This is a genomic window from Candidatus Enterococcus testudinis (assembly GCF_002140915.1).
In the GTDB taxonomy this organism is placed as follows: Bacteria; Bacillota; Bacilli; order Lactobacillales; family Enterococcaceae; genus Enterococcus_D; species Enterococcus_D testudinis.
The window spans coordinates 188,302-303,644 of the sequence record NZ_NGKU01000001.1 but is presented as its reverse complement, the minus strand read 5'-3'; the positions used below and the strand labels follow the sequence as shown (position 1 = coordinate 303,644).

Here is a 115,343-nt window from a genome sequence, read left to right as displayed (position 1 = left end):
AGGGCTGATTGAAAAAGGAAACATTGAAGACATCATGGTCTTGCATCATGCGAAATTGCAATCGGCTTTTCTTATAGCCAAATCGATTGACCACCGGTGGCGAGACCACGATGCCTTTGATTGTCACTTTTTCTTGGTCTTGAATCTCTGCCAATTGCCGTTCTTGAATATCTTCATAGCGAAAAGGATAGTATTTCAATAGGTCTTCAATGGTCTCGATGCCCAGACCAGCAAAATCTTGGGCACGCTTTTCGCCGACACCTTTCAACACGGTCAGTGGTTGCTTCAACATACGAACCGCTCCTTTCCTTTATTTTTTCTCTTCATTTGCGCAATGCCTTCTATTATACGCTGTAACGAAAAAAGACGGAGCCAAAAATCGTTCTCCGACTTTTGCCCCCGCCTGCCAATGCTTATTATTCTGCTGAGAAGAGATACGGATACACTGGTTGATCGCCTTGGTGAATTTCTACTTCGATCTCTGGGTGTAACGCGATGATCGCTTCTTCGATTTTGTTGGCTTCTTTGGCTTTGCCTTCTTCACCAATCATAATCGTCACGATTTCTGTGTCTTCTGTGATCATTTTTTGCAATGTCGTCATAGAAGCAGAGAAACGATCTGGCACAGAGACAACGATTTTGCCATCCACCATACCTAGGAAGTCTCCTTCAGTGATCTCGATACCATCGATAGACGTGTTGCGTATCGCATGGGTCACAGAACCGCTTGCGACGCTTGCCAACACTTCAGTCATGGCTACTTTGTTTTCTTCAAGACTAGCTTGTTCATGGAAAGCCAGCATCGCAGTCATCCCTTGAGAAATGGTCCGTGTTTCAACGACTGCAACTGGTACTTCAGCTACTTCAGCTGCTTGTTGGGCAGCCATAAAGATATTCTTGTTGTTCGGCAATACGATGACTTGATCGGCATTGACTTCTTTAACGGCTGACAAAATGTCTTCCGTACTTGGATTCATTGTTTGGCCACCGCTGATCACATACGCTGCGCCTAGACTTGTAAACAATTGTTTCAAGCCTTCACCGGCTGCAATCGCAATGATCGCATAAGGTGTCCGCGGGCGTGGTGCAGGAGCGGCATCCTGTGCTTGGTGATCATGTTCAAGCAACGTTTCATGCTGCAAGCGCATATTATCGACTTTGATTTTGATCAATGAACCAAATTTTTGGCCATAGTTCATCACTTCACCGGGATGTTCTGTATGCACATGTACTTTGATGATTTCGTCGTCATTGACTACCAATAAAGAATCACCTAACTCATTCAAGTAGTTACGGAATGTGTCATAGTCGAAATCACTATCAACGGTTGGTCCTTCGCCGATTTTGACCATGATTTCTGTACAGTACCCAAAGGTGATATCTTCTGTGGCCATTTGACCTTGCACACTGCGATGATGCTCTGCATTGACCATTTCATCCATTGCAGCTGGTGTTGGTTCAAATACTTCATCCGCTTGATATTCGCCAGTCAAAGCATTTAGGAAACCTTCATAAATGAATAGCAATCCTTGTCCACCACTATCTACGACGCCGACTTCTTTCAAGACAGGCAATAAATCAGGTGTTTTCGCCAAAGAACGTTTGGCACCATGCACGACCGCTTTCATGACTTCGATACAGTCATCGCTGGTTTGGGCTTTCTTTTCACCGTATTCCGCAGCGATCCGCGCAACCGTCAAAATCGTGCCTTCGACTGGTTTCATCACTGCTTTATAAGCTGTTTCTACACCGTGAGTAAAGGCTTGTGCCAATTCTGGTGCAGTCAATGTATCGACAGTCGGAATAGCTTTAGAGAAGCCGCGGAATAGCTGTGACAAAATCACACCAGAATTCCCCCGCGCACCCATCAATAGGCCTTTGGATAATGTGGCTGCCAATTCACCGACTTTTTCTGATGTTGCATCAGATACTGCTTTGGCACCGCTTGTCATTGATAGATTCATATTGGTTCCTGTGTCGCCATCAGGAACAGGAAAAACATTTAATGAGTTGACAAACTCTGCATTTACTTGTAGACGAGACGCGCCTGCCTGCACCATTTCTTGAAACTGACTTGCGCTGATATTCGTTACCTTCACTTAGATAGTCCTCCTTAAAATCATCCGCCATGAACGGATCCCTTGCCTAATCTGGCAGTACGCGTACGCCTTGAACAAACACATTGACCGAATTAGCGGATACACCTAGCATAGTTTCTAAGTTGTATTTCACTTTTTCCTGCACATTGCGGGACACTTCGGAAATTTTGGTTCCATAGCTGACGATCGTGTATACATCTACTGCAATGCCGTTTTCTTCTTGACGGATCACGACACCACGGGCATAATTTTCTTTACGTAAAATTTCATTGATGTTATCTTTGATTTGTTTCTTACTCGCCATCCCAACTATACCGAACACATCCGTTGCTGCACCGCCTACTACAGTCGCGATGACGTCATTGCTGATTTCAATAATACCTGATGAGGTTTGAATTTTTACAGCCATTATATAGCCTCCTTAAAGGGGAAATTCCCATCTTTCTACTTTACATATTTTATCATAGCTGTACTGCAAATAAAAGGATGAGACATAGGAAAAGGGGCATCACAGCAGAACTTTATCTATTCTGACCTTGTTTAATTTACAATGTTTGCCGTGAAAAGTCAATGTTTCTTGGAAATTACACTTGCTTTTTTCAGCATTCTATGATAAATTCAGATGGTATGAGCTGAAATAGCGCTCCAACATCAAGGCAAAGGAGGAAATAACCACATGGCTAAAGTTTGTTACTTTACTGGACGTAAAACTACAAGTGGAAACAATCGTTCTCACGCAATGAATGCGACAAAACGTACTGTGAAACCTAACTTGCAAAAAGTTCGCGTTATGATTGACGGAAAACCTAAAAAAGTTTGGGTGTCAACTCGTGCTTTGAAATCTGGAAAAGTTGAGCGCGTGTAACCACACCTTTTCAGGCCGTTCTGAGGAACGGTCTTTTTTTGTGCCTTTTTTAGAGATTCTCTCCATTATTTTTTCTTTAAACTGGATAGGCGAATGTTTTTTTAATCTATTTACTTGTGGTAAACTAAGAAAAACTTCATAAGAATTAGGTGACGATTTGTGCAAACAATTAAAACTTTTGTAAAAGAAAACCGCCGTTACATGCTGGCTAGTTTTTTCCTGCCTGTATTGATCATGGCACTGATTTATTTAACGATTGGTATTTACCCCGGCAGCAGCCGTAGTGTCTTGGCCAGCGATGCCTTTTCTCAGTTTTCGAATTTTCATGCGAGTTTTCGCAATATGCTTTTGGGCAAACAAAGTATTTTTTATACATGGAATGCGTCATTAGGGCTGAATTATTTGGCGTTGATTTCCTATTATTTAGGGGGGATCTTCACACCGCTTGTCTTATTATTTCCGAATCAGTTGATGCCTGACGCCTTATACTTTCTAACATTGATCAAAATCGGCAGCGCTGGATTGGCCTTTTGGTTCTACGGCAGTCAGACCTTTAAGATCCAACGCTGGCAGCACGTGACGTTATCTGTCTGCTACGCCTTGATGTCTTTCATTACAGCCCACTCAGAGCTGATCATGTGGTTGGACGCAATGATTTACTTACCCCTCGTGATTCTAGGTATCGATCGATTGATCCAAAAACGCAAACCGATCCTGCTGTTTGTTAGTTATTTGCTGTTGTTTTTGTCCAGTTTTTATATGGGCTTTATGATTGGTGTGTTTTCTGTTCTCTATTGTTTCGTCCAATTAGGACGCAATTGGCAACAAGCCAAAGGCGCTGTGATTCCTTACAGTATCACCTCGCTGTTGGCAGGCGGTGCCTCTATGATCATCGTTTTGCCAGCAATCATGGATCTGCACTCGAATGGTGAAGCATTGACCACTGTCACGAAGTTCAAGACGGAAGCCACAGATATTTTAGATATTGTCATGAAGAATATGGTTGGCGTATATGATACGACTAAATACGGGTCGATTCCGTTTATCTATATCGGACTGGTGCCATTGCTGATGTGCATCTTGTATTTTGTCTCAAAAAAAGTCCCCCTCAAAGATAAATTGCTGTATGGTGGATTGTTTGGCCTATTGATTGCTAGTTTTTATATCGTTCCTTTGAATCTTTTTTGGCATGGCATGCATGCGCCAAATATGTTTCTATTCCGTTATGCCTACCTCTTTTCTTTCTTGGTGATCATGCTTGCCGGGTACGGCTGGGAACAGTTACAACAAAAAGACCGTGGTTTGTTTGTGATCATCGGTTTATCGACGATCGTTGTTTTTGCCCTTTCTTATGCACTCAAAGGAACGGACAGCTACGATTATGTCACCATCACTTCGTTTGCATTGACGATCGTTTTCTTGATTCTATATCTGCTTTGCATCAGCTTCGGTCAAGTAGGATTACTGTCCCAAAAAAGAGTCGCTATTTTGATGCTGGTATTCGTATGCGGCGAGATGGCGATCAACACAAGCGGCATGGTACGAGGTATCTTGGAGGATTGGAATTATGCGTCCCGCAGTTTATATACCGAGCCCTACAATGATATCAAGACACTAGTGACGCAAGCAGATGAAGACAGTGATACTTTCTTCCGTCTGGAAAATCTAGATCCGGTTTCTTCTAACGATGGCATCAATTATGGATACAGTGGCGTTAGCATGTTTTCCTCCATCAGAAACCGCAATTCTTCTAGTTATTTGGATCAGCTCGGTTTTCGTTCAAGAGGTACCAATCTAAACATCCGTTATTTGAACAATACATTGCTGATGGATGCTTTCACGGGCATCAAATACAATATAACCAAGCAGAATCTGACCAAGTATGGCTTTGAACGCGTGGGTGAATCAGGTACCTACAAATTGTACGAAAACAAAAACGCCTTGCCGTTAGCCTTCTTGGCAGATCCAACGATCAATCAGATCGAACAGCCGGCAAATGACAACCTCACCAGTCAAACCAATTTGATCAACGGGTTAGCCAACAGCAACTATACGTATTTTGCTTTTCAACCGATCACTGTGATCCATACAGAAAATACGGACATCTCAGATGATGGCATGTATACCAAGCTGACCGAACAAAACTTCAATGAAGCAAAGGAAGTGACTTGGCAAGTAGAAGTTCCTGCCCATTCGCAAGCATATCTCAGTTTGTATCCGGCCAACTTTGGCGAACTGGACAGCTCGTCAGCTACAGTCACGGTCAATGGTATCAAACGAGAAACACAAATCAGTATTAACGGCCAGTACTATGATCTAGGTTCTTTTGACGAAGCAACCACCGTTCAATTTACTGCTAGCTTCTATGGTACGGATGAGATTTCTTTCCAAAATCCACAAGTGGTGACCTTGGACACACAAGCCTACCAAGCGACCATCAATACCATCCAAGACAATGGCGTAGAGATGACCGTGGGCAATCGCAGCGCAGAAGCTGAGATCACCACAGAGACCGAACAGCAGTTGGTGACAACGATCCCTTATGACAAAGGCTGGTCTGCTACATTAGACGGTGAATCTGTACCGATCACCGCCTTTCAAGACGGATTTGTCAGCGTGACGATCCCTAGCGGCACCCACCAATTGACATTGACTTATTTGCCGCAAGGCTTCTTACTGGGCGTCCTCTTGTTCTTTAGCTGCATCGCTTTGTTCATCTTGTTTCTTTGGTGCTATCGAAACTATTTGTCACGGCGTGCACAGCGAATACTTTCACAGGATACACAACACATTGAAGAATAAAAAACCACGGGCATGATCAACACATGCCCGTGATTTTTTTATCTAAACATCAAGTATCGACCAGGATCCATGGCATTTTGTTTGACAATCTTGATTATTTTTTCCCAACTACTGACCAGATCGGGTTGCTTTAGGACCCGAAAAACCGCTAAACCTTGCTCAAACTTCTGCATGCCCTTCTCCGTATCTCCCAAAATATACCAATACCACCCTTGGTAACACAGCAAATTGGTACTATTCAACAAGTCCCCACGATCAAATAAGATGTCTTCCGCCAACACCAATGCTTCTTTTGCCCACTCCATATGACGGAAATTAATAAAAGTACAAAAGGTACTGAACAGCAAATCCAATTGCATGTCATGCATAACTGCTAACCCAGATTCTTTTTTCGTTCGAGAGATTGCTGTTTTCAACAGGCGATGGGCAGTGTCGACAGGAAACAAGAATTGGAAATATCGAAACAGCAACACTTCATAGACACCCCAATCATCAACAGTCAATAAATAGGAAACCAACGGTCGAGTCCGGAGCCGATAATCTTCAAAAAATAGCTCTGTCTGAAATTGTGTATGCCCTTCCTCTAGATTGATTTTGAAAATATGCTGCATAAAATCAGCGTATAACAGAATATAGGTATTGTCTTGTGTGGTCAAGATTTCTTCTTTAAGAGCTGTAATCTGCGCTAGACCATGTTGCAAGGTTTCACGGGTCGAGTAAGCATCTTTATTGATGGCTAATATTTGATTGAGTTGCGCAACGAATATGCTTGTAAGATAGATTGGTGTATGGAGCAAGTGTTCAAAATTGGCCATCCCGTGGTCCAAAGCCCGCAAATATAAAAACTCTTCGAATGAAACATTGATTTTTCCTAATAAATGTTCTAAACGATGCAGACCGATATTCGAGGCCCCAGTTTCAAATTTACTGATGAAAGAGCGACTATTGTGCTGATCAGCCAATTGGTTCAGAGTGATCCCCCGTGCTTGACGCAACTGTTTAAACAATTTTCCTTCCTCCATGTGCAACCCCTCTTCTAAAAAAATGATAAGTTGAATATTATTCCACTATAGTGGAATAATCCTTATTCCTAGTATAAAGGACTCTATACTAACTTTACAACCAATAGAAAGAGATGTGATGGATGCTATGCAAGTTTACCTACAAAACAAAGGATATCGCGCCCTCGTCAATGCGGCACTTCTAAGTGGAGTCGGCATGAGCTTATTCAATATCGTTTTTGTGATTTATGCCAGTACTTTGCCCTTTAATACCCTCGCTGTATCATTGGCTTCAATGGCAATGCTTGTGCCCAGCTTGTTACAAATCGTTACCGGTCATCTAGCTGATCGCACCCGCCATAAAGTACGCGGGATGCTGGTTAGCCGATTGCTTCAAGGACTATTGTTTTTACTCTTGGCTTGGCTGATCCAATTGCCTGCAAGCCTGTTCACATTTTTGATTCTCTTAGCGATCAATATCCTGTCGGATTGTCTTGGCGCTTATAGTGGCGGATTGCAATTACCATTTATCAGACAATTGGTGTCCGTAGAATCTTTAGATCAAGCAATGGGTTTTCAGATGGCCTGTCAAACAACTGTTCAGATTGTTTTCCAAGGTATCGGTGCTTGGGCGATTGTTTTGATGAATCACCAATTTGCTTTGTTCGGTATAATCAACGCCTTGACTTTTTTCTTCGCTGCTATTGTTATTTTTCGCCATCGAAGCTATTTTGCAGAACAGTCCAATCTACTATTAGATTCGCACAAACGCTTTTTGCCGAATACAGCTAAAGCATTTCGTTTGATAACAGCAGGCCCTTTCCTTAAACAAGTGCTATTATTCGCACTACTTGTCAATTCACTGGCAGCCAGTACGACTGGGTTAATGAACTTAGATTTATTGGATGCGGCGCACTTATGGTTTGCCTCTTACGGCAACACCGTAGCATTGACAGGTATCGCTACCTCAATCGGCATGATTGCTGGTTCTTTATTTACAAATGACTGGTTTAAGACCGTCGGATTGATCCAACTGATCGGCTATGCCACAATAACGATGGCTTTGGTTGCATTGAATTTCTTAATGATCGGCAATCGCTGGCTGTTGGTGGCCTCACTCTTCGTTGTAGGCTATCTGATTGGCAAAATCAATCCTCGCCTGTCCGTCTATATCATCAGAGAAATCGAAGCGGAACATCTTGCCCTCGTCAGTGGATTTATCTCAACGGTCATTATGTTAGGTGGACCAGTTGGTCAAGTCGTTTTCCTAGGTATTGCGAACCGTTCGTTGACCTTTTGGAGCTGGCTGTTGTATGTTGTTCTGGCCATGAGCGTGGGTGCTTTTGCCTTTTACACAGCCATTAAAACAAAAAAAACTGCAGATATATCAAAATCAGCTGTTTAACATGCAAAAAGCTGTAATGGGCAAATGACCCCATTGCAGCTTTTCGCTTTCTTTATTCATAGGAAACTTTCCACAAATATAATCCTTCTGGGTGGGCAGTAGGTCCCGCCGCATTGCGGTCTTTTTGTGCGATGATCCCAGGCAGGCTGTCGGCTGGCATGCGCCCATTACCGATTTTTAACAACGTACCCACTATGATACGAATCATCTTGTAAAGAAATCCGTCACCACGAAACGTAAATACCAATTCATCCCCAGCTGGATTGACGGCCATCGTTGCCTCATAAATCGTGCGGGTTTTGTCCTCCACAGCACTGCCGGTGGCACAGAAACTGGTAAAATCGTGGGTACCTAATAAATCTGGCAATGCCTGTTGGATTTTCTCTAAATCCAGTGGATAGGGAAAATAACTTGCATAGTGTCGTCGAAAAGGACTGCGGGGCTTGCCAATATCTACTCGAAATTGATACGTTTTTTCTGTTACCAGATAACGTGCGTGGAAGTAATCATCTACGATTTCAACATCTTTGACCGCAATATCTTCGGGTGTTTGCGTATCTAAACCAAAGCGCATCTTTTCAAGAGGTCTTGTCTGGGGGAAGTCAAAGTGAATGACTTGGCCTTGCGCATGGACGCCCGCGTCTGTTCGACCGGATCCGTGAATCTGAATCGATCGCCCATCATTCATGCGCGTCAGTGTTTTTTCTATTTCCTCTTGCACAGTTCGTCCATTGGGCTGTCGTTGAAACCCTTGGAAGTTGGTGCCATCATAAGCGATCGTCGCTTTGTATCGTACCATGTTATTCACCTATTCTTTCAAAATAAAGAACCGTTGCTTAGGCCCATAGGCGCGCTGAGAATCTTTTTCCAACCGAACACAGTCGATCGGTTCGGCGATATTGATCCTCAGCACACTGCTATGTTGTCTTAAGTCACGGTTCTTTTGTATTTTTATCCTCGTAAGAAAACCAATGCAATCGTAAAGCAGGCATACACAACCACTACCAATGAATCTCGTTGGTGCCAATGCAAGACCCGATATTTGGTTCGACCTTCGCCGCCTTGATACCCTCTGGCCTCCATCGCTGTGGCTAAATCTTCTGCGCGATTAAAGCTGCTGACAAATAATGGAATCAGCAAAGGAACGATCGCTTTCATTTTTTGCAGCAAGCCGCCTTCGCCAAAGTCCACGCCGCGGGCCCGTTGTGCATTCATGATTTTTTCTGTTTCATCCATCAATGTCGGTACAAACCGCAAAGCGATCGACAGCATCAAAGAAATCTCATGCACTGGAAAGCGGACTGCTTTTAAAGGCCGCAAAATATATTCGATGGCATCAGAAAGTTCCAAAGGCTGTGTAGTCAAAGTCAGCAATGTCGACATGAAGATGATCAAAACAAACCGGCAAAAAATGAAGACGCCATTTTGCAAGCCATATTCAGTGATATTGAAGATCCACCATGACCAATAAACGGTACCGCCTGTGGTAAACAGAATTTGCAAGGCCACTGTGAACAAAATCAGCCATAGCAAGGGTCTTACCCCACGGGCAAAGAAACCAAAATCGATTTTTGACAGCAAAATACAACAAAAGGTAAAGACTGCCGCTAATAAATAACTCTGCCAGTTATTGGCCAAAAAGATGATTGCAATAAAATAAAAACTGGCAATCAATTTGACCCGGGGATCCAATCGGTGAATCAGTGAGTCACCAGGAATATAACGGCCAAAAATCAGTTTATTCATCATCAGCCGCACCCCCCATTTCTACCAATACATCGGCCAACGCATCAGCAGTCAATGGCAAACGATCGAATAAAACCCCTTTGGCTTGCAAACGTTCCGCAAAAGCAGTAGCAGTAGGTACCCCTAATTGCTTTGCTTCTAGCCAGCGGATATCCTGAAAGACGCTGCTTGGTTCGCCTTCTTTGACGATACGACCTTTTTCCAATACATAGACATAATCTGCATAGTTGGCAACATCATCCATTAAATGGGTCACCAGAATAATCGTCATATTCTTTTCATTGTGAAGACGTTCGAACATCTCCATCATTTCTTTGCGCCCTTGCGGATCTAACCCAGCGGTAGGCTCATCTAATACCAACACCTCTGGTTCCATCGCTAAGACCCCTGCAATTGCCACACGGCGCATTTGGCCACCTGATAAGTCAAATGGCGACCGTTCAAGAAAGCTTTCGTCTAAACCGACTAATTGAATATATTCTTTGGCTAAGACTTGTGCTGCTTCCTCTGTCACCCCAAAATTCTTAGGGCCAAAAGCAATATCACGGGCAACCGTTTCTTCAAACAACTGTGATTCTGGAAATTGGAAGACGATGCCTACCTTTTTGCGTAAAGGCTTGAGGTTTTTGTTGTCCGTATCTGGATTGATCACACGCTCACCGATCGTCACACGCCCACTCGTCGGTTTCAGCAATGCATTCAAATGTTGTAGCAAGGTCGATTTTCCACTGCCTGTATGACCTACCAGCGCCGTATAAGACCCTTCCTTAATGGCTAAGTCAATATCAAACAAAACCCGTTGTTCAAAAGGCGAATGCGGTTGATACGTGAATCCTACTTGTTCAAAACGGATGTCCATAACCAATCCACCATCCCTTCTTCAGTCAAATATTCTTTAGGCACATCGATTCCCCGTTGCGCCAATGCTGCTTTTAATTTTTCGGGAAATGGCAAATCTAAACCCAAACCAATCAGTTCAGGACCTGCCGAGAAAATTTCTGCTGGTGTACCCTCTCGTACCAATTCACCTTCGCGCATCACTAAAACACGATTGGCATTTGCGGCTTCATCGATATCGTGGGTAATAGACAATACCGTTAAATTATTTTGTTCTTTGATTTTTTTGATGGTGGAAATCACTTCTTCCCGACCTTCTGGATCAAGCATACTGGTTGCTTCATCTAAGATAATGATATCTGGGCGCAAAGCGACCACGCCAGCAATAGCCACACGCTGCTTTTGACCTCCTGATAAACGCGCAGGCTCACGGGTCGAAAATTCGCTCATGCGCACTTGCTCTAAAGCATCTTTGACACGGATCAGCATCTCTTCCCGAGGGATCCCTTGATTTTCCAAACCGAAAGCAACATCGTCTTCAACCGTCGAACCAACAAATTGATTGTCTGGATTTTGGAAGACCATACCTACCATCTTACGAATCTGCCAAATATTGGCTTCATCTAACGGCATATCTCCTACCGTAACAGATCCTTCTTGCGGCAAAATCAGCCCATTGATCGTTTTGGCTAGCGTAGACTTACCTGAACCGTTGTGACCGATCAAAGCCACCCATTCCCCTTGGTTGATGGAGAAGGATACCTTATTCAAGGCAGCCAGTTCTTCTTCATTGTAACGCACTGTAATCTCTTGTAACTCAATGATTGGCTTCATAATAGACTCCTTCAATTCCGATTGATTCTTTCTAACACTACCAAAAAAGAGGCTGCTTTTCAATCATTCTCATTGATTTCCCGACACTTCTTTTTCACTTGCCATGACCTGTCAAGACAGATAATCGAAAGTAAAAAAAAAGCACTTTATGATGAGTGCGTACACCCCGATAAATCGAGGTGTATGCGCTGAGCTAGACTCGGAAGAGATCTTCCAACATCATAACACTCTTAATAAACATCTATAAAGTGATGATAAGTGTGATTTTAAACAAGTTCTAGGATAACCATTGGTGCAGAATCTCCGCGTCTTGGTTCTGTTTTCAAGATGCGTGTGTATCCGCCTTGGCGATCTGTGTAACGAGGTGCAATATCATTGAATAGTTTTTGCAAAGCTGATTCAATAACTACTTCTTCGTTTTCTTCACGAACGCTTGCAACTTCATTACGTACGAATGCTGCTGCTTGACGACGTGCATGCAAATCACCACGTTTACCTAAAGTGATCATTTTTTCTGCAGTTGAACGAACTTCTTTCGCACGCGCTTCAGTCGTAACGATACGTTCGTTAATGAATAAATCAGTTGTCAAATCACGCAACATCGCTTTACGTTGGCTAGATGTGCGTCCTAGTTTACGATAACTCACGTGGTTTCCCTCCTTCACTTTCGAAATGTTGTTTCGGTTGAACGAACCGAACTAACGCAGTCGAAAACGGTTTAATCGTCTTTACGTAATCCTAAACCTAAATCATGTAATTTCACTTTGACCTCTTCAAGAGATTTACGGCCTAAGTTTCTTACTTTGATCATTTCTGGTTCAGATTTGTTAGTCAATTCTTGTACAGTATTGATTCCTGCACGTTTTAGACAGTTATATGAACGAACAGATAAATCTAATTCTTCAATTGTCATTTCCAACATTTTTTCTTTTTGTGTTTCTTCTTTTTCTACCATGATTTCAGCGTTTTTCGCTTCATCTGTTAGGTTGACAAAGATGTCTAAATGTTCGGTCATGATTTTTGCAGATAGACTCATTGCTTCTAATGGTTCGATTGAGCCATCAGTCCAAATTTCCATCGTTAATTTGTCGAAATCATCACGACGACCAACACGTGTATTTTCTACTTGGTAGTTGACACGGCGTACTGGCGTATAGATAGAATCAACAGGAAGAACACCGATTGGCATATCTTCTTTTTTGTTTTCGTCTGCTTGAACGTAACCACGACCAGGTTTCACTGTTAGGCGAGCATGGAAGTTGGCACCTTCAGAAACGGTACAAATATACATATCTTTGTTAAGGATTTCTACGTCGCTGTCAACGATGATATCGCCAGCAGTTACCGTAGCAGGTCCAGAAATATCGATTTCCAGGGTTTTTTCTTCGTCCCCGTACATTTTCAATGCAAGACCTTTAATATTCAAGATGATTTGAGCAACGTCTTCCCGAACGCCCTTAACAGTAGAGAATTCGTGTAAAACTCCATCGATTTGAATATTGGTGATTGCCGCACCAGGTAAAGAAGATAATAAAATACGACGTAGGGAATTTCCTAGTGTAGTTCCGTAGCCTCTTTCTAGAGGTTCAACGATGAACTTGCCATAATCTTTGTCTTCATCAATCTTTGCGATTCTTGGTTTTTCGAATTCAATCATTCTTATCTTTTACCCCTTTCAAAACGAAAAGTGTCTTGTTCAATGACGTTTTTGTTACACTCAAAATGAGCAGCACTCATTAAACACGACGGCGTTTTGGAGGGCGGCATCCATTATGAGGGACTGGCGTCACGTCACGGATTGCACTCACTTCCAAACCTGCTGCTTGTAATGAACGAATTGCTGCTTCACGTCCAGAACCAGGTCCTTTAACTGTTACTTCTACAGTTCTTAATCCGTGTTCCATTGCTGCTTTGGTAGCTGTTTCTGCTGCCATTTGAGCGGCAAAAGGAGTAGATTTTTTGCTTCCTTTGAAACCTAATGAACCAGCTGATGACCATGCTAATGCATTACCATGAGTATCAGTGATCATAATGATTGTATTATTGAATGTTGAGTGAATATGTGCAATACCCGCTTCAATATTCTTTTTCACACGGCGTTTACGACTCACTTTTTTTGCTGCCATGAAGTTTTAACCTCCTTCACTTAGGAATTATTTTTTCTTGCCTGCGACTGTTTTAGACGGGCCTTTACGAGTACGTGCATTGTTTTTCGTGTTTTGTCCACGAGTTGGCAATCCACGACGATGACGGATCCCACGGTATGAACCAATTTCCATCAAGCGTTTGATGTTCAAGTTCACTTCGCGACGTAAGTCACCTTCAACTTTTAATTTATCGATTTCCGCACGGATAGCATCTGTTTGTTCATTCGTTAAATCGCGAACGCGAACTTCTTCAGAAACACCTGCGTCTGCTAAAATTTGTTTTGCAGTCGTGTTACCAATACCATAGATATAAGTAAGTGAAACGACCACACGTTTATCACGAGGAATATCTACTCCTGCAATACGAGCCATATTTGTTACACCTCCAATTATCCTTGACGTTGTTTATGTTTTGGATTTGCTGGGCAAATCACCATAACGCGCCCTTTACGACGAATTACTTTACAATGTTCGCACATTGGTTTTACTGATGGTCTTACTTTCATGATAATACCTCCTGTGGTTTTACGGAGTACAATTATTTAAAGCGATAAGTAATGCGGCCACGGTTCAGATCATACGGTGATAATTCAACCGTTACTTTGTCTCCTGGTAATATACGAATGTAGTGCATCCGGATTTTGCCAGAAACGGTCGCTAGAACTTGGTGTCCGTTTTCCAATTCTACTTTAAACATTGCATTCGGCAAAGTTTCGACGACTGTACCTTCGACTTCAATCATATCTTCTTTTGCCACGCACAGTACCTCCTTGTACTTGTGATTTTCACACGATAAAATGGCGGAAACGCGGTTCCCACCTGATATTCTCAAACTATGCTCCCACCCTACAAAAAAGGTAGAAGTCGGACTGATATATTCTACCATACCCTGTCAAAGGTTTCAAGAGAAAGTTTTAAGCTGCAAGTTGGTCTCGGGCAATCTATGATTAGTCAATGATGTGTTGAACATCTTCGAAGACAGCATCGATGTCGCGATCCCCATCGATTGATTGCAATAACCCTTGGTCTTTGTAATAAGACAAGATTGGTTGACTGCTTTCAATATTGACAGCTAGACGATTTTTGACCGTCTCAGGCTTATCATCTTCACGCTGATAGAAGTCATGACTTCCACAACGATCACAAGTTCCTTCCTCTTTTGGCGGATTGAACAATTTATGATAAGTTGCCCCACAATTGCGGCACATGAAGCGGCCGGCTAAACGTTCTACAAGAACTTCTTCAGGAACATGGATATCAATCACTGCATCGATTTTCTTGTTAAGGTCTTGCAACATCTCATCCAATGCTTTGGCTTGATCTAACGTCCGAGGAAAGCCATCTAATAAGAAGCCTTTCTCAGTATCAGGTTCTGCCAAGCGTTCTTTGACGATGCCGTTGGTGACCTCATCAGGAACCAATGCACCTTGGTCCATGTATGATTTTGCTTTAAGGCCTAGTTCTGTTTCGTTCGCCATAGCAGCCCGAAACATATCGCCTGTTGAAATATGAGGAAGAGCGTACTTCGCAACGATACGTTCTGCCTGAGTACCTTTTCCGGCACCAGGTAATCCCATTAAAATGAGGTTCATTCTAATTCCTCCTGTAAGTTTTTGAATAGTGTTGAGGAAGACCTCAACACCTCAAACACTTTAATTGATAAAACCAGTATATTTACGTTTCAGCATAAGTCCTTCTAACTGCTTGGCAGTATCCAGCGCCACACCAATAACGATCAATAAACTTGTTCCACCTAACCCGATTGATTGCGGTAAGTTCCAAACCATTTGTGCAATGATTGGCAGCAATGCAACCAAGCCTAAGAACACTGAACCGACAGTACTTAATCGCATTAACAAACGCGATACATATTCTTCTGTTCCTTTACCAGGACGCACACTTGGAATATAACTTCCTTGTTTTTGCAAGTTTTCCGCTAATTTCTCAGGGTTGACTTGAACAAATGCGTAGAAGAACGTAAATGCGACGATCAAGACCGTGTATACGATAGCACCCGGTACGGTGTTATAACTAAAAATCATTTGTACAATGTCATACCACGTTTCACCTTTGTACGAACTGCCTAATGCTTGAATGATCGCATTTGGCGTCGTGATCAAAGAGCTGGCAAAGATAACTGGGATCACACCGGCTGCATTTACTTTCAATGGAAGGTAACTGCTTGTAGGTGCACCTGCTACCCGTTTGGTATATTGGATCGGAATCTTACGTTCTGCTTGTTGCACGTAAGTTACGAACGTAATTACGAGCAATACAGCTACAACAAGAATCAGCATAAAAACGGCGTTGAGCCAAATGTCTGATTTTTCCACATTGATGAAATAATCTTCGATCAATTCTTTGATGCTGGCCGGTAAGCGTGAAATGATCCCTGCAAAGATGACCATCGACACACCATTACCAATACCACGTTCTGTGATTTGTTCGCCTAACCAAGTCACTAACATCGTGCCTGCTGTCAGGATCAAACCAATAACGATAAACGTAGCAACGTTTGGATTGTTTACGAAGCCAAGTTGTGTGTAATAGTTAAAACCAGCTGTTAAAGTCATTGATTGGACAAAGGCCAATACTAATGTCAAATAACGGGTTGCTTGATTTAATTTCTTACGACCGACTTCCCCTTGTTTTGACCATTCAACAAATTTTGGTACGATATCCATTTGCAGCAATTGTATAACAATCGATGCAGTGATGTATGGGGAAACCCCCATTGAGAATATCGAAAATTGTTGCATAGCGCCACCACTGACTAGATTCAACATATTTAAAAATGGCAAATCAGCAATAGTAGCCAAGCGGCTTGCGTCTACGCCTGGCACAGTAATGTGGGTTCCCAGACGAAAGACAAACAAGATAAACACAGTGAACAAAATTCTTGATCTAATATCTTTTACTTTAAAGGCATCCTTCAATAGTTTGATCATTAGATCACCTCGATTGATCCACCAGCAGCAACGATTGCTTCCTCAGCTGCTTTTGAAAATTTAGCTGCTTTCACAGTCAATTTCTTCGTTAATTCTCCGTTAGCTAATACTTTGATTCCAGCTTTTTCGTCTTTGACGATTCCAGCTTCGTGTAAAGCAACAGGTGTTACTTCAGCACCGTCTTCAAAGCGGTTTAAGACATCAAGATTGATGACTGCATATTCTTTGCGGTTTACATTGGTAAAGCCACGTTTTGGTAAACGACGGAACAATGGTGTTTGTCCACCTTCGAATCCTAGACGTACTCCGCCACCTGAACGAGCTTTTTGACCTTTTTGTCCACGTCCAGCTGTTTTACCGTTACCAGATGAAGTTCCTCGTCCAACACGGTTACGTACTTGGCGTGAGCCTTCTGATGGTTTTAATTCATGAAGTTTCATAGGTTTGGCACCTCCTTAATCAAACTAGATCTGCTGATCCTTAGACTTCTTCAACGTCCACTAAATGAGAAACAGTATTGACCATGCCTTTGATTGCATCATTGGCTGGTTTTACAACTGTTGAGTTCATTTTCGTAAGACCTAACGCTTTTACAGTATCGCGTTGGTTTTGAGGACGTCCGATAATACTGCGTTTTAAAGTAATTTTCAATTCAGCCATTATGTTTGTCCTCCTTAACCGATTAATTCTTCTACTGATTTGCCGCGAAGTGCTGCCACTTCTTCAGCGCGTTTTAATTGTTTCAAACCTTCAACAGTTGCGCGAACAACGTTGATTGGTGTGTTAGAACCTAAAGATTTAGATGTGATATCTGCTACCCCAGCTAATTCCAATACGGCACGAACTGGTCCACCAGCAGCGACCCCAGAACCTTCTACAGCAGGTTTCATTAGGATACGTCCGCCACCGAATACACCGATAACTTCGTGAGGGATTGTAGAACCAACCATTGGTACTTCAACCAAGTTTTTCTTCGCATCTTCGATTGCTTTACGGATTGCTTCTGGTACTTCTTGTGCTTTACCAGTACCGAAACCTACGTGTCCGTTTTTGTCACCGACAACGACTAGAGCAGCAAAGCGTAGACGACGTCCACCTTTAACAACTTTAGTAACACGGTTGATCGCAACAACGCGGTCTTCTAATTCCAAATGTTTTGGATCAATATAAACCATGAATGGTGTTCCTCCTTCTCTTAAAATTCTAGTCCATTTTCGCGTGCTGCTTCAGCTAAAGCTGCTACACGGCCATGGTAAAGGTATCCACCACGGTCAAAGACTACTACTTTAATTCCTTTTGCTGCTGCACGTTCTGCGACTAATTTACCGACAGCTTGTGCTTGTTCAGTTTTGTTTGCACCTGAAACTTCTTTATCTAAGGCAGAGGCACTTGCTAGCGTCACACCCGCTACGTCATCAATTACTTGTGCGTAGATGTTTTTGTTCGAACGGAACACGTTTAAGCGTGGGCACTCAGCAGTACCAGAGATTTTGTTACGTACGCGACGATGTCTTTTTTGACGTGTCTTGTTTTTATCTGGTTTTGTAATCACAATTTGTCACCTCTTTATATTTGCTAGCCTAAGCTGCTAGTCGTAACACGTTACGACTATTTACCAGTTTTACCTTCTTTACGGCGTACAAATTCGCCAACATAACGAATTCCTTTGCCTTTATAAGGTTCTGGAGGACGAACGCCACGGATATTGGCAGCCAATTCGCCGACGACTTCTTTATCAATTCCTTTGATGATAACAGAAGTATTAGATGGCACTTCGATTTCAATGCCAGCTGGCGCTTCGATTTCAACTGGATGAGAGTAACCTACGCTCAATACAAGTTTTTTACCTTGTAATTGTGCACGGTACCCAACCCCGATCAATTCTAACGCTTTTTGGAAACCTTCAGAAACACCAACAACCATGTTGTTGAAGTTTGCACGGGTAGTTCCGTGGATAGTTTTCATTTCCTTACTATCGTTTGGACGAGTGAATGTCACTTCGCTTCCTTCGATATTCATTGTAATATCAGAAGAGAAAGTACGTGTCAATTCACCTTTTGGTCCTTTAACTGTAATGTCGTTTCCAGCTTGTTTGACTTCAACACCTGCAGGAAGAACGACGATCTTATTACCGATACGACTCACTTAGAGGCACCTCCTTGTGTAATATTTTAAATTACCATACATAAGCGACTACTTCGCCGCCAACATTTTTTGCTCTAGCTTCTTTGTCAGTGATAACACCGTCAGAAGTTGAGATAATTGCGATTCCTAGACCATTCAATACTTTAGGTACTTCGTCAGCTTTGACATAAGCACGCAAGCCTGGTTTAGAGATACGTTTTAAGTTAGTGATAACACGTTCGCCGTTTTTGCCGTATTTAAGAAATACGCGGATCACGCCTTGTTTGTCATCTTCAATGTATTCAACATCGCGGACGAAACCTTCACGTTTCAAGATTTCAGCGATATCACGTTTGATTTTTGAAGCAGGTACTTCTAAGCTTTCGTGTTTAACCATGTTTGCGTTACGCACGCGCGTTAGAAAATCTGCGATTGGATCTGTCATGACCATGGGATAATTTACCTCCTTTATGCGAGTATAGTTTACCAGCTAGCTTTCTTCACGCCGGGAATTTGTCCTTTATAGGCAAGTTCGCGGAAGCAAATACGGCATAGATGAAATTTACGATAAACTGAATGTGGACGTCCGCAACGTTCGCAACGTGTATATTCTTGTGTTGAGAATTTAGCAGGGCGTTTATTTTTAGCAATCATTGATTTTTTAGCCACGTAGTTCGCCTCCTTTTTTTATTTTTGGAATGGCATGCCTAATTGTGTTAACAATTCACGAGATTCTTCATCTGTGTTTGCTGTTGTTACAATAACGATATCCATACCACGTACTTTGTCGATCAAATCATAATCAACTTCAGGGAAGATCAATTGTTCTTTGATACCTAAAGTGTAATTTCCGCGTCCGTCGAACGCTTTTTTGCTCACACCGTGGAAGTCACGGACACGTGGCAATGAAACACTGACCAATTTGTCTAAGAATTCATACATTCTTTCGCCGCGCAATGTTACTTTCGCACCGATTGGCATACCTTCACGTAAACGGAAGCCAGCGATTGATTTTTTCGCTTTGGTGATCAATGGTTTTTGACCGGAGATCAATTGCAATTCTTCAACAGCTTTGTCTAAGTTTTTTGCGTTTGACACAGCATCACCCACACCCATGTTGATAACGATTTTATCAACTTTTGGTGCTTCCATGATTGAGCTGTAGTTAAATTTGTCCATTAATGATGGGACAACTTCTTTTGAATATTTTTCTTTAAGGCGGTTCATCTGTTAGCCCCTCCTTCCTTCATCTGATTATTTATCAAGAACTTCGCCGGTTTTTTTAGAAACGCGGACTTTTTTGCCGTCAACTTCTTTGTAACCTACACGTGTTGCTTCACCGTTCGAAGGATCAACCACCATCACGTTTGAAACATGAATGGGTGCTTCCATTTCAACGATTCCGCCTTGAGGAGCAGTTTGAGAAGGTTTTTGGTGTTTTTTCACGACATTGACACCTTCAACAACGACTTTGTCTTTTTTAGGAAACGCTGCTAGCACAACGCCTTCTTTGTTTTTGTCTTTACCAGTGATAACTTTAACTTTATCGCCTTTTTTAACAAACATGTTTGTTTCGCACCTCCTTTAGATAAGACTCACTATTACAATACTTCTGGTGCTAGGGAAACGATCTTCATGAAGTTGCCTTCACGCAATTCGCGGGCCACTGGGCCAAAGATACGAGTTCCACGAGGGCTCTTATCATCACGGATAATTACCGCAGCATTTTCATCGAATTTGATATAAGAACCGTCTGTACGACGTGCTCCTGATTTTGTACGAACGATAACGGCTTTAACGACGTCACCTTTTTTGACAACCCCACCTGGCGTTGCTTGTTTGACCGTAGCAACGATCACATCACCAATATTGGCAGTTTTGCGACCAGATCCGCCAAGGACTTTGATCGTTAGAATTTCACGGGCACCTGAGTTGTCCGCTACTCTTAATCGGCTTTCTGCTTGGATCACGATGTGTATCCTCCTTTCAGATTTTGCAATTCATAATCTATATAGGAAAATCTCGTGTGATTAGATAATCACTGCCTTTTCAACAATATCTACTAGACGGAAACGTTTCGTAGCTGATAATGGACGAGTTTCCATAATTTTCACGATATCGCCAACTTTTGCTTCGTTGTTTTCATCGTGTGCTTTGTATTTCTTAGAATAGTTCAGACGTTTTCCGTAGATAGGGTGGTTTTTCTTTGTTTCAACAACAACAGTAATGGTTTTATCCATTTTGTCGGATACCACGCGACCTTGGTAAACTTTGCGTTGATTTCTTTCTTCAGTCATACGCTAAATGGCCTCCTTCCACTATTACTTAGCTTGTGCACGCAATACAGTTTTGATGCGTGCAATCGATTTACGTACTTCTTTGATACGTGCAGTGTTTTCTAATTGACCCGTTGCTAATTGGAATCTAAGATTAAACAATTCTTCTTTCAATTGTTTTTCTTGATCTAGCATTTCGGCAGTGGTTAATTCTCTGATTTCTTTAACCTTCATTCGATTCACCACCCATTTCCTCACGTTTTACGATTTTCGTTTTCATAGGTAATTTGTGAGAAGCAAGACGTAACGCTTCACGCGCAACTTCTTCAGGAACACCGGCGATTTCAAACATGATTTTTCCACGTTTAACTGGTGATACCCATCCTTCTGGAGCCCCTTTACCTTTACCCATACGAACGCCAATAGCTTTTGATGTATATGATTTGTGAGGGAAAATTTTGATCCATACTTTCCCGCCACGTTTCATATAACGAGTCATGGCGATACGAGATGCTTCAATTTGGCGGTTAGTGATCCAGTGAGATTCAACAGCTTGTAAGCCGTATTCACCGAAAGCTACTTCTTTGCCGCCTTTTGCTTCACCGCGCATTTTACCACGGAACTCACGACGGTGTTTCACACGTTTAGGTACTAACATGATTATTTCCCTCCTTTCTCAGTGTTTTTTTTAGTTGGAAGAACTTCTCCACGATAAATCCACACTTTAACTCCTAGTTTTCCGTATGTTGTATCTGCTTCTTCCCATGCGTAATCAATATCCGCACGTAATGTATGAAGTGGAACAGTTCCTTCTGAATAACCTTCTGAACGGGCAATATCGGCACCGTTTAGACGACCAGAAACTTGTGTTTTGATTCCTTTAGCGCCTGAACGCATTGTGCGTTGGATCGCTTGTTTTTGTGCACGACGGAAAGCAACACGGTTTTCTAATTGACGTGCAATTCCTTCGCCCACTAATTTAGCATCTAAATCTGGCTTTTTGATTTCAACGATGTTGATGTGTACTCGTTTGCCAGTTAAGTTGTTTAATTCTTTTCTTAGGTTTTCGACTTCAGATCCGCCTTTACCGATAACCATACCTGGTTTCGCTGTGTGGATTGAAATGTTTACGCGGTTTGCTGCGCGTTCGATTTCAATTGTTGACACTGCGGCATCAGCAAGTTTAGATGCGATAAATTTACGGATTTTCAAATCTTCGTGTAGAAATTCAGCATACTCTTTTTCAGCATACCATTTAGCATCCCAGTCACGGATGATGCCTACGCGCATTCCAATTGGATGTACTTTTTGACCCACTGATTGTCCCTCCTTATTTTTCTGATACGACTACAGTAATATGACTTGTACGTTTGTTGATTGGTGATGCTGAACCTTTCGCACGTGGACGGAACCGTTTCATAGTTGGTCCTTCGTTAACGAATGCTTCAGAAACGATCAAGTTTTCAACATCTAAGTCAAAATTATTTTCTGCATTAGCGATAGCTGACATCAAGACTTTCTCGATGATTCCTGCAGCTTTGTTTGGTGTGAACTTTAAGATCGCGATTGCTTCAGCAACGCTTTTTCCTCTGATTAAGTCAATAACTAGACGTGATTTGCGAGGAGAAACGCGGACTGTTTTAGCAGTTGCTTTCGCTGATGTAATTTGTTCTGCCATTTTTGGATATCCTCCCCTCAAAATTAGCGTCTTGTTTTCTTATCATCGGCAGCATGTCCGCGATAAGTTCTTGTTGGTGCAAATTCACCTAATTTGTGTCCTACCATGTCTTCTTGGATGTAAACTGGTACATGTTTCCGTCCATCATATACTGCGATAGTATATCCGATAAAATTCGGGAAAATTGTGGAACGACGTGACCAAGTTTTGATCACTTTTTTCTTTTCGGCGCCTTCTTGTGCTTCAACCTTTTTCATCAAATGATCATCGACGAAAGGTCCTTTTTTCAAACTACGACCCATGGTGTACCTCCTCTCAAAATATGTGACACACGGTCATAAATATTACTTCGTTTTACGACGAACGATAAGTTTGTCAGATTTTGCTTTTTTATTACGTGTTTTGTACCCAAGAGCAGGTTGTCCCCAAGGAGAAACTGGTGCTTTGCGTCCGATTGGTGCTTTACCTTCACCACCACCGTGTGGGTGATCGTTAGGGTTCATTACGCTACCACGAACAGTTGGGCGTTTGCGCATCCAACGAGAACGTCCAGCTTTACCGATGTTGATCAATTCGTGTTGTTCGTTACCAACAGCACCGATCGTTGCACGGCAAGTTGCCAAGATCATTCGTACTTCGCCTGAGTTCAAGCGAATCAAGACGTATTTTCCTTCTTTACCAAGTACTTGTGCACTTGTACCAGCTGAACGGATCAATTGTCCGCCTTTGCCAGGTTTCATTTCGATATTGTGGATAACTGTACCAACTGGAATGTTTTCTAGTGGTAATGCGTTACCTACTTTGATATCTGATTCTGGACCAGAAACGATCTTAGTGCCAACTTCTAATCCTTTAGGTGCTAAGATGTATGCTTTTACTCCATCCTCGTAATGTACTAACGCGATGTTAGCAGAACGGTTTGGATCATATTCAATCGTTTTAACTGTAGCAACGACGTTGTCCTTGTTACGTTTGAAATCGATTATACGGTATTGACGTTTGTGACCGCCACCTTGATGACGAACCGTGATACGTCCGTTGTTGTTACGACCAGCATTGTTTTTCAAAGGAGCTAACAATGTTTTTTCTGGTGTTGAAGTTGTGATTTCAGCGAAATCAGAACTTGTCATATTACGACGGCCGTTCGTGGTAGGTTTGTACTTTTTAATCGCCACGTCTTTTTCCCTCCCATGTAAAATTTATACGTAGACTACTTATTCAGCAGCTTCGAAAATTGTAATTTCTTTTGAACCTTCAGTTAAAGTCACAATAGCTTTGCGACGTTTTTTTGTATATCCTGCATATTTACCCATGCGTTTGAATTTAGGACGAACGTTGATGATATTCACGTTAGCCACTTTCACGCCGTCAAAGGCAGCTTCTACAGCTTGTTTTACTAAAGTTTTGTTTGCTCTTGTGTCCACTTCAAAAGTGTATTTCTTGTCATCCATGGCAAGCATTGACTTTTCAGTGATCACTGGGCGTTTAATAACGTCTAGTAAGTTCATTATGCAAGCACCTCCTCGATCTGAGTAAGAGCAGTTTGTGTTACTAATAATTTATCGCTAGAAACGATATCTAGAACACTGATGTTATCAGCAGTTACTACAGAAACTTTTGACAAGTTGCGCGCTGATAAAGCGGCAAAGTCGTTTTCAGATTCTAGAACTACCAATACTTTAGAATCAATTGTCAAGTTAGCAAGAACTTGTTTGAATTCTTTTGTTTTTGGTGCATCAAAGCTTAATCCTTCGATTGCTACCAAGTTATTTGAAGCAACTTTCTCTGATAATACAGATTTCATTGCTAAGCGACGAACTTTTTTTGGAAGTTTGTAGCTATATGAACGTGGTGTTGGTCCGAAGACTACGCCACCTCCACGCCATTGTGGTGAGCGGATCGAACCTTGACGGGCACGACCAGTTCCTTTTTGGCGCCATGGTTTACGGCCACCGCCACGAACGGCACTGCGGTTTTTCACAGCGTGTGTTCCTTGTCTTAATGAAGCACGTTGCATGATGATTGCATCATAGACAACTGTTTCATTTGGTTCAATTCCGAAGATTTCTTCGTTCAATGTAATTTCGCCATTTTGGCTTCCATCTTGTTTGAATAATGCTACATTCGGCATTCCTTAGTTCCTCCTTTCTTCCTATCTGCTTATTTAGCTTTCACAGCTGATTTGATTGTAATCAATGATTTTTTCGCGCCAGGAACGTTTCCTTTGATCAGAATAACGTTGCGTTCTGCGTCTACGCGTACGATTTCCAAGTTTTGGATCGTGATGCGATCGCCACCCATACGGCCAGCTAGACGTTTATTTTTGAATACACGGTTAGGTGCGACTGGACCCATTGATCCAGGACGACGGTGGTAACGAGATCCGTGAGCCATTGGGCCGCGGCTTTGTCCGTGACGTTTGATAACGCCTTGGAATCCTTTACCTTTTGACGTGCCGGTAACATCGATGATGTCTCCTGCTTCAAAAATATCAACTTTGATTTCTGATCCTACTTCTAAGCCCTCAAGCTCTACATTCTTAAATTCGCGAATGAAGCGCTTAGGAGCCGTGTTTGCTTTCGCAACATGACCTTTCGCAGGTTTGTTTGCCAAAACTTCACGTTTATCTTGGTAACCGACTTGAATTGCTTCGTAGCCGTCATTTTCGATTGTTTTCACTTGTAGTACTACGTTAGCAGTAGCTTCAACTACAGTTACTGGAATCAACTCGCCAGATTCAGTGAAGATTTGTGTCATTCCCACTTTTTTCCCTAAGATTCCTTTGGTCATGATTACACCTCCATCTTAATTATTATAGTTTGATTTCAATATTTACACCGCTTGGCAAGTCAAGCTTCATTAAAGCATCAACTGTTTTTGGTGTTGGATTCACAATGTCGATTAGACGTTTGTGTGTCCGCATTTCGAATTGTTCGCGTGAATCTTTGTATTTGTGCGTCGCACGGATGATCGTGTACAAGCTGCGTTCAGTTGGTAATGGAATTGGACCAGATACGCCAGCTCCAGTTCTTTTTGCAGTTTCTACGATTTTATCCGCTGATTGATCTAAAATACGATGTTCATACGCTTTTAAACGGATACGAATTTTTTGTTTTGCCATTGTTTTCCCTCCTTCGCCTATTTTGAAAAGTAGACATAGCTCCACGAAAATTTTCCGTCACGCTCGTCCATGGCAAAGCGTCCGGGCGTGTCGCAACCTCTCGTTTCGTAGCCGGCAGAAATTTCTTTGCTGCCAGTGTGACTTACGCATTTTACGTAAACAGCACCTTTATGATTATATTACGGATAAACATTGATTGCAAGCTTTTTTTATTGAAAACCAAGGATTCTTTTGTATTTATTTCTGAAAATTTTCTTATCAAACAATCATAAAATAAAAAAAGAGCATTGTGCTCTTTTTTTTTCATCTATATATGTTGACGAAATGCTCTGTCTATTGCTTTTTTTAAGGGGAAATATAGAATAGCCACTAAAAGAATCGTGACACTGACATTGATGATCGTCGCTGGCAGCTTGAGCAAAGCAGCTGCCCAAGCACTTGAAAATGAACTGCCAAGATACCATAGCATCACAGTATTCTTCCCTTGTGTCATCAGCAACTTCGCCAGCCCCGTCACGACACCGATCACGATCAGCTGCCAGACATGCTGCGGTTTCTTTTTAAATAGTCGGAAAGCACCATAGGCAGCTGCGCCGACAACGAAACTTTCCAGAATAAAATAAGGGGCTTCCGTTGCATATCCGTTTAGGAGATCAAAGATTGCGAATCCAAGACCACCTGCAAGGGAGCCATTGCTGTATCCTAGCAATAAAACAGCTATTAGTAACACCGCATTTCCTAAATGAACAAACGCTCCCGTAGGCAATGGGATTTTAATCATCGTGCCAATCACAGTCAAGGCTGTAAAAAGGGCCACTAATACAATACGTTGAATTTTCCCATTACGCATGATCCATCCTTCTTTCTGCTTGATTATACGCGCCGTGCCAGACATGTCCTACATATGGATTGATCAAGACACCTTGCTTGATCGCGGCTGCAACAAATGCTTTGGCAGTTTGGACACTTTCAAGGACTGTCCACCCTTTGGCTAATCCTGCAGCAATCGCAGCTGAGAATGTACAACCCGCACCGTGGTTAAAATCTGAATCAATGCGTTCACCTGCTAAAACGGTGAATTGCTTTCCATCATAGAAGATATCCACTGCTTGATCAGCCTGAAGACGATGCCCGCCTTTTACGACGACATGTTTTGCGCCCAATCGATAAATGTTTTCGGCCGCTGCTTTCATGTCATCCACTGTCTCCAGATCGCCCAATCCTGATAGAATCCCCGCTTCCACTAAATTAGGTGTGGCAATATCAGCTAACGGCAGCAAATCTGTAATAATGGCATCCACACTTTTCGGCTGCAAAATATTTGCTGTTCCTTTACAAGCAATCACAGGATCAATCACGACTTGTTTGATTTGATGCGCTTTAATCACGCGCGCAGCGACTTTGATATTTTCTTCATTTCCCATCATCCCTGTTTTGACGGCATCCATTGCTTCTCCTGCTAAAGCAGAAATCAATTGCTTCTCCAACAGCTCAGCTGTGATGGATGTGACCTCATGTTGCCACCCTATCGTTGGGTCCATTGTGACGATCGACGCCAAAGAGGCGAACCCGAAAGTCCCGTACTCTTGAAATGTCTTCAAATCTGCTTCTATTCCAGCACCACCAGTTGAATCAGAACCGGCGATCGTTAAAACTTTTTTCATGTACATCCACTCCTTTTTTCCCAGTATAGACAATCTCCCTCTTGACGAAAAGAGCCATTTGGCTTATTTTAGAACCATCCAATTATAGAAAGGTGGGTCGCTATGACATTCACAGTCGATAAAACGAGCCAGCAGCCGTTTTATCAACAGATCGTTACCTATTTCATTGACCAAATTCAAAGCGGCACATATGGTCCCGGTGATCGTTTGCCGCCAGAAAGAGAACTCGCAGCTCGTTTTGCTGTGAATCGCTCCACAGTTGTCAAAGCATTAGATGAACTGAGAAGTCTTGGCTGGATCTCCAGAAAACAAGGCAGCGGATCCAAAGTCTTAGAAGGGCGTTGGGGCAGTAGGCAAGCGCCACTGTCATACTTACGGGCGTCTCTAGACAGTCCTTATTTGCAGCAAGACCCATTTGTCACCGAGATCCAACAATTGCGTCAACAACCGCATGTGTTAGATTTATATACTGGCGATTTACCGCCTGCGTTGATTCCAGATTTCGCTTTCCCCGCTTTTACTTGGGAAGACATTCGGACAGAACATCAACAGGTAACACCTTCAGGTTATCGGCCGTTAGAAGACACATTGCTGCGCCATTTGGTCGACGCCTTCGGTTTGTCTGCAAATGGGCAAAAGTTGGTGATCACAGCTGGCTCTACGCAAGGTATCACCCTATTGATGCAAGTATTGCTGCACGCTGGCGATTGTATCGCGACTGAAGATCCATCTTTTCTATTTTCTTTGCCACTTTTTTCAACGATGAACGTGCAATTGGTCGGCATTCCACAAGATGATGAAGGCATGTTGCCGAATGCATTGGCTCGAGCGTTGAAGGAAAGGAAAATCAAGTTCGTCTATTTGAACCCGAGTTATCAAAATCCAACGGGCCATACGATGAGCTTGAACCGCCGCAAGACGATTATTTCTCTCTGCCAAAGTTATCAAGTACCAATTATTGAAGATGATGTGTTTGGCGAGTTGGCATTGACCGAGACACCACCTAAACTGAAGGCATTGGCCCCTGAAACGGTCATTTATTTAGGGTCTTTATCAAAACTGCTGGGATCCACGATCAAAATCGGTTGGCTATTGGCCCCTGAAGCCTTGGCAGAGCAATTTGCACAAGCCAAACGGCGTATGGCTATCGATACAACGATCTTTCCACAAATGTTGGCAAATATCGCGTTGCAATCTCCCGCTTATGTTTCTCAACAGCATGTACTGTTGCAAGAGATGTCCGAAAGAAAAGCAGCACTTGAGGCTGCACTTTTGCCTTTCAGAGAGGATTGGCAATGGCAATCAATCAAAGGCGGGCTTTATTTCTGGCTCCGTTGGCGTCATGCCCCTTTGCGCCGCAGTGATTGGCAGGTTTTCTTGCGCCACAACCTGTTGATTGCCCCAGCGTTTCTCTTTAGCAATGAAACAAGTGCTTTACGTATCAATTACACGCGATTAGCAGCAGATGAACAGGCCTTATTTATAGAGCGTTTTCGAACAATCACAACCCAACTAAAGGAGCAATCAAATGAACGAAACCATTAAACTTTTACAAAACCACCGAACATACCGCCAATTCGATACCGATCATCAACTGCCAAATGAACAACTGCAAGCAATTTTACAAGCAGCGCGCCAAGCACCAAGTTGGATGAACGGCCAGGCGTATTCAATCATCGTGATTGACGATCCTACGATTCGCGAACAACTGGTCGCCTGGAATCCAGGTAACCCGCATATCGCTGCAAGTTCTGTTTTCTTGCTGTTTTTGGCAGACTTGCAACGGACCAAACAAGTCGCCGATAGGAAGGACACCCCGTATTTGATTGACGAAGGCTATCAACCGCTTTTGATTGCTACCACAGATGCGAGTATCGCATTGCAATCTGCATCAATTGCTGCCGAGTCTCTAGGTTTGGGTACCGTCATCTCCGGCAGTGTCAGAAAAGATAGTCAAAAAATTGCCGATTTGCTTCATTTACCAGACTATGTTTATCCAGTTGCTGGGTTAAGTATCGGTAAACCCATCGTTGAGATGAAGGTCAAACCGAGATTACCTGAAACAGCAGTCATCCATTACAATGGCTATCAGCCTTACTCTACTGAACTCATCACAGCTTATGATAAAACCATGACTGCCTTCGGGGAAGCCAGAGAGACAAAAACATGGTCTGACAAATTCGCTGGTTTCTACAGCCATACACCCGATCAAGGATTTGATCAATTTTTGAAAGATCAGCATTTAACGAAATAACGCAAAAAAAGCAGAAGCGCATGCGCTTCTGCTTTTTGATTCAATCTAATTAAGCTTGGATTGAAGTTACAACGCCTGAACCAACAGTACGTCCGCCTTCACGAATAGAGAAACGAGTTCCGTCTTCGATAGCGATTGGGTGGATCAATTCAACGTCGATTGTTACGTTATCACCAGGCATAACCATTTCAGTGCCTTCTGGTAATTCAACAACACCAGTTACGTCAGTTGTACGGAAGTAGAACTGAGGACGGTAGTTAGTGAAGAAAGGAGTGTGACGTCCGCCTTCTTCCTTTGTTAAAACGTAAACTTCAGCTTTAAATTTTGTATGAGGTGTGATTGTACCAGCTTTAGCTAATACTTGTCCACGTTGGATGTCTTCACGAGCTACACCACGTAGTAATGCACCAATGTTATCCCCTGCTTCAGCATAGTCTAACAATTTACGGAACATTTCAACACCAGTTACAGTTGTTTTCGCAGTTGCTTCAGCAATACCAACGATTTCAACTTCATCACCAACGCGAACTTGTCCACGTTCCACACGGCCTGTAGCAACAGTACCACGTCCAGTGATTGAGAATACGTCTTCGACTGGCATCATGAATGGTTTGTCAGTGTCACGTTCTGGAGTTGGAACGTATTCGTCAACTGCAGCCATCAATTCTAAGATTTTTTCTTCGTATGATTCTTCGCCTTCAAGAGCTTTCAAAGCAGAACCAGCGATTACAGGAACATCGTCGCCTGGGAAGTCATATTCTGACAATAAGTCACGAACTTCCATTTCAACTAATTCAAGTAATTCTTCGTCATCGACCATATCCATTTTGTTTAAGAAAACAACGATGTATGGTACACCAACGTTACGAGATAACAAGATGTGTTCGCGTGTTTGAGGCATAGGACCATCAGCAGCAGATACTACTAAGATCGCGCCGTCCATTTGAGCAGCACCAGTGATCATGTTTTTAACGTAGTCCGCGTGTCCTGGGCAGTCAACGTGAGCATAGTGACGTGCTTCTGTTTCATACTCAACGTGCGCTGTAGAGATAGTGATTCCGCGTTCGCGTTCTTCTGGAGCGCCATCGATTTGGTCATAAGCAGATGCTTTTGCCAAGCCTTTTTTAGCTAATACAGTTGTGATTGCAGCTGTAAGTGTAGTTTTACCATGGTCAACGTGTCCGATCGTACCAATGTTAACGTGGGGTTTAGAACGGTCAAATTTTTCTTTTGCCATTTTAAAATGTTCCTCCTAAAAAAAAGATTATTTTTATATTTTGATAGGTAGGGAGCAGATGCTCCCCATCCCTTATCATCGATAATATTGTACACGAAACTCTCAAAAAAATATAGCGTTTTGATGAATTTCGTATCGTTTCATCAATTATTCAGCTTTGCCGCCGTTTTTCTTGATGATTTCTTCTTGAACAGATTTTGGTACATCTTCATAGTGATCAAATGTCATCATGAACGTACCGCGACCTTGTGTTGATGAACGTAATGTAGTTGCATAGCCGAACATTTCAGCCAATGGTACGATTGCATTCACGATTTGTGAATTACCATGTGCTTCCATTCCTTCTACACGTCCACGACGTGCTGTTACGTGACCCATTACATCACCTAAGTAATCTTCAGGGACAGTGATAACAACTTTCATCATAGGTTCAAGAATAACTGGGTTTGCTTTCTTAGCAGCAGCACGTAAAGCCATAGATGCTGCAACACGGAAGGCAGTTTCACTTGAATCGACATCATGGTATGAACCATCATAAAGTTTTGCTTTGATGTCTACTAATGGATAACCGGCTAATACACCGTTTGCCATTGAGTCTTCAAGACCTTTTTCAACCGCTGGGATGTATTCACGAGGAACCACACCACCGACGATCGCGTTTTCGAATTCGAAGCCTTTACCTTCTTCGTTTGGTGTAAATTCGACCCATACGTGACCGTATTGACCTTTACCACCAGACTGACGTACAAATTTACCTTCCGCTTGTGTTGCTGCACGGAATGTTTCACGATAAGAAACTTGAGGCGCACCTACGTTTGCTTCAACTTTAAATTCGCGACGCATACGGTCAACTAAGACGTCCAAGTGAAGTTCTCCCATACCAGCAATAACAGTTTCGCCAGTTTCAGCGTTTGTTTCCACACGGAATGATGGATCTTCTTCAGCAAGTTTTTGTAAAGCAATCCCCATTTTATCTTGGTCAGCTTTTGATTTAGGTTCAACAGCGACTTCGATAACTGGTTCTGGGAATTCGATTGATTCAAGGATAACTGGTGATTTTTCATCACACAATGTATCGCCTGTTGTTGTATCTTTCAAACCAACTGCTGCCGCGATATCGCCTGAGTAAACCGTTTGGATCTCAGCACGTGTGTTGGCATGCATTTGCAGGATACGACCGATACGTTCGCGTTTGTCTTTTGATGCATTCAAGACATATGATCCAGAGTTCAAGACACCTGAATACACACGGAAGAATGTCAAACGACCTACGAATGGGTCAGTCATTACTTTAAATGCCAATGAAGCAAATGGTGCTTCATCGTCAGCTGGACGATCAGTTTCTTCGTCTGTCTTAGGATTGATCCCTTTGATCGCAGGAACATCAAGTGGTGAAGGAAGATAGTCAATGACTGCATCCAACATCATTTGAACCCCTTTGTTTTTGAAGGCAGATCCACAAAGTACAGGGAAAAAGTCAACTGTTAACGTTGCTTGACGGATACCAGCTTTCAATTCTGCTTCAGTGATTTCTTCACCGTCCAAGAATTTCATCATTAGTTCTTCGTCAGTATCAGCAACAGCTTCGATTAATTTTTCGCGCCATTCTTCAGCTAATTCGATATAATCTTCAGGAATTTCAGTCTCTTGGATTTCAGTTCCTAAGTCATTTGTATACATTTCAGCTTTCATTTTAACTAAGTCGATGATACCGACGAAGTCATCTTCCGCACCAATTGGTAATTGGATTGGATGCGCGTTTGCTTGCAAGCGGTCATGTAAAGTAGATACAGAGTATAAGAAGTCTGCACCAATCTTGTCCATTTTGTTACAGAAAACAACACGTGGTACGCGGTAATCTGTCGCTTGACGCCATACTGTTTCAGTTTGGGGTTCAACACCTGATTGTGAGTCCAAAACTGTTACAGCACCATCTAATACACGCAATGAACGTTGCACTTCGATTGTGAAGTCCACGTGTCCTGGTGTGTCGATGATGTTTACGCGGTTTTCTTTCCATTGCGCAGTTGTCGCAGCAGAAGTGATTGTGATTCCGCGTTCTTGTTCTTGTTCCATCCAGTCCATTTGAGAAGCACCTTCATGTGTTTCACCAATTTTATGGATTTTACCAGTGTAATAAAGGATACGTTCAGTTGTTGTTGTTTTACCAGCATCAACGTGGGCCATGATTCCGATATTACGAGTTTTTTCTAGCGAAAATTCTCTTGCCATTCTAGGTTGTTCCCCTCTCATTCATACTTAACTTGCGTTAAGGTCGTATCTCAGTACCTTCAATTAAAAAGCAGTGAGGATCTTACCAACGATAGTGAGCAAATGCGCGGTTGGCTTCCGCCATTTTGTGTGTGTCTTCGCGTTTTTTCACAGAAGCACCAGTGTTGTTGGCAGCATCCATGATTTCTTTCGCTAAACGTTCTTCCATTGTGTGTTCGCCACGCAAACGTGCGTAGTTAACGACCCAACGCAAACCTAAAGTTGTACGACGTTCTGGACGTACTTCTACAGGGACTTGGTAGTTAGATCCGCCGACACGACGAGCTTTAACTTCCAATACAGGCATAATGTTTTTCATTGCTTGTTCGAAAACTTCCAATGGATCATTACCTGTAGATTCTTTGATAATGCCAAAAGCATTATAGATAATATTTGCAGCAACACCGCGTTTACCATCAACCATTACACGGTTGATCAAACGAGTTACTAATTTTGAGTTATAAATAGGATCTGGTAAAACATCACGTTTTGCAACAGGACCTTTACGAGGCATCCGTAACTCCTCCTTCCGAAATATCAGTTCTGATTTAAATACGATTCATTTGATCGTTATATGTTAAAGATTAAGCTTTAGGACGTTTTGTTCCATATTTAGAACGAGATTGTTTACGGTCGTTAACGCCGGCTGTATCCAATGCACCACGAACGATATGGTAACGTACCCCTGGTAAGTCTTTTACACGTCCACCACGTAGCAATACCACGCTATGTTCTTGTAAGTTATGACCAATACCTGGAATATAAGCTGTCACTTCAATCAAGTTTGACAAACGAACACGTGCATATTTACGTAGAGCCGAGTTCGGTTTTTTCGGTGTCATTGTTCCCACACGAGTAGCTACCCCACGCTTTTGAGGTGAGTTAACATTCGTTTGAGCTTTCTTGAAACTGTTATATCCTTTGTTCAATGCTGGTGAATTTGATTTTTCAACCTTGGATTTACGAGGTTTACGTACTAATTGATTAATTGTAGGCATCCCTAGTTGTCCTCCTTCCTTGATTCGCTTTATAGTCCCACACATCCAGGTGGTTCTTTTTTTGCGATAAAAAATAATGCAGTTCCTGCATTCGTATCAAACTATGCTTTGATAGACAGTCAGCACGTCTCCATCGAGAGACCTGTAGATAAAGCACCTTTGATAGAATACCATGCTTGAGCCAGGCTGTCAACTGTTTGTCCGCCCCTTTTTTACCTTCGCAGTCTAAATTCATCCAACAAAAAATTATTTTGATTCGGACGTTCTTTTTCTCGCTTCTTCTATTATAATAGAAAGCATCAAATGAATGTGTAAAGGCGGGTAAAAAATGAATTTAAAAGAAATGGTCGGCATTGAGGCAGCCGGTTATGTAAAAGATGGCATGGTAGTAGGACTAGGTACGGGTTCTACAGCTTACTATATGATTGAAGAACTTGGACGCCGCGTGAAAGAAGAGCAGTTATCGATCATTGGTGTACCTACTTCTTTCGCGTCAAAAAAACAAGCTGAATCTTTAGGTATTCCAGTTCGTACCATTGATGAAGTGGATGTTGTCGACTTGACGATCGATGGTGCGGATGAAATCAGCAGTGATTATCATGGCATCAAAGGCGGCGGCGCTGCTTTGCTATTTGAAAAAATCGTCGCCACTTATTCGAAAAAAGTATTGTGGATCGTAGATGAGTCGAAAATGGTCGATACACTAGGTGCTTTCCCATTACCTGTGGAGGTCATCCCTTACGGCAGCCAGCAAGTATTCAACCTTTTTGAAAAGAAAGGCTATCAGCCAAAACTGCGCACCGCTGAAGATGGGACACCTGTCAAAACGGATTGCCATAACTATATCATTGATCTTCATTTGCAAAGCATCACAGACCCAGAAGCACTGGCTGCTGATTTAGACAGCACAGTGGGCGTGGTGGAACACGGTTTATTCTTGGATATGGTCCACACGATCATCGTTGGTCAACCAGATGGACCTGCTGCAAGCCATGTTCGTGAATAACAGAGGGGAAAACCACCCTCTTTTATTCACAAAAAATCACATATTTTATTTTTTGTGCAAATTGCCCTATCGTTTATACATGGATTATGCTATATTTTAATAAAAAGAAAGGCAGGGGACCTATGAAAGTCATTGGCTACGCCCGCACTACGATTATGGATAACGACGCAAGTGAACAGTTGATCAAATTGAAACAATTTGGTTGTCACGAGTTTTTTCACGATACACATTCACTCGAAGAAAATGATGAACGTCATACCTTAGAGTCCGTGGCAGCCCGTATGCAACCTGGTGATATGCTCGTAGTCTCAGAACTTCATCGAATCGGCAAAACCACTAGACAATTGACTGAATTAACTGAATTATTGAAGAATAAACAGATACACCTCGTTTCTCTTCAAGAGAACATCGATACAAGTCAACCGATGGGCCATATTTATTTCAATCTAATGGAAGGGCTTGCGGTCATGGAACGTGCATTGATCAAAGAACGGACATTAGTGGGCTTGAACAATGCCCGCAAAAAAGGCAAAATTGGTGGACGTCCAAAAATCGATCCCAAAACAGTCAAGAAGATTCGCCATCTGTATTACGAAAAGAAAGAAACCATCCAATTTATTTCTACCAAATGCAATGTTTCTGTAGGTACATGTTATAAGTACATAAAGCTACCAGAAGATGAATGGCAGAAATTATTATCTTGACCCAAAGAGGCTCCCCCTTAAAGGCCTCTTTTTTTATTTTTTTATGTAGTTCTTTAATTTCAATGAGCTTTTCCGTTAAAATCATGGAAATTCTTTGAGAAAGAGTGTACAATAAACAGGGAATTGAAAATTTCAGAAAAAATATCGACTATCTAAAGGAGAGTTTTACATGCCAAAATTAGTATTTTCTCGTCACGGACTAAGCGAATGGAACAAATTAAACCAGTTTACAGGTTGGGCTGATGTTGATCTAGCGCCAGAAGGTGTCGAAGAAGCAATCGAAGGCGGACGTAAAATCAAAGAAGCTGGCATCGAATTTGATGTAGCTTACACATCTGTACTAACACGTGCAATCAAAACTTGTAACTACATTTTAGAATATTCTGATCAACTTTGGGTACCAACAATCAAATCTTGGCGCTTGAACGAACGTCACTATGGTAAATTACAAGGCTTAAACAAACAAGAAACTGCCGAAAAATACGGAGACGAACAAGTACACATCTGGCGTCGTTCATATGACGTATTGCCTCCATTGATGGAAGCAACTGATGAAGGTTCTGCTGCAAACGACCGTCGTTATGCTACGCTTGACCCTCGCGACGTACCTGGCGGAGAAAACTTAAAAGTGACGCTAGAACGTGCTTTACCTTTCTGGCAAGACGAAATTGCTCCAGCTTTGAAAGATGACAAAACTGTTTTAGTTGCTGCACACGGTAACTCATTACGTGCATTAGCAAAACATATCGAAGGTATTTCAGACGAAGATATCATGGATCTTGAAATCCCAACTGGTCAACCGCTTGTTTATGAATTGAACGACGATTTAACAGTTGCGAAAAAATATTACTTATAATATTTCCCACAATGACTGTTTCACTTTTTAGTGAAACAGTTTTTTTTGTTTCCTTTTCAGCCAAGGTTGTCTTATAATAGTCCTCATACTGAAAGCGTATGCGAAAAGGAGAATATATGAAGATTCAGCATCAGGATACATGGTTATTTCTAGGCGATAGCATTACCGATTGTGATCGAAACCGGCAAGACCCATTTGATTTAGGGCATGGCTTTGCAAAGATGACTGCCGAGCAACTAAATCAGCTTTATCCACATGGTCAATTTACTTTTTACAACCGAGGCATCGGTGGCAATCAATCTCTAGACGTTTTGAATCGATTGCAAGAGGATTGTCTTGATTTGATGCCTGATGTATTGGTATTTATGATCGGTATCAATGACACTTGGCATCATGTAGGCGATACTGATTTTGGTTCTATCAAACGAACCCAACAGTTCGAGGATACGTTGCGGCAGATTCTTGAGAAAGTGACCGAGAACAAGATCACCCGCATCCTCCTATTAGAACCCTTTGTCTTGCCCTATCCAACTGACCGCAACGCTTGGCGCATAGATCTCGACCCAAAGATCCATGTCTTAAGAAAGCTGGCTGCGACATATCATTGCCAATTGGTCCCTCTAGACGGCTTGTTTGCTGAAGCTGCTGTTGAACATGGACCGCAAGCATTAACGGGTGAGGATGGTGTCCATCCGACAGCTGCGGGGCATCACCTGATCACGCAAGCATTACTTGACCGCTTATCCTACGAAAGAGAATAAAAAAAGTGCCATCCCGTGTGGAATGGCGCTTTTTTTACATATATGAAGAAGGAGTTGATGCATCTTGGTAAATGGCGATAACATCTTCAACACTTAGCGGTACATAGGCATTTTTGCTGATTGAACTAAACGCCACAGCTTGCTGAGCCATTTCCTCGAAATGCTGCTCATTTTCGATACCAACTTCCGGTAAAGTCATTGGTATGCCGCAAGATATAAAGAAGTCATAGAGCTTTTGGATACCCATACGTGCTGCAATCTCAGGGACTGACTCTTGCACCCCAAAGACTTCTCTTGCAAATCTTGCCAACTTAGGTGCTGTGTCTTCATTCAAAACATGCAGCATCCAGCGAGGGGTAAGAATGGCCAAGCCAATACCATGGGTAATATCATAAAATGCACTCAATTCATGTTCCATTGGGTGGCACGACCACGCGCCGCCTTTTCCGCTGCCTGTCAAGCCGTTCAAGGCCAATGTACTCGCCCACATCAAATTTGCCCGCGCATCATAATCATCAGGTGTATCTAAAGCAATCGGCAAGTTTTTGATCACTGCTTTCATTAACCCTTCTGCTACACCGTCTTGCACATCGGTATCTGCTGTCGTGCTAAAGTAATTCTCAATCAAATGACTTATAATATCTGCTGATCCCGCCGCTGTTTGATAACGACTCACGCTAAATGTGGTTGTTGGATCCAAGAAAGAAACTTTCGGTAAGAAGTTTGGTCCGTGGACACCCAATTTTTGTTTGGTCTCCAAGTTAGAAATGACTGCCCCGCGGTTCATTTCACTTCCCGTAGCTGCCAAAGTCAAAATCGTCACCAATGGAATGGCACTGCCTTGATAACTTCGATTCAAGACAAGATCCCATGGTTCTTGGTCGCTGCGGGCTGCACCAGCAATCACCTTGCTGCAATCAATGACCGATCCGCCACCAACAGCTAGAATGACATCGATCTGATGTTCACGACATAGTTGCGCACCAGCTGCCACCGTTTCGATTCGTGGATTTGGATCCACACCAGATAATTCAGTGACTTGATTCTTGTTTTCTGTCAGTTGTTGCATGATGGTATCATAAAGACCATTCTTCTTGATACTTCCGCCACCATAGACCAATAAGACATGTTTGCCATAGGTATTCAGGACTTCTGGCAATTCATTTAGCCGATCTTTCCCAAAACGAATATCTGTGCTCACATGAAACGTAAAATTATTCACTCGCTCATCTCCTTAACATCGTTCTTCTTAATTAAACCACTTTTTGCTGAAAGTGCAACTATTGGCATGCAAAAAGAGCCCACCTTAAAAGGCGGACTCTTCGGCTATTGGTGTATCGGTTAGGCAATCGCAGTTTCTAAACCAACTTTGATCATATCATTGAACGTTGTTTGGCGTTCTTCCGCTGTTGTTTCTTCCCCCGTGATGATGTGATCACTCACTGTACAAATGGCCAGGGTTTGGACATGGAATTTCGCACCTAAATAATATAAGGCTGCTGCTTCCATTTCCACGCCCATCACACCTAGTTCTGCTAGTTTCAGTGTTTCCGTCATGTCATCTTTGTAAAATGTATCTTCAGATAGAATATTGCCGACGTGGGTCGTAAAGCCAGAAGCCGTTGCTGTTTCATACGCTTTGCGCAATAGGTCAAAATCTGCAATCGGTGGAAAATGAAAACTTTGGAAGTTTTTGGCCACCATGGATGAACTTGTCGCTGCTGCTTGGGCAATCACCAAGTCTCTAACATGAACATCTTTTGAGATTGCGCCACATGTGCCGACACGAATCAATTTTTTCACACTATAAGAATTGATCAATTCATGGGCATAGATCGTTGCCGATGGCATCCCCATTCCTGTCCCTTGAACAGACACACGCTCTCCTTTATAGACACCAGTGTAGCCTAGCATCCCCCGCACATTGTTGTAACAGATTGGGTCTTCTAAAAATGTTTCTGCAATGTACTTGGCCCGTAATGGATCACCTGGCAATAGGATTTTATCAGCAATCTCACCAGCTTTTGCTTCGATATGAACACTCATTTTTTTCTCTCCTTCACTTCTTTATAAAACGGCTAACGTTTCTTTGATCAATGATTTGAATTCTGTTTTCACACGTTCTGTCGTTTCAACGACTTCTTCATGATTCAAACTTGCTTGCATACCGGCAGCGAGGTTGGTGATACAAGAAACCCCTAATACTTTTAAGCCGCTGTGTACAGCCACGATGACTTCAGGTACTGTTGACATCCCAACAGCATCTGCACCAATCGTACGAGCAAAACGAATCTCTGCTGGCGTTTCATACGTTGGACCGGAGAAGCCCATGTAGACGCCCTCTTTCAAATGCAATCCTTTGGCTGCACCCACTTCTTTGGCTGCATTGCGGTAGTCAACATGATAGGCTTGACTCATATCCGGGAACCGTGGTCCCATCGCTTCATCATTGGTACCGATCAATGGATTGGCGCCCATAAAATTGATTTGGTCGGTAATCAGCATCAAATCTCCTGGTTGGAATGTTTCATTGACTCCGCCGCAAGCATTGGTTACAACTAACGAATGTGCCTTCAAAGCAGCCATGACGCGAACTGGATATGTCACTGTTTGCATAGAATGACCTTCATAATAATGGAACCGTCCTTGCATGGCCAATACTTTTTTGCCTGCCAGCGTGCCATACACCAATTGTCCGGCGTGACCAACGACTGTTGATACTGGGAAATGCGGGATATCATTGTAGGACAAGATGATAGGATCGCTGATTTCATCCGCTAACTCTCCAAGACCTGAACCCAAAATCAAGCCGAATTCAACTTCTCCGACACCACTTTCTTTGATAAACGCTGTTGTTTCTTGTAATTTCTCTTGCAATGTTGTCATTTCTTCACCTCTAATTTAAATGATGTAAAAAGCTTTCGCCATTTTCTGTTGCAGCTACCCCAAAGTTTTCTGCGATTGTTGCAGAAATATCCGCATAATGACCTTGCGGTAAAGCGCCTTGTCCTTTGAATTGTTTACTATACGCTAATAAAGGCACATACTCTCTCGTATGATCTGTTCCTGGGAAGGTAGGGTCGTTTCCGTGATCTGCGGTGATCAACAGCAGGTCATCTTCACCCATCGCATCCAGTATTTCAGGTATACGTAAATCAAAGTCTTCAATGGCATGGGCATACCCAACCACATCGCGACGGTGTCCGTATAAAGCATCAAAGTCAACCAAGTTGGTAAAGCTTAGACCAGTAAAATCTTGCTTCATCACGTTTAATAACTGATCGACGCCATCCATGTTGCTCTTGGTCCGTACAGAATCTGTGATCCCTTGCCCGTTAAAGATATCGTTGATTTTTCCAACAGCAATCACATCTTTCCCAGCATCTTTCAATGAATCTAGTACCGTTTGGCCAAATGGATCCAAGGCATAGTCATGGCGATTGCTGGTTCGTGTGAAGTTGCCTGGTTCACCCAAATACGGGCGGGCAATGATTCGGCCAATCATGTATGGCTCATCCTTGGTGATATCTCGCACGTATTGACAAATACGATACAGTTCTTCTAATGGAATGATCTCTTCATGGGCCGCAATCTGCAGGACAGGATCTGCTGAAGTATAGACGATCAAGTCTCCTGTCTTCATTTGATGTTCACCGAAATCATCAATCACAGCTGTACCTGAATAAGGTAAGTTGCAGACCACTTTGCGACCAGAGAAATCCTCGATTTGTTTTAATAGTTCTTCGGGGAATCCTTCCGGAAAGACGCGGAAAGGTTTTTGGATATTCAAGCCCATGATCTCCCAGTGACCTGTCATCGTATCTTTCCCGACTGATATTTCTTCTAATTTTGTGGCATACCCTTGATGGTCCGTTATATTTTTTACGCCAGCTAACGGTCTGATTGTCCCTAATCCAAGTTGTTCTAAATGAGGAATCGTCAATCCAGCCTCTTTGGCAATATGTCCTAATGTATCTGATCCCACATCACCAAAATCTGCAGCATCAGGTGCTTCACCTATTCCGACTGAGTCCATGACGACCAAGTGTATCCGTTTAAACATAATCATTCCCTACTTTCTTTTTTGTTTTCAATCCTATCATACTAAATTCAAGCAATATTTGCTGAACTGCTTATTTATCTATGGTGCCGATTTCAACAAACACCATAGAAAAAGGGCAGGACACAGCAACACATTCATGTCCCATAGCCCCACCCTTTCATACTGAAAATTATTTAGATTTAATGTAATTCTTTCCGTTCGCTTTCGGACCTGCCGCTTTTCCAAGGAAAAGAACTAAGACAATGATCGTCAATGCGTATGGTGCTGCTTGCAGATATACAGCCGGAATGGAAGAAATCAGTGGCAATTGGCCACCGACAATACTGATGTTTTGCGCGAAACCGAAGAAAATCGCTGCCCCCATCGCACCAAGAGGATTCCATTTCCCAAAGATCATTGCCGCCATTGAGATAAACCCTTGACCGGCAATCGTTGTTACTGCAAAGCGTCCGGCAATCGATTGTGCAAACAATGCACCACCCATGCCGCCAAGAAAACCAGAAATCAACACGCCGGAATAACGCATTGCATACACGTTGATCCCTAAAGTATCTGCTGCTTGAGGATGTTCCCCAACTGAACGCAACCGTAAGCCAAAACGTGTTTTGAAAATCACGAACCAAGCAATAATAGAGATCAAAATCGCAACATATGCTGGCAAGAATGTTTGGTTAAAGAAAATAGGTCCAATTACTGGAATATCTTTCAAAATCGGAAAGTTGAAATAACCCAACGTCCGTTGAATGTTATCCGTTTGCCCTTTATTGTAAATAGCTTTGACTAAGAAGACTGCCAAAGCCGGTGCCATCAAATTCATCACCGTACCACTGATGATATGATCGGCGCGGAAATTGATTGTCGCCACTGCATGCAGCAATGAAAAGACCATACCAACGAGTCCGCCAACGAGCATGCCCAACCACGGTGTCCACGCACCAAATTGGGACGCAAACTCAATATTGAAGACGATCGAACTGAAGGCCCCCATCACCATGATGCCTTCAAGTCCTACATTGACGATCCCGCTTCTTTCAGAGAAGATCCCGCCTAACGCAGTCAAAATCAATGGTGACGCATAAATCAACGTTTGGGTAACAATAGAAGAAATTAAACTAATATTCATTAGATAGTTCCTCCTTCCTGATCTTGATTGTTTGGTTTGGCTTCAATATCTGTAACGACTGCTACTTCTTTTTTGCCATCAAATACTTTCGCCAATACAAAACGAATCACGAAGCTGATCGCAACAAAGAAAATAATGATCGCGATATTGACATCAACCAATTCAGATGGAATGCCTGCAAACTGCATGCCTTGTCCACCAAGTTTCAAAATACTGAATAAGAGTGCAGACAATAGAATGCCGACAGAAGAGCCGCTGCCCAATAAGGATACCGCCATTCCATCAAACCCGATACTTAGGGACGAACCTTGAACAAAGAAGTTTTCAAATGTGCCCAGTCCTTGAATGACACCACCAAGACCAGCCAATGTACCTGAAATGATCATAGAAATAATGATTGTCCGTTTGCTGCTCATACCAGCATATTCGGACGCACTCGGATTCAGACCAACTGCCCGAATCTCATACCCCAATGTGGTCTTCTTCATTAAGAACCAAATCAACACTAGGAAAATCAATGCTAAGAAAATACCTAAATTCAAGCGAGAATTATCGGTCAAGTTTGCCAAGAATGGTGTTTGCAGCGATGCATTGTCGCCGACCATCTTGGTGACACCTTTCGTCGTGATCATAGACTCATTCATCACGTTATTGACCAAATGATTGCCTGTATACAACAAAATATAGTTCATCATAATCGTCACGATCACTTCACTGGTACCAAAGAATGCTCTTAGAAAGCCGGGAATAGCCGCAGCAATTGCCCCGCATAAGGCACCCACAATGATTGCCAATGGCAAAACAACCAATCTTGGCGCATCAGGCATGGCTAACGCCACCCAGATACTAGCGACCCAACCAGCTAACGCTTGACCAGATAGCCCGATATTGAAGAAACCAGCTGAATTCGCCACTGCGAAACCAAGAGCCGTAAAAATCAACGGCCCTGCTGTTACAAAAATCTCACCGATATTGCGGGCATTGATCCCGCCTGTTTGTGCATTGACAAACACCGTTTTAAACATTTGCTGATAGCCGAGAATCGGGCTATACCCAAAGGCTGCCATGATAATGCCGCCTAAAATAAACCCTAACAATACAGCAATGATCGGTACAAGGATATTGCGTATTTGTGTTTTGCGATTATTCAACAGAACCACCTACTTCCTCCATTTGCAACTCGCGTCTGGCTTCTTCTAAGGAATAGCCAGCCATCAACAAGCCTAATTCTTTTTCTGATGTTTCTTTCGGATCAACGACACCGACGATTTCACCAGCATGGATTACAGCAATACGGTCTGAAACATTCAAAATCTCATCTAGCTCAAAACTGACCAGTAAGACAGCTTTCAGTTTATCTCGTTGTTCAATCAAACGCTTATGAATGAACTCAATGGCTCCCACGTCTAATCCACGGGTTGGGTTGGCCACGATCAGCAAATCTGGATCGCGACTGATTTCTCTGGCAATAATGGCTTTTTGCTGGTTCCCACCGGATAATGCTTTGGCTGGGACAATTTCATTGACCGTCCGAACATCGAATTCTTTGATCAACTCTCGCGCAAACTCATTGATTTCACCATAATCCAACACACCATAATTACTGAGTGGTTTTTGATAATAGGTTTGTAACGCGATATTCTCAGAAAGCATCATATCCAATACTAAGCCAAATTTGTGGCGGTCTTCTGGGACATGCCCAACTCCAGCCTCGGTCACTTTCCGCGGTTTGAAATTGGTGATCTCATCACCATTCAATAAAACCTTGCCGCTTTCGGCTTTCCTCAACCCAGTAATGGCTTGCAACAATTCTGATTGTCCATTACCATCGATACCGGCAATCCCCAGTACTTCACCTGCACGAACTTCTAAACTTAAGTTCTTGACTGCTTCTAGTCCACGGTTTTCTTTGACAACTAGATTTTCAACTGATAACACCACTTCTTTCGGTGTTGCAGCTTTCTTCGGTGTTTTGAAGGAAACCGAGCGACCAACCATCATGTCGGCCAATTGTTGAGAGCTGACATCTTTGACATTGACCGTACCGATACATTGACCACGACGAATAACGGTACAACGATCTGCTACTGCTTTGATCTCATCTAATTTATGTGTGATCAAAATAATCGATTTGCCTTCTTTGACCAATCCGCGCATGATTGTGATCAATTCTTCGATTTCTTGTGGTGTCAACACTGCCGTTGGTTCATCAAAAATCAAGACATCTGCACCACGATACAATGTTTTTAGGATTTCTACCCGCTGTTCCATGCCGACAGAAATATCTCTGACATACGCATCAGGATCAACAGATAAGCCATACTGCTCAGACACTTTTTTGATTTCAGCACGGGCTTTCTTACGGTCCAAGAAACCGAATCGATTGGGCTCACTGCCCAAAATGATATTTTCTGTTACAGTAAAGGCGTCTACCAACATAAAATGCTGATGGACCATACCGATACCTAATTTGTTGGCAGCCGTTGGACTGGTGACAGCCACTTTTTGGCCATTCATCCAAATTTCGCCAGATGTTGGTTCCAATAATCCTGACAACATGTTCATTAAGGTTGACTTGCCCGCTCCATTTTCTCCAAGCAGTGCATGGATCTCTCCTGGCCTTACTTGCAAGTTGACATCGTCATTGGCTTTGAATGTTCCAAACTCTTTGGTGATATGACGCATTTCTACAACATATTTTTCCTCAGCCAAATTTCTCACATCCTTACTTTCTAATTCGCTTCGCTATCGATTATGTATCACATGAATAATGGCTATTGCTTTGGAAGATTACTATCCTCATGAAAACCTGAGGCTTTCATCAAGATAGTCGCTCTTTTTTTACATAATGATTTTGCCCCATGATTGGGGCAAAACCACTACATAAAAGACGACATTAGTCTTCTGGTGTTTCTGGTACTTCTACTTTACCGTCGATCACATCTTGTTTCGCTGTTTCGATCGCTGCTTTAGCATCATCTGAAAGGTATCCTTCAGTAATGTCTACGCCGCCATCTTTCAAGCCGTAAACGATGTGTTCGCCGCCAGGGAAGTTATCTTCTAATGCACGTGTTGAGATATCTTGTACTGCTGCACCAACACCTTTTAATGTTGAAGCCAAAGTGAAGTTGTCATCTGTACCATCAGCTGATTTGAATGCACCTTCGTCTTGTTGATCACTATCTACACCGATTACCCAAACTTTTTTGTCTTCAAGATCAGCATCGCTCAATTGTTCGTTGATTGCTTTTGCTTCTTGGAAGACACCCGCACCTGTACCGCCTGAAGCATGGAAGATAACATCCGCGCCACCTTGGTACATTGAAGCTGCTAATGCTTTTCCTTTAGCAGGATCGCCAAATGATGCTGCGTACTCAGTTACAACTTCGATATCTTTGCCTAGAGCTTTCGCTGCATCAGCAACGCCTGTTTCGAAACCAGCTTCAAAACGGTCGATCACGACGCCTTCTTCACCACCGATGAAGCCGACTTTGTTTGTTTTTGTTGTGTACGCTGCTGCAAAACCTGCAAGGTATGCTGCTTCGTTGTCTTTAAATGTTGCTGAAACGACGTTGTCTTTGCCTTCGATCACATCATCGATAATCCCGAATTGTGTGTCAGGGTTTTGGTCAGCTGCTGCTGAGATGGCATCTTTCAATAAGTAACCAACACCAAAAACTGTTTTGAAACCATTTTGCACGGCACCACTAACGTTTGTCGTATATTCTGACGCTTCATTTGATTGAACATAGTCATAACCGCCAACACCACGCGCGATACTATGTTCTTCCCCCCATGCTTCCAATCCTTCCCAAGCAGATTGGTTGAATGAGCGGTCATCGACACCACCGATATCGGTAACGATCGCTACACTGTGTGCTGCATCTGTTGATCCTTCTGCCGCACTGCCGCCAGTTGAATCTGTTGAACCTGAGTTGCCGCTGCCGCAAGCACCTAGTAATGTTAAACCAGTTACTGCAACAATCCCTAAACTAAATAATTTTGCTTTTTTCATTGCTGTAAAGCCCCCTAAAATATAGTTTTTTTTTTTCAACAGCCGCATCGACTGAATGAACATGATTTATAAATCTTTATTGGTGAAGTAGTAAGGCAGCAGTTCGCCGACCGTAGTTTCTTTGGTCACCCCATCGTCCCCGACTAATGTCACTGGCATGGTGGGTTGGCAAAACTCGACCATCACTTGCCGACAAGCGCCGCAAGGTGAAATTGGTTCCGGCGTGTGACCAGCTACAACTAAATGGTCAAATGCCTTCTCACCTTCTGATATTGCTTTAAAAAATGCCGTACGTTCCGCACAATTGGTTAAGCCAAAAGAGGCGTTTTCGATATTGATTCCTTGATAAACAGTGCCGCTCTTACCGACCAAACATGCACCAACAGGAAACTTGGAGTAGGGCACATAAGCTTTGTCTAACGCCGCAACGGCTGTTTCGATCCATTCTTTTTTTGCTGTTGTCATGATTGTCCTCATTCTTTACATATTTTTCTTTTAGAAAAAGGGGATGATCAGTAACCGCCGCCTGTTGACCCTGTCACGATGGCTACACTTGCACTTGTACCTAATCGGTTGGCACCAGCTTCAACCATTGCTGCCGCTTCTGCTTCATTATGGATTCCACCAGAAGCTTTCACACCCATTTCAGGGCCTACAGTTTCACGCATCAAGCGCACATCATCGATCACTGCGCCACCGGTAGAAAAACCTGTCGATGTTTTGACAAAGTCCGCACCGGCTGCTTTAGCTAATTCACAGGCTTTCACGATTTCTTCGTTGTCTAGCAATGCTGTTTCAATGATAACTTTGACTAACGCTTTATCTTTCGCTGCTGTTACGACTGCTTCAATATCAGCTTGCACTTTTTTGTATTGTTTTGATTTCAATGCGCCGATGTTGATGACCATATCGACTTCATCTGCGCCATTGTTGATGGCATCTGTGGTTTCGTAAGCTTTGACTTCTGACGTATTTGCCCCTAAAGGAAAGCCAATCACTGTACAAACAGCTGTCGGTTCACCTTTTAATTGTTCCGCTGCAAAAGCAACCCACGTTGGGTTGATACAAACTGAATAGAAGTGATACGTTTTTGCCTCTTCAATAATACGTAATACATCCTCTTCGCTGGCATCAGCTTTCAATATCGTATGGTCGATCATTCGATTCAATTCCATTGTTTATCCGCTCCTTATTCTGTAATCATGTCATGAATCAACGGCGGTTCTTCGCCGGTATCTCCAATTTCAATGTGTGCTTCGATCAAGGCGATCACCTCATCGATGGCTTCGGTATTGCTGTATATCGTCAAAAGAGATTCGCCTTCAGCGACCGTGTCACCGACTTTTTTGTGCAATTTGATACCCACTGCATGATCGATGTCTTCTTCTTTTGTTTTGCGTCCAGCTCCTAGCATCATGGCTGCGATCCCTAGTTCATTTGCGACGAGCTTCGTTACGACGCCACTGCTTTTGGCTGGCAGTTCGACCTCATATCGTGCTGTCAAGATTTTGTCTGGTTCGTCGATCACTGAGGCATCGCCCCCTTGATTAACGACCAATTCTCGAAACTTGGACAATGCTTTGCCCGAATGAAGTGCTTCAGACAGCATTTCACGTGCTTCTTCGATTGAATCAGCTTTCTTCGCCAAGACGACCATTTGACTGCCTAATACATAACACATCTCAGTCAAATCTTCTGGTCCTTTTCCTTGCAAGGTTTCAATGGCTTCCACTACTTCTAAACTATTGCCGATTGCTTCACCTAAAGGCTGCGACATGTCCGAAATCACGGCCATTGTTTGTCGATTGGCCAATTTACCGATCCGAACCATTGTTTTTGCCAATCGTTTGGCATCATCGATATTTTTCATAAAGGCGCCGTCACCTGTTGTAACATCTAAGACAATCGCATCTGCGCCTGCAGCAATTTTCTTACTCATGATCGAACTTGCAATCAATGGAATCGAACTGACTGTTGCCGTTACATCCCGCAATGCATATAATTTTTTGTCTGCTGGTGCTAGATCGCCAGATTGACCGATCACCGCCATTTTGCTTTCGTTGACCAAGCGGATGAATTCTTCTTCAGGGATTTCGATTTTGAAACCAGGAATGGCTTCTAATTTATCTAACGTGCCGCCCGTATAACCCAAGCCGCGGCCGGACATTTTGGCAACAGGGACACCTACACTGGCTACCAACGGTGCTAAAATCAAGGTGGTTGTGTCACCAACACCACCAGTTGAATGTTTGTCTACTTTGATTCCTTCAATTGATGAAAGATCGATCACTTCACCAGAGTTCGCCATTGCCAACGTCAAGTTTGTGATTTCTTCATCCGTCATATCTACATAGTAAATAGCCATCAACAAGGCACTCATCTGATAATCTGGGATACTTCCATCAGTATACGCAGTTACAATGTAGTCAATTTCTTCCTTCGTTAATGACTTGCCGTCACGCTTCTTTTCAATTAAATCTACCATTCGCATCGAAATGACCCTCGCTTCCTCTAACATTATACAATAATTTCTGTGTAGGTAAACTACTTTAGTAAAACAGTTTACTAAATATCGTGAAATTATGAAAACACTTACAAGAAGAAATATACCGCATTATTCCTTGCTTGTCAATGTCTCCACGCTCTCACGAATAATTAATTTTGTATCAAAAATCTTATTTGGAATTCGTCGTGTCGGAAACTCAATCGCATCGACTAAAAATTTGGCCGCAGTAAACCCAATCTCAAAGGTCGGCTGCATCACGGTCGTCAACGGCGGCGTGATATATTCAGATAGTTTCAACGCATCAAACCCTATGACCGATATATCTTCCGGTACTTTCTTCCCTGCTTCATAAATCGCTTGGTAACAGCCGATCGCCATCGCATCATTGCCGCAGAAGAAGGCAGTGATCTCTTTGTATTTCAATAAAGCTTTGGTCGCCTCATAGCCCCCAGAAACAGTCAATTCCGCACTTTCAACGTATCGTCCTTTGAATGGGATCTGATGATCCTTCAATGCATGACGGTAGCCATTGAAGCGTTCTTCTAATTGATAGTAGCCGGTACTTTCTTTCAACATGCCTATTTGGCGATGTCCATTGTTGATCAAATAGTTGACTGCTTGATACGCCCCTTCATATTCTTTGACGATCAAACGGCCATTGTCCCTTTGATTGATTCCTCGATCAACAAGAATGATCGGTCGATCATCAAAAAAACCGCTCTTCAAAGAATACGCCTCCGGCAGCAGATGCGGTGTCGCCAACAAAATACCATCGACTGAGCGGTGGGATAGTTCATTCAAATATTGGATCTCTTTTTCCTGACTATGGCGAGAATTGCATAACACCAGCATGTAGCCTAACGGGTTAAAGTAACTCTCTGCCCCTTCAATGATTTTGGAAAAAAAGAAATCCGTCACATCTGGTACGATCATACCGATCGTCTTAGAATGGCGGTTGATTAGATTTGAAGCAAAAAAATCCGGCTTATAGTGATACTTGTTTACAATATCTAATACCCGTTTGCGGGTCTCTTCACTAAAACGGCTGCCTTTGTTGTTCAAAATTTGGGACACCGTGGTCACGGATACCCCCGCCATTTCGGCAATCTGTTTGATTGTCATTTTCATCGCTTCTCACCTCTCTTGCCTAAAGTGTAGCAAATTTTGTTGCAAAAAAATAGCACCCATTCCTGTCACATTGTACTTTCTTTTTTTCAGCACATAAAAAATGGCCTTTACGTACTGAATCGATTGCTATAAAAGAAAGTATCAAAGGGGCTAGGCCTCTTTGATACTTTGGATAATATAATAGCCTTTGTCTTTCTTGATGATTTCAGCATTGCCAAAGGTTTCTCGCATTTTCTTTTGGGCACTCGGGGCGCCTTGTTTCTTTTGGATCACGATCGTTAGGGTGCCGTCCGTTTTCAACAGTGGATAAGCGCCGGTCAAAATCTCGTGCACCACGTCTTTTCCCGCGCGGATCGGCGGATTGCTGAGAATCGCTGCATAGGCTGTTTGATTCAAATCAGCATAAATATTCGATTGGTGGACATCCACTTGCTCGATGCCATTCCGTTGCGCATTGCCTTTGGCTAGATCCACCGCCCGTTGATTGATATCGATCATTTCGACAGGTCTTTGACTGGCATACGCCAGTGACAACCCCACTGGTCCATAGCCGCAGCCCACATCTAATAGCGTTCCTTCTGGCAGATTCTGCCAGTCAAAGCTATCGATCAACACGCGGGAACCATAATCGACTGTATCTCGGGAAAACACACCGCTGTCAGTCACAAATTGGAACAGCTTGCCTTTCAATTCGAAGGACCATTGCTCGAAGTCATGGGCCGTATCCGGGTTTTCTGTATAATAATGATTGCTCATCGTCATTTCCTTTCTTTAAACCAATTTTTGCTTTCTTCCATCTCCGCTTTTCCCTTTCATCATACCGAAAATTTGCTAAAAGTAAACGTCCTCCCCTTCACTTGCAAGAATGTATCATTTTTTTTTGCATTCTTGCGGTAAATTTCGGGTCTTTTTTCGTGGAAGCGGTCATTTATATGGTAAACTATTTTCGAACAGAAGCAATTCGCCGAGAGTGGCTAACTGCCGATGACCGGTTTCCTTTGTTGAACCGGGATGTAAAGAAGGAGCCTATTATGCAAGAAATCATGAATTTTTACCAAATTCCCCGCGAGCAATGGCAAGGTTTTTATACCAACGGCATGATGCCATTTACCCAAGACGAACTAGACAATATCAAGAGCTTGAATGACCGTATCTCTGTCCAAGATGTAGAAGATGTCTATGTACCACTATGCCATTTGATCCATTTGTATATGAAAGAGTTCGAATCATTGACCCTCAGCAAAGGACTCTTTTTGCACCGCTATGTCAAAATGCCGCCGTTTATTATCGGTATCGCAGGAAGTGTTGCTGTGGGCAAAAGCACCACGGCACGCCTTGTGCAAAACCTATTGGGACGGCTCTTTCCTCGACGAAATGTCCAACTGATCACCACGGACGGTTTCTTATACCCGAATGAAGTCTTGGAGGCCAAGGGTAGCTTGGACCGCAAAGGGTTTCCGGAAAGTTATGATATGGAAGCATTGATCAATTTCTTGAATGCCGTCAAATCTGGTGAGCCTGATATCAAGATCCCTGTCTATTCTCATGAGGTCTACAATATCATCCCAGATGAATACGAAATCATCAGCCAACCAGACATTCTGATCGTTGAAGGAATCAATACACTGCAATTGCCTGCCAACCAGCAGATCTATATCAGTGATTTCTTTGACTTCTCGATTTTTGTCGATGCACAGCCTGAGTTGATCGAGAAATGGTATCTGGAACGATTCGAATCTCTGTTGGATACAGCTTTCCAAGATCCGAGCAATTACTATTACCAATATGCCATCGGCGACCGCAAAGAAGCCATTAAAATGGCAAAAGAAGTATGGAAAAATGTGAATTTAAAGAATTTACATGAGTATATCTTGCCTACACGCAGCAGAGCCGATATAATTCTTCATAAAACCAAGCACCATTTGATCGACGAAGTGTTCTTACGCAAGTATTGACCACTTCCTTTATAGTATGCTGTTGAAAAGGACTTTCCTTTTTTCAATAAAAATTAAAAGAATTGAGGTAATTTATTGTGACAAACGTTGACAACTTGCCAAACGTCGAAAAAATTATCGTACTCGATTACGGTAGTCAGTACAATCAGCTGATTACGCGCCGTATTCGCGAGTTCGGTGTTTTCTCTGAATTATTGAGCCACCGCATTACCGCTGAAGAAGTCAAGGCGATGAATCCGAAAGGGATCATTCTTTCTGGTGGTCCAAATAGCGTCTATGACGAAAACTCTTTTGGTATCGATGAGAAAATTTTTGAACTAGGCATCCCAATCTTGGGTATCTGTTACGGTATGCAGTTGATTACTTATAAATTAGGCGGCACTGTTGAGCCAGCCAAAAACCGTGAATACGGAAAAGCAGAATTAGACGTATTGTCTTCAGATGCAGCTTTGTTCCAAAGTACACCTGACAAGCAAACTGTCTGGATGAGTCATGGTGATTTAGTGACTGCTGCACCAACAGGCTTTGATGTCGTTGCCACCAGCAAAGACTGCCCTATTGCATCGATCCAACATGCTGAACGCAAGATGTACGGTATCCAGTTCCATGCAGAAGTCCGTCATTCTGAATACGGCAATGATTTGTTGCGCCACTTCGCAATCGATGTTTGCCAATGTACAGGTGATTGGACAATGGATAACTTCATCGAGATGGAAGTTGCCAAAATCCGTGAACAAGTCGGCGACAAAAAAGTTTTACTTGGCCTATCTGGCGGTGTTGATTCATCCGTCGTGGGTGTCCTTTTACAAAAAGCGATTGGTGATCAATTGACTTGTATCTTCGTTGACCACGGTTTGCTACGCAAAGACGAAGGCGAACAAGTCATGGCAAGCTTAGGTGGTAAATTCGGTTTGAACATCATCAAAGTCGATGCCAAAGAACGCTTCATGTCTAAATTAGCCGGCGTCTCAGATCCTGAACAAAAACGCAAAATCATCGGCAATGAATTTGTCTATGTCTTTGACGATGAAGCAACAAAACTAGCCGGCGAAGAAGGTATCTCTTTCTTGGCACAAGGCACGCTTTATACAGATGTCATTGAATCAGGAACAGAAACAGCCCAAACCATCAAATCACACCATAACGTGGGTGGTTTGCCAGAAGATATGCAATTCAAATTGATCGAACCGTTGAATACATTATTCAAAGACGAAGTCCGCGAATTAGGGACACAACTTGGCATGCCTGACAGCATCGTGTGGCGTCAACCATTCCCTGGTCCTGGATTAGGAATCCGTGTCTTGGGTGAATTGACCGAAGAAAAACTAACTGTCGTACGTGATTCTGATGCGATCTTACGAGAAGAAATCGCCAATGCTGGTTTAGACCGCGACATTTGGCAATACTTCACTGTCTTGCCAGGTATCCGTTCTGTGGGGGTCATGGGGGATGGCCGTACCTACGATTACACAGTCGGTATCCGCGCAGTTACTTCTATCGACGGCATGACCGCTGACTTTGCCCGTATTCCTTGGGAAGTCTTGCAAAAAATCAGTGTTCGGATCGTGAATGAAGTCGCGCACGTGAATCGGATCGTGTATGATATTACGAGTAAGCCACCTGCTACTGTGGAGTGGGAATAATAAAAAACAGCCAACAAACGTTGTTAAATCAATGTTTGTTGGCTGTTTATTTTTTCGTTATCACACTTTTATCACAGTTATTCCTTTTAACCGAACAATTTTGCACAATAAATTAAGTAGAAAGTCTTCAAAAAAACTATTGAGTCTTTTGAGATTTTTTTCTAATTCATTATCTTTTATTTAACCAATCCTAAATATTGCTTCTAAAGCAGGATGTTTCAATATAGGGTTAAATTCCATCAAGCTATAATTGGAAAATCCAGCTTGAACCAAGGGATCATGTGCCATAATCCCTTTAGCTACTTCACGACTTTCGACTCTAAATACAAAGATACCACCATCAAATTCTCCAGCTTCTGTCAAAGCTGGTCCTGACATAAGAAATTTCCCTTGCGGAATTAAAGCTTTATAATAATCCGCATGGATATTTTTTGCCTGTTGAAACGCTTCTGATTCAGTATATCTTGTTTGCGTTTTTAAGGTTGCGATAAAAAGATTCAACGTCAATTCCTCCTTATTTGCTAAAGACGATAATCTTTTTGCCAGTATTACCGCCTGCTTCGAAATCCAGGTGTGCTTGCTTGATCGCTTCAAGTTCAAAAGGATAAGTCTTATCCACAAGCACATCAAGTTTGCCATTGCTATAAAGAGTAATGACTTCTTTTAGCTCTTCAATAGTCATGAATCCCATCGAATATATACCAGTAATTCCTCTACGATCAGTTTCTTCTTGATTGATTAGCGCATTAACAGAAGTTACACGACCACCTTTTTTAATTACTTGATAGCTGTTCTCCAATGTTTTAGGACCGGTCAAGTTGACCACTAAATCTACGTCAGAAACTAATTTTGTGAAATCCTCTGTCTGATAGTCGATCGTTTCATCCGCACCTAATTCCTTCATGTAGTTAGCTTGTTCAGCGCTGCCCGTTGCTATGACATAAGCGCCAGCATTTTTTGCCAGTTGAACAGCCTTAGACCCTACACCACCGGCACCACCATGGATCAGCACTTTTTGTCCGGATTTTGCTTGACCATCACGAATCGTTGCACCATAAGCTGTCGCAACACCAAGGAAAAATCCGCCTAACGGTACCAAGTCTAACTCTTTTGGTACGGTAGCGACAACTGCAGATTCGTCCAACAAAATGTATTCAGAATAAGCACTCATAAATGCCATACCTACAACATGATCGCCCACTGAAAAGCGGGTTACATCGTCTCCAATAGCTGTTATGATACCAGAAAAATCTTGTCCCAAAGAGTGTGGAAGGACAGGTTTTATTTCTTTTGGCATGGTGGGAAAGGGACCGTTGGCACGAATCATAATATCAGGATCGTTCACACCGATTGCAGCTGTTTGGATTACAATTTGGTTGGCCGCTGGTTTGGGAATATCGACTTCAATCATTTGCATAACATCTACAGATCCATATTGAGTGAGCATCATTTTTTTCATAGTATTACCCTCTTTCTTAGTATGATGTTATTATGTTCCTGTACCAAGAGTTTGAAAAGTACCATATTTTTTAATAGGTACTATCTTTTTTAATAGATTTTGGCAATCATACAGCTTTTAAGCACAAAAAAATCCTTGAATTTTTCAAGGATTTAACACTCTGCTAATTTTCTAACTCATAAGTATAAGCAAATTTCTCTAAAGCATCTAGAACTGGTATAAATTTACTGCCCATCTCCGTTAAAGAATATTCAACTTTTGGCGGCACTTGTGGATAAACTTCACGGTGAATGAGTCCGTGACTTTCAAGCATACGCAATTCTTTTGTCAAGTTCGCTTGCGTAACCATGGGCATTTTACGACTAAGCTCACCAAAACGTAGTGTTTGATTCCGTAAAAAAGATAAGATAACCATGGACCACTTACCACGTACGATCTTTTGAACGCTAGCTACTGGGCAATCTACAAATATTTCATTCTCTTCTATTTTCTGCATACAGATTCCCTCCAATACTATTGAATTTAATAGTACCTTTTTTCTAAATACTACTAAAAGATTATGTACTATCAAAAAATAGTACACAAATCAGTATAAACGCTTAATTCTAAATAGCAAGAACATACATTTTCTGACATGATTTCAGAAAATGAGTGGTTTTCAGAAAACTTACCTAAAGGACATCGTACTAATATTGGAGCTAGTGTCTTAATGCGAATGATTTAGCATTAAAATATGTGCTTACTAATTTAATTCTTCTTGAAGAAGTAGCTAGGTATTTTTTCATGAGTAAGTCAACTTTATTTAATAGATTGATAGAGTACCTTATTTTTGTAAAAATTATCATCCAGACTATGCACAGTGTTTCGTAAGTAAATATAGATACAGAAAAGAAAATGAGCTTTTAACTTTATTTTACTAGTTTTTATATAATTTACTGAAATGAAAAAACAGTTATCACACTTTTATCACAGTTCTTATAAATTTAGCACAAAACTATACTTTTTTAATCTAGTAAATTAGCTTCAAATCAAGTTTTCCGATTCTTATCTTTTTATACACCATTGAGTGGGAATAGTATAGATTGAAAGCCTAGAAGCTGATTAATCAGTGTTTCTAGGCTTTTTATTTTGATTTGGTAACCTTTTTGGTAACCATTTTATCGTTCAAAGTGTTATGGGTAACGTTTACAAATGATTCAAGGTAGTTGTTTATTTTGGCAGCGACCTTTAAGTAAACAATTTCACTATATGTATCGTTTCTAACCATTCATAGTGTATGTCCTCTTTTTGACACAAACAACTATAGCGAATGCCTTGAAATCTTTTTTTGCAGCTTCTTACAGTAGTCTATTTTATTTATTAATGTTTCGTATCGAGAGCTACTCTTTCGATTTTGTACTCTTTTAGAATTGTCGAATCAAACCTTTTAAGATGTAAAAACCTAGTCTTTAAGTTTGTAATTTCCTTTTTATAGCAATGTGTTGAGTGGTACGCAACTGGTAGTTGACTACCACTTTTTCATCATGCTCTCTTTCAAAATAATTATGTTTATGATTTCCACATTTTATTTACCAAAGATGTAATCACAATTATAAAAATAAACATGCTTAGAGCAACTGATTATTCAGGCCTTCTAAGCTTGTTTATTAAAAATGATTATACTCCTTGTATCAATTCGAGCAAATGTCAAAACTCAACCCTAAACACATTATTCAAATCCGTAAACTTTTCTTGATTCTCGAATGGAGCAAAAAATGCTGATTCGATTGAGAACATTTCTTCCAAGAGTTTTCTTTGACATTTAAAGTCATTCTCTATATTTTGCAGATCAGTCAATTTATTGTTTAAAATCAAATTGAAAATACTTCTAATTTTCCCTGGACGTTTCAAAATGATTTCTCTATCGAAAGGCTCCTCAGTCCTGTAATCTCTAAGCGCTATTTGTCGGTAAAAGTAACTGTGCTGTTGGGGTGTGAGAAAACCTAATTTATATGCCCTCATTTCGAGTGCTTGAATTGATACATGATACTTGAGTTTTAGTTGTGCATAACTATCAGGATTCGATATTTTCTTTATTTGATTGTATTCATCTTGCATTATTTCTCTGGGTAGCAGAAAACATGAAGCAAAATAATCTGCTTCCCTTTCTTTCTCCTGTCGTTCATTTTTGTCCAATGCCCCAAAATCAACATGAGGATGCAATATCAAATGGCCTAATTCATGTGCCAAGTCGAAATTTCTTCTTACAGCAGACTTTTTTATGCCAAGTACGATAATCGGTACATCATCGATAGACCATGCGCTATAGGCATCCGCTTTCCCGCCTACATTCTTTTCTAGGACATAGATGCCCGATTTTTCTAATGCCAATAAAAGATTGCTATTGTCTTGTTGAATGCCTAAAAATAATCTTGCATGCGCTGCGAATGCTTCAATTTGCTCATTTGAGCATCCTGTAAAAATCCCTCTGCTACCTTCATTTCTTAGCGTTACTAAAGTAGTTGGGGGAACGTTCACAAATGCTTCAAGATATTTGATTATTTTCACGGCGACATTTAAATAAACAACTTCACTATTGGTTTTCTTTCTTGATGATGCGTCTGCTTTTCGATAAGCAACATTTGTCTCGAAAAAGGTTTGCTCTATCACAAATGCTTCAAAAAAATAATCTGATCGCACTTGTAATATATCTTTCATTCTAAGTATATTTTCAAAGGACGGTTCAATCATCTGTTTCTCAAATTGCCAAATGGACTGTTCAGACACATTCAGTTTTTCACCAAGTTCTTTACGCGAAAGCCCCTGCAACATTCTAGCAACTTGCAGATTTTTTCCATGGAACATATTTATTCTCCCCTTTTTCATTGCGTAGGAAACTAGTTAGATACTTCTTTTCCCTCTTTAGGAAGAGTAATTTCATACTCTTCAGACTGAATAATTTCTTCATTCTCTCCTACGACTGCCGAATACTCCTCATCCTCTATCATGATTGAGGTGGTTTGCAAGAAAGATGTTAAATTTTGGATGACGTGTAATTCTTTCGTTTCAGCATCTGGCAAAACGAGTAATACTGATTCAATAATTTTTGCTGCATTTGTTTTGTATACGACGATGTAGAACCGCTCATATCTCGCTAACTCTTGATGTGAAATAACTGGTTCATCCAGTGGTAATTCCAGTTGAATAGACACATTCGGGACTTTTTTCTGGCCTTGACGAACTGCCTGTATGATAGGTGTATTTATTTTTGCATAATTTGTAAGATATTCACTCGTTTTTTTCTGTTGATTTTTTGAAAATGTTTGCTGCAGACGATAATCATTTTTGATAATGAAAAGTGAGGGATTTTTTTTGCCGAATGAAAATTCTAAATACTCCCAACTCTCACCAGCCTTCTCAAGTTTATATTCTGTGAAAGCACTGGTACTTCTAGCAACCCCATCGTCAATAAAATTCCCTTTTGTAAAAGCGAAGCCGCCAGAAACTTGCATTTTGTTTTTCATTTCTTGTCGAATTTCTAAATACTCCTTATACCCCAATAGTAACCCATCAACAACTAATTGCGCCTGTTCGTCCTTTAAGACCTCACTTTTCATTATCCTTTCAGCTCCAAACTAGTATATATTTTGTATAATTATATACCAAATTCATTGATGTTTAAATAAAATACTACAATAATCAATTATTTTTTAAAGTGAAATAGTCATCTCACCTAAAAACTTTTTTCAAAATTAACTGATAGCAATAATAAAATCACAAGTCCCTCTATATTTCGTGCTATTATAAATTTGCTTATTAAGATCATAATTATCTCACATATATTACACAAACATTCCACACCACAAGGAGAATCCCATGAAAACAATCGGACTATTAGGCGGTATGAGTTGGGAAAGTACCATCACCTATTACCAACAAATCAACAAATTGATCAATCAAGAACTCGGTGGGCTTCATTCAGCGAAGATTTTATTGGCCAGTATTGATTTCGAGGTCATTGAAACCTGTCAAAAAAATAATGAATGGGAAAAAAGCGGCGAAATTTTGGCTGAGTACGCGCAATCGCTTGAACAAGCTGGTGCGGACTTCTTGCTGATTTGTACCAATACGATGCATAAAGTCGCGCCCCAAATTCAGCAGGTCCTATCAATTCCGATCATTCACATTGCCGATGCAACGGTCGCAGCACTGCAAGCAAGAAGCATCCATAAAGTGGCTTTATTAGGGACGTCGTATACTATGACCCAAGATTTTTACAAACAACGAATTATTGATCAGGGAATCGACGTGTTGATTCCAAATGCGTCAGATATTCGAGTAGTCAATCGAATCATTTTTGATGAATTGTGTCATGGGGTCATTAAGGAAAGCGGGAAAGCTACCTTTCTTCGTGTCATTCAAGAACTAGCGCAGCAAGGTGCAGAAGGGGTTATCTTGGGTTGTACGGAAATTGGCCTATTGATTCAGCAAAGCGATGTGGCTCTGCCTGTTTTTGACACAACATTGATTCATGCGGAAGTGGCTGTTGCGAGGGCTTTGTCGTAGTTTTGATTTTGTGAAAGGTTTATAGCTGAAATGTATCCTATTTTGTTACGCGTTTCAGCTATAAAAAAATCAAGATCATCTTTCCCCTTTACAGCTATATATCCAATCTTCTTCAATGCCAAACTTTGTCGGAGCGGTCAAAACATCGGTATCTCCTTGACGTCTTGTCTTCATATCAATATCTCCTAGCTAAACTAAGTCTATCATTATTATATCCTCCAAAAAGCAAACACAACGTATGTACTTTACACCTGTAATTATTTCTGATTTTTGTAGATAATTTTGCTTCTTCCAAGATTCCATTTCAAGCTGTTATATCAGTACAATTAGGCTATAGAAAGATGGAATACATGCGATGATTCATATCTTGTCAGTCGGTTTAGTTCTCTACCACAAAACTGGTTGACGCAGATTTGACCCAGCAACAGTTGAATTCGCTAGTATCTTCGACAAGCAACCCGTTGACCCTACTCCCCTCGAACAAAAACACCCACAATCACCAACGCCAGCAGCGTAAAGCCAACCATCCACCACATTTCTTGATTGAATACTTGCGTCGTTGTAACGATGATCGACAACCCAATCGGACCGCCGATTTGGTGCATCATATTGGTGACGCCGCTTGCGATACCGGCCATTTCATCTGAAGCTTGATGCACACCAGCGGCTGTTACAGGTGCCAAAATCAACCCTTGTCCCACACCGAGAATGAGCACTGGGACAAAAACTGCGGCCCAATAGCCAGCGGTCGTATCAGAAAATGCCAATGCAGCAAGTCCAGCTGCCAAAATCACTTCCCCTATCAACAATACTTTATTGTTGCCGCATTTATCCGTCAATCGCGGCAATTGCAGCGCAACAATGAAGTTGACGATCGTTAATGGCAAGAAGGCTAGCCCTGATTCAAAGGCACTAAATCCATATTGGCTTTGCATCATTTGCGGCAAGAAAAACCACAATGGCAACATCGCCATCATAAACAGTAATCTGGTCAAATAGGCACCAAAGCGAATCTTATTCTTGAACAATACCAATGGTAAGATCGGATGGGCACAATGCGATTCCCAATAAACAAACAGCAGCAACAACATGATTCCAAGGCTGAACATCCACCAAAGGGATTCAGTCACGCCATAAATAATGCCCACCAAACTCAAAACGGATAAGAAACTGCCTAAATAATCAATTTTTCCCGCTTTCACCGGCGTTGATTCAATATGCTTTAACGTCAACAAGATCAATGCGATCGTAAATGGTACGTTGATCAAAAAACCAGCACGCCAAGAAATCAAACTAGTTAAGCCACCGCCTACGAGCAATCCGACACTTGACCCTATGCCGGCAGTTGCCCCATAATAGGCGATTGCTTTTTGTCGCATGGTGTTTTGATAGGTATCCATGATCAATGCCAACGTTGTTGGGGCAATGATCGAGCTGCCGATACCTTGTAATGCCCGCATCAAAATCATGGTTGTAGCATCTTGCGCCATGCCGATCACGAATGAACTAAGACCAAAAATGGTCAGTCCGATCAAAAAGATCCGTTTTCTGCCTAACAAATCAGACAACCGTCCACTTAATAGCAAAAAGCCCCCGAAAGTTAGTGTATAGGCACTCGATACCCATGAAAGAGCAGATGACGTCAAATGCAAACTTTGTCCAATTTCGATTGAACTCGTAAAAATAATGGAGTTATCCATCAATATCAAAAAATAGGCCAATAATGTGATTGGCAATACTATACCAAATGTTTGTTTATTCAATTGATTACCTTCTTCTTATTTGATCTCAATGGTATCTAACCATCTATGCATTGCTTGGATCGTCTTTTGTTCCTTATCCCCTTGAATGGCGAATAACACGCCGTTCCTTTCTTCTCCACCATGGATAGAGAACCCTTTTAATATTTCTGCATGTTTGGCATATTTCCGAATTTGTGTAAAGACTGTCCCTGATCCATAGCCGCCATGCGTATTGAAGGGAACAATGATCTTATTCGAGAAATCATACGTCTCAAGAAATGCAACGACCGCTTGTGGTAAGGCTATATTCCATGTCGGCGCACCGAGAAAGATGATTTCGTATCCATCAAAGTCTGGGGTGCTTGAATCCAGACTTGGTAATAGCCCCTGTTCCTGTTCGTGCTGATTCAATGCTACTTCTTCATCATAGTCTTTTGGCCGTTCTTCGGCCGTTTTGATTCGCCACAAGTTGCCACCGACTGTTTCTTGAATCAACTTGGCAACAGCCGCTGTATTGCCTGTTCGTGAGTAATACGCGATCAATTTCTGATTGGATTCCATATCCAGCCTCCTTATTTGATCAATATTTCTGCTTTTTCCATTGAAAATAGGAGACCGTGGCTATTGGTCTCCTACACAATCGATGGATCTACCCGTATGGATAAATGTCTCAATAAAAATCAGGTTTTGCTTTGTATTCTGACCCTGGTTCCCATAACCCGATACTGGCGCGGTGATCTTGGCGCTTGCCGGTGATCGTATCCGTTACGAACTGTGCGATGGCTTGTCTCGTTATCTGCGCACCGAGAAATGGTTCGCCTTTTGGACTGGCTACATATTCTTGTCGACTGCCGTTATACAGCCACGTCATCCGCATGTATACATAATCGAGATCACTTACTTCAAGAGCTTCGATACCGCGATTTGTTGCAACGGACTGTCCGAGCATCTGACTATTCCAAGCAGAAAAAGGTGCCGCTACTTCTCCATAGACGCCTAAAACCCCCGCTTGAATGATGCGTTTGACGCCAGTTTGGTGCATGGCGTCAATCACCGCTTCGGTTATCCTTTTGTCATCAAAATTCATATAGACAATGTCTTGTCCTTGCATCGCTTCAACTAGATCTGGCACGTGGCTTGCTTGCCCGGTGATTTTCCGCATACCGTCATAAGGTAAGCGCGCAGCATGACGGCTGAATAATGTCAATGTGATAGCTGGTTGTTCTTGCAACAATGGAATCAAGTAACGGGGAATCTGCCCACCGGCACCGATAATCAGTACATTTATCATCCTTTATCCAGCTCCTTCTTCTACTTACTATGCTTTCGTTGCTTTTTTCCTAATCAAATAAACAGATCTATCGCTTTACTGGATTTATTTTTCCGTATCCAACATTCGGTTCATGAACCATTCGACTTGTTGCGGTGCGTCGTGGTCAAAGAATGCCGATTCTTGTTTGTCCAATGCTGCGATGCGTTTCATATCAGCTTCCGTTAAAGAAAAATCAAAGATATCGATGTTTTCGGCCATGCGTTCTGGCCGAACTGATTTGGCCAATGCCACGATCCCTCGTTGCATCAACCAACGAAGAACAACTTGACCGACCGTCTTGCCATATTGTTGACCGATTGCCGCTAGTTCCGGATTTTGAAACAGATCATGACGTCCCTCTGCAAAGGGTGCCCAAGCTTCGACTTGCACATCATATTTTTCATGCCATATTTGGTCTTCCTCACGTTGATACCATGGATTGACTTCGATTTGGTTGATTTGCGGTTTCACATCCGTCAACCCAACAAACTCAATCATTTTTGCAGATTTGAAATTAGAGATACCAATGGCCCGGACTTTACCCGCCTTTTGCGCAGCTGCCAAGGCGCGCCATGCGCCATACACTTCACCATATGGTTGGTGGATCAAATAGAGGTCCAAATACGCTAAGTTCATGACCGACAATGAGTGGACGATCGTTTCTGCAGCAGTTTCTTCTGGCGTTTGCAAAATGAAGAGTTTTGATGTGACAAATAGTTCTTCTCTTGTGACCAACCCTTCTTTGATGGCACGATCAATGCCTTCCCCAGTTTCTTTCTCATTGCCATAGATGGCTGCCGTATCGATCAAACGATAACCAGCTTTGATTGCTTGATACACAGCTTCTGCGGTCTCAGCCAAAGGAATTTGATAGACTCCGAATCCTAGTTGCGGCATCTGTACACCGTTGTTTAATGTGATTGTATTCATGTAATAATTCCTCCTTTATTTCTTAGATTATTCATCCTATACCTTGGCGTGTACTTCAAAGCAAGGAAAATCGACTATTTCTTTCGCTCCCATAATTTTTCAATGGTATCAGGGGTCATCTCTCCCGCCTTGAATTTGGCAATATGATCATCATAGGTATCGATTTTGTATAGCAACAACGCTCTGACTTCTTGCATTTCTGCCAACTTTTTGTCGAGTTCTTCCAATTGTTCAGTCAGAATCTGTTTTTGGGCAGTCTCTACATTTTGTGTACCTCTTACTTGCGCCAACTGTGCAAATTCAATTAGCGATTCAACGGATAGCCCTGCCAACCGCAAATGCTTTGCCAGATAAATCCAATTCAAATCATTGGTCGTATATTCCCGATAGCCGCTGTTGTTGCGATGAACGGGAGGAATCACACCCACTCGTTCGTAATAACGCAGGGTATCTGTACTCAAGTCAAACATGGCTGCTGCTTTTTTGATATTCATCCTGTCGCCTCCTTTGTCTTTATCATAAACCTTGGTGTGCACACCAAGGCAAGCGGTAATATACAAAATGGTGCCTGAACTGTAAACTAGTAACTCCTTTATTTGTCACCACTCCCTCAGCGTGCTATGCTTGAAACAGCATCTGATTGAAGCAGCGATTCTCAATCAGTGACTTACATCCATAATAGACAAAGGAGAATGACGATGAACGTTTTATTTATTGGGGCTTACGGGAAAGTCGGACAACATTTTGCAGATTTAGCCAAAGCCCACAGCGAAATCAATGAAAAGGCATTGATCAGAAATCCTGACCAAGTCGCTTTCTTTGAAGAAAGAGGGATCGATACAGTTTTATTAGATATTGCGACAAGTTCTGTCGATGAGATTGCCAAAGCTGCTGAAGGTGCTGATGCGATTATTTTTAGTGCTGGGGCAGGAGGGAAAGGACTGGACAAAATCTTCACCGTTGATTTAGATGGTGCGGTCAAAGCTATGGAAGCGGCCAAGCGTGCTGATGTGAAGCGTTTTGTGATGGTCAGCACCTTTAGAAATGACCGAGAAGAACTACTGAAACAAAATAGCCTTCAATCTTACACCATCGCAAAATATTATGCAGATGAATGGCTTCGCAGCCATACGGATTTAGATTGGACGATCGTTCATCCCGGCGGACTAACAGATGATTCGGCTACTGGCAAAGTAAAAGTGGGTAAGCGAAACGAATACGGCACAATTTCTCGTGCGGATGTCGCTGCAACGCTGATGGCCGTTTTAGAAAACGACCAGACAATTGGGAAAGAATTTGAAGTGATCAATGGCGATACTGCGATTGATGAAGCGATTGAGGCTTTGTAATACGTCATTTGATTGCTGTTCATTCTACTTATTTTTTGAATAAGAGTGGGTTTTAAATAGGATTAGAAAGAATCCTTTCACGCTAGCTATTCGGTAAGTGCTCTTATCGAATAGCTAGTGTTTTATTATTTGTTCTTTTGATGTATGTCTGATGATCGTTTAACAAGTCTTACAACTTATATTTTAACTTTTTCACGTTTTTCAAGTTCTTGTAGCTTCATGTCCATAATATTGATTTCATCAAGGAATGTTTTTTTAAAGCTAAGATAAATTGCCGACTGTGCGTAAAATTCTCGAATAATCTGTTTTTTGTTTAAAGGGATTGATTGATAAGCAAAGAAACTTTCCAACAACTGCAATGGTTGCGTCCATGAAGACAACCGTTCCAATTGATTTTTAAGTTGCTCAATATCCTCTTGAGTAATTCGTTTAATCGGTTGATTTTTGGGTGTCTTTAAAACTTTTTGCTTTTTCTTTTCTTCATCTACCATGTATAGTTCTCCTTTCTATCCTTTTTTATATATAGTTGCCTAAATCAAGATTTCCTTCCTTAAAAACTATTAGTGATATAAATATTGTATACTATACTCCGTTCAAATGTGTTGGCCATATAAACATGGATTTACAAATTAATTATGATTGATCGACATTAGATACACCAAAAGCCATCTCCACAGATTTCTCTATGGACATGGCTTTTTTTACACCTGTGCTGCTAACCAAACTTTCGACGCCTCGACTTCTTGATACGTCAATTGATGACTAGGTGTCCAACTTTCAGTAACCACTGATTGACGATCCATGAAAATCGCTTTGACATACGCGGCATCTGCGCGGGACACGATAGGATCATGGGTCCCGAAACTCATGAAGACACGTGTCTTAGATAAGTCTGTAGTCGGCAACTCCTTCACAGGGTACATCGCGTGGTATAAAATCGCTTTGGTGAAGATTTGGGTTTCTGTGAGCAACAATCGAATCGCGATATTTGCGCCGTTCGAGTAGCCTACCAGTACGACTTTTTCCATCGAAAAATCGTATGTTTCAGCAGCTTCTTGCATCTCTGCTGCAAGTACATTCCCTCGCTGCGCCAAATCAGCTTCATCGTATACCCCTTCTGCGACTCGTTTGAAATACCGACGCATGCCATTCTCCATAACATCGCCACGGATACTAAGCAATGATGCATCTGGTGAAAGGGCGCGCCCGATTTCTATCAATGAATGTTCGTCGCCGCCTGTCCCGTGCAATAACACCAACACTGGGGCATCTGGTTGTCCTGCATGATAGATCATCTTCATTGTCTCTACCTCCTTTTTAATCATCTGGACGTTTGATGTCAAACATCTCGCCGATGCTGGCGTAAGTATTGCCTGCTAAACGGCTCACGGCTTGCAAGCCTTCGGGATCTATTTTTCCGTCCTGATAAATGTCCTCATTGATATGATAAGCCGTCACTTGCAGCAATAGCAGGTCCGCTTGGCTGCCTGCTTCTATCGGAATATGTTGATACAATTTTGTTTCAAAACGAACTTTGGCTTCTTTTAAACCTGGTACAGCGACCGTGCTTGAAGGAACAGTCGTAAAGCCTGAAGCATCCAACTCGCTAGTCTCAGGCGGCAATTGGGCGGCGGTGTGATTCGCAGCCACCACATTTTCTTTGTCCAAAATATGGATGACCGCTTCATTGGTTGCCAGCAAATTTCGGGCTGTGTCTTTGGCTTGACCATTTTTCCGTTGCACAGCAATCGAGAGCATGGCAGGATCTGAACTGACGATCGAAAAGAAACTAAAAGGGGCGATATTCAGCACCCCTGCTTCAGAGAGCGTTGTGACAATCGCTACCGGTCTGGGAATCACTGATCCAATCAATAATTTGTAATTGTCTCTTTGGGTCAAAGTTGTTGGGTCTATTTCTCGCATCGCTTGCTCCTTTCTTTCACATTCAATCAATCTTTAGCTGTGGCAGATGTGCCAGTATATCTGCTCGTTGCGCTTCAAATTGCGGTGGTAATGTGAGTGTTTCGCCGAGGGTCTCCAATGGTTCATCGACTAAAAATCCTGGTGTCTGTGTAGCGATTTCAAATACGATCGATCCGTGCTCTTGGAAATAGATGGCATGGAAATAATGACGGTCTTTGATTTCTGTCACCCCATACTGTTGGTCATGGAGATAAGTTTGCCACTCTTTTTGCGCGGTATCCGTTGGGACGGACCAAGCAATATGATGGACTGTACCTACACCCCATCGACCTGCTGGCAATGCTTGATGGGGAACAACAATTTCATGATGCTGTTGACCTGTCGTTAGAAAATGGCTGCTTGTCTCTGTTTCTTCGACCAACTGCAGACCTAAATCATGTGTCAATGTTTGCATCGTAGCTGCGGGTTGTGCAGAAAGCAATACGGCACCATGGAACCCCAAAATATCCGGTGTGTCTGCCGTTTCTTCAGACTCTACTAATGCCAAAGCTAAATCGTGTGTATCAGCAAGTGCTAACGTTTTTTGCTTGAATAATGTGCTCTCTTGAACCGCAATACCTGATCGACGCAAGTGTTCCCGCCAATAGTCACTGCTATCTTTTGGAATGCGAAAAGCGATGCGCCCTACTTGTCCACTGCCGACACGACCAGCATGGGCATTGGCCCAAGGGAAGAACGTGATGATCGTGCCATTTTCGATGTGCTGATTACTATAATACAAATGATAGGTGTACGGATCATCGAAGTTGACCGTTTGTTTCACCAATCGCAAGCCGAGTACCTGACGATAAAAGGCAACATTTGCTTGAGGATCTCCGACAATCGCTGATATATGATGAATATGTTCGATGGGTTGCATATCGATTGCTCCTTACTGGCGAACTGTGTTGAAGGGCGTGATTGCGCCTTCGATGTAGTCGCGCTTATTTTCTAAAAATGGGGCCAACGATAACTTTTCCCCCAGTGTTTCATATGGCTCATCCCCCATAAATCCAGGTTCATCGGTAGCCAATTCAAATAGAATATGGCCTATACGAACGTATAATGATTCAAAATAATAACGATCGACATAGCCAGAATTGGCTAAGCCTAAGTTATCAAAGACTGCTTGCCATGCGGCCAAGGATGCGCGATCAGCGAGACGAAAAGCGACATGATGGACTTCTCCATCTCCTTGCTGTGCTTGTGGGCTTGCAGTGTCTTCAATCAAGACGATCTGCCCACCATTGCCGCCGTCACCGACAGACAACAATGCGCGGTCTGCTTCTTGGGCTACAGTTTGGAACCCAAACACATTTTCCAGCAACCCTTTCATATCCGTAAAATAAGCGACACTGATTTCAACAGGACCTAAGCCATAGATGGCAAATGCCATTGGCACTGGTCCTTTTTTCCAAGGTGTCCCCGCTGCCACACCTTCGTTGCGTTCATCAGAGATCAATTGATAGGCTTGTTGGTCAAAATCCCAAAACTTCAATACTTTTGTCCCGAAAACTGTTGAGATCTCTTCATGCTTCACTGAATAGGTGTCAAAACGTGCCGCATAATAAGCCAATGCTGCATCTGTTGGCACCCGAAAACTGGTTCTCGTAATCGAATTGGTGCCTTTGCTGCCTCTTGATGTTTGCGGAAAATCAAAGAAGGTCATCGTGGTGCCTGGTGTACCGATATCATCTGCAAAATATGTATGGTAAGTATAGATGTCATCTTGGTTAACGGTTTTCTTGACCAGACGCATGCCTAAAATATCTGTGAAAAAGTGATAGTTCCTTTCGACATCACTGGTCATTGCTGTCACGTGGTGAATCCCTATTAATTGGTCTTGTGTTCTCATATGAAGTCCCCTTTTCTATTGTATGATTTTGCGTAAAATGGTTTTTAATGTGGCTAATTCTTCACTACTCACATTCTCGAAACGACGGTCGATTTGTTGGGCATGGGTCGGAAAGATGTCTTCAATCAAGGCGTGCCCCGACTCAGTTAATGACACCAAACTGACGCGTTGATCTTGTTGGCTTTGTTGTCTTTTGACATGTCCTTTTTTCTCTAACTGGTCAATGACATAGGTTGTACTGCTGCTGGCGATCAATATTTTTTCTTTGATTGCTTGGGTGGCTTGTGTTCCTCGGTGATACAATAATTCTAAGACCGAAAATTCAGTGATATTCAAGTCATAACATCGGACATCTGCTTTAGCCATTTGTGCCAATTGATTGGCTGTTCGTAGTAAACCAATATATGCATGCAACGCCGCTTCTTGATGGGTCATTTCCTTCACCTCATTTATTTCGAATTCGAGATAATTATAACTTACTTTTTGTAAGTGGTAAACAAATCTGCCTATTCACCATACAAAAACGCATACGAAGCTATATACTAGCCAAGTATGCGCATAACAATCAGTATCAAAAACACCTAATTTACGGAAAAATCTACCGGATCGACCATTTTCTTTTCAAGAGCCAAAAGCCATTTCTTTCGCTCTAAACCACCGCCATAGCCGCCGGCGTCCCATCACTATTGATTACACGATGACAAGGGATCAAGATCGAAAGTTGATTCTTGCCATTGGCATTGGCCACAGCACGACAGGCCTTCTCATTGCCAATCGCTTGTGCCAATTGTTTGTAGGAATAGGTTTCCCCTGCTTTCATCTGTTGTAACTGCTGCCAGACTTGTTGCTGGAACGGGGAGCCAATCATCGCTAGAGGAATCGTAAAGGTCGTTCTTTGCCCATTGAAATATTCCGTCAGTTCAGCTGCCAGTTGTTGTATAATCGAGGTTTGCTGAGGAATGATGCTGGCATTGAGACGTTTGCGCAGTACCATGATCTCTGTTTCCAACCCCCGTCGATCAACAAATTCCAATAGGTACAATCGGGCGTGGTCGCTAATCGCCAACATCGCCCCTAGTTTGGTTTCCAGCCACGACGAATAAAGAATCGTCTTCTCTTTACTATTCGAGGGCAAATCCCCCATGATTTTGGCGAAGGCATCTCGAAAGCCATTGCCAGAATCAAAGCCCGCTTCTAGTTGTGCATCAATCAACGGTTCCCCTTGTCGAATATGTTTAAAGGCTAAACCCAATCTGCGGGAGCGAGAATACTCGATGAAGGTCATGCCAAAATATTTTTTGAATTGTCTGCGGGCAGTATTTGGATGGATAGCCAAGGAGGAAAAATCTTTGTCCGTCCATTTCCGTTCAGGATTGGCTTCTACAGCATCAACCAAGCGCTGGACATCTTCAGTCAAATAGCTGGGTGCACTTAAGGGCTTGCAACGTTTGCAGGGACGATAAGCCGCCAGCAATGCTTCTTGCGCATCATCAAAAAATTCACAATTCTTTTTCAGCGGTTTTTTGGCTGGACAAGTGGGCCGGCAAAAAACACCCGTCGTCTTGACACCTACATAGAAAATCCCTTCATATTGCGAATTTTTTTCCACCAGCATTTCATAATAATGGTCGACCTGTGTTTGTGCGGTAATCATGTATTTTTCTCCCCTCGAAAGGTGTCGATCATGTAGATGGCTACCCTTCTATCCATGTGACGGATCAATGGATTTGCATCTCTATGTAAAGCATTGAATTGATTATATGCTGATATGGTCATATTTGTCACCCTTTCTTCTGTGTACCTGTACTGTAACCGAAAAAGAGTCAACCCATCCCACCAAAATTAACACCTATTTTTGGCGACAAAAAAAGCCAACAACACTCATTTACTTTGTGTCGTTGGTCTTGCTTTATTCCTTTGATATGAATCGTAGACCCTACGCAAGCGTGGTCGATTATAGCGCTGAATCAGAATAAACGGCAGATTTGCCAGGAGCGCATAGAAGATATTCAATACAGCAGCCCACAAAGGATTCCATAAGAAAAAGACACACGCCGAAAACAAGAGCAACCAGTGGGTCAACTCTGCGCGGCAAGTTTCCACTATAAAGCGATGAAGATATACGTGGTCTTTTCGTTGTAGGCGAGATTTATTAAAGCCGCTGCTATCGATTTGCGTCCCTTCTGGCAGACGATCCTTCCAACGGGCGATGCGCAACTGTTTCTGCCAAAACTTCCCATCATCTTCAAAGGAAAACGAGCGAAACCAAGCAGCATGCTGGTCAAAAAAAGCCAACGGGATTTGGCGGATTCCCCAAGATATACCGAGATGCACACAAGCCCAGGCCAAACTATCAACAATCAGCAAAGGAAACAAGGTGAGTCTGATAATTGGCATCTGTTTTTCCTCCTAGAGATCAATCTTGCGGTCTTTCCATGTCACTGATTTTTGCCGATGTGTTTGAATCGCTGACCAAGCAAAGAGCATAAGAAAGAATAAAAAATAGCATGGAAAGAAGACCAGCCAACCCGCGTGAAACGTGCCCACACGCTTTGCAAACAACAAATTTTGTCCGTAGTAACAAGCATAGATAGCAACAAAAACCGGCCATGAGTAGATCAATCCGGCAAACAGGACCATGATATTGCCAACGATCCAACCAATGATCCCGATCATTAGCCATTTATTTGTGACCTGTGCCGCGGTGGCAAAATCTTTGCTCCATCCTTGAATCAGTTGCTTCATTCCTTGCGGATACATCCGAAACGCCACAAGTGTGCGGCCACCAAACAAATGAATAGGCAGTTGGGCAGACAGAAACCGCTGGGCCAACGCAATATCATCTAAGATGCCCAATGGCATGCCTTGATGCCCCTTTACCTGCATATACGCCTGTTTGGTACACAACAGGCAAGGACCGAAAGCACCACCTGCTGGCATCTTTTCTCCTAAGATCGTAAATCGATTCAATCCAGCCATGATGACGACATTGAACACATAAGACAACTGCTCATATGTGTGTAATGCAAGATGGTAAGGTTGAACGCCCAAGAGACCTTGCCTGCCCTTCATATCAAAAGCGCGAATCAATCTTGCGAGCCCATCTTGTGCTACGAATGCTGTATCGGCATCTAGAAACAATAGCAAGTCGCCGGTAGCCGCTTGAGCCCCTTGCCAACAAGCTGCTGCTTTTCCTGGTTGATCAAGGTTCGTACTCAAAATCGCGGCTCCGTTTTGCGCTGCCACAGCTTTCGTGGGGTCTGTTGACCCGTCATCTACGAGTATCACTTGATGGATCGGATACGTTTGCCTGTGCAGCGACTGAAATAATTTCGGTAGATTCAGCGCTTCGTTTCGGGCAGGAATAATGATCGACACGCGTGTTTCTTTTACTGTCTTCACTTTAGGGATAAGCGGAAACCGACCAAAGACGATCCATCCAGCACTCCACGCCAGCAACCAGCAGACTATCCATCCATCTTTCATGATCGTCCTCCTCATTAGACAAGCCTTTTGTTTCCCTTATTCCCCTTGGACAATCATCCGACTGACTTGTTGCCCGCTTAAGGTCACCATCGGCATGCCCGCACCTGGATTGACTGTGCCACCGACAAAATAAAGGTTATCGTATTTCTCGCTGCGCTTAGGGTGCTTAAAGCCGTGATTTTTTTTGCGGTCAGACACAGTGCCATAAATCGCGCCGTGATGAGACAAATAATTGGCTTCGATATCTGCTGGTGTCCACCGGTCTTCAAAGACAATATTTTTTTGCAGATCTGTTAACCCCATTCTCTCTAGTTTCTCTAATATCCGCTGGCGAAATGCGGTGTATTCCGCTTCCATAAAGGGCGTATCCTGTAAGTAGGGGATATGGGGCAAAATTTTGATATTCTCATGTCCAGCAACCGTTTGACTTGGATCCGTTTTGTTGACATTGACCAGATAAATCGTCGGATCTTCTGGCAATTGATGGTCATGAAAGTTCTGATCAAAGTTCTGCTGCGCCGCCTCTGAAAAGAAAAAGTTATGGTGGGCCAACTGCGGATATGCTCCTTTGACCCCCAAATGCAAGACAAAGCCCGAACTGGCTGGTTCAAATTTTTTCTGCACTTTCGGTGACACTTCCGACAATAGCTGCTGATACGCCGGAATAACTTCCATATTCGATACAAAAATATCTGCGGTGACTGTCCGACCATCCGCGAGATAGGCTGTTGTGACCTGTTTGTCTTGTGTATCTAGCTTCATCACCTGTTGCCCGGTAATGAACGTCACACCGATCTCCTTGGCTAATTGCACGATGCCTTCTGCCAACCGATGCATGCCGCCAGATACATACCAAACCCCTTGGGCGTGCTGCATATAACTCATCATATTCAACACAGCCGGTGCATCATAAGGTGAAGATCCCACATATTTGCTGAAATAACCCAACATCTCTTGCATCTTCGGATTGCTCACCCGCTGATTGATTGCTTCTTGCATCGTCGAAAAATAATCAAAGCCTTTCAATGCCTTGAAAACACCATGATGGCGCAAAACATCTGTTGTCTGATCGAAACCTTCGGCAAAATACCCTTCTTTCGTCAAATCGTAAATCTCCTTGGCATACGATAAGAATGTCCGATATTCTTCTATATCTTTTGCTTTGAGGGCTGGATTTTCTTTGGCCATACGAGACAGATCTCCATACAGATCGATTTTGCTGCCATCAGGAAAGAACGAGCGCCATTCCAAAGGGAGTCGCCGGATAGAGACATAATCTTGCATCTTTCGCTGACTTTTCGTGAATAAGGCTTCAAATATGTGAGGCATCGTTAAAATAGACGGACCCAGATCAAAACCAAATCCATTCTTGTCCAAACGGTTCAACTTGCCGCCCAAATGATGATTTTTTTCCACAACTGTGACTTGATAGCCTTCTTGGGTCAATGACACCGCCGCGGATAGTCCGCCCAGGCCACCGCCAATCACGACAACACGCGTTTTTTTGTCTGTCATTCTTTGCCTCTTTCTGCCTACTTGGTTGTCTTAGGCACACACTTTATATTTTCCTTTATCCATTCTATCATGCAGAGAAGATTCTCGAACAAATCACGCTCTCTGCAGACAAAAAAAGGCGCTAGTCGTTTCACTAGACACCTTTTGTGCACTATTTCTTTCTGTTCATTGACGTCACATCTGCTCTATTATTCCGCCACCTGAATGTCTTTGGCAATTCCTGCCACATCGATTTCTCGTTGCAAAAAATCCGCATCATCGATTGGAAAATGTTGGCGAAACTCCGCAAGTTCCATCAACTCAATTTCGCCAGCAGCCAAATCAAATGCTAAGACATGACCGGCAAAACAATGATCATCACTTAGAAAATGCCAATGAAAACCAGCCGCAGCAGCACCGTGGAATAATTGCGGTGTGAAGAACCCAACGATTGTTCCAGCAATATCATCCGCTTGATATTCCGGTTGGTTGTCGATGATGTCAACAAATTTAGGATAAGGTTTGGTTTGCTTGGGTGCCACTCGGACGTGCATGTGGGAAAATACGCCCCGCATTTTGACCGCCGTAAACAAATTCGGACTTACCTGTGCCAAAATCGCTTCTTTGACCCGTTCACTGCTTGTTTCAGTATAAATCGATACGTGTTTATTGGCTGCAAAACGGGTCACTGCAGCATAGGGTGTTTTTTCGGTACCAGTTAATTGCCGTACGTCTCCAGTCTGATCCACATGGTAAATTCGCCCATCTAAAATGATTACTTCACCATCTGACCCAGCTAATGTACCAATACCTGTATCACCTTCAGCCAGTAAGCGGCCGATTTGTTCGGTTCCTTCCATCAAATCTTGCATCAAGCCGCCTAATGTGCCGTGTTGGTAAAGATAACTTTTGCTTGTTACGTTCATTAGAAATGCTCCTGTTCTTAATAAAATTGGTCTGGCAAAATCGTTTTGCCTAATGCGGCATTATCGGAATAATCCACGGGGATATCAATGATCACTGGTCCTTCCGTCGCCAATCCTTCTTCGATGGCCGCCATTAATTCTTGTTTTGTCGTTGCCCGTAAGCCTTTGGCACCAAATGCTTCAGCATATTTCACAAAATCTACTGGCCCGAAGTCGACACCTGATGCACGGTCATATTTCATTTCTTCTTGGAACTTGACCATATTATAGGCCCCATCATTCCAAATCAAATGGATGATCGATTGTTTCAAACGAACCGCTGTCTCCAATTCCTGAGCCGAAAACAAGAAACCACCGTCACCCGAAATCGAAATCACTTGTGTGTTAGGTCGAACCAATGCTGCAGAAATGGCCCAAGGCAAAGCTACACCTAAGGTTTGCATCCCATTACTGAACAACAAATGGCGCGGCTCATAGCTGCGGAAATGACGCGCCATCCAAATATAATGACTACCGACATCTACGGTTACTGTCATATCATCAGTGACTTCTTGCTGGAGGACATCAATGATTTCCAAAGGATGCACCGTTTGCGCTTGTCCTTCTTTGATTGTTGGCTTTTGGTTCAGTTTGTCTTGCAATGCACGCAAATACGTCTGTGCATCTTCTGATAATTGATAGCCAGTCATGGTTTGTGCCAATTGTTCACTGATTTTGGCGATGCTGCCCATCAATTCTACTTCTGGTTGCATAAATGGATCGATTTCCATAGGCACTTCGTCGATCACGATGACGCGGGCATCTTTTTCGGCATTCCAATTACGGGCTTCATACTCAATTGGATCATACCCAACAGCAATCACCAAATCGCTGCGTTTCAACAACATATCTCCGGGTTGATTACGAAAGAGTCCGACCCGACCAAAGAAATGGCCTTCTAATTCACGAGAAATAATCCCAGCACCTTGAAAGGTTTCAACGACTGGCAAACCGGTTTTTGCGACCAAGTGGCGAATGGCTTGCGTTTCTTTCACACCAGAAGCCCGCATCCCAAGTAGCAAAACAGGCAACTTGGCTTCATGGATACGTGCGGCCAACTTATCGATATCGGCTTGATCTGCTGGACCTAATTTTGGTGCAGATAAAGGTTGAATCGCTGCCCCTTGCGCTTGTCCATCCGTCACATCTTGCGGAATCGACAAAAAGCTAGCCCCTTTTTTGGCTGTTTTTGCAATCCGAAAGGCATTGGCAATGCTCTCCGATAATGTTTCTGGGTCTTGGACTTCACTGCTGAACTTGGTTATTGGGGCAAAGAGAGCGGCATTGTTCATACTTTGATGTGTCAACTTGGATAAGTCAGACCGTTTGACCTGACCAGCAATAGCCAATACAGGATCACCTTCTGCTGTTGCTGTGACCAATCCAGTAGCCAAATTACTGGCACCAGGGCCACTTGTTGCGATCACGACACCTGGTTCACCCGTCAAACGGCCAATGGCTTGTGCCATAAAAGCGGCATTTTGTTCATGTCTTGCCAAAATCAATTCTGGACCATGATCCACTAATACATCGAATACGCCATCGATTTTTGCACCGGGAATGCCAAAGATATAGGGTACATGATGATTTTCCAAACTTTCAACAATCAATTCTGATCCTTTTTTGCTCACTGTATTACCTCTTCTCAAAATCTGTATTAATCACAAATAAAATAATAGCACTTTTCGCTAATTTATCAACTAAAAACAATTAAATTAATCTGTATTATAAAAACAAGCGTTTTATCGATAACGGTTCCATGCTTGCCAACACAGGCATTCAAGGTCTGATTCTAAAGCACAAAAAAATCGTCGAAGACCGACGATTTTTTCGTTTTGAAAGACGATTATATTTACTGCGGTTGATTTTTTTGTTTGATCCATGTAGTGGCTAAATCCATCGCGCCACGAGCAGCGTTGGTTTGATCTAGAGCATGGACCATCACAAAATCATGAATGATGCCTTGCATCCGCACTTGTGTCATCTCAACACCAGCCTCTCGCAGATGTTGCGCATAGGCTTCTCCTTCATCTCTCAAAACATCTGCTTCACCTGTAATGATCAGAGCTGGTGGTAAATCCGCTAATTCTTCGGCACTTGCTCGTAAAGGTGCTGCTGTGCTTGTCCCGCGGTCTTCTGGATCTGTCGTATATTGATTCCAGAACCATTCCATGCCTTCTTTGGTCAAATAATACCCTTCACCGAAAGCTTCATAAGAAGGCGTATCGAAGGTGGCATCTGTTACAGGATAGAATAAAAGCTGTTGCGCGATTGGGATCCCGCCTCGGGATTTCGTCAGCAGCGCCATGACCGTGGCCATATTTCCACCAACGGAATCTCCTGCTACTGTCAAACGGCTTATATCGATCGCTTTTGTCTCCACAAAACCTGGTAATTGCTGCAAAACAGCATAGTTTTGTTCGATTGCTGTTGGATATTTGGCTTCAGGTGAACGACTGTACTCTGGAAAAATCACCAATGCGTTTGTTCGAACGGCTAGTTCTCGAATCAATTTATCGTGGGTCGCCGCACTGCCAAAGACCCATCCCGCACCATGGAGGTAATAAATGACTGGCAAAATATCATGGTTGCCTGCGGGCCGTACAAATCGAACATTGATTTTGCCCCAGTCGCCTGTGTCAATTTCTTGGTCTTCAATGTCGACTGCATACTTGTCGATCGGTGCTTCTTGCACTTTTTCTAAAAGCGCACGACCTTCTTCAGGTGGCAATTCATAGATACGTGGATGTGCTGCATTTTCCTCACTGAAATCAATGGCTGCTGGTTCTAATGATATTCTGTCTGTCATACGATTCGCTCCTTTTTCTTTATTTGCTTCTAAAACAAGCCTATCATCTACATGCTTAGAAGCAAAACAACTTGCTTTTTGTCATATTTTTTATTTTTTTCTTAGAAAGCCGTTTATTTTCATATAGCCTCTTAAATGACAAAGGTTCTCAACCGATAGTTGGAGGACGCGTGAAGGAAGACTTCCCAAAGAGAAAGGTGAACCCCGATGAATTTTACATTAGCAGGAGATCAGAACGACCATTTACTTAGAGCCATTTTCAAAGAACTCGCAGTTATCGTATTCGATACCAATAAACACGTTGTGTTCGCCAATGACATCATGGCCGATGTCCTCGGCTACTCAACGGAGGAGATCATTGGCTTACCCCACAAAACATTTTGTGACACAACTTACGCCAATAGCCAATCGTACCAAGACTTTTGGTTTCAGCTTCTCGATACCAAGAAAAGTTTTCAAGACAAAATCATCCGCAAGAATAAACAAGGGGACACATTGATTTTGGAAGGTGTCTACTTTCCGGTTCTTGATGAACATCATGAGGTGAACCATGTCGTCAAAATTGCTTTTGATATTACCCAACGGGAAACGACTTTGGCAGTAACCGTCAAGAAAGTCCAAGAAAGTGCCGCTGTATTAACACATTTATCTGATAGCGGACATCAACAAGTCGACCTGTTATCAACAAACTTGACGAAAGTCAACGCATTGTCTGATCAAAATCAACAGACCTCCCAAAGCCTAGAAGCGCAAATCGAAGAAGTTGCACATGTGCTGCAGGATATCAATCGCATCGCGCAACAAACCAAACTATTGTCCTTCAATGCCGCCATTGAAACAGCCAGAATCGGCGAACAAGCTGCGGGCTTTCGGGTGGTAACAGATGAAATGCAAAAATTGGCCGAGCAAACCAAACAACTGACCCACGGTATCGACGCAGCCCTGAAAGCAATCAATGCACAAGCACGTTTGGTGTTGGAAAGTTCCGATGCTACTAAGGATACATTGAACGCGTCCCAACAGCGCTTATTCGACGTCTTAAAATCCTACAATCAGCTTCAAGAAACTGCGGGTCTGCTGAAAGACGAAGCGCGTTTTTTGATGAAAGAAAATGAGCTGACCACGTGATTATTTTTTAAAAATTAACTGTATGACGAGTGTTGAATCACTTCTATCTCTTTGAGTGTGGTACACTGTAACTAGTTTTCTTACAGGAGGACAACCACGATGCACCCGACCATACGTTTGATTGAACCCAATGATGATCCGTTTCTCGCAGCGATCATTCGACAAAATCTTGCTGATCATCAACTAGACTTGCCAGGAACTGCCTATTTTGATCCTGAATTGGCGCATTTGAGTGCTTTTTATAACACACAGCCGCATGGCAATTATTTTACAATAGTCAATGGAACAGGTACTGTTTTAGGCGGTGGCGGTTATGCGCCATACGACGAATCCAAAAAGATCGCTGAATTGCAAAAATTTTATCTCAGTCCGCTTGCAAAAGGACTAGGTTTGAGTTATCGACTGCTTCAAAAAATTGAATCGAGTGCCAAAGAAACAGGTTATCAACAACTTTATCTTGAAACACATCATGCACTTTCGGTCGCTCTCCATGTCTATAAAAAAGCTGGCTACCAAGAAATAGATGGTCCTTTACAGACAGTACAGCATACAACGATGGATCGATTTTTTGTGAAAAGACTTTAACCACAATCTACGTGGCAAAACAGACCATTCCCTAAAGAGACAAACAAACGTTTCTGCCAATCCGTTCATATCGTTGGCAAAAACGTTTGTTTATTATGCTCTTTAAATCTGCAGCAACCATATCAACAGCACTGCTGCCACTGTCTGCACTGCCCCTATCGATAAGCCGTAATACAAAAAGCGCGGGCCTTCCTTCACAAATTTCCTAAAATCCAAACGCAACCCTATCGCAGCTAATGCCGTTGTTTCAAACCAGCCACTAATAAATTGCGCTGTCTGACTCAGCCACTGAGGCAAGGTCGTAAAACTGTTGAAGATACAAATCAGCAAGAAACCTAAGACGTACCAAGGAATCGGCAAGCCTTTATTTGGGGTACTTTGCGGATTGTTTTTGGCCATTTTCTTGAAAAGTATGACCACAACGGTTAGCAAAATAATACGCGTGATTTTGAAAAGCATCGCATATTTGACTACTTCCTCATCCAACAAGCTGGCGCCAGCCACAACTTGTCCCACGGATTGCAATGTTCCGCCTAATAAAGCACTCTTGGCCAATAAATCCTCCCCATACATGGCCAAACCAAGAAAAGGCAATGTCAACATCATGACCGTTCCCAGTAAATTGACTAATGTAATGATCTGACCTTTTTCTTCATCGTCAGCGTTGATTGCTGGTGCGATCGCCCCAATCGCTGAAGAACCGCAAACAGCGTTTCCTCCCGCCATCATCATCCCCATCGCTTGACTAAAGCCCAGTTTCTTCCCAATGAGCATCGCTGATGTGATCACGATACTCATCATCAAAACAATGAATATAAACCCTCTAACACCCATTTCACTGATGGTTTGGAACGTAACTGTAAAGCCCAATAAGACCACTGAATATTCCAATAAGCGGCTTTCGGCAAATTTGGTTCCCTGTTGATAGCTTGCTTGGTTGAAATAGGTATTGCCAAGCACAATACCCAGCAAAATAGCCAATGTTGCACCACCAATTTGTGGTACCAATAATGCCGCCAACTTGGCACTGATTGCGACAACGACTGCAAGTATCAATCCTGGAAAAAGTTGGGTGTTCACTCTATAGTTCATTCTGCTCATCCTTTCATCTGAGATTTATTATACACATATTTTCCTATTGGTTTGATTTATTGATACAATAGCATTGATAAAATATTCAAATGGAAGTGATTGCATTGTTTAAATTATTAGAGACATTCAAATTGGTTTATGAAACTCGAAACTTCTCCAAAGCTGCTGAATTGCTTTTTATTTCCCAGCCCACAGTTTCTACACAAATCAAACAGTTAGAAGCTGACCTAGATACAATACTATTCATTAGAAATGGGCGCATCACTATTACAGCGACCCCTCAAGCCGATGTGTTATACGATAAAGCACTGGATTTACTCGATGATTGGGCTACCATTAGAGAAGATATGCACGCACCTCGCCAAACCACAATACATTGTAAAATTGGCGTTTCACATACCTTTGCAATGGTGTTGATGCCGGATTTATTGATTGATTTGTCCAACGCTTTTCCACATGTCTCTTTCTCGATAAAATTGATGAACTCAGCAGAGGTGGCCCAAGCAATGAACCAGCATGAACTCGACTTGGGCATCATCGAAAAACCATTGGCCACCCCCGCATTGATTCGCACCCCGCTGATGACTGACCAACTGGTCTTAGCAGGAGATACTGCTGGTCCTTGGTTGATACGTGAAACAGCTTCTGGTGTTTATTACTACACGAAGCGTTATTTAGAAGAACAGAATATTCAAGGACCCATCATCGAAATTGCGAGTAATGCGCTGATTGTATCTATGCTAAAAAAAGGGTTTGGCTGTTCCATTGTCTCTAAAAGAGCTGCCGCTGATTTGCCTTTCCAGTCGTTAGATCCTGGATTCGAACGACACTTCTATCTCTTGCAGCGAGAGGATTCTTCCAAGACAGTAATCCATTCCTTGAAATCGTTCATCCAGCAATGGGCCTTGACGCAAAATGAATACAAAACTCGCGGTTAATCTATCCAATCGATTGCTTAATATTTCCTTACAATTACAGGTATTGCCCTTTGTCCCTATGCATTTGATTGTTTCTCCAAAAAATTGTGCTACAATGAAGGGTAGCGAAATGGGCTCTTACGTTCCCCTTAAGATAACGCATATATAACATCTAGAAAGGACATTGCCATGAACGAGCAAATCAAAAATAAATTGGCCTTGCTGCCGGATCAACCGGGTTGTTATTTGATGAAGGATAAAAACGGCAAGATTATTTATGTTGGGAAAGCCAAAATACTCAAAAACCGTGTTCGTTCGTATTTCACCGGCAGCCACGACACGAAAACGGAACGCTTGGTCCAAGAAATCCATGATTTCGAATATGTTGTGACAGAATCAAATACGGAAGCTTTGTTGCTTGAGATCAATTTGATTCAAAAAAACAAACCTAAATATAACATCATGTTAAAGGATGACAAGTCTTATCCTTTTATTAAGGTGACGAAAGAACGCTATCCGCGATTGATCATCACCCGTAAAGTATTGAAAGACGGCGCTTTATATTTCGGCCCCTATCCTGATGCCCGTGCAGCCAATGAAACCAAACGTGTGTTGGACCGTTTATTTCCATTGAGAAAGTGCGGGCCTTCCCAAAAAAGACCTTGTCTTTATTATCATTTGGGTCAATGCGTGTGTCCATACGTCCATGATACCGACCCCAAGGAATACCAAAAAATCGTTGAACAGGTCAAACACTTCTTCCATGGCGGTCATGTCGATATTTTGAAAGATCTGCAAGAAAAAATGGCTGCAGCCATAGAGACATTGTCTTTCGAGCGGGCAGCAGAACTGCGCGATCAGATCCAAGCGATCGATACGGTCATGACTCGTCAAAAAATGACGTTGACCGATTTAATGGACCGAGACGTCTTTGGCTACAGTGTCGACAAAGGCTGGATGTGTGTCCAAGTCTTCTTTATTCGCCAAGGCAAGCTGATTGAACGAGAAGTCTCACTCTTTCCTTTCTACAACGATGCAGAGGAAGATTTCTTGACCTTTGTTGGTCAATTCTATCAAAAAAATGAGCATTTTATTCCAAAAGAGGTCTTCGTCCCTCAAAATATCGAGGCCGAGCCTTTAGAAGCCTTGCTGACAACCAAAGTCTTGCAACCGCAACGAGGAGATAAGAAAAAATTGGTTGATTTGGCCACGAAAAATGCTCATATCGCGTTGGCGCAAAAGTTTGCGTTGATCGAACGAACAGAAGAACGGACCATTGGTGCAGTGGATCGTTTAGGCGAAGCAATGGGTATCTCAACACCTTATCGAATCGAGGCCTTTGACAACTCACACATTATGGGGACCGACCCAGTTTCGGCCATGGTGGTCTTTGTTGATGGCAAACCATTTAAGGATGACTATCGAAAATACAAGATTCGCACCGCACAAGGTGGCGATGATTATGGATCAATGCAAGAAGTCATCTATCGTCGCTATTCACGGGTATTGAAAGAAAATCTGCCTTTCCCTGATTTGATCGTCATTGATGGAGGGAAAGCTCAAGTAGGTGCCGCGCAAGAAGTCTTGCATGATCAGTTAGGGATCGATATTCCTGTCGCTGGTTTGGTCAAAAACAACAAACATAAAACCAGCGAACTGATTTTCGGTGAATTTTTGGACCCTATCCAGCTAGAACGTAATTCCGTCGAATTCTTTTTACTCCAAAGGATTCAAGACGAAGTCCATCGTTTTGCGATCACTTTCCATCGCCAATTACGCAGCAAAAATAGTTTCTCCTCCAAACTGGATGAGATTCCCGGCTTAGGGCCAAAACGAAAACAACAACTGATGAAGACCTTTAAGTCGCTCAAAAATATCCAAACAGCTTCTGTTGCAGATATCCAAGCTGCTGGTATTCCGCAGTCAGTGGCGGAAACGATTTTAGCCAAGTTGAATACGTAAAAAAAGCTTTATCCACATCATGTGGGTAAAGCTTTTTTTGACTGTCTTACCCTATTGTTGCGAATACTTCCTTTGTGTAAAGGTGCTAAAATGTTCAAAAACGACACGTTTCAATTTTGTTTGAAAAAATTATTGATTTTATGATTGACATTCATTCGGTACCGAACTATACTAACTTTACAATATCGTTAGGTACCGAACGATAAATTAAAGGAGTGTTCTCTATGTCTAAAACAACAGATGATTTGATGAAACAATTACGCTTTATCAGCGAAGCCGGCAACGCGTTTTTAAGTCAACGCAAACAACGATTGACTGGACAACAACGGGTGTTGGCTATCTTGGCATTAGAAGATGGCTTGGTGCAAAATCACTTGGCAGAAGTGTTGGATTTGCGTCCTAGCTCGTTGGCAGAATTATTAAAGAAAATGGAAAACAACGGCGAGATCGAACGGATCGAAACCCCCGAAGATAAACGGAGCAAACGAATTTATTTAACAGAAACTGGGCGCCAAAAAGCTGCTGCATTGACCCAACAAAAAGAAGCAGCTTCCAGCGAAACATTTTTTAATGGATTGAGCGAAGCAGAACAAGCAGACTTTGCGCAATTACTGGAAAAAATCGCTGGCGGTTGGGAAGCAGACTTTCAACAACAAGCGGAGCGCTTTGTGGATCCAATGGATCGTTTCCAAGCGATGCAAGGAATGCGGGAAGCGATGATGGAACAATGGGGTGGCAATTGGCATGAACTGAGTCACGATGAACGCCGTGCAATGAAGAAGCAAATGAAAGAAGCCATGCGCCACATGCCTTTTCAAGGACGACCTGGCATGCGTGGCGGTCAACCGTTTGGACACAACCAAGATTGTCGTCCTGGCTGGGGCGGACAACCTTTCTTTCAAGGACAACCTTCCGAATTTGACCAAAAAGCGCCCCATCGGGATACAGATCATTCTTCGCAAGATGAATGGCAAGATTTTTAACCAACTTGAGATGAAAGAAACCTTCTAACACGTATTCGTTAGAAGAGGAGGTAAACATGATGCAACAAGAAGCAAGACTGACAGAACTACCACAAGCAACGCAAACTTTTAAATTAAAAGATTTTACCCGTCTGATCGTGAGTGCCAATCCTAAAAAATCACTCTTTATTGTAGGGATGGTTTTGAGTTTGACCACCAGCGGTGCCAGTTTGATCGTCCCGCAATTGACGAAAGGATTGGTCGATAATAGCGGCGCAGCTACTTTTAACAGCCAAATGTTGGTTGTCTTGATTTTGGCATTCGCTGTACAATTAGGACTAGGCACTTTGGGCGGATTTTTGCTGCGTTATGTTGGAGAAAGTGCAGTGCAAACATTGCGAGAACGCTTATGGACACATCTTTTGCACTTGCCTGTCGGTTATTTTGATGCCCACAAGTCTGGAGAAAGCAGTTCTCGCCTCGTCAATGACACGACAGTTATCAAAGACTTGGTCACTTCTCAATTCCCAAGTTTTGTGACCGGATCGATCCAATTGGTGGGTTCGATGGCCATTCTATTTTGGATGGATTGGAAAATGGCGGCGATCATGTTCAGCGCGGTCCCTTTGATTGCTTTGATTATGCTGCCAATTGGCAAGATCATGTCAAAATTAGGGCGTCAACTCCAAGCTGCTACTGCGGATTTCAATGCCGACGCAAGTGAAAAACTCGGCGAGATTCGCTTAATCAAATCCAGTAATGGCGAACAAAGCGAACAAGAAACGGGACGTGGCTACATCAACAATATTTTCACATTAGGTGTCAAAGATGCGAAGGTGGAAGCTGTTTTACAACCGGTGATGATGACAGCAATGTTGGGGTTATTTGTCGGTATCTTAGGCTACGGTGCCGTTCGGGTACAAGCAGGTACGTTGACAAGTGGTGCATTAGTCGCTTTCTTGCTTTACTTGTTCAATATTATCGCTCCTGTAACAACCTTTGCCACATTTTTCTCACAAGTTCAAAAAGCAATGGGCGCTACGGAACGTATCCAAGAAATTTTAGAAACAGATATTGAGTCAATCCATGGTCAAGAAAAAGCCCATATCGATGGCGCCATCTTGACCGCACAACATTTAGATTTCAGCTATGATGCGACTAGACCGATTTTGACAGATATTTCCTTTGAAGCCAGACCTAACAGTGTCATCGCCTTTGCTGGGCCTAGCGGTGGCGGCAAATCAACGATTTTTGCTTTGCTGGAACGCTTCTACGAACCCACGACTGGGGAAATCCGCATTGGAGAGCAGTCGATTACAGCAATCGACTTGCAAGACTGGCGCAGCCAAATTGGTTATGTATCACAAGACAGTGCCGTATTTGCTGGCACGATTCGCGACAACTTGCAATATGGTTTACAGCAACGCTTGTCTGACGACAAATTATGGCACGGCCTATCTTTGGCTTATGCAGACCAATTTGTCGCTGATTTTCCGCAACAGCTGGACACTGAAATCGGCGAACGCGGTGTCAAACTATCTGGTGGTCAAAAACAACGCATTGCGATTGCACGGGCCTTTTTAAGAAACCCTAAAATTTTGATGTTAGATGAAGCAACGGCGAGTCTTGACTCACAATCTGAAGAAAAAGTCCAACGGGCCTTGGATCAGCTTATGACTGGTCGGACAACGTTGGTGATTGCCCATCGCTTATCTACGATCGTTGATGCAGACCAAATCTACTTCATTGAACAAGGTCGAGTCACGGGTCAAGGCAGTCATGCAGAATTGATTGCCTCTCATCCCCTTTATGCAACCTACGTCAACGAACAAATGGTCCAATAACACCTCATTGGCACGGTTTACAACGTTTCATATCTTTCCATGGTGCACGCTCTATTGCTGACGATAGGGCGTGCGTCTTTTTACTGCTTCTCCTTCATTCTCTGTTCCTCCATCGTGGAGTTGATGCAACAGACGTTGGTTCTCCAGTTTTAGATAATCCCGCTCATTGGTTGTTTGCGCCAGTTTACTTTGATAAATCAGTATCGCCTGTTGATACGTTTGATCCAATGTGTGATTTTCTGCTTCTATTTTGGCGAGTTTGTTGGTCAACTCTAGATTGAGTGCTTCATATTTTTTATATAGTTTCTGGGCATTATCAATATTGGTTTGTTCCAGAGAAGCTTTACTCGATATCTTGGCCGCAAAGAATGTCACCAGTCCCGTGATAAGTGCTGGAATAATGACCGTGTAAACCGATGTTTCCATATCCCTACCCCCCTTTGATACAAAATGTATCTCTATAAAGGTAGTATAAAAGATACGAATCGTATCGTCAACAGATACAGCTATTTTCTGTATCTTTTTACGCCAAAGGGATACATTTCATATCAGATATGGTATACTAACAAAAAAAGGAGGCGTTGATGTATGCTAGGCGCACGTCTTAAGGCATTACGCTTGCGGTCCAATCAAACGCAACAACAGATTGCCGCGCAACTAGGCATTAGTCGCGGTGCCTATTCTCATTTCGAAAATGACCGAAATGAACCTGATGGCACAACGATTGTGAAATTAGCTGAGCTTTTCCACGTATCGACAGATTTTCTCTTGGGGCGACCTGATCAGCAGTTTCAGCCGCAGTCAGTTAAAGCACAAACAGTGGCTGCCCACATTGATGAAGATGTGACTGATGAGCAAATGGATGATATCGTTAGCTATATCGAATTTATCAAACAACGCCACAGCAAAAGGAATGATGTACATGGATAAAGTGGAAGAATTGATGGCCGCTTATCCAGATTTGGCTTTTGTCTTTGACAAAAACATGCCTGCTGGACAACAAGGGTTGTATATTGACCACCACGTCTACCTCAATCCTGATCAATCACAAGAAGAGTTGTTGCGGACGATGGGCGAAGAAATTGGTCATTATTTGACCAGCGCAGGAGACATTACCGCACAAGATACCAATGAAAAGCGGAAGCAAGAACACAAAGCCCGCGCAATTGGGTCTGCCATTGTTGTTTCTCCTTATGATATCATTCGTTGCTTCGAAGAAGGCTGCACAACATTAATCGACTGCGCTGCTTTTTTAGCAGTGCCGCCACAAACCCTAAAAGACGCGGTCACTTACTATGCCCGCCGTTTTGACGGCATCAAAACAGAAGACAATTATACGCTGTTTTTCCATATTGATGGAACGATTGAAGTGGTCAAGACTTTTTAGTCCAAACGTTGATGGAAGGGAGAACAATGACCGATTTACTATTTCGTCCTCAGACACCTACAACTCCAGATGCCCAGTTGCTTTTAGCCGAATTGTCTGCAGCTTTGACCAACATCACTGGCGATAACGGTATGCGACACTTCCATGCAGCAAGAATGAATGAGCCTGGCAGTTATTTCGTCGTTGCTTATCACGAACAACAACCTACTGCTTGCGGTTCCTTCCAAAAGATTGATATTGGAACCGCTGAGTTGAAACGTATTTATACTCGACCGAATACATCAGGTATCGGCAGCAAGCTGTTGCGTCATCTTGAACTGACTGCTAGAAGTGAAGGCTATCAACGATTGATCTGTGAGACACGCAAAATCAACACTGCTGCAGTGACTTTCTATTTAAAAAATGACTATCAGATCATCCGTAATTATGGCCATTATCAAGGTAGAGCTGACGCTGTTTGTTTTGCTAAGACTCTTTGAGAATATCGTAAAAAGGATAAAAATATTGTCGGATTCGAAACAAAACAGTCCTTATGATAACCACACCTTTTACATTTGTTGCGCTTATTCATGATTGTATGACATTAATTACCAAGAAATTCGTCTTTTTCTCTGATATTCTTAATTATGGACATTTGGTTTTCCTCCTATTAAAAATATATTTGCTGCCAATAAACTTTCTCCTTTTCCAAGTTTATTGGCAGCAAATTTCTAAATAAGTTGAATATCTTCAGAATCAAGAACACTATCGTAGGTAAGAAAACTTTCAATACTACAATCAAAACAGAGTCCTAATTTAACCAAATTAGGTAAATGGGGTATAAGATACCTTTTTCACATCTTGATATAGCAGCTTCTGTTACACCAAATTTTTTTCTACTTCCTTTTGTGTCATTTCGTGATCTATTCTTCTCTTGATTATATTATCACCTATTCTTAATTTCACATCTCTTATCCTCATCTCTATCTTTTACTACATGTGTGTCAAAATGATACAGCATTCATAATTAAACATTATTATTAGCATAAACACCTAGGATTATAATCAGCTAAATCTAATACTTCAAATTCACCATATTTGAAGAAAGAACTAATGTCACCGTGGTATACAAAAACGACAGATACCTTCTTCTCTTGAATAAAATCGATTATACGTTGCAATATTTCCCTATCTAAATTTGCTATAGCCTCATCGATTAACAAAACATCAGGATTGCTGAGAAACGCGCGTATCAATTTTATTTTCTGCAATTGACCGCTACTCAAGGTGATATTAAACGGACTCACTACCGTATCTAAGGACAAGTCGAATTTTAACAAATCAACTAAATATGAGATATCTGTTTCCTGATAATGTGACAAACCCTTGGTCATATTTTTCTGAATTGTGCCTTCGAACAAAAAGTTTTCTTGTGGTACATAAACTATATTGAGATCTTTCCGTATTTCTACACAACCTGAAAAATTATCAAAATAATTTATAAGAGTTTTTAAAACAATTGATTTTCCAACACCGTTTGGTCCCACGATTTGGATTATTTTATTTTTAAAAATAGAAAAAGAAAGAGGTGATCCTAGTAACGGTTCCTCTCCTATATACGGAATAACATTGCGAACTCTTACTTGTTGATTGTCAGGTAACATTGTTTCAGAGTAGAGTCCTGTATTAATATTTTTATTTAAGTAATTTGCAGTCTCAATCCTTTCAATTGACGCTTTCATTTGTGAAAACATAGGTAGAATATTGAGTGTTTTTCCCAAAGGTGAAAATAACAACGATATATAGCTATTAAACGCGATTAAGGTTCCCAAGCTCAGTTGCTTTTGTATTACCATAAAACTACCAATAAACAAGACTATCAAAGGACTTACTACTGAGATTAATCCAGAAATATTTCCAAAAAATGACAATATTGTGTTGGCTTTGACATTTGAATTTTTTACTTTTTGTGTAGCTGCTTGGAAACGTTCCTTTTCTGTATTATTTAATTTATAAAGATCAATTAACAGTTTATTTCGAACATAGCTGTTCAAAAATTCGATTAATTTATCACGATTTCCTTGTAGTTCCTTTGATAAAACATATACTTTTTTTGATGTCATATAAGAGACTAACAAATATAGTGGAACAATCACCAAAGAAATAATTGTTAATTTTGTATTCAATTGCAATAGAATCGCCGCATACAAAAAGATCAAAAGCAAGTTAGGAAAGCCGTTTAATATTATTGATAGGAGTTGATTGCCAACCAATTCACAGTCACTAGTAATTGTGTTGATAAATAATCCATTATCATCAGCATTGTCTTTGCGTTCCAGAAATTTTTCACTTATATCTTGCCGAAGATCATAAATTATTAATTGGGTCCAAAGAGAGCAGTAGTAGCTCACACCAATGTTTAGAGGGATTTGAACTAAAATGAGAATTATCGCAATCACTATTACATCCCTTAGTTTACTTAAATCGTGTTGTAACAAAACATCGTCAATTATATATTTTGTAAAATATGGAAAAATTGAACTAAGGACTATTTGAAAAATAATTAATGCAATCAAAATGCCTAGAGTAAATCTATGTTGAAGTAACATTTCCCTTAAGCTGACCTTCATCATTTACCCCTTATATTGTGTTTTTTCTTTCAAGAAATTTGTTACTATAATATTCAAAAATTATCGCGAGGATTTAATATGCTCGCGATAATTCTAAATTAAAATGAGTCGTAATACTTCTCACTTCAATCTCGTATTCCTTTCAAGTATGACGATAATTTTATTTTACTCACAAACCTTTTTTGAACATCTTCTATTATTTCTGTATAATTTTCTTTAATTACTTTTTGAACTTTTGGATTATTGAAAATATACGCACACGTTTGACAGAAATGCACAAATTTAACACTTTCAATTGTGGGATCCCATTGTTTTGCTTTTTGTAAAATTGTGATCGGTCCATCCACATATAGCCATTGCTTCATAAAGTCTTCTTTTTGTTGGTTATATAAGTTTCTAAGTGAGTTTTGCTCTGTAGTAACTTTCCCCAACTGTAATTCACTTATATGCTCGACCGCCAACCCACAGCAAGAAAGAGCTTGATTTTTGGGATCTACATTGATCATTTGATACAAACTATCACAGCCATTTTCTATTTCCGGCATAGGTGGTGTGTCGTAATCATAAGAATATTTTTTATCTTTATGGAAAGACACCCAGACAGTAGAAGCTGCCCTAAACAAGCTCCTATCATAATCGGTCTTCTCCAACTCGGTATATAACTCATGTTTATAGACATCGTCCACTTTAAAAGTTGAGTTACTTGTACTCTCCACTGTAACAAAAGCTAGTATCCCAAGTTCTACTGCACTAATAGCAGCTGTCAATGCTCTCTCTACTGGAATGTATTCTTGGTGATTATCTCCTGTTGAAACATTAAGCTCAATTAATCCTCTATCAATCAAAGGTTTCAATTTGGCTTTAGCTACGTCTTTATTTCTAGCCCAGAATCCATTTGAAACTATTCTTGAACGCAATCCCATTTTATGAGCATATTCCAGAGAAAAAAGCAATAAATTGTAGTTTAGAAAAGCTTCTCCGCCTGTCCAAACAATAAAATTAACAGACTCCATTTCCGATGTTTGATCAATCACATTCTTTATATTCTCTTTTGTAAGAGCAAAAGGATTTTTGGGCCCGCATTCAAAACAGCATTCCTCACACATTGCATTACATTTAAAAGTTAACAATATTCCTGCTGAATTAGGGTAGTAATCTCTAACAAGGGCTATATCCGACGATGCTATCTTCACTATTATCTACATCCTTCTCGACTATTCTATAGGTTCCATTTTCCAACTTTTGGAAAAAGCCATATGCTTCATTACCAAAATCCACACCTCCAAATTTTGCAGCTAAAAGAGCACAACTCTTATAGATAGAATTTTTCAATTCAATTTCTACTCTCTGATTTTCTTCCTCTGGCTTTCTTATCACAAGCGCGATAGCTGCTGCAACTGCAACAGTTATTCCAGCTACAACTACTGCAGCTGCACTTCCAACTATTGTATGTCCAGCAACATAGGTTTGCACAGATACAAAAGAATTTACATTGTACCATCCTCTGGAATCATCATTATAATCAGCAGTATTTTGAGGCATTAGTATTTTCTTCTCAATCAAATATCCAACCAACTTTTCAATTTCTCTTGATTTACAGATATCAGACAAACGATTATCCTCAAAAGCCTCTAGTAACAACTGATTTATATCTTTAGTATTATTATTTATCCTCTCTTTCTCACCAATGACAGACTGAATCAATACTGTCTCTTATACACATCTAGATGTGTATAAGAGACAGCAATAAAACATCATACTTAATTCCTCGACAATATTTTCATAGATTTCATTCATACTTTTTATCGAATTTTTCCCGACCATTAGTGATTTAATATGTTTGCAAACCATTATAATACTTTTAGCATTGCAGCAAAAATCCGCTCCCTAACCTCTATAAATGCAAGCGCCTTTTTTAAGCTAGTCGCGACTGCCAGCATATGAGTTGGATAGCAACTTGCTAGCTATCTTCTTTGTCTTTCTCACCCAACCAGTGAGAAAATAGCTCAATGATTAGGTCAACAATATTTTGGGGGACAACCAACAATAGATAATGCATAAATACTACAGACACCTCATTTGGAAGCAATCTGCCTATTCTATTATATCAAAACCATATTTACTATTATTATTCTTCATAAAATAAACTTCAGCTGCACCAAAAAACTTATATCTAGCTAATTTTGATACTCAATTGTATACCCTTTTTTATTCTTTCAGTCTATGCTTGATTTTATCTAATACTTCAATGTATGTTCAATGATTAGAATTTCTCCTACTAACAAAATTCTTTTATTTTTAAAATAGTTATTTCCCCAGACCAATATCTCAGGGCCAAAAAGTGTACGCTTTTCATATCGGGTAGCTTGCTTTACTAACAAAAATAGCCCATCCCTTTAAGTTCTTTCGTTGTCTCTAAACAACGATTAGTGAATCTGTCATGATAAATAATTACTGCATTGCATTTTATTTTCAAAAGAAAATCCTCGTATTGCGTTATTTAAACCTCTTAAAAATTTCTATTTTTTCTAATAAAAAAACCATTGATACCACCGCAAGTAACAGGCGCTATCAATGGTTTTCCTTACGCTTCGATCAGCGTTGTAATTTAGATATTCTTAGGTACATAAAAACTGCGGTTGTCCATGCCGAAAATGCGGTCACTATACTCACCAGGTTCGGTTAGGCGGATCGATGTCAGCATCATTTGCATGGAAGCATCCAAATTATCGATTTGATGCAAGATTTCGGCTTCCATAATGCGTGGTCTAACAGGTGAGCCGTATTCTAATAAGCCGTGATGGGCTAAGACCATGTGCCGCAATACCACGATATCTTCTTGCTTGTCATCGAATTTCAATGCGATACATGCTTGTGTGATTTCCTCATCAACTAAGACCAAATGACCGACGAGATTACCAGCTAGTGTATACTCCGTCGTCATCGGTCCCGTCAGCTCGATCACTTTCCCCAAGTCATGCAAGATAATACCTGCATACAATAAGGACGCGTTGAGCTCAGGATATTCTTTGACGATGGCTTTGCCTAGACGCAGCATGGTCGTCGTATGATAGGCCAAACCGCTGGCAAATGCATGGTGATTGCGTTTGGCAGCTGGGAATTCAAAAAATTCCTTTTTGTATTTGTTCAACAAGAATCGTACGATTCGATTCCAATGAGGATTGATGATTTCAAACAACGTTTGGTTGATTTCTTCTTCCATATCCTCTTTTTTCAATGGTGCTTTCTCCATGTATTGGCTTGGGTCTTGCCCTTCTTCTGGTTTTGCCAAGCGCAGATGCATGATTTTGACTTGCGGATTGCCTTGATAGACTTCTCGCTTACCGTCTAACAGCACCACTCGCCCGGGTTCAAAACGCGCAATTTCTTCTTCTGACGCATCCCAGAATTTGCCATCGATGGTTCCAGAAGTATCTTGAAATGTAAAAGCAATAAATTTCTTGCCATTCTTTGCGATACGGACATCGGCGTTTTTGATCAATAGAAACAGTTGAAAGGTTTCATCTACGGTCAATTCTCTAATTTTTTTCATTCGACTATTTGGCGGTCAACCAAATTTTCACATCCTTTGCTAAGATCGTACACTGGCTGTTGGTACTTCTGATAATAGCTTACCATTTCTTGGTCAGAAGACAAACAAATTACTTGATATCTTTCCCCAAAGTCTGCCAATAATCGTACCAGACTCTCTTTACGGACACTGTCATAATGTAACCAACCATCATCGATGATCAATGGACTGATGGGTTGCTCTTTTTGTAAGGATAGGTAACCAAATCGAATCGCCATGATCAACTGGTCTTTCGTGCCGGTAGACAAATCAATAATTGAGAATGTCTCACTTTGGTTGGCAACGATCAACATGCCTTGTTCAAAGAGGATCTGCTGATAATGTCCATTGGTCAATTGTGCAAAATATGTGGAAGCTGCGTTCAATAATTGTGGCAACTGCTGCTCTGACAGTTCTGTGGTGATGTCACGCAAGATTGCTGCTGCCAATTGACGGCTGCCCCAAGCAACGGCTAAATCTTGGATTGCGGCCCGCAGTTCACTTTCTTCTTGATACAACTGATTCAATGTGCCATTTTTTTGGCTAGCAGCGACTTCCAGTTCCAATTTTTGTCTATCTTCCGTTTGTACACGAATGGCTTCTTGGACTTGTGCTTGACTTGCTCGCAATCGGTCTTTTTCTTGGCGCAACGTTGCTTCATCGACTTTCTCTGGAAAAATCGGTGTCAGCATCGCTTGCAGCTCTGCTGCTCGTTGCTGGGTACGTTGGGCACTCTCCCACTGTTTCAGCCATAAACTGATTTCAGCAGGCTGATCCAATCCTTGCTGTTGCAGTAATTCTTTGGCACCTATCACCATGTCCGCTCGCTCTTTGCGCAAACGAGCCAACTGTTGAGCCAATAAGGTACTGGGCTGCTGCAGACGGGACAACTTGATTGTTTGCATCTCTTTTGCAAAATCAGCTAATATTGCTAGTTTGTCGGTGATTGCTTTGTTGTGCAGCGGCAGCCAATCTAGATAGGGCTGGAATAACGCTTCGAAGGGGGCTAAGGCCGCGCTTGCTGCTTGTGCGGCTTGACTTGCCTCAGCTTCTTCCTGCAAATAATGCTGATATGCTGCGACATCTGCTTCATAAGCGTCTAGATAGTCGGCCCATTCCTCACTTGGCAATTGACCGAAAAACGGCAGCAGTCCTTGTTGCTTGCGGTCGATCGATTGTTGTTGCTGCTGTGCTTCTTCTTGCAGCTCTGCCTGTTCTTCTTCAATCAGATCCAATTGCAGCAGTGCTGCTTGCCATTCTTCTTTGACCTGCTGCGGGTTAGTCGAACTCTTTTGATTCAGGATAAAGCTACCTATGATGACGATCAGCCCAACACCGCTGACAGCCCAGCGCCACGGACCGAGCAGGAAGCCAAGGACAAAGCCAAGAATAACCAGCACAAGTCCAGCAGCTGGCAAGAGCCAAGACCCGTTACGCTTTTTCTGGCCGCCGGCCAATGTAGGGTGCTGTTGCTCCAGACGAGAGACGGTTGCTTCCAACGGTTGCGCTTTTTCTGCCAGCCATTGCTGGCGGCGCTTGATTTCATTGTCTCGCACCTTCAGGTGGTCCAAACGCTGCAGTGCTTCGCGGATCGGCGGGGTCAAAAAGGGCGGCGATTCACTACGCCATTGCCTTTTGGTCACAAGTTGATTCAATTGCTGGATTGCCTGTGCACGTTTGGCCTCTGCCGCTGTTTGACGATCTGATATACGTACGATCTCTACTTGCTGCTGGAGGAGATGATTGATTGGCTGTTCATGATCCAGATAAAAGAAATATTTGTCGGACGCTTGCCCTTGCTCCAATTGATCCAACTCAGCTTCTTTCTTGCGTAATTCTTCCGTCAGTTGCTGATAGGTTTGATAGAAGGTTTTGATTGCCTGTGCCTGCTGGGGATCTGCTACAGGACGATCTGGGATTTGCTGCCATTCTTCATACAACGCCCAATGACTGATTCGTTGCTGATTTTCTTGATATGCCTCATTCAATGATTGGTTGCGGGCTTGCAAGGAGCCAATATCTGATTGGATTTGGGCAATTTTCTGATACTGCTGCTGTAAATGGGCTTCTTCACTTTCTTTATCAGCGATTTGCTGCTGCAGCTTGCCTAATTGTTTCAATGCTTGATTCAACGGCAATTTCTGTCCCCGTGGTTTATAGACTTGCTGATTATCGCTTTCAAAGCGTGCAACTTGCTGCAGCATGTTTTGGCTGCCGCTGATCCCCAATGAAATCAGGGATTGATGCAGTGCTTCTTCCCCCAACTTATCGATTTGGTTCAATTGCTCTTGCTGAAAGGTAAAAACATCAGCAAACAAAGCCTGATTCAACGGCTGTATATGCGTTGCCAGCCAATCTTCATTGGTGATTTGTCCATTGACATGCACCTTTGCCCGACCACGATCAACTTGGCGATAACGTTCAACGATGACTTCGCCATAGGGTTCGATCTCTATCCATAATTTCCCACCGTAAGCAGCACCATTGCGGGGCGTATAGTCTTTCTTTTTGGCAGTTTTTTTGGGGAACCCAAACAGCATCGCTGCAATAAATTGGTAGAGGGTCGATTTCCCCATTTCATTTTGTCCAAATAGCAATTGATTGTGTCGATCAAAATGAAACTGTTGTTCATGATATTTGCCAAAGCCGGTGATTTCCGCTTTAAGAATGATCATCGCTGTCACCTATCCAATCAAATGTTTGTTGTAGCAAAGCAGTTGTTTCCGCCAAGACATCTTCTTGGAAAGATGCCTGATCGATCCCTCGCTGGATCATTGGATGTTGCAGCAGCTCTGCCAGTCCATCCGAAAAAATGGCAGGATCTTGATACAGCTGAAGGCTTTGTGTCAAGTATGCCTCAGAGATCGCTAAGCTAGATGTTTCCACAGCTGTTTGTGCGGCAGTGATTCCATAGACGACTTGTAATGGCTCAAACTGTGCCAATCGCTCATTGAGGTAAGTGATCCATTCATTTTTTTCTGCATCCATTAACCAATCTGATGGCAGCTGTTGATCATCTTCAATCTGCAAATGCAACAATCTGCCTCGCGGACTTTGGACTTGCTGGATGATCGTTGGCAGCACTTCATTGGCTTCTTTGATCCCAGCCAAAGATACCTGCTGTGTTTCCCAAAATAATTCAGCTACCGATTCTTGTTGGATTTTTGCGCCTTGCGGGGTCAGATCCGCGATCACGACACCGGAAGCCGTCTCCTTCTTGGTTTTACCTTGCGGCGTACCGGGATAAATGATTGGCGGCTCTTCTGCTACTGTTTTTGGAACATGGATATGACCCAACGCCCAGTAGTCATACCCTTTCTTTCTCATCTCACTGACAGAAAACGGCGCATATCGCGTACCCGCTTGATCGCCATGATACAAGCCAATATGGTAATCTACCGCTTTTCTTGGCGGAAAAGCCGAGACTTTATCCCTCTCGATCCATGGATGTTGATAACTAAAACCGCTGATTGCATAGCTTTCGCCATTTTTTGTCACACCTTCAAAGGTTTCCACCGTTTCCGATTCAAATAAATGAACATTTTCTGGAAAAGAAAACCAATACCGTTGCGGATCATAATAATCATGATTGCCAAAAATCATATAAACGGGTATCTCAGCCGCTGCCAAACGATTGATTTCCGTAAAAAAATCATGTTGTACTTTCAAGCTAGGCCGCGCTTGATGGAAGGTATCCCCTGCGAATAAAACAAAATCCACTGCTTGCGCCAATGCCAAATCTGTCAAATGACGCATGACTTGATGGTTGATTCCTGGGAGTTGGGCTTTGACTTTTTCAGATAACAGATGAAGACCTTCAAATGACCGATCGATATGTAAATCGGCGCTATGTAAAAATCGCATGTTGACTCCCCCCTTGATGCTTTTATCATAACATTTCTTTGGCTTTTCGTCAGCAATATACGAAAATTTGTTCGCATAAAAAAGCAGATCTGAGAAAACTCAAATCTGCTTGAAAAACAATCGATCTATTTATCGATTACGCTTCATATAAATCGCGAACGGGACCCATGATGATCCGGTTCAAGTCATTGGCTACTAAACTAAATGCTTGTTCTTTTTGCATCAAATCAGAAACGATGCCATCTTCTTGGATTTTTTGTGAGAGCGTTTGGGCTTGTTGGGCCTCATCTTCTGTCATTTCTTCGCCGGCCATCATTTTTTGTTGCAGGGTTTGCTGTAAGGTTTGGAACTCTTTGAATAACGCATACGCCTCTTCATTGGCTTTCAAACGATCAAATGAGCCTTTCAAATCTTGAAATTGCTCTGACTCCCGCAATTCACGTTCTAATTGATTCGCTGTATCATAAATATTTGCCATTTTATCTCCATCCTTTCACTTTTCTTTAGTATACCATTGTTGCATCATTCATGCCTAGCGCTTGCATGGTTGTTTTAATTGCCGTTGATTGAACGCCATAGTCCGCCGAATAGATCTTTGGTCCCTTCTTTGATCTTGTCGCCAAACTCTTTCACGCCTTCTTTGGCACTTTCAGCAAAATCATTCACCGATTGCTGCCAATTGCTGGAGCTGCTATTGTCATCGCTTTGGGTATCAGGCACCTCGTCTGCGGCCATCAATTGACCACCTGTCAAATAAGCATCTGCTACTTGGAATTGATTGCCTTGTGTATATGGCAATATGTTCTCAGCTTCTGCTTTAAAGACTTTCCCTACGACTTGTCCGCTGGTTCCCGTCAAGTAGTGTTCCGCACTGGATTGTTCAAAGCCAAGCCATGTAGAGATCACTACATCGGGTGTATAGCCCATGATCCATTGGTCATTGACCTTAGACGCATCAAAATTGGTTTCTGTCGTCCCTGTTTTCCCAGCAACTGTGAAGCCGTATGGACTGGCGCTGACACCTGTTCCATTTGAGTAAGTACCCAACATCATGCTGGTCATTTTGTCTGCTGTTTCTTGTGAGATGATCCGCTTGCCTTGTGCGGTGGTATTGTCGACAATCACCGCCCCTGTTGAGTCAACGATTTTGGTGATCAAATGTGGTTGATAGTAATAGCCACCGTTGGCAAAGACACCATACGCAGCAGCCATTGTCATCGGTGATTCCCCTTTTTCTAAACCACCTAATGCCAAGCCCCAATATTTGTCCGAATCGGTCAACGATAGGCCAAAATCTTGCGCCTCGCTATAGCCTCGATCTAATCCAATCTCATGCAACAGCCAAACAGCCGGCAAATTCAAACTTTGGGCCAACGCTTGATACATCGCCACTTCACCGGAATAAGTACCGTCAAAGTTTTGCGCATCATAAAAGTCTAACGGTTCGTCTTGCAAAATACTGTCAGGTTCATACCCTGCTTCTAACGCCGGTGCATAGACACTGATTGGCTTGATCGTTGAGCCTGGTGAACGTTTCATTTGGGTCGCAAAGTTGAACCCGCGGAAAACATGCTCTCCTCGGCGTCCAACCAAAGCCTGCACGCCGCCGGTGTTTGGATCCAATGCTACTGATCCGGATTGGACCATGGTGCCATCAGAAGCATTTGCAGGGAACAATGTATCATTCTTATACGTGGCTTCCATTTGGGCTTGATAATTTTGATCCAGGGCTGTATAAATTTTGTACCCGCGGTTCATGACATCATCGGCGTCTAAGCCATAAGATTCGGCTTCATCAATAACAGCGTCGAAATAATATGGATATTTATAGCCGGATTCAGAATTGCCATAGCCATCATATAGCAGATCCCCTAAAGCCACTTGTGCTTGCTGATCCGCCGTCGTTTGATCCAATACACCATTGTCCACCATCAGACTCAACACGGTATCCCGCCGATTGGTGGCATTTTCCAAATGATCGATAGGGTTGTAGATCGATGGGCCTTTCAGCATGCCCACCAAAGTGGCTGCTTCGCCAATCGACAATTCAGAGGCATTGACACCAAAATATTTGAGAGACGCATCTTGGATGCCCCAGACCCCATTGCCAAAGTAAGAGCTATTGAGATACATTTCTAATATTTCATCTTTGGTATATTTTTTTTCGATTTCAATAGCCAAAAATAGTTCTTTGGCTTTTCTGCTAAAGGTTTGATCCAATGACAGGTAGGCGTTTTTGGCCAATTGTTGGGTGATCGTACTGCCGCCGCCACCTTCGGTACTGCGGTTGATCATGACACGTACCGCTGCTCTGGCGATTCCTTTGATATCAAAACCATGGTGGCTGTAAAAATTACGGTCCTCCGTAGAGATCAAGGCATTGATGACGTCCGTCGAAATATCATCGAGGGAAATATAGGTCCCTTTTTGCGAGTAGAGTTGCCCCGCTTCATCGCCGTTGGCATCGTAAATGACCGTTGACTCTTTCAGTCCTGATTCTAACTCGCTGACCTTGGTATTTTTGGCAATATAGAATAAGTAACCACTCATCACTAAAAGTGCAACCAAACTAAGTAGAATAAAGATTTTGTTGACGTGATATTTTTTCCATATGCGCTTGCGCCATTGGTGAAATTGTTGTAGATAGGGTTTGATCCAGCGCCAAAACGTCAGCCAGCTGGTTTTTATTTTCTGAAGGATGGACTTCCACTCCATTGCTTCACGCTCCTTTTATCAAAGTGTAGCATATAGATGCCGATTTCTTATCCGGCTGCAGTTGGAAATTTTGGGTAATAAACCTTTCTCAGTGTAGCACTGAAAGCTCTTTTTTTTCTATATTTTTTCATAAGAAAAGCTTAAAAATGCTATAATAACAGCAAACGATTAGAAATGAGGTCCATCTTATGGAATATACAATGATTCTGCCTGCAGATCAATCAACAACAACCCTAAGAGAACTTCTCGAAAATGAATGGCTGGTTCCTAGAAAAGTCCGGCATTTCCTGCGTACCCGCAAAGAGGTGCAGGTCAATGACCAACCAGCGATGTTTCATCAAACAGTCTCAGCTGGCGACAAAGTAACCTTGGTGATAGAAGACACTGATTACAGCTATCAACCGGTTCTGTTGGGCAACGCTGTACAAGTCAACGTCTGTTATGAAGACGCGCATTTGATTGTCGTCAACAAACCCGTTGGCATCAAAACACATCCTAACCAACCAGATGAACAGGATACACTGTTGAATCACGTAGCCGCTTATTTGGCACCGACCCGCACACAACCGTATGTCGTCCATCGGCTAGATAAAGAAACGAGTGGTGTGGTCTTATTCGCTAAAAATCCCTTTGTTTTACCAATTCTCGGCCGGATGCTTGAACAAAAAGACATCTATCGTCGTTACCAGGCTGTTGTCTGGGGCCAGATCAACCAAGACCAAACAATCACTACAAAAATCGGCCGTGACCGTCATGATCGTCGCAAACGTGTGATTGATCCTCGCCATGGGCAAACAGCCGTCACCCATGTGACTATTGATCAAAAGCATGCCAAAACGACCACTATCTATTGTGTGTTAGATACCGGCCGGACCCATCAAATCAGGGTGCATTTAGCCAGCATCGGGCATCCAATCGTTGGTGACCCCTTATATCAACAACAGTCTGCCCCTAGAATGATGCTTCATGCCCATGATATACACCTGACACACCCGTTTACAAAAGAATACTTGATCATCACTGCTGAACCCGGACTTTGGTAAAAAAGCCTGCACCGACGTGTGCAGGCTTTTTGGCTATTCTTTTGGCTTTGCCAATAAAGCTAGTTCATCCGTCGTCAGCGGTCGATAACTGCCTACCGGCAAATCAGCAGGTAAGGAGAGGCCACCCATACGAATCCGTTTCAAGTAGCGTACTTCTTTGCCCACTGCTTGGACCATACGCTTGACCTGATGGAATTTGCCTTCATGCAAAATCAATTGGATTTCGCTGGTGCCTTCAATTTGATTTGTATTGGTGATCATCAATTGGGCCGGCAAAGTCCATTCCCCATCTAGTTGCAGCCCTTTTTCAAACACCGATTGGTCTGCTTCTGTCATGATCCCTTCTACTTGTGCGTAGTATTCTTTTTCAACATGTTTTTTTGGTGAGAGCAGTTGATGCGCCAAAACGCCATCATTGGTGATCAAGAGAAAGCCTTCCGTATCTTTGTCCAAACGGCCCACAGGAAACAAATCTTCGCGAAAATCTTCTTCCGTAAATAGATCCAAGACCGTCTCTTCATACGAATCAACAGTTGCTGAAATCACCCCTGCCGGCTTATGGAGCAAGTAATAATACCAGCGTTGATACTGGATCGGTTCTTGATCGAAGCAGACTTGGTCTGTTTGTTCATCGACTTGTGTTTTGTCACTCTTGACGATGTTGTCGTTGACCGTCACGCGTCCTTTTTTGATATAGCCTTTGACCTCTTTACGGGAACCATAGCCCATATCTGCTAAAAATTTATCTAATCGCAAGTTGCCACTTCCTTTTTTATCATATAAAACAGCTGCTAATAAAACAGCCACTAGGCACAACAAAGAGTGGCCCGTGGCTGTTGATATTGATTATTTGATGCGTAATCTGCTTCGCAGACGAACCATTGAAGAACCCAACAGCTTATCCGCTAAGCGAAGTTTCAGTGCACTATACACATAGACACCGCCGCCGACGCCAGCCACGAGGATGCTCAACACAAACGATTGGAATTTGCTTTCTTCGCTCAAGACCAATCCAAATACCTGCCTTGCAATCAAAGCAGCGACAACCATGATCAATGTGAGCACCGCAATCAGCAAGGTGCGCCGTAACGTCAGCACCACATTGAAATGCCCTTTTCGCGCCATTTTCCGCACGTTGAGCCAACAAGTGATCGCTAAAGCAATCGATGTGGCTACCAATGGACCATATACTTGAAAAATGCGGATCGCCGGATATTGCAACAACAGTTTAACGATCAATCCGATAAAGAAATAGACCACTGCTTCTTTGTTATGATACATCCCCTGCAACATGCTGGAACTCAACATGAATAATCCCAAGACCAACCCTGACAGACAGGCAGCGACTAATACGCTGGCGCCAAGCGTGTCTGGTCGGTAAAACAATGTATAAAGGGGATAAGCCAAAATCACCATCCCGAATGTCGCCGGAAACATCACGAATGAATACAACTGCAAGTTATTGCTGATCAACTTCGCTAAGTTAAGTTTGTCCTTTTTCGCCACTGCCTCACTGATCAACGGTAAACCGGTAGAGGCCATCGATGTGGCAAGGCCAATAACCACCATGGTCAATTTATCCGGATTGCTGCCGAAAATCGCCATCATATCCAAAAGCTGATCATTCGAAAACTCGGTAAATCCAGACATGATACGCACAAAGGTATATTGATCGACTAGTTTAAATATAGTGATCCCTGACCCTACAATAATAAATGGAATTGCCTCTTTGATTGTAGAAATAATCAGTTCTTTGGTCTGGATCTCCGTCTCTTCTTTGCTCATATCGATCAGCACGTCCATTCGGACCCGCTGTTTTTGATAATAGTAACCCAAGACGATGACACTGGCCAACACACCGATAAACGCAGCAAATGTCGATTGCGTGACCGCAGCCGTATAATCTCCCTCGATGACCCGCATGATAATAAATGTCGCCAATAACATATAAAAGACCCGTGCGATCTGTTCAATGATCTGCGAGATAGCAAAGGGCTTCATGTCTTGATTGCCTTGGAAATAACCACGCATGACACTCATACATGGAAAGACCAATAAGGCGATACTCAATGAACGCATGGTTGGAATCAATTCTGGACCACCGCCAGAAGCTGTCGCCAACCAAGGTGCAGCCAAGTACATGATGCCCGCGGTGACAACACCAAAGCCGGCCATCAATTGCAACGCTCTTAGAAACAGCCTTTGACTTGTCCGATATTCTTGTCGTGAATTATAATAGGCGATTTGCTTTGCGATCGCTGCTGGAATCCCAGCGGTCGAAATCATTAAAAATAAGGCGTAGACATTATAGCCCATGCCAAATAATGCATTTGCTTTGTCCCCATTGGCACCCATCCAATAGTACCAAGGCAGGATGTAAATGGCACCTAATAGTCGTGAGCCAATATTCCCCATGGTCATCCAAGCAGAACCTTGGGCCATTTTTTCTTGTGTGGTCAATTCTTTTGATACGGATTGCGTGTGTTTATCCATCGCTGTTATCTCCAACTTTCTACAAACATATCTCTTTCATTTTAATTCGAAAAGCAAGGAGTCGCAATCTATTTTTGCAACATCTTAAAGTTTCTTCAAATTATGTTCGGATTACCGAAAACTTTTAAATTAGAAAACCGAGGTTTTTCATCGATATGCTATAATAAGAGAAATGTTGAGAAGAAACGAAGGAGACACATTATGCAAAACGCAACCATGACCGTTCAACAAATTCGAACTATTTTGTTGCAAAAAAACCTTTTAAAAGAATTGATCACGCCCCAAGAATGGGCGTATACCGTACCAGAACCTATGACAGATTTAGGCTTTAACGCTTTGAGTTACGACTCTCGCCAAGCCAGAGAAGGAACCCTCTTTTTTTGTAAAGGTGCCGCCTTTGAACAACGCTATCTCGAAGCAGCTATCCATCAAGGAAGCACCTGTTATATTGCTGAACGCCCTTATGAAGATGTTGCCGCCTTTGGGATCATTGTGACAGATATTCGCGAAGCAATGGCTGTCATTGCCCCCGCATTTTATGGCAACCCACAAGAACGATTAGTAACGATCGGTATCACAGGGACGAAAGGCAAAACCAGCTGTGCCTATTTTGCGCGGGCGATTTTAGCCAAATCTACCAATCATAAAGTTGCTTTTTTCTCATCCGAAGAAAATTCAGTAGATGGCCACTCCTTTCATGGTGCCGTTTTAACAACACCGGAGACATTGGATCTTTATGCGATGATGGCAGAGGCTGTCGACAATGGCATGACCCATTTGGTGATGGAGGTCTCTTCCCAAGCTTACAAAACCAAGCGTGTAGCAGGACTCACCTTTGATATTGGTGTATTTTTGAATATTTCTCCGGATCATATCGGTCCTGTTGAGCACCCTACTTTTGATGATTATCTTTTTTGCAAACGGCAGTTGATCCGCAATAGCCGGCAAATGATTTTGAATCGGCAAAGCGACCATTATCCATTGTTGCGAGAAACATGTGAAGTTCACCAAGTACCTTTTATTACCTATGGACGTGGGGAAGCAGATTATATCGTGCAAGACGGGATTGATCCCAAGTCCTTCACCATGACTGCATCATCAGATGTCTTACAAGTAACGGGTCTTTATCAACTTGGCTTACTCGGTTCTTTCAATCACGAGAATGCAGCCGCGGCGATTTTAGCTGCTTGTCTCGCGGGTGCGCATGCAAGTGATGCCCAAGCAGAGCTGCCTAAAGTAGTCATTCCTGGACGGATGGTCGTCTTAGAAAAAAACAATGGTGCTGTGATCATCGTGGATTACGCCCACAACTACTTAAGTTTCCAATCCTTGAGTCAACTTGCACGCCAACTCCGACCAAATGGAAAGCTACTCTTTGTGACGGGTAGTGCAGGGGGAAAAGCCGAATCTCGCCGTAGCGATATGGGCAGAGCCTTATCTGAATATGCAGATACCGTCTATTTGACCAGTGATGATCCCAATTTTGAAGACCCTCGTGCGATTGCGGCTGAAATTGCCGCATCGATCACCAACGATCACTTACGCGTCGTTTACGAGATGGACCGTCAAGTTGCTGTGACAGCCGCTATCGCCGAAGCACAAAGTGAAGATATTGTCATTTTGGCTGGCAAAGGAACGGAAGCCTTTCTAAAAGTAAACGGTCAAAAAGCGCCTTACCCAGGAGATCTCATTCTCGCACAACAGTTCGCGGCAGATGTACAGTAATACTGAGCAAAAAAAGACAACATATCCCTTTGCTGAACCTCAAGGATATGCTGTCTTTTCTGTTGTTTGGGCATGTTTGTTATGGTTGTTCATCTTCATAGGTTTCGTATACATAAGGCGTCCCATCATAACGAAACTCGGTAGAAATTGCTGCATCAAGGTCTTCGGTAAACATCAATTTGCTGAAAGGGAATAAAAAGGATTGTCCGTCCTTGGCTGCTTCTGCAGGCAAACGATAAAATAATTGTTCTTCTGTCAATTGCTGATTCAACTGCGCCAATACATCTGTTGACACAGTATCCTCATCAAACGTGTCTTTGGCAATTCGTGCATAATCTTCAAAAAAAGCCTCTTGGCCTTCAAATGCTTGATAGTCCATATAGATCCCTCTTTCTTTATTTGCTATCTTTATTATACGAGAGTCTGCTTGGATCAGCGAATAATATGATTTTGGTTTGTCTTTGGCTTATGCCCCTCACTATATGTCAATCATATTTCAATGGTGTTACGAATCAATTATTTGACAAATTCTTATTGAAGACCCTTGCATCTTTTGTATAATGATACATAGAGAATATTAAAGGGGCAGACGGCATGAACAACGTTAAGAAAAAAATCTTCTTCGGTACCAGTGCAGCGCTGGGTTTTATCGCAATGATCGCTTTGGCAACGCAATTTTTGATTTCTAATCACTTACTCGGTGGAAATGACTCATCAGAGATCTTCACACGGGCGACCTATCCGAATGGATTATTGTTAGTGATTTTGATTCCTTTGATTGCAACAGCTATTTTGTTCTATGGCATCATCCGCAAAAAGTAAGCAAAAGACACCGTTGCGTGTCTTTTTTTTGAACAACCACAAAATGATTGAAACAAAAAAGGAAAATAGCCTGAGCTATTTTCCTTTTTTGGCTTAATTGGCGACGATATTGACCAATTTATTCGGTACAACAATGACTTTACGTATTGTTTTTCCTTGAATTTGTTCCTGAACAAGAGCATTGTCTTTGGCTAATTGTTCTAGTGTCTCTTTGTCTGCATCAGCTGGTACTTTGGCTTTGGCACGTACCTTGCCGTTGACTTGGAAGACCACTTCGATTTCATCTTCTACGAGTGCAGAGGCATCAAATATTGGCCATGCCGCGTAAGAAATACCTTCGTCATTGCCTAGGATCGACCATAGTTCTTCACCAATATGCGGAACGATCGGTGACAGCAATTGCACGAATCCTTCTACATACTCATATGGCAAAGCATCTGCTTTATACGCCTCATTGACAAAGACCATCAATTGCGAAATAGCTGTATTGAAGTGAAGCTGCTCGAAATCTTCCGTTACTTTTTTCACGGTTTGATGATAGACCTTGGTCAAGGTGCCATCATTGAACGTGGTGATGCGGTCACGCATTTTGCCCTCTTCATCCACAATCAGACGCCAAACGCGATCTAAGAACTTCCGACTACCTTCTAATCCATTTTCATTCCAAGCAATCGAGGCATCCAACGGGCCCATAAACATTTCATATAAGCGCAATGTATCTGCACCATACTGATTGATCACATCATCTGGGTTCACGACATTGCCACGAGATTTAGACATTTTTTCATTGTTTTCACCCAAGATCATTCCTTGGTTGAATAATTTTTCAAAAGGTTCTTTGGTTGGTACTACACCGATATCATACAAGAACTTATGCCAGAAGCGGGCATACAGCAAGTGTAATACGGCGTGTTCTGCCCCACCGATATAGATATCAACTGGCATCCAACGTTTCAACTTGTCATAATCGGCCAAGACTGACTTATTATGGGGATCGATAAAGCGTAAGAAATACCAAGAACTGCCCGCCCATTGCGGCATAGTGTTGGTTTCACGACGGCCTTTCTTGCCTGTTTCAGGATCAGTGACGTTGACCCATTCAGTGACGTTGGCTAATGGTGACTCACCTGTGCCGCTAGGTTTGATATTGTCTGTGACCGGCAAACGCAATGGCAGTTGGTCTTCGCTTAACGCGGTTGTTGTACCATCTTCCCAGTGAATGATTGGAATTGGTTCACCCCAATACCGTTGACGTGAAAACAACCAGTCCCGCAAACGGTAGCTGATTTCTTTTTTGCCGACTTGGTGTTCTTCTAACCAAGCAACCATCTTCTCGATGGCCGTTTCTTTGTCCATGCCATCTAGGAATTCAGAATTGATATGAAGGCCGTCTTCTGTATAGGCTGCTTCAGTCACATCCCCGCCAGCCAGAACTGGAATGATGTCTAAGCCAAATGTTTTGGCAAAATCGTGGTCTCGTTCATCATGGGCAGGTACTGCCATGATGGCACCTGTTCCATAGGTCGCCAAGACATAGTCAGCGATCCAAATCGGGATTTCTTTCCCGTTTACAGGATTGATTGCATAGGCACCTGTGAAAACACCGGTTTTTTCTTTGGCTAGATCTGTTCGATTCAAGTCAGATTTTTTGGCTGCTTCTTCCACATAGGCTGCAACAGCTGCTTGCTGCTCGGTTGTGGTGATTTGTTCTACCAACGCATGTTCTGGTGCGAGAACGGCATAAGTCGCACCAAATAAAGTATCTGGTCGAGTCGTGAACACAGTAAAGTCTTTGTCGGTATCGGCAATGTTGAAAGTCACATTCGCGCCAATAGAGCGTCCGATCCAATTTCGCTGCATCTCTTTGATGCTTTCTGGCCAATCTACCTCTTCCAAATCATCCAATAAACGATCTGCATAAGCTGTGATCTTAAGCATCCATTGGCGCATAGGTTTGCGGATAACGTCATAGCCGCCGCGTTCGCTTTTGCCATCGATCACTTCTTCATTTGCGATAACTGTGCCTAATTCTGGCACCCAATTGACTGGCACTTCTGCTTCATACGCCAAGCCTTTTTCATAAAGTTTGGTAAAAATCCATTGCGTCCATTTGTAATACTCAGGATCCGTCGTATTGATTTCACGGTTCCAATCATAACTGAAGCCCAATGCGTTGATTTGACGACGGAACGTCTCAATATTTTTTTTGGTGAACTCAGCCGGATCATTTCCAGTATCTAAGGCATATTGTTCTGCTGGCAGGCCAAATGCATCCCAGCCCATTGGATGCAGCACGTTGTAGCCTTGGCTGCGCTTAAAACGACTGAGAATATCTGTCGCTGTATATCCTTCTGGGTGACCCACATGCAATCCTTGTCCAGATGGATAAGGAAACATATCTAATGCATAAAATTTGGGTTTGTCTGGCGCATCATGGGTATTGAATTCATTTTTCTTCGCCCAATATTTTTGCCATTTTTTTTCAATTTCTTTGTGATTGTAATTCACGACGGACGCCTCCTATAAATTTGTGTTTTGCTTGCTGACTGGCAATCAAAACTGATAAAAAAAAGTCCTATAAAAATCAATCTGATTTTCATAGGACGTTATCAACGTGGTACCACCTAAATTCATCTGCTCCCTAAAGAAACAGACCTCGATGTTGTAACGGCCATCGCCGTATCTGCCTAGTCATTGTTCAGTCAGATATCACTTGAAGGTGAGTTCGAAAGGTGTGCTGTGCATTCTCACCAACCATGCACTCTCTGAAGCCCCAACGCTTTTCTACTATTCCTTCTCAAATGTGAAAAGATTCATTGCATTTATCCTATCAAATATTTGACGGAATAGCAATCTATTTTACCCTCACACTTTGGCCTGGGTAAATAAAATTGTTTTGGATGTTGTTCCATTGAATAAATTGATCCGTAGAAATACCAAACTGATTGGCAATTCCCCAAACAGAGTCGCCAGATGCAACGGTGTAAGTCCCCGCTGAAGCAGTCGTACTTGTCGTACTTGACGATGTACTTGTTGTCGACGCACCTGTTATCGATAATTGTTGACCTGGGTAAACAAAGTCGTTCTGGATATTGTTTATGCTGCGCAATTGGTCCATGGAGATATTGTTTTTGTTGGCAATCGACCAAACCGAATCACCTGAAACGACAGTATAGGTGCCTTTAGATGATGTCGTTGTTGTATTAGCAGTGCTTGTTGTGTTGCTTGTACTGGCAGTGCTAGTCGTTGACGAACTGCTTGAAACCGATAATGTTTGACCTGGATAAATGAAATCATTTTGGATATTATTGGCACTGCGTAATTGATCCATGGAGATGCCATATTTATTGGCTACTGACCAAACTGAGTCACCTGAAACGACGGTATAACTGCCAGTCGCAGATGCAGCAGTCGTTGCATTCTTGTTGACCAATGAAACCGTCGTACTAGAAGTTGCAGTATTTGTCGATCCAGATACTGCTAATGTTTGACCTGGATAGATGAAATCATTTTGGATATTGTTTGCACTGCGCAATTGATCCATGGAGATACCATATTTATTGGCTACAGACCAAACTGAATCACCTGAAACGACGGTGTACGTGCTGCCGCTTGTGGTGGTGCTGGTTGTAGTACTAGTCGCAGTAATTGTGCTGGTGTTGACAGTCGCGCCGCCGCCAGCATTGCCAGAGGCTGGTGTGTCATATTTTGTTAACCCATATTGTTGGATCACTGCATTTAAAGAAGAGGCATAATTTGGTGCAGTTGCATAGCGACCAGTCAACCAAGCTGTCGCATCTAAATAAGAGCTGGTATTGCTTTTCCAAGCACCTGAATAATAACTGTTGCTGCGAATCACACTGGCATTATCTTGAAAAGATTGTGTGTAAGAAGGATACTGTCTGAACGGTTCACTCATGGTGACCCATTGGCCATTCAAGTACTCTAATGTACTCATGTAGACGGTTTGACCATTATATGATCCTTTGACACCAAATAGATTATAGTTTGGCGCTTTAGATAAGCTGCTTCTTCCCCAACCACTTTCAAGGATTGCTTGTGCGATCATGACCGATGCATAGAGGTCATTGGCTTGAGCGACCGGTTGTGCATAAGTCGCGATCTCAGTAATAAAAGCGGATGTATTCGGCGCGGCAAAATTGCTGGTAGAAACTTGTGCCACTGAGGTTTCCACTGCTTCCGCTTGAACAGCAGGCATCAGAGGCGTAACAACAGAGATAGCCGTTAAGGTAGTACCTAAAACGGCTGCACTTTTTCTCATCACTTGATACAATTCACTCGCATGTTCTCGTTGCTGCTGCACTTTCTGTGTCTGACTTGTTTCCATGACCCTAAATCCCCCGTTTTTCCTTTTAATGAACGTAGGTTAAGTATACAGTTTCTTAAGATTTTATAAAAGATATTTGGGCGTTTTTTATAAACTGTAAACTCTTTGTAATCAAACGAACATTATTCGCAATACGAAAGAATCTTGGGTTCCTTGACCAAACAATGCTATAATTGGATGCGAAAGATGATTTATCTCGTTATATAGCTGAATATTTGGGAGTGACGGACACATTTATGCAAAAAAAATTAATCTATCAGTACGCAGGGAGCTGTTTTTTATTGCTCTTTGTTTTTTTAGGATATGTAGTGAAGTTTTATCCTAGTTGGCTGAACCCTTTTGACGAAACGTTGACACGTGTGATTCGCAGTGGTTATCCAATGATGACCCCATTTTTCTTATGGGTGACTAAATTTGCCAATCCCATCACGATCATTCTTTTGTTCTTGGTTGTGCTGGCTGTCTTTTTGATCAATAAATATTATGCGGAAGCCCTTTGGCTAGGACTTGGTACTATCGGTATCGCCGGATTATTCAATCCGCTGATCAAACTCGTTTTTTTGCGTGAACGACCAACCTTAGAACATTTAGTGGTTGAAACAAGTTCAAGTTTCCCAAGTGGCCATTCAACGGGAAGTATGGTATTTTACGGCTCCTTATTGCTATTGATACCGATTCTATTCAAGCAGTCTTTTTGGCAGTGGACGCTGCGAATCCTGCTTGGCGTATTGATTGCTTTGATTGGCATCAGCCGCATCTATGTCGGCGTGCATTTCCCGAGCGATGTATTAGGCGGCTTTTGTGTTGGCTTATCTTGGTTGTTGCTGACCTATCCCTATTACCGTCAAAAACGGTTTGTCTGGCGATTTACCCGAAAACAATTATAGAAGAAGGCGAAAGTTCATGAATTCATTTCCATATGCAGAGGACAAAAACAAACGATACCATTCGTGGAACTTTGCTTTGCGACAGCAATTTGGTGAAAAAATTTTTAAGGTGCCCATCGACGCGGGATTTGACTGTCCCAATCGTGATGGCACGGTTGCAAAAGGCGGCTGCACGTTTTGTAGTGTGTCTGGCTCTGGTGATATGATCATTGCGCCTGAAGCACCTTTGCCCGAACAATTCAATAAAGAAATCAATATGATGCATAAAAAATGGCCCCATGTAAATCAATACATTGTGTATTTTCAAAACTTCACGAATACCCATGCGCCAGTGGACGTGATACGAGAACGATTCGAACAAGTCTTGACCATGCCTGGCGTTGTTGGTATTTCAATAGGTACCCGTCCGGACTGTTTGCCTGATGATGTGGTTGACTACTTGGCTGAATTGAATCAGCGCTTTTATTTATGGGTCGAATTGGGTTTGCAAACAACATTTGAAACGACAAGTCACGCCATCAACCGCGCCCATGACTATCAAACCTATCTAGATGGTGTAGCAAAGCTGAGAAAACATCAGATTCGTGTCTGCACGCATTTAATCAATGGCTTGCCGGGGGAAACGATCGAGATGATGCAAGAAAATGTCCGGCGAACGATCCAAGACTCTGACATCCAAGGAATCAAATTGCATTTGCTGCATCTGATGCGTAATACGCGAATGTTGCGAGATTATCATGAAGGTCGCTTGCAACTGATGGATAGAGATTCCTATGTATCCTTGATTTGCGATCAGCTTGAGATGATTCCACAAGAGATCATCATCCACCGTTTGACAGGGGACGCTCCATGGGATGCGTTGATTGGTCCGATGTGGAGTTTAAAAAAATGGGAAGTTCTCAACGAAATCGATCGTGAAATGGCACGCAGAGATTCGTATCAAGGGCTATTTTCTGTAAGTCAGGGGAATAATTATGCTGCCAACAGCCATGCATTATAGCCACACCTTATTAAAAGAAATTGTCCAGCCAGGTCAAACAGTCGTTGATGCCACGATGGGGAATGGTTTTGATACCGAATTATTGGCATCGTTGGTTGGGCCAAAGGGGCGTGTGTTCGCATTTGATATCCAAGAGCAAGCATTGACCATAACGAAACAACGCTTAGCACAAAAGCAGCTATTGTCGCAAGTATCGTTGCTTCATCTTGGCCACGAACATGTCGCTGAATATGTACAAGGTCCGATTCAAGCAGCAATATTTAACCTAGGCTATTTGCCGCGGGGAGATAAAGAAATCATTACGTTGCCAGCAACGACAAAGCAAGCGCTAGAAGCCCTACTGCTACTTCTGGCCCCTCGTGGTCGGATCATCATCGTATGCTATTATGGGCACCAAGGCGGCGCTGCTGAACTTGCTGCAGTTCAGCAATTTTGCGCAGAATTGCCGCAAGAATCCTTTAATGTTTTGTCTTATCAATTCATCAACCAACGCAATCAGCCCCCAATCCTTTATTGTATCGAACGCAAAAAAACAGCACTCCCCGTGTAACGGTAGGTGCTGTTTTTGTTATCCCTCGTGAATCCAGGCAAGAACACGTTGGATCCATTGATCCCAAAATTGCCAATCATGTACACCCGTTCCAGATTCGAACGTGACAGGAATTTGTCGGTTGGTCAGCTTTTCTACTGCATATTCACTTGCAGGAAAGAGTTGGTCCTCTGTGCCACAACTTATATAAAAGCGTGGAGCCCTACTTGGTTCAAGGGTCTCGATCAAATGGATCAGATCATTGTCAGATCCTTTAAAATCAGCGATTGGGCCAAAAATACCTTCCCAATAAGCTTGGCTGCGCAATTGCAATAAGTTCTCCATACTTTCTGCCATGGCCAAAGCACCTGATAAAGAGGCTACTGCCGCAAAACGTTCTGGTTTACGTAAGCCTAACTTCATGGCACCGTATCCACCCATTGATAGTCCAGCAGCAAAAGTGTTTGCTCTTTTCGTACTTAACTGCGGAAAGAGTTCATGAACAATAGTCGGTAATTCTTCAGCTATGAAGGTCCAATAGTTCATTTCATAAGACGTATCCGTGTACCAGCCTAAATCAGTGGATGGCATGATCACTGCTAATTGATACGCAGAGACATAACGTTCAATGGCGGTTCTTCTTTGCCAGACACTATGGTTGCCCCCCATGCCATGCAGCAAATAAAGTACGGGAATATCGTCACCTTGGTTCTGCGTAGCTGTACCGATCGTTTTTTCTGTTTGTTGAGGAAGAATGACATCGACCATTACTTCCATCTCCAATACATTGGAGTAAATATTCGCTTGTAAAAAAGCCATGTGATCACCTGCGATTCTTTTTTTACATTGTACCAGATTCTTTATAGATTGTCCGTCTCAAAACTACTAACATACGAAGCCAAAATAGAGCCCCTTATTGAGATCGATCAATAAGGGGCTCCACTATTAGTCCTTCACACTTGTTAGTAACGCATCTACTTTATCGGTACGTTCCCAAGGCAAATCGATATCAGTACGGCCAAAATGTCCGTATGCAGCAGTCTGACGATAAATCGGACGGCGCAAATCTAACATATCGATAATACCAGCTGGTCGCAAATCAAAGTTTTCCCGGATTGCTTGGATCAACCGTTCATTGCTGACAGTGCCCGTTCCAAATGTATTGACACTGATTGATACAGGTTGCGCAACACCGATTGCATACGCCAATTGAACTTCTGCTTTTTGTGCTAGTTTAGCAGCCACGATATTTTTAGCAATATAACGAGCAGCATAACTTGCAGAGCGGTCAACCTTGGTTGCATCTTTCCCTGAGAAAGCACCACCACCGTGACGGGCGTATCCTCCATACGTATCAACAATAATCTTTCTTCCGGTCAAACCAGCGTCCCCTTGAGGTCCACCAATCACAAACCGACCAGTTGGATTGATATAATATTTTGTCTGCTCATCTAAGAGATTTGCAGGAATGACCTCTTTGATCACTTGTTCGATCACATCATGACGAATCGTCTCATTATCCACAGCATCATCATGTTGTGTACTGATCACGACTGTATCCACTCGTTGCGGTTGATCGTTGTCATCATATTCAACAGTGACCTGTGATTTGGCATCAGGACGCAAATAAGGCAATGTGTCAGATTTGCGCAGTTCAGCTAACCGACGAACCAAGCGATGGCTCAAAGCAATCGGCAATGGCATCAACTCAGGTGTTTCGTCCACAGCAAAACCAAACATCAAACCTTGGTCTCCTGCACCGATATCTTCTTTATCTGCATCTTCACGAATCTCTAATGCGGCATCTACACCTTGTGCAATATCTGGTGATTGTTCATCGATTGCAACCAAGACTGCAACGGTATCACCATCAAAACCAAATTTC

122 protein-coding genes, 2 pseudogenes and 1 other annotated feature (2 of these 125 only partly in view) are annotated in these 115,343 nt (G+C 42.4%); of the genes and pseudogenes, 28 read left to right on the top strand and 96 right to left on the bottom strand.

The annotated features are described in order from the left end of the window. From recG to A5886_RS01575, 3 genes are all read right to left on the bottom strand, one after another. Positions 1-292: the beginning of an ATP-dependent DNA helicase RecG gene (recG, locus tag A5886_RS01585; RefSeq protein ID WP_086273317.1), read on the bottom strand. Its footprint begins 1,739 nt before the window's first position; the window shows 292 of its 2,031 coding nt (coding positions 1-292); the start codon lies at positions 290-292; the stop codon falls past the left edge of the window. A 124-nt stretch (positions 293-416) separates the two neighbouring features. Further along, complete coding sequence (fakA, locus tag A5886_RS01580) at positions 417-2,099, bottom strand: DAK2 domain-containing protein (RefSeq protein ID WP_086273316.1); 1,683 nt, start codon at positions 2,097-2,099, stop codon at positions 417-419. A 46-nt stretch (positions 2,100-2,145) separates the two neighbouring features. Further along, the gene (locus A5886_RS01575; protein WP_086273315.1) at positions 2,146-2,508 is read right to left on the bottom strand and encodes an Asp23/Gls24 family envelope stress response protein; all 363 of its coding nucleotides are present in this window, start codon (positions 2,506-2,508) and stop codon (positions 2,146-2,148) included. 267 nt (positions 2,509-2,775) lie between these two features. Here A5886_RS01575 and rpmB point away from each other — a divergent pair, with 267 nt between their 5' ends. Together rpmB and A5886_RS01560 are read left to right on the top strand one after the other, a co-directional pair. Next, a complete protein-coding gene (rpmB, locus tag A5886_RS01570; RefSeq protein WP_003128045.1) occupies positions 2,776-2,964 on the top strand; it encodes a 50S ribosomal protein L28 in 189 nt (62 codons plus the stop codon). 159 nt (positions 2,965-3,123) lie between these two features. Further along, complete coding sequence (locus A5886_RS01560) at positions 3,124-5,766, top strand: YfhO family protein (protein ID WP_086273313.1); 2,643 nt, start codon at positions 3,124-3,126, stop codon at positions 5,764-5,766. A 38-nt stretch (positions 5,767-5,804) separates the two neighbouring features. On the opposite strand, the gene A5886_RS01555 is transcribed toward A5886_RS01560, so the two are convergent. Beyond that, positions 5,805-6,788 (bottom strand): helix-turn-helix domain-containing protein, encoded by a 984-nt coding sequence (locus tag A5886_RS01555; protein WP_086273312.1) that lies wholly within the window; start codon positions 6,786-6,788, stop codon positions 5,805-5,807. Positions 6,789-6,984: 196 nt separating this feature from the next. On the opposite strand from A5886_RS01555, the gene A5886_RS01550 reads away from it, so the two are divergent. Then, entirely contained in the window at positions 6,985-8,172 is a 1,188-nt protein-coding gene (locus A5886_RS01550; protein ID WP_373404585.1) for an MFS transporter, read from the top strand. Positions 8,173-8,224: 52 nt separating this feature from the next. On the opposite strand, the gene truA is transcribed toward A5886_RS01550, so the two are convergent. From truA to thiD, 35 genes are all read right to left on the bottom strand, one after another. Continuing rightward, entirely contained in the window at positions 8,225-8,971 is a 747-nt protein-coding gene (gene truA / locus A5886_RS01545; RefSeq protein ID WP_086273311.1) for a tRNA pseudouridine(38-40) synthase TruA, read from the bottom strand. A gap of 152 nt (positions 8,972-9,123) precedes the next feature. After that, complete coding sequence (locus A5886_RS01540; RefSeq protein WP_086273310.1) at positions 9,124-9,921, bottom strand: energy-coupling factor transporter transmembrane component T family protein; 798 nt, start codon at positions 9,919-9,921, stop codon at positions 9,124-9,126. Continuing rightward, entirely contained in the window at positions 9,911-10,777 is an 867-nt protein-coding gene (locus tag A5886_RS01535; RefSeq protein WP_086273309.1) for an energy-coupling factor ABC transporter ATP-binding protein, read from the bottom strand. Before A5886_RS01535 ends, A5886_RS01540 begins: the two co-directional genes overlap by 11 nt. Continuing rightward, on the bottom strand, positions 10,753-11,589 hold the full coding sequence (locus A5886_RS01530; RefSeq protein ID WP_086273308.1) for an energy-coupling factor ABC transporter ATP-binding protein: 837 nt from the start codon (positions 11,587-11,589) through the stop codon (positions 10,753-10,755). The genes A5886_RS01535 and A5886_RS01530 overlap by 25 nt, the downstream gene beginning before the upstream one ends. A 266-nt stretch (positions 11,590-11,855) precedes the next feature. Then, positions 11,856-12,236, bottom strand: a complete 381-nt coding sequence (rplQ, locus tag A5886_RS01525; protein WP_054115714.1) for a 50S ribosomal protein L17 — start codon at positions 12,234-12,236, stop codon at positions 11,856-11,858. A gap of 71 nt (positions 12,237-12,307) precedes the next feature. Beyond that, positions 12,308-13,246 (bottom strand): DNA-directed RNA polymerase subunit alpha, encoded by a 939-nt coding sequence (locus A5886_RS01520; RefSeq protein WP_054115713.1) that lies wholly within the window; start codon positions 13,244-13,246, stop codon positions 12,308-12,310. Positions 13,247-13,325: 79 nt separating this feature from the next. After that, the gene (gene rpsK, locus A5886_RS01515) at positions 13,326-13,715 is read right to left on the bottom strand and encodes a 30S ribosomal protein S11 (protein ID WP_054115712.1); all 390 of its coding nucleotides are present in this window, start codon (positions 13,713-13,715) and stop codon (positions 13,326-13,328) included. A 27-nt stretch (positions 13,716-13,742) separates the two neighbouring features. Continuing rightward, a complete protein-coding gene (gene rpsM, locus A5886_RS01510) occupies positions 13,743-14,108 on the bottom strand; it encodes a 30S ribosomal protein S13 (protein ID WP_054115711.1) in 366 nt (121 codons plus the stop codon). Positions 14,109-14,125: 17 nt separating this feature from the next. Continuing rightward, the gene (gene rpmJ, locus A5886_RS01505) at positions 14,126-14,242 is read right to left on the bottom strand and encodes a 50S ribosomal protein L36 (protein WP_002288710.1); all 117 of its coding nucleotides are present in this window, start codon (positions 14,240-14,242) and stop codon (positions 14,126-14,128) included. A gap of 32 nt (positions 14,243-14,274) precedes the next feature. Further along, the gene (gene infA, locus A5886_RS01500; protein ID WP_002288695.1) at positions 14,275-14,493 is read right to left on the bottom strand and encodes a translation initiation factor IF-1; all 219 of its coding nucleotides are present in this window, start codon (positions 14,491-14,493) and stop codon (positions 14,275-14,277) included. 190 nt (positions 14,494-14,683) lie between these two features. Next, positions 14,684-15,328, bottom strand: coding sequence for an adenylate kinase (locus A5886_RS01495; RefSeq protein WP_086273307.1), 645 nt, complete (start codon positions 15,326-15,328; stop codon positions 14,684-14,686). 60 nt (positions 15,329-15,388) lie between these two features. Further along, entirely contained in the window at positions 15,389-16,684 is a 1,296-nt protein-coding gene (gene secY / locus A5886_RS01490; protein ID WP_086273306.1) for a preprotein translocase subunit SecY, read from the bottom strand. After that, entirely contained in the window at positions 16,684-17,124 is a 441-nt protein-coding gene (gene rplO, locus A5886_RS01485; protein ID WP_003128016.1) for a 50S ribosomal protein L15, read from the bottom strand. The genes secY and rplO overlap by 1 nt, the downstream gene beginning before the upstream one ends. A gap of 40 nt (positions 17,125-17,164) precedes the next feature. After that, positions 17,165-17,344, bottom strand: coding sequence for a 50S ribosomal protein L30 (gene rpmD, locus A5886_RS01480; RefSeq protein WP_054115708.1), 180 nt, complete (start codon positions 17,342-17,344; stop codon positions 17,165-17,167). A gap of 14 nt (positions 17,345-17,358) precedes the next feature. Next, positions 17,359-17,859, bottom strand: a complete 501-nt coding sequence (gene rpsE / locus A5886_RS01475; protein ID WP_003128014.1) for a 30S ribosomal protein S5 — start codon at positions 17,857-17,859, stop codon at positions 17,359-17,361. Between the two features lie 20 nt (positions 17,860-17,879). After that, positions 17,880-18,236: a 50S ribosomal protein L18 gene (gene rplR, locus A5886_RS01470; protein WP_086273305.1), complete on the bottom strand. Its 357-nt coding sequence runs from the start codon at positions 18,234-18,236 to the stop codon at positions 17,880-17,882. Between the two features lie 56 nt (positions 18,237-18,292). Next, complete coding sequence (rplF, locus tag A5886_RS01465) at positions 18,293-18,829, bottom strand: 50S ribosomal protein L6 (RefSeq protein WP_086273304.1); 537 nt, start codon at positions 18,827-18,829, stop codon at positions 18,293-18,295. A gap of 31 nt (positions 18,830-18,860) precedes the next feature. After that, positions 18,861-19,259 (bottom strand): 30S ribosomal protein S8, encoded by a 399-nt coding sequence (gene rpsH / locus A5886_RS01460; RefSeq protein WP_005227093.1) that lies wholly within the window; start codon positions 19,257-19,259, stop codon positions 18,861-18,863. Between the two features lie 32 nt (positions 19,260-19,291). Continuing rightward, positions 19,292-19,477 (bottom strand): type Z 30S ribosomal protein S14, encoded by a 186-nt coding sequence (locus A5886_RS01455; protein WP_003128010.1) that lies wholly within the window; start codon positions 19,475-19,477, stop codon positions 19,292-19,294. 18 nt (positions 19,478-19,495) lie between these two features. After that, positions 19,496-20,035 (bottom strand): 50S ribosomal protein L5, encoded by a 540-nt coding sequence (rplE, locus tag A5886_RS01450; RefSeq protein ID WP_005227088.1) that lies wholly within the window; start codon positions 20,033-20,035, stop codon positions 19,496-19,498. Between the two features lie 27 nt (positions 20,036-20,062). Further along, on the bottom strand, positions 20,063-20,374 hold the full coding sequence (gene rplX, locus A5886_RS01445) for a 50S ribosomal protein L24 (RefSeq protein WP_003128007.1): 312 nt from the start codon (positions 20,372-20,374) through the stop codon (positions 20,063-20,065). 35 nt (positions 20,375-20,409) lie between these two features. Continuing rightward, positions 20,410-20,778, bottom strand: coding sequence for a 50S ribosomal protein L14 (rplN, locus tag A5886_RS01440; protein WP_003128006.1), 369 nt, complete (start codon positions 20,776-20,778; stop codon positions 20,410-20,412). 60 nt (positions 20,779-20,838) lie between these two features. Then, positions 20,839-21,105 carry a 30S ribosomal protein S17 gene (rpsQ, locus tag A5886_RS01435; protein ID WP_086273303.1) on the bottom strand — a complete coding sequence of 89 codons (267 nt, stop codon included), beginning with the start codon at positions 21,103-21,105 and terminating at the stop codon, positions 20,839-20,841. A gap of 24 nt (positions 21,106-21,129) precedes the next feature. Further along, positions 21,130-21,318 carry a 50S ribosomal protein L29 gene (gene rpmC, locus A5886_RS01430; protein ID WP_086273302.1) on the bottom strand — a complete coding sequence of 63 codons (189 nt, stop codon included), beginning with the start codon at positions 21,316-21,318 and terminating at the stop codon, positions 21,130-21,132. Next, positions 21,308-21,742: a 50S ribosomal protein L16 gene (gene rplP, locus A5886_RS01425; protein WP_086273301.1), complete on the bottom strand. Its 435-nt coding sequence runs from the start codon at positions 21,740-21,742 to the stop codon at positions 21,308-21,310. The genes rpmC and rplP overlap by 11 nt, the downstream gene beginning before the upstream one ends. Positions 21,743-21,744: 2 nt before the next feature. After that, entirely contained in the window at positions 21,745-22,401 is a 657-nt protein-coding gene (gene rpsC / locus A5886_RS01420; RefSeq protein ID WP_086273300.1) for a 30S ribosomal protein S3, read from the bottom strand. Positions 22,402-22,414: 13 nt separating this feature from the next. Then, entirely contained in the window at positions 22,415-22,762 is a 348-nt protein-coding gene (gene rplV, locus A5886_RS01415) for a 50S ribosomal protein L22 (protein ID WP_003127973.1), read from the bottom strand. Positions 22,763-22,785: 23 nt separating this feature from the next. Beyond that, positions 22,786-23,064, bottom strand: a complete 279-nt coding sequence (gene rpsS, locus A5886_RS01410) for a 30S ribosomal protein S19 (RefSeq protein ID WP_054115700.1) — start codon at positions 23,062-23,064, stop codon at positions 22,786-22,788. Positions 23,065-23,106: 42 nt separating this feature from the next. Then, positions 23,107-23,937: a 50S ribosomal protein L2 gene (rplB, locus tag A5886_RS01405; protein WP_086273299.1), complete on the bottom strand. Its 831-nt coding sequence runs from the start codon at positions 23,935-23,937 to the stop codon at positions 23,107-23,109. A 39-nt stretch (positions 23,938-23,976) separates the two neighbouring features. Further along, positions 23,977-24,270, bottom strand: a complete 294-nt coding sequence (locus A5886_RS01400; protein ID WP_086273298.1) for a 50S ribosomal protein L23 — start codon at positions 24,268-24,270, stop codon at positions 23,977-23,979. Further along, the gene (gene rplD, locus A5886_RS01395; protein ID WP_086273297.1) at positions 24,270-24,893 is read right to left on the bottom strand and encodes a 50S ribosomal protein L4; all 624 of its coding nucleotides are present in this window, start codon (positions 24,891-24,893) and stop codon (positions 24,270-24,272) included. The genes A5886_RS01400 and rplD overlap by 1 nt, the downstream gene beginning before the upstream one ends. Before the next feature lie 29 nt (positions 24,894-24,922). Beyond that, on the bottom strand, positions 24,923-25,552 hold the full coding sequence (rplC, locus tag A5886_RS01390) for a 50S ribosomal protein L3 (RefSeq protein WP_086273296.1): 630 nt from the start codon (positions 25,550-25,552) through the stop codon (positions 24,923-24,925). A gap of 22 nt (positions 25,553-25,574) precedes the next feature. After that, a complete protein-coding gene (gene rpsJ / locus A5886_RS01385; RefSeq protein ID WP_003127966.1) occupies positions 25,575-25,883 on the bottom strand; it encodes a 30S ribosomal protein S10 in 309 nt (102 codons plus the stop codon). A 307-nt stretch (positions 25,884-26,190) separates the two neighbouring features. Then, positions 26,191-26,733 carry an ECF transporter S component gene (locus A5886_RS01380; protein ID WP_086273295.1) on the bottom strand — a complete coding sequence of 181 codons (543 nt, stop codon included), beginning with the start codon at positions 26,731-26,733 and terminating at the stop codon, positions 26,191-26,193. Next, positions 26,726-27,547: a bifunctional hydroxymethylpyrimidine kinase/phosphomethylpyrimidine kinase gene (gene thiD, locus A5886_RS01375; RefSeq protein WP_086273294.1), complete on the bottom strand. Its 822-nt coding sequence runs from the start codon at positions 27,545-27,547 to the stop codon at positions 26,726-26,728. The genes A5886_RS01380 and thiD overlap by 8 nt, the downstream gene beginning before the upstream one ends. A gap of 102 nt (positions 27,548-27,649) precedes the next feature. Here thiD and A5886_RS01370 point away from each other — a divergent pair, with 102 nt between their 5' ends. Beyond that, positions 27,650-29,092: an aminotransferase-like domain-containing protein gene (locus tag A5886_RS01370; protein ID WP_086273293.1), complete on the top strand. Its 1,443-nt coding sequence runs from the start codon at positions 27,650-27,652 to the stop codon at positions 29,090-29,092. Beyond that, the gene (locus tag A5886_RS01365) at positions 29,076-29,801 is read left to right on the top strand and encodes a nitroreductase family protein (protein ID WP_086273292.1); all 726 of its coding nucleotides are present in this window, start codon (positions 29,076-29,078) and stop codon (positions 29,799-29,801) included. The genes A5886_RS01370 and A5886_RS01365 overlap by 17 nt, the downstream gene beginning before the upstream one ends. 49 nt (positions 29,802-29,850) lie before the next feature. Here the strand turns inward: A5886_RS01365 and tuf are convergent, their stop codons facing one another. The 4 genes from tuf to rpsL form a co-directional block, all read right to left on the bottom strand. Beyond that, positions 29,851-31,038 carry an elongation factor Tu gene (gene tuf / locus A5886_RS01360; RefSeq protein WP_086273291.1) on the bottom strand — a complete coding sequence of 396 codons (1,188 nt, stop codon included), beginning with the start codon at positions 31,036-31,038 and terminating at the stop codon, positions 29,851-29,853. Between the two features lie 147 nt (positions 31,039-31,185). Continuing rightward, positions 31,186-33,270, bottom strand: coding sequence for an elongation factor G (gene fusA, locus A5886_RS01355; protein WP_086273290.1), 2,085 nt, complete (start codon positions 33,268-33,270; stop codon positions 31,186-31,188). 82 nt (positions 33,271-33,352) lie between these two features. Next, a complete protein-coding gene (gene rpsG, locus A5886_RS01350) occupies positions 33,353-33,823 on the bottom strand; it encodes a 30S ribosomal protein S7 (RefSeq protein WP_003127957.1) in 471 nt (156 codons plus the stop codon). Between the two features lie 70 nt (positions 33,824-33,893). Further along, positions 33,894-34,307: a 30S ribosomal protein S12 gene (gene rpsL / locus A5886_RS01345; protein ID WP_003127956.1), complete on the bottom strand. Its 414-nt coding sequence runs from the start codon at positions 34,305-34,307 to the stop codon at positions 33,894-33,896. Between the two features lie 328 nt (positions 34,308-34,635). Here rpsL and rpiA point away from each other — a divergent pair, with 328 nt between their 5' ends. The 4 genes from rpiA to A5886_RS01325 all read left to right on the top strand — a co-directional run bounded on the left by rpiA (position 34,636) and on the right by A5886_RS01325 (position 37,634). Continuing rightward, positions 34,636-35,313 (top strand): ribose-5-phosphate isomerase RpiA, encoded by a 678-nt coding sequence (rpiA, locus tag A5886_RS01340; RefSeq protein ID WP_086273289.1) that lies wholly within the window; start codon positions 34,636-34,638, stop codon positions 35,311-35,313. A 122-nt stretch (positions 35,314-35,435) separates the two neighbouring features. Next, positions 35,436-36,017, top strand: a complete 582-nt coding sequence (locus tag A5886_RS01335; RefSeq protein ID WP_086273288.1) for a recombinase family protein — start codon at positions 35,436-35,438, stop codon at positions 36,015-36,017. Positions 36,018-36,186: 169 nt separating this feature from the next. Next, positions 36,187-36,873: a 2,3-diphosphoglycerate-dependent phosphoglycerate mutase gene (gene gpmA / locus A5886_RS01330; protein WP_054115687.1), complete on the top strand. Its 687-nt coding sequence runs from the start codon at positions 36,187-36,189 to the stop codon at positions 36,871-36,873. A gap of 116 nt (positions 36,874-36,989) precedes the next feature. Then, positions 36,990-37,634 carry an SGNH/GDSL hydrolase family protein gene (locus tag A5886_RS01325; protein WP_086273287.1) on the top strand — a complete coding sequence of 215 codons (645 nt, stop codon included), beginning with the start codon at positions 36,990-36,992 and terminating at the stop codon, positions 37,632-37,634. Between the two features lie 34 nt (positions 37,635-37,668). Here A5886_RS01325 and A5886_RS01320 read toward each other — a convergent pair whose 3' ends face one another. The 13 genes from A5886_RS01320 to A5886_RS01260 all read right to left on the bottom strand — a co-directional run bounded on the left by A5886_RS01320 (position 37,669) and on the right by A5886_RS01260 (position 51,225). Next, positions 37,669-38,856, bottom strand: coding sequence for an iron-containing alcohol dehydrogenase (locus A5886_RS01320; RefSeq protein ID WP_086273286.1), 1,188 nt, complete (start codon positions 38,854-38,856; stop codon positions 37,669-37,671). A 119-nt stretch (positions 38,857-38,975) separates the two neighbouring features. After that, the gene (gene deoD, locus A5886_RS01315; protein WP_086273285.1) at positions 38,976-39,680 is read right to left on the bottom strand and encodes a purine-nucleoside phosphorylase; all 705 of its coding nucleotides are present in this window, start codon (positions 39,678-39,680) and stop codon (positions 38,976-38,978) included. Between the two features lie 21 nt (positions 39,681-39,701). Then, positions 39,702-40,520: a purine-nucleoside phosphorylase gene (locus A5886_RS01310; protein WP_086273284.1), complete on the bottom strand. Its 819-nt coding sequence runs from the start codon at positions 40,518-40,520 to the stop codon at positions 39,702-39,704. A gap of 10 nt (positions 40,521-40,530) precedes the next feature. Beyond that, positions 40,531-41,697, bottom strand: a complete 1,167-nt coding sequence (gene deoB / locus A5886_RS01305; protein WP_086273283.1) for a phosphopentomutase — start codon at positions 41,695-41,697, stop codon at positions 40,531-40,533. Between the two features lie 169 nt (positions 41,698-41,866). Next, positions 41,867-42,820: an ABC transporter permease gene (locus A5886_RS01300; RefSeq protein ID WP_086273282.1), complete on the bottom strand. Its 954-nt coding sequence runs from the start codon at positions 42,818-42,820 to the stop codon at positions 41,867-41,869. Further along, a complete protein-coding gene (locus tag A5886_RS01295) occupies positions 42,820-43,971 on the bottom strand; it encodes an ABC transporter permease (RefSeq protein ID WP_306297902.1) in 1,152 nt (383 codons plus the stop codon). Before A5886_RS01295 ends, A5886_RS01300 begins: the two co-directional genes overlap by 1 nt. Further along, positions 43,964-45,505: an ABC transporter ATP-binding protein gene (locus A5886_RS01290; protein ID WP_373404596.1), complete on the bottom strand. Its 1,542-nt coding sequence runs from the start codon at positions 45,503-45,505 to the stop codon at positions 43,964-43,966. Before A5886_RS01290 ends, A5886_RS01295 begins: the two co-directional genes overlap by 8 nt. A gap of 211 nt (positions 45,506-45,716) precedes the next feature. Further along, positions 45,717-46,835, bottom strand: coding sequence for a BMP family lipoprotein (locus A5886_RS01285; protein ID WP_086275951.1), 1,119 nt, complete (start codon positions 46,833-46,835; stop codon positions 45,717-45,719). 66 nt (positions 46,836-46,901) lie between these two features. Continuing rightward, on the bottom strand, positions 46,902-47,300 hold the full coding sequence (locus tag A5886_RS01280) for a cytidine deaminase (RefSeq protein WP_086273279.1): 399 nt from the start codon (positions 47,298-47,300) through the stop codon (positions 46,902-46,904). 47 nt (positions 47,301-47,347) lie between these two features. After that, a complete protein-coding gene (deoC, locus tag A5886_RS01275; RefSeq protein ID WP_086273278.1) occupies positions 47,348-48,010 on the bottom strand; it encodes a deoxyribose-phosphate aldolase in 663 nt (220 codons plus the stop codon). 14 nt (positions 48,011-48,024) lie between these two features. Beyond that, entirely contained in the window at positions 48,025-49,326 is a 1,302-nt protein-coding gene (locus A5886_RS01270) for a pyrimidine-nucleoside phosphorylase (RefSeq protein WP_086273277.1), read from the bottom strand. A 123-nt stretch (positions 49,327-49,449) separates the two neighbouring features. Further along, a complete protein-coding gene (locus tag A5886_RS01265; protein WP_086273276.1) occupies positions 49,450-50,469 on the bottom strand; it encodes a LacI family DNA-binding transcriptional regulator in 1,020 nt (339 codons plus the stop codon). 150 nt (positions 50,470-50,619) lie between these two features. Continuing rightward, a complete protein-coding gene (locus tag A5886_RS01260; RefSeq protein WP_086273275.1) occupies positions 50,620-51,225 on the bottom strand; it encodes a class I SAM-dependent methyltransferase in 606 nt (201 codons plus the stop codon). A gap of 275 nt (positions 51,226-51,500) precedes the next feature. Between A5886_RS01260 and coaA the strand changes: the two genes are divergently transcribed. Both coaA and guaA read left to right on the top strand, forming a co-directional pair. Continuing rightward, positions 51,501-52,424, top strand: a complete 924-nt coding sequence (gene coaA, locus A5886_RS01255; protein ID WP_086273274.1) for a type I pantothenate kinase — start codon at positions 51,501-51,503, stop codon at positions 52,422-52,424. Positions 52,425-52,501: 77 nt separating this feature from the next. After that, positions 52,502-54,067 (top strand): glutamine-hydrolyzing GMP synthase, encoded by a 1,566-nt coding sequence (gene guaA, locus A5886_RS01250; protein ID WP_086273273.1) that lies wholly within the window; start codon positions 52,502-52,504, stop codon positions 54,065-54,067. Between the two features lie 180 nt (positions 54,068-54,247). Here the strand turns inward: guaA and A5886_RS01245 are convergent, their stop codons facing one another. The 5 genes from A5886_RS01245 to A5886_RS01220 form a co-directional block, all read right to left on the bottom strand. After that, a complete protein-coding gene (locus tag A5886_RS01245; protein WP_218776621.1) occupies positions 54,248-54,568 on the bottom strand; it encodes a YciI family protein in 321 nt (106 codons plus the stop codon). Between the two features lie 13 nt (positions 54,569-54,581). Next, positions 54,582-55,526, bottom strand: coding sequence for an NADP-dependent oxidoreductase (locus A5886_RS01240; RefSeq protein WP_086273271.1), 945 nt, complete (start codon positions 55,524-55,526; stop codon positions 54,582-54,584). 163 nt (positions 55,527-55,689) lie between these two features. Then, positions 55,690-56,022, bottom strand: a complete 333-nt coding sequence (locus A5886_RS01235) for a winged helix-turn-helix transcriptional regulator (protein ID WP_086273270.1) — start codon at positions 56,020-56,022, stop codon at positions 55,690-55,692. A gap of 1,190 nt (positions 56,023-57,212) precedes the next feature. Next, positions 57,213-58,370, bottom strand: a complete 1,158-nt coding sequence (locus A5886_RS01225) for a spr1629 family repressor/antitoxin (RefSeq protein ID WP_086273269.1) — start codon at positions 58,368-58,370, stop codon at positions 57,213-57,215. A 32-nt stretch (positions 58,371-58,402) separates the two neighbouring features. After that, positions 58,403-59,122 (bottom strand): spr1630 family ClpXP-sensitive toxin, encoded by a 720-nt coding sequence (locus A5886_RS01220; protein WP_086273268.1) that lies wholly within the window; start codon positions 59,120-59,122, stop codon positions 58,403-58,405. A 259-nt stretch (positions 59,123-59,381) separates the two neighbouring features. On the opposite strand from A5886_RS01220, the gene A5886_RS01215 reads away from it, so the two are divergent. After that, complete coding sequence (locus tag A5886_RS01215) at positions 59,382-60,071, top strand: aspartate/glutamate racemase family protein (RefSeq protein WP_086273267.1); 690 nt, start codon at positions 59,382-59,384, stop codon at positions 60,069-60,071. Between the two features lie 467 nt (positions 60,072-60,538). Here A5886_RS01215 and A5886_RS01210 read toward each other — a convergent pair whose 3' ends face one another. The 5 genes from A5886_RS01210 to A5886_RS01190 form a co-directional block, all read right to left on the bottom strand. Next, positions 60,539-61,834, bottom strand: coding sequence for an MFS transporter (locus A5886_RS01210; RefSeq protein ID WP_086273266.1), 1,296 nt, complete (start codon positions 61,832-61,834; stop codon positions 60,539-60,541). 15 nt (positions 61,835-61,849) lie between these two features. Then, positions 61,850-62,374 (bottom strand): flavodoxin, encoded by a 525-nt coding sequence (locus A5886_RS01205; RefSeq protein ID WP_086273265.1) that lies wholly within the window; start codon positions 62,372-62,374, stop codon positions 61,850-61,852. A 109-nt stretch (positions 62,375-62,483) separates the two neighbouring features. Beyond that, a complete protein-coding gene (locus tag A5886_RS01200) occupies positions 62,484-63,104 on the bottom strand; it encodes an NAD(P)H-binding protein (RefSeq protein WP_179189948.1) in 621 nt (206 codons plus the stop codon). 84 nt (positions 63,105-63,188) lie between these two features. After that, positions 63,189-64,055, bottom strand: coding sequence for an aldo/keto reductase (locus A5886_RS01195; protein WP_086273264.1), 867 nt, complete (start codon positions 64,053-64,055; stop codon positions 63,189-63,191). 74 nt (positions 64,056-64,129) lie between these two features. Continuing rightward, positions 64,130-64,549, bottom strand: coding sequence for a MerR family transcriptional regulator (locus tag A5886_RS01190; protein ID WP_086273263.1), 420 nt, complete (start codon positions 64,547-64,549; stop codon positions 64,130-64,132). Between the two features lie 204 nt (positions 64,550-64,753). On the opposite strand from A5886_RS01190, the gene A5886_RS01185 reads away from it, so the two are divergent. Then, positions 64,754-65,404, top strand: a complete 651-nt coding sequence (locus A5886_RS01185; protein ID WP_086273262.1) for an SDR family oxidoreductase — start codon at positions 64,754-64,756, stop codon at positions 65,402-65,404. A 176-nt stretch (positions 65,405-65,580) separates the two neighbouring features. Here A5886_RS01185 and A5886_RS01180 read toward each other — a convergent pair whose 3' ends face one another. The 13 genes and pseudogenes from A5886_RS01180 to A5886_RS01120 all read right to left on the bottom strand — a co-directional run bounded on the left by A5886_RS01180 (position 65,581) and on the right by A5886_RS01120 (position 77,975). Beyond that, on the bottom strand, positions 65,581-65,895 hold the full coding sequence (locus tag A5886_RS01180; protein WP_086273261.1) for a hypothetical protein: 315 nt from the start codon (positions 65,893-65,895) through the stop codon (positions 65,581-65,583). A 210-nt stretch (positions 65,896-66,105) separates the two neighbouring features. Beyond that, a complete protein-coding gene (locus tag A5886_RS01175) occupies positions 66,106-66,705 on the bottom strand; it encodes an alpha/beta hydrolase (RefSeq protein ID WP_086273260.1) in 600 nt (199 codons plus the stop codon). A 16-nt stretch (positions 66,706-66,721) separates the two neighbouring features. Next, complete coding sequence (locus tag A5886_RS01170; RefSeq protein WP_086273259.1) at positions 66,722-67,327, bottom strand: flavin reductase family protein; 606 nt, start codon at positions 67,325-67,327, stop codon at positions 66,722-66,724. A 22-nt stretch (positions 67,328-67,349) separates the two neighbouring features. After that, complete coding sequence (locus tag A5886_RS01165; protein WP_086273258.1) at positions 67,350-68,246, bottom strand: VOC family protein; 897 nt, start codon at positions 68,244-68,246, stop codon at positions 67,350-67,352. A gap of 12 nt (positions 68,247-68,258) precedes the next feature. Next, entirely contained in the window at positions 68,259-69,221 is a 963-nt protein-coding gene (locus A5886_RS01160; protein ID WP_086273257.1) for a ring-cleaving dioxygenase, read from the bottom strand. 15 nt (positions 69,222-69,236) lie between these two features. Then, complete coding sequence (locus A5886_RS01155) at positions 69,237-69,656, bottom strand: MarR family winged helix-turn-helix transcriptional regulator (protein WP_086273256.1); 420 nt, start codon at positions 69,654-69,656, stop codon at positions 69,237-69,239. Positions 69,657-69,802: 146 nt separating this feature from the next. Continuing rightward, a pseudogene (locus tag A5886_RS01150) lies at positions 69,803-70,875 on the bottom strand (bifunctional transcriptional activator/DNA repair enzyme AdaA). Between the two features lie 227 nt (positions 70,876-71,102). Continuing rightward, a complete protein-coding gene (locus A5886_RS01145) occupies positions 71,103-71,618 on the bottom strand; it encodes a glycosyl-4,4'-diaponeurosporenoate acyltransferase CrtO family protein (protein WP_086273255.1) in 516 nt (171 codons plus the stop codon). A 12-nt stretch (positions 71,619-71,630) separates the two neighbouring features. Continuing rightward, a complete protein-coding gene (locus A5886_RS01140; protein ID WP_086273254.1) occupies positions 71,631-72,707 on the bottom strand; it encodes a glycosyltransferase family 2 protein in 1,077 nt (358 codons plus the stop codon). A 36-nt stretch (positions 72,708-72,743) separates the two neighbouring features. Continuing rightward, the gene (locus A5886_RS01135) at positions 72,744-74,222 is read right to left on the bottom strand and encodes a phytoene desaturase family protein (protein WP_086273253.1); all 1,479 of its coding nucleotides are present in this window, start codon (positions 74,220-74,222) and stop codon (positions 72,744-72,746) included. 188 nt (positions 74,223-74,410) lie between these two features. Beyond that, positions 74,411-75,127: an acetolactate decarboxylase gene (gene budA / locus A5886_RS01130; RefSeq protein WP_086273252.1), complete on the bottom strand. Its 717-nt coding sequence runs from the start codon at positions 75,125-75,127 to the stop codon at positions 74,411-74,413. A gap of 17 nt (positions 75,128-75,144) precedes the next feature. Next, the gene (gene alsS, locus A5886_RS01125; RefSeq protein WP_086273251.1) at positions 75,145-76,797 is read right to left on the bottom strand and encodes an acetolactate synthase AlsS; all 1,653 of its coding nucleotides are present in this window, start codon (positions 76,795-76,797) and stop codon (positions 75,145-75,147) included. 221 nt (positions 76,798-77,018) lie between these two features. Further along, complete coding sequence (locus A5886_RS01120; protein ID WP_086273250.1) at positions 77,019-77,975, bottom strand: alpha/beta hydrolase; 957 nt, start codon at positions 77,973-77,975, stop codon at positions 77,019-77,021. Between the two features lie 207 nt (positions 77,976-78,182). Here A5886_RS01120 and A5886_RS01115 point away from each other — a divergent pair, with 207 nt between their 5' ends. Both A5886_RS01115 and A5886_RS01110 read left to right on the top strand, forming a co-directional pair. Then, the gene (locus tag A5886_RS01115; RefSeq protein ID WP_086273249.1) at positions 78,183-79,103 is read left to right on the top strand and encodes a methyl-accepting chemotaxis protein; all 921 of its coding nucleotides are present in this window, start codon (positions 78,183-78,185) and stop codon (positions 79,101-79,103) included. A 99-nt stretch (positions 79,104-79,202) separates the two neighbouring features. Further along, the gene (locus A5886_RS01110) at positions 79,203-79,688 is read left to right on the top strand and encodes a GNAT family N-acetyltransferase (RefSeq protein ID WP_086273248.1); all 486 of its coding nucleotides are present in this window, start codon (positions 79,203-79,205) and stop codon (positions 79,686-79,688) included. A gap of 102 nt (positions 79,689-79,790) precedes the next feature. On the opposite strand, the gene A5886_RS01105 is transcribed toward A5886_RS01110, so the two are convergent. Continuing rightward, positions 79,791-80,789 carry a YeiH family protein gene (locus tag A5886_RS01105; RefSeq protein WP_086273247.1) on the bottom strand — a complete coding sequence of 333 codons (999 nt, stop codon included), beginning with the start codon at positions 80,787-80,789 and terminating at the stop codon, positions 79,791-79,793. Between the two features lie 80 nt (positions 80,790-80,869). Between A5886_RS01105 and A5886_RS01100 the strand changes: the two genes are divergently transcribed. The 4 genes from A5886_RS01100 to A5886_RS01085 all read left to right on the top strand — a co-directional run bounded on the left by A5886_RS01100 (position 80,870) and on the right by A5886_RS01085 (position 86,465). Then, the gene (locus A5886_RS01100; protein WP_086273246.1) at positions 80,870-81,718 is read left to right on the top strand and encodes a LysR substrate-binding domain-containing protein; all 849 of its coding nucleotides are present in this window, start codon (positions 80,870-80,872) and stop codon (positions 81,716-81,718) included. A gap of 168 nt (positions 81,719-81,886) precedes the next feature. After that, entirely contained in the window at positions 81,887-83,659 is a 1,773-nt protein-coding gene (gene uvrC, locus A5886_RS01095; protein WP_086273245.1) for an excinuclease ABC subunit UvrC, read from the top strand. Between the two features lie 224 nt (positions 83,660-83,883). Beyond that, the gene (locus A5886_RS01090; protein WP_086273244.1) at positions 83,884-84,642 is read left to right on the top strand and encodes a MarR family winged helix-turn-helix transcriptional regulator; all 759 of its coding nucleotides are present in this window, start codon (positions 83,884-83,886) and stop codon (positions 84,640-84,642) included. Between the two features lie 59 nt (positions 84,643-84,701). Further along, positions 84,702-86,465, top strand: coding sequence for an ABC transporter ATP-binding protein (locus A5886_RS01085; protein WP_086273243.1), 1,764 nt, complete (start codon positions 84,702-84,704; stop codon positions 86,463-86,465). 51 nt (positions 86,466-86,516) lie between these two features. Here A5886_RS01085 and A5886_RS01080 read toward each other — a convergent pair whose 3' ends face one another. Next, positions 86,517-86,891: a hypothetical protein gene (locus tag A5886_RS01080; RefSeq protein ID WP_086273242.1), complete on the bottom strand. Its 375-nt coding sequence runs from the start codon at positions 86,889-86,891 to the stop codon at positions 86,517-86,519. Positions 86,892-87,053: 162 nt separating this feature from the next. On the opposite strand from A5886_RS01080, the gene A5886_RS01075 reads away from it, so the two are divergent. The 3 genes from A5886_RS01075 to A5886_RS01065 are packed head-to-tail and all read left to right on the top strand — an operon-like array spanning position 87,054 to position 88,331. Then, the gene (locus A5886_RS01075) at positions 87,054-87,395 is read left to right on the top strand and encodes a helix-turn-helix domain-containing protein (RefSeq protein ID WP_086273241.1); all 342 of its coding nucleotides are present in this window, start codon (positions 87,054-87,056) and stop codon (positions 87,393-87,395) included. After that, entirely contained in the window at positions 87,388-87,852 is a 465-nt protein-coding gene (locus A5886_RS01070; RefSeq protein WP_086273240.1) for an ImmA/IrrE family metallo-endopeptidase, read from the top strand. Before A5886_RS01075 ends, A5886_RS01070 begins: the two co-directional genes overlap by 8 nt. Before the next feature lie 26 nt (positions 87,853-87,878). After that, entirely contained in the window at positions 87,879-88,331 is a 453-nt protein-coding gene (locus A5886_RS01065; protein WP_179189946.1) for a GNAT family N-acetyltransferase, read from the top strand. Between the two features lie 540 nt (positions 88,332-88,871). On the opposite strand, the gene A5886_RS01060 is transcribed toward A5886_RS01065, so the two are convergent. From A5886_RS01060 to A5886_RS01025, 8 genes are all read right to left on the bottom strand, one after another. Continuing rightward, positions 88,872-90,461 carry an ABC transporter transmembrane domain-containing protein gene (locus tag A5886_RS01060; RefSeq protein WP_179189945.1) on the bottom strand — a complete coding sequence of 530 codons (1,590 nt, stop codon included), beginning with the start codon at positions 90,459-90,461 and terminating at the stop codon, positions 88,872-88,874. Between the two features lie 125 nt (positions 90,462-90,586). Beyond that, positions 90,587-91,654: a radical SAM protein gene (locus tag A5886_RS01055; protein WP_086273237.1), complete on the bottom strand. Its 1,068-nt coding sequence runs from the start codon at positions 91,652-91,654 to the stop codon at positions 90,587-90,589. Continuing rightward, positions 91,620-92,165 carry a hypothetical protein gene (locus A5886_RS01050; protein ID WP_086273236.1) on the bottom strand — a complete coding sequence of 182 codons (546 nt, stop codon included), beginning with the start codon at positions 92,163-92,165 and terminating at the stop codon, positions 91,620-91,622. The genes A5886_RS01055 and A5886_RS01050 overlap by 35 nt, the downstream gene beginning before the upstream one ends. A 904-nt stretch (positions 92,166-93,069) precedes the next feature. Next, a complete protein-coding gene (locus tag A5886_RS01045; protein ID WP_086273235.1) occupies positions 93,070-94,014 on the bottom strand; it encodes a 3'-5' exoribonuclease YhaM family protein in 945 nt (314 codons plus the stop codon). After that, positions 94,011-96,707, bottom strand: a complete 2,697-nt coding sequence (locus A5886_RS01040; RefSeq protein WP_086273234.1) for an AAA family ATPase — start codon at positions 96,705-96,707, stop codon at positions 94,011-94,013. The genes A5886_RS01045 and A5886_RS01040 overlap by 4 nt, the downstream gene beginning before the upstream one ends. Continuing rightward, positions 96,694-97,896, bottom strand: coding sequence for a metallophosphoesterase family protein (locus A5886_RS01035; protein ID WP_086273233.1), 1,203 nt, complete (start codon positions 97,894-97,896; stop codon positions 96,694-96,696). The genes A5886_RS01040 and A5886_RS01035 overlap by 14 nt, the downstream gene beginning before the upstream one ends. 136 nt (positions 97,897-98,032) lie before the next feature. Next, on the bottom strand, positions 98,033-98,374 hold the full coding sequence (locus tag A5886_RS01030; RefSeq protein WP_086273232.1) for a YlbF/YmcA family competence regulator: 342 nt from the start codon (positions 98,372-98,374) through the stop codon (positions 98,033-98,035). 74 nt (positions 98,375-98,448) lie between these two features. Then, entirely contained in the window at positions 98,449-100,611 is a 2,163-nt protein-coding gene (locus A5886_RS01025) for a PBP1A family penicillin-binding protein (protein WP_086273231.1), read from the bottom strand. Positions 100,612-100,799: 188 nt separating this feature from the next. Between A5886_RS01025 and A5886_RS01020 the strand changes: the two genes are divergently transcribed. Then, entirely contained in the window at positions 100,800-101,654 is an 855-nt protein-coding gene (locus tag A5886_RS01020) for an RluA family pseudouridine synthase (RefSeq protein ID WP_086273230.1), read from the top strand. Positions 101,655-101,687: 33 nt separating this feature from the next. Here the strand turns inward: A5886_RS01020 and A5886_RS01015 are convergent, their stop codons facing one another. Together A5886_RS01015 and A5886_RS01010 are read right to left on the bottom strand one after the other, a co-directional pair. Beyond that, on the bottom strand, positions 101,688-102,410 hold the full coding sequence (locus tag A5886_RS01015) for a pseudouridine synthase (protein ID WP_086273229.1): 723 nt from the start codon (positions 102,408-102,410) through the stop codon (positions 101,688-101,690). Positions 102,411-102,500: 90 nt separating this feature from the next. Next, a complete protein-coding gene (locus A5886_RS01010) occupies positions 102,501-104,147 on the bottom strand; it encodes a putative polysaccharide biosynthesis protein (RefSeq protein WP_086273228.1) in 1,647 nt (548 codons plus the stop codon). A gap of 201 nt (positions 104,148-104,348) precedes the next feature. On the opposite strand from A5886_RS01010, the gene murE reads away from it, so the two are divergent. After that, positions 104,349-105,872 carry a UDP-N-acetylmuramyl-tripeptide synthetase gene (gene murE, locus A5886_RS01005; RefSeq protein ID WP_086273227.1) on the top strand — a complete coding sequence of 508 codons (1,524 nt, stop codon included), beginning with the start codon at positions 104,349-104,351 and terminating at the stop codon, positions 105,870-105,872. A 79-nt stretch (positions 105,873-105,951) separates the two neighbouring features. Here the strand turns inward: murE and A5886_RS01000 are convergent, their stop codons facing one another. Continuing rightward, a complete protein-coding gene (locus A5886_RS01000; RefSeq protein ID WP_086273226.1) occupies positions 105,952-106,251 on the bottom strand; it encodes a DUF5960 family protein in 300 nt (99 codons plus the stop codon). 215 nt (positions 106,252-106,466) lie between these two features. On the opposite strand from A5886_RS01000, the gene A5886_RS00995 reads away from it, so the two are divergent. Continuing rightward, positions 106,467-106,694, top strand: coding sequence for a hypothetical protein (locus A5886_RS00995; protein ID WP_086273225.1), 228 nt, complete (start codon positions 106,467-106,469; stop codon positions 106,692-106,694). Between the two features lie 93 nt (positions 106,695-106,787). On the opposite strand, the gene leuS is transcribed toward A5886_RS00995, so the two are convergent. Then, positions 106,788-109,202: a leucine--tRNA ligase gene (gene leuS, locus A5886_RS00990; RefSeq protein WP_086273224.1), complete on the bottom strand. Its 2,415-nt coding sequence runs from the start codon at positions 109,200-109,202 to the stop codon at positions 106,788-106,790. 88 nt (positions 109,203-109,290) lie between these two features. Then, positions 109,291-109,504: a binding site (T-box leader), on the bottom strand. A gap of 47 nt (positions 109,505-109,551) precedes the next feature. Next, positions 109,552-111,042, bottom strand: a pseudogene (locus A5886_RS00985) (LysM peptidoglycan-binding domain-containing protein); the annotation flags it as partial. Positions 111,043-111,278: 236 nt separating this feature from the next. Between A5886_RS00985 and A5886_RS00980 the strand changes: the two are divergent. The 3 genes from A5886_RS00980 to mnmM are packed head-to-tail and all read left to right on the top strand — an operon-like array spanning position 111,279 to position 113,479. Further along, complete coding sequence (locus A5886_RS00980; protein ID WP_086273222.1) at positions 111,279-111,929, top strand: phosphatase PAP2 family protein; 651 nt, start codon at positions 111,279-111,281, stop codon at positions 111,927-111,929. Positions 111,930-111,945: 16 nt separating this feature from the next. Then, the gene (gene mnmL, locus A5886_RS00975; RefSeq protein WP_086273221.1) at positions 111,946-112,929 is read left to right on the top strand and encodes a tRNA modification radical SAM protein MnmL/YtqA; all 984 of its coding nucleotides are present in this window, start codon (positions 111,946-111,948) and stop codon (positions 112,927-112,929) included. Then, positions 112,904-113,479: a tRNA 5-(aminomethyl)-2-thiouridylate-methyltransferase MnmM gene (mnmM, locus tag A5886_RS00970; RefSeq protein ID WP_086273220.1), complete on the top strand. Its 576-nt coding sequence runs from the start codon at positions 112,904-112,906 to the stop codon at positions 113,477-113,479. Before mnmL ends, mnmM begins: the two co-directional genes overlap by 26 nt. A gap of 18 nt (positions 113,480-113,497) precedes the next feature. Here the strand turns inward: mnmM and A5886_RS00965 are convergent, their stop codons facing one another. After that, positions 113,498-114,277: an alpha/beta hydrolase gene (locus tag A5886_RS00965; protein ID WP_086273219.1), complete on the bottom strand. Its 780-nt coding sequence runs from the start codon at positions 114,275-114,277 to the stop codon at positions 113,498-113,500. Positions 114,278-114,403: 126 nt separating this feature from the next. Then, a protein-coding gene (metK, locus tag A5886_RS00960) for a methionine adenosyltransferase (RefSeq protein WP_086273218.1) crosses the window boundary here: on the bottom strand, positions 114,404-115,343 show its 3' portion. It continues 245 nt past the right edge of the window; only the last 940 of its 1,185 coding nucleotides appear in the window; its start codon lies off the right edge, out of view; the stop codon is at positions 114,404-114,406.

Coding starts and splice junctions, on each gene's coding strand:
- A5886_RS01080 (WP_086273242.1), bottom strand. CDS start 86,891: ATGGAAACATCGGTTTACACGGTCATTATTCCAGCACTTATCACGGGA.
- A5886_RS01285 (WP_086275951.1), bottom strand. CDS start 46,835: ATGAAAAAAGCAAAATTATTTAGTTTAGGGATTGTTGCAGTAACTGGT.
- coaA (WP_086273274.1), top strand. CDS start 51,501: ATGCAAGAAATCATGAATTTTTACCAAATTCCCCGCGAGCAATGGCAA.
- rplO (WP_003128016.1), bottom strand. CDS start 17,124: ATGAAACTTCATGAATTAAAACCATCAGAAGGCTCACGCCAAGTACGT.
- uvrC (WP_086273245.1), top strand. CDS start 81,887: ATGAACGAGCAAATCAAAAATAAATTGGCCTTGCTGCCGGATCAACCG.
- rpsS (WP_054115700.1), bottom strand. CDS start 23,064: ATGGGTCGTAGTTTGAAAAAAGGACCTTTCGTCGATGATCATTTGATG.
- rplP (WP_086273301.1), bottom strand. CDS start 21,742: ATGTTAGTACCTAAACGTGTGAAACACCGTCGTGAGTTCCGTGGTAAA.
- rpmC (WP_086273302.1), bottom strand. CDS start 21,318: ATGAAGGTTAAAGAAATCAGAGAATTAACCACTGCCGAAATGCTAGAT.
- A5886_RS01105 (WP_086273247.1), bottom strand. CDS start 80,789: ATGAGCAGAATGAACTATAGAGTGAACACCCAACTTTTTCCAGGATTG.
- A5886_RS01280 (WP_086273279.1), bottom strand. CDS start 47,300: ATGACAACAGCAAAAAAAGAATGGATCGAAACAGCCGTTGCGGCGTTA.
- A5886_RS00980 (WP_086273222.1), top strand. CDS start 111,279: ATGCAAAAAAAATTAATCTATCAGTACGCAGGGAGCTGTTTTTTATTG.
- A5886_RS01535 (WP_086273309.1), bottom strand. CDS start 10,777: ATGGACATCCGTTTTGAACAAGTAGGATTCACGTATCAACCGCATTCG.
- A5886_RS01010 (WP_086273228.1), bottom strand. CDS start 104,147: ATGGATAAACACACGCAATCCGTATCAAAAGAATTGACCACACAAGAA.
- A5886_RS01220 (WP_086273268.1), bottom strand. CDS start 59,122: ATGAAAAGTGAGGTCTTAAAGGACGAACAGGCGCAATTAGTTGTTGAT.
- rpiA (WP_086273289.1), top strand. CDS start 34,636: ATGAATTTAAAAGAAATGGTCGGCATTGAGGCAGCCGGTTATGTAAAA.
- A5886_RS01075 (WP_086273241.1), top strand. CDS start 87,054: ATGCTAGGCGCACGTCTTAAGGCATTACGCTTGCGGTCCAATCAAACG.
- A5886_RS01300 (WP_086273282.1), bottom strand. CDS start 42,820: ATGAATATTAGTTTAATTTCTTCTATTGTTACCCAAACGTTGATTTAT.
- A5886_RS01090 (WP_086273244.1), top strand. CDS start 83,884: ATGTCTAAAACAACAGATGATTTGATGAAACAATTACGCTTTATCAGC.
- A5886_RS01240 (WP_086273271.1), bottom strand. CDS start 55,526: ATGAAAAAAATGATGCTCACTCAATATGGATCTGTAGATGTTATGCAA.
- A5886_RS01135 (WP_086273253.1), bottom strand. CDS start 74,222: ATGACAGACAAAAAAACGCGTGTTGTCGTGATTGGCGGTGGCCTGGGC.
- rpsH (WP_005227093.1), bottom strand. CDS start 19,259: ATGGTCATGACAGATCCAATCGCAGATTTTCTAACGCGCGTGCGTAAC.
- A5886_RS01035 (WP_086273233.1), bottom strand. CDS start 97,896: ATGCGATTTTTACATAGCGCCGATTTACATATCGATCGGTCATTTGAA.
- A5886_RS01270 (WP_086273277.1), bottom strand. CDS start 49,326: ATGCGAATGGTAGATTTAATTGAAAAGAAGCGTGACGGCAAGTCATTA.
- A5886_RS01145 (WP_086273255.1), bottom strand. CDS start 71,618: ATGCCAATTATCAGACTCACCTTGTTTCCTTTGCTGATTGTTGATAGT.
- A5886_RS00995 (WP_086273225.1), top strand. CDS start 106,467: ATGAACAACGTTAAGAAAAAAATCTTCTTCGGTACCAGTGCAGCGCTG.
- A5886_RS00965 (WP_086273219.1), bottom strand. CDS start 114,277: ATGGCTTTTTTACAAGCGAATATTTACTCCAATGTATTGGAGATGGAA.
- secY (WP_086273306.1), bottom strand. CDS start 16,684: ATGATCAAACTATTGAAGGATGCCTTTAAAGTAAAAGATATTAGATCA.
- A5886_RS01520 (WP_054115713.1), bottom strand. CDS start 13,246: ATGATTGAATTCGAAAAACCAAGAATCGCAAAGATTGATGAAGACAAA.
- thiD (WP_086273294.1), bottom strand. CDS start 27,547: ATGAAAAAAGTTTTAACGATCGCCGGTTCTGATTCAACTGGTGGTGCT.
- rplV (WP_003127973.1), bottom strand. CDS start 22,762: ATGGCAGAACAAATTACATCAGCGAAAGCAACTGCTAAAACAGTCCGC.
- A5886_RS01335 (WP_086273288.1), top strand. CDS start 35,436: ATGAAAGTCATTGGCTACGCCCGCACTACGATTATGGATAACGACGCA.
- mnmM (WP_086273220.1), top strand. CDS start 112,904: ATGCTGCCAACAGCCATGCATTATAGCCACACCTTATTAAAAGAAATT.
- rpsK (WP_054115712.1), bottom strand. CDS start 13,715: ATGGCAGCAAAAAAAGTGAGTCGTAAACGCCGTGTGAAAAAGAATATT.
- A5886_RS01205 (WP_086273265.1), bottom strand. CDS start 62,374: ATGGAATCCAATCAGAAATTGATCGCGTATTACTCACGAACAGGCAAT.
- A5886_RS01120 (WP_086273250.1), bottom strand. CDS start 77,975: ATGACAGACAGAATATCATTAGAACCAGCAGCCATTGATTTCAGTGAG.
- A5886_RS01365 (WP_086273292.1), top strand. CDS start 29,076: ATGAACGAAACCATTAAACTTTTACAAAACCACCGAACATACCGCCAA.
- A5886_RS01100 (WP_086273246.1), top strand. CDS start 80,870: ATGGAAGTGATTGCATTGTTTAAATTATTAGAGACATTCAAATTGGTT.
- rpsL (WP_003127956.1), bottom strand. CDS start 34,307: ATGCCTACAATTAATCAATTAGTACGTAAACCTCGTAAATCCAAGGTT.
- A5886_RS01040 (WP_086273234.1), bottom strand. CDS start 96,707: ATGATCATTCTTAAAGCGGAAATCACCGGCTTTGGCAAATATCATGAA.
- A5886_RS01495 (WP_086273307.1), bottom strand. CDS start 15,328: ATGAACCTCATTTTAATGGGATTACCTGGTGCCGGAAAAGGTACTCAG.
- A5886_RS01235 (WP_086273270.1), bottom strand. CDS start 56,022: ATGCAGAAAATAGAAGAGAATGAAATATTTGTAGATTGCCCAGTAGCT.
- rplC (WP_086273296.1), bottom strand. CDS start 25,552: ATGACCAAAGGAATCTTAGGGAAAAAAGTGGGAATGACACAAATCTTC.
- A5886_RS01185 (WP_086273262.1), top strand. CDS start 64,754: ATGAACGTTTTATTTATTGGGGCTTACGGGAAAGTCGGACAACATTTT.
- A5886_RS01290 (WP_373404596.1), bottom strand. CDS start 45,505: ATGCGTCATATCACCAAAGAGTTTGGAACATTCAAAGCCAATGACGAT.
- rpsE (WP_003128014.1), bottom strand. CDS start 17,859: ATGGTTTATATTGATCCAAAACATTTGGAATTAGAAGACCGCGTTGTT.
- A5886_RS01190 (WP_086273263.1), bottom strand. CDS start 64,549: ATGAATATCAAAAAAGCAGCAGCCATGTTTGACTTGAGTACAGATACC.
- A5886_RS01045 (WP_086273235.1), bottom strand. CDS start 94,014: ATGAAAAAAATTAGAGAATTGACCGTAGATGAAACCTTTCAACTGTTT.
- A5886_RS01400 (WP_086273298.1), bottom strand. CDS start 24,270: ATGAACTTACTAGACGTTATTAAACGCCCAGTGATCACTGAAAAGTCA.
- A5886_RS01115 (WP_086273249.1), top strand. CDS start 78,183: ATGAATTTTACATTAGCAGGAGATCAGAACGACCATTTACTTAGAGCC.
- truA (WP_086273311.1), bottom strand. CDS start 8,971: ATGGTACGATACAAAGCGACGATCGCTTATGATGGCACCAACTTCCAA.
- A5886_RS01110 (WP_086273248.1), top strand. CDS start 79,203: ATGCACCCGACCATACGTTTGATTGAACCCAATGATGATCCGTTTCTC.
- rplD (WP_086273297.1), bottom strand. CDS start 24,893: ATGCCGAATGTAGCATTATTCAAACAAGATGGAAGCCAAAATGGCGAA.
- A5886_RS01180 (WP_086273261.1), bottom strand. CDS start 65,895: ATGGTAGATGAAGAAAAGAAAAAGCAAAAAGTTTTAAAGACACCCAAA.
- rpmD (WP_054115708.1), bottom strand. CDS start 17,344: ATGGCTGAATTGAAAATTACTTTAAAACGCAGTATTATCGGACGTCCT.
- rplX (WP_003128007.1), bottom strand. CDS start 20,374: ATGTTTGTTAAAAAAGGCGATAAAGTTAAAGTTATCACTGGTAAAGAC.
- A5886_RS01540 (WP_086273310.1), bottom strand. CDS start 9,921: ATGATGAATAAACTGATTTTTGGCCGTTATATTCCTGGTGACTCACTG.
- A5886_RS01325 (WP_086273287.1), top strand. CDS start 36,990: ATGAAGATTCAGCATCAGGATACATGGTTATTTCTAGGCGATAGCATT.
- rpsG (WP_003127957.1), bottom strand. CDS start 33,823: ATGCCTCGTAAAGGTCCTGTTGCAAAACGTGATGTTTTACCAGATCCT.
- rpsJ (WP_003127966.1), bottom strand. CDS start 25,883: ATGGCAAAACAAAAAATTCGTATCCGTTTAAAAGCGTATGAACATCGT.
- A5886_RS01085 (WP_086273243.1), top strand. CDS start 84,702: ATGCAACAAGAAGCAAGACTGACAGAACTACCACAAGCAACGCAAACT.
- A5886_RS01020 (WP_086273230.1), top strand. CDS start 100,800: ATGGAATATACAATGATTCTGCCTGCAGATCAATCAACAACAACCCTA.
- A5886_RS01225 (WP_086273269.1), bottom strand. CDS start 58,370: ATGTTCCATGGAAAAAATCTGCAAGTTGCTAGAATGTTGCAGGGGCTT.
- A5886_RS01160 (WP_086273257.1), bottom strand. CDS start 69,221: ATGAGAACACAAGACCAATTAATAGGGATTCACCACGTGACAGCAATG.
- A5886_RS01550 (WP_373404585.1), top strand. CDS start 6,985: ATGAGCTTATTCAATATCGTTTTTGTGATTTATGCCAGTACTTTGCCC.
- rpmJ (WP_002288710.1), bottom strand. CDS start 14,242: ATGAAAGTAAGACCATCAGTAAAACCAATGTGCGAACATTGTAAAGTA.
- A5886_RS01155 (WP_086273256.1), bottom strand. CDS start 69,656: ATGACCCATCAAGAAGCGGCGTTGCATGCATATATTGGTTTACTACGA.
- rpsQ (WP_086273303.1), bottom strand. CDS start 21,105: ATGACTGAAGAAAGAAATCAACGCAAAGTTTACCAAGGTCGCGTGGTA.
- A5886_RS01200 (WP_179189948.1), bottom strand. CDS start 63,104: ATGATAAATGTACTGATTATCGGTGCCGGTGGGCAGATTCCCCGTTAC.
- deoB (WP_086273283.1), bottom strand. CDS start 41,697: ATGTTTAAACGGATACACTTGGTCGTCATGGACTCAGTCGGAATAGGT.
- A5886_RS01265 (WP_086273276.1), bottom strand. CDS start 50,469: ATGAAAATGACAATCAAACAGATTGCCGAAATGGCGGGGGTATCCGTG.
- A5886_RS01025 (WP_086273231.1), bottom strand. CDS start 100,611: ATGGAGTGGAAGTCCATCCTTCAGAAAATAAAAACCAGCTGGCTGACG.
- A5886_RS01000 (WP_086273226.1), bottom strand. CDS start 106,251: ATGGACTATCAAGCATTTGAAGGCCAAGAGGCTTTTTTTGAAGATTAT.
- A5886_RS01175 (WP_086273260.1), bottom strand. CDS start 66,705: ATGAAGATGATCTATCATGCAGGACAACCAGATGCCCCAGTGTTGGTG.
- A5886_RS01310 (WP_086273284.1), bottom strand. CDS start 40,520: ATGACAACATTGCAAGAGAAATTACAAGAAACAACAGCGTTTATCAAA.
- A5886_RS01215 (WP_086273267.1), top strand. CDS start 59,382: ATGAAAACAATCGGACTATTAGGCGGTATGAGTTGGGAAAGTACCATC.
- A5886_RS01140 (WP_086273254.1), bottom strand. CDS start 72,707: ATGAAAGATGGATGGATAGTCTGCTGGTTGCTGGCGTGGAGTGCTGGA.
- budA (WP_086273252.1), bottom strand. CDS start 75,127: ATGAACGTAACAAGCAAAAGTTATCTTTACCAACACGGCACATTAGGC.
- A5886_RS01070 (WP_086273240.1), top strand. CDS start 87,388: ATGGATAAAGTGGAAGAATTGATGGCCGCTTATCCAGATTTGGCTTTT.
- rpmB (WP_003128045.1), top strand. CDS start 2,776: ATGGCTAAAGTTTGTTACTTTACTGGACGTAAAACTACAAGTGGAAAC.
- A5886_RS01065 (WP_179189946.1), top strand. CDS start 87,879: ATGACCGATTTACTATTTCGTCCTCAGACACCTACAACTCCAGATGCC.
- A5886_RS01555 (WP_086273312.1), bottom strand. CDS start 6,788: ATGGAGGAAGGAAAATTGTTTAAACAGTTGCGTCAAGCACGGGGGATC.
- A5886_RS01260 (WP_086273275.1), bottom strand. CDS start 51,225: ATGAGCAATCATTATTATACAGAAAACCCGGATACGGCCCATGACTTC.
- A5886_RS01195 (WP_086273264.1), bottom strand. CDS start 64,055: ATGAATACAATCACATTAAACAACGGTGTACAGATGCCGCAACTAGGA.
- deoD (WP_086273285.1), bottom strand. CDS start 39,680: ATGAGTGTTCATATCGAAGCAAAAGCTGGTGAGATTGCTGATAAAATC.
- gpmA (WP_054115687.1), top strand. CDS start 36,187: ATGCCAAAATTAGTATTTTCTCGTCACGGACTAAGCGAATGGAACAAA.
- A5886_RS01380 (WP_086273295.1), bottom strand. CDS start 26,733: ATGCGTAATGGGAAAATTCAACGTATTGTATTAGTGGCCCTTTTTACA.
- tuf (WP_086273291.1), bottom strand. CDS start 31,038: ATGGCAAAAGAAAAATTTGACCGTTCTAAACCCCACGTTAACATTGGT.
- A5886_RS01575 (WP_086273315.1), bottom strand. CDS start 2,508: ATGGCTGTAAAAATTCAAACCTCATCAGGTATTATTGAAATCAGCAAT.
- murE (WP_086273227.1), top strand. CDS start 104,349: ATGCAAAACGCAACCATGACCGTTCAACAAATTCGAACTATTTTGTTG.
- A5886_RS01060 (WP_179189945.1), bottom strand. CDS start 90,461: ATGAAGGTCAGCTTAAGGGAAATGTTACTTCAACATAGATTTACTCTA.
- A5886_RS01530 (WP_086273308.1), bottom strand. CDS start 11,589: ATGAAGCCAATCATTGAGTTACAAGAGATTACAGTGCGTTACAATGAA.
- rpsM (WP_054115711.1), bottom strand. CDS start 14,108: ATGGCTCGTATTGCAGGAGTAGATATTCCTCGTGATAAACGTGTGGTC.
- deoC (WP_086273278.1), bottom strand. CDS start 48,010: ATGGAATTGAATCGAATGATCGACCATACGATATTGAAAGCTGATGCC.
- fusA (WP_086273290.1), bottom strand. CDS start 33,270: ATGGCAAGAGAATTTTCGCTAGAAAAAACTCGTAATATCGGAATCATG.
- rplE (WP_005227088.1), bottom strand. CDS start 20,035: ATGAACCGCCTTAAAGAAAAATATTCAAAAGAAGTTGTCCCATCATTA.
- A5886_RS01370 (WP_086273293.1), top strand. CDS start 27,650: ATGACATTCACAGTCGATAAAACGAGCCAGCAGCCGTTTTATCAACAG.
- mnmL (WP_086273221.1), top strand. CDS start 111,946: ATGAATTCATTTCCATATGCAGAGGACAAAAACAAACGATACCATTCG.
- A5886_RS01170 (WP_086273259.1), bottom strand. CDS start 67,327: ATGCGAGAAATAGACCCAACAACTTTGACCCAAAGAGACAATTACAAA.
- A5886_RS01165 (WP_086273258.1), bottom strand. CDS start 68,246: ATGCAACCCATCGAACATATTCATCATATATCAGCGATTGTCGGAGAT.
- A5886_RS01030 (WP_086273232.1), bottom strand. CDS start 98,374: ATGGCAAATATTTATGATACAGCGAATCAATTAGAACGTGAATTGCGG.